The organism is Fructilactobacillus sp. X2R5C3, from assembly GCF_059901325.1.
The window spans coordinates 173,014-288,356 of sequence record NZ_JBWXUY010000001.1 but is presented as its reverse complement, the minus strand read 5'-3'; the positions used below and the strand labels follow the sequence as shown (position 1 = coordinate 288,356).

Below are 115,343 nucleotides of genomic sequence, written 5' to 3'. Positions count from 1 at the left end.
ACCTAATGATTGGTAACTTAAACGATACCTTAGCTCAAAAAGACATGGAACTTTACGTAACTCCAGATGCTAAGAAATGGTTGATGGACCAAGGTTACGATGAAGCCATGGGTGCTCGTCCATTACGTCGAGTAATCGAACAACAATTAAGAGATAAGATTGCGATGTACTACTTGGATCACCAAGATGTTAAACATCTTAAGGCTGATCTCAGAAAAGACACCATCGAAATCACTAAGAATACTGACAAGACTAAACTTGCTAGTGGTGACTAATTAAGTTAATTATATTTTTAAAAACATCTACCAATTATGGTAGATGTTTTTTTGTGCCCAAAATCTTTTTCTTAAGATTTGCTGAAACCCGTATACAGTGCGGTCTTTGCGTGCTAGACTTGCTGTTATACAAACTAATAATTAGGGATCCAATAATATGAATAATAAAACTACAAAACGTCGGTTTATTACCGGCTTCACCGGCTTACGGGCACTTGCCGTTATCTGTGTCATCTTATATCACCTGTCACCTAGCGTATTTAGTGGAGGATACCTAGGGGTTCCGGTGTTTTTGACGTTGTCAGGATATTTGGTTACCGATCATCTGATTACCGAATATCATGAAACGAACCATTTCCGCTACGGCTACTTTTGGTCAAAACGATTAAAGCGGCTGTATCCCACCCTCATTACGATGTTATTTGCGACCGCTGCATACATAACATTGTTTCAACGTAATCTACTAGCGAATCTATGGCAGAGCGTCGTATCTAACTTAGCTTACGTATATAACTGGTGGGAAATTATGAATGGTCAATCGTACTTCCAGAACTTTGCTGGAAGTGCTTCTCCATTTACTCATCTTTGGACCCTCGCAATTGAAGGACAATTCTACCTAATTTGGCCACTAATTGCCTACTTCTTACTTAAAAAATTCCACGGAAACAAACACCCAATTTTTTACACTGCCATTTTATTATCAGTTCTTTCAGTCCTTTTAATGGCCGTTCTGTATCATCCCGGTAGTGATCCTAGTCGAGTTTACTACGGGACTGACACCCGAATGTTCTCAATTCTTTTTGGCGCCGCCCTGGCCGTTTTCTGGCCGAGTACCCAGAAACGCGATCATGACAACCAAAAGTCATTTCTACTGGACGTCTTTGGTCTAATCGGAATGGTAGGAATGGGCTGGATCATCGTTACCACTGGTTCACAGTCACCATTTTTGTATCGTGGTGGCATGGCACTGTTCTCGATCTTTACCATAATGGCCATGATGGCGGTTGTTCATCCTAATAGTCACTGGAACCGCATCCTAACCAATAAGTTATTTGACTGGATTGGTTCTAGAAGTTATGAAATCTATGTTTACCAGTTCCCTGTTTTTGTCTTCTTTGCCGACAAATTTAAAGATGTAGCTGATCATCAATGGTTATACGCTCTTATCGAAATTGCGATTATCATTGTTATCTCAGAATTATCGTACCGCTTCATTGAGGTTCCGCTCGCTAAATACGATTACCATCGGGTCCCTGAGTTTTTCAAGACTCTCCTCAACGTTTACAAGATGAGTCTTGACCAGATTAAAGATTGGCTGACATCGTGCTTTAAACATCACATGGTCCTAAAGATCCTAGCAATTATTGTATTAACCATTGGCACGGTTGGTATCTTCCAATCAACCACGGTTAATCCGAAGGCCGCCAATCACACGCAACTGGCCAACCGAATTCAAAAAAACTCTAAGGCACAAGATAAGCACAACGAAAAACTAGCCAAAGAAATCAAATCCGGTAAAAAATCAAAGAACACGAAAGTCAATAAGAAGCTGGAAAAAGACGGACTAACCAAGCAACAACTCCAAGAAGCTCAGAACCTTTCCGGAAGTGCAATTGGTGATTCAGTCATGCTGTCTGGACGCGATAATCTGCAAAAGATCTTTCCAAAACTATACATTGACGCTGCTACCTCGCGTCACCCTCAAGATGGCGTTGCCATCATGAAGAGTATGCAACAACAAGGTTTGTTGGGTAAAAACGTCATTATCGGCCTTGGAACTAACGGTGCCATTAGTGATGAGACAATGAAACAGTATATGGAAATTGCGGGAAAGAACCGGCACGTCTTCTGGATTAACACCTACGTTCCGACCCAGCCATGGCAGAACCAGGTTAATTCGTTTCTAAAGAAGGCTCAAAAGAAGTATAAGAACCTGTATGTGATCGACTGGTATGATTATGCTAAGTCACATCCACAGTACCTCTATCAAGACCAGACGCACCCTAACGTGCAAGGAACGCCAAAGTATGCTTCCTTCATCGCTCAAAACGTTTTGAAGCACGCCGAAAAATAATTAATAAGCCAACCCCTAAACGGTTGGCTTATTTTTTTCGAAAGAATAGACGTGGCTAAGATTTTCTTATAAGATATAGCTATAACATTTGGAGGAGTCTTTTATCATCGTAGAATTCATTAAAGAACATCGCATGGACATTTTAAAATACCTTGGCATTGTCATCGCCGTTCTCTTCTTTTACATCCTATTCATGGATTATTGGCCAGAGATTAAAATGATGTTCAATCCAGCTACCCGCGGCACGGCGATTCAAGAAATCCGTGACCACGGTCTAATTGATGCTGTCTTATTGATTTTCTTGTTGTACATCTTGACCATGATTCCAGGGGCACCAGTCGCAGTTGTCGGTGTCATCACCGGGATTTGTTTTGGGAAATGGCTTGGCATTATCATCAACGTGATTGGACTTTCAGCCGGGAACTTTGGGACGACTAAAATTGTTTCATCATTTAAAGGGATTGCTAGAAAATACGAGAACAATAAGTACGCCAAACACTTTAAACACTTAAAGCATCCCCTCCTCGGTCTGATTATCGGATATTCGATCCCCTTTATCCCAACGTTTCTAGTCAGTTTTCAGGCCAATCAGGATAAGAAACGGTTTCCAGACAAGAAAGTGAAGATTGCGACGATTCTAGGAAGCATTCCCATCTCAATCATCTATTCGCTTGGTGGTGACACGATTTTGCAGGGGAGTTTCAAGAAACTGATGGTGTTAATCGGTATCATCGTCGTTTTTGCCCTCATTGTGTTCTTTTTAATTAAACGACTGGTAACCGATAAACTCTAATCGAGGTACCCGTTTCCAATTGTTTTTAAAAATGGTAATATAGTAGAGTATAGTAACAATTTATTAATGGAGGTTTTACCATGGCTAAGCATGACAAAAAAGATCAAATTAAAAACTTGCTTGACTTGGAATCCGATAACGGTCCAGTTTTAACAATCACTGTACCCTTGGATCCTAAGGAAGACAATACTCGTAGAGACAACACCCAAATCAACAGTTTGGTTGACACTGCTAAAAAAGCATTTCAAAAGCAATATAAACCAGAACTTTGGAACGCCTATGATTTTCAAATTAAGAACTACTTAAAGACTTTACAACCTAAGGCAACCATTGCTAAGGGGATCATCATGTACGTAACTAACGATTCCATCGAAGTTGCTCAATTGAACTACGCTCCACAAACAGCATTCTCATTCTCAGACAGACTCCAAATCTTACCAATCGTAAGACAATACCAATTTGTTCCTGACTTTGACATGTTGTTCTTACAACGTGACGACTTCAAAGTATTCCACGTTAACGACTTGAGCGTTGTTGATGACGATACCGATACTCCAGATCCATTTGACTCAGACAAGACTGAGACTGAGACCCAAGATGATCCTAGAAAGAACGGAGCTAAGTGGGACACTCACGAATACTACGAATTGGTTGACAAATATGTTCAAAAACATGTTTCAAACAAGGACCACAATCCATTAGTAGTTGTTGCAAACGCTGAAGACGAAGGCCGTTTCAACCGTGCTACTCACAACCCATACGTGGTTGAAGACAAACACGTTGAAATGGATGCCGCCGTTAAAAACGCTGGCGAAAACGTTCAAGAAGTTGCTCAAACCATCCATGATAACTTCGTTTCAGATGGTGAGAAATCAATGAAAGACGTCTATGACAAAGCCGACGGTGCTAAGAAGACCACTGATGACTACGATGAAATCTTGAAGGCTGCCATTGACGACCGAATTGCTAACCTAATCATCCAACAGGATGCTTACGTTCAAAGCAAGGATAACGGTGAGGACGTTGAAGTTAACGCCGAAGGTTCACGTCCATCTAATGAATTAAACTCATTAGCATTGACAGTTCTTGGCCTTGATGGTGATGTTACTGTATTGCCTGCTGACGATATGCCAACTGACAAGAAAGTTGCAGCTATTTTAAGATGGTAATTTTAAAAAAGAGCTTGGTAACCAAGCTCTTTTTTTATGCGCAAATTTAATATATTTTTAGCGTATGTATATTAAGGGAATTTAAATATGTCAATAGATAAACAGCTAAATAGGGAATTACCTCAAGCCTTAATAATCACAAACTATCAAAACAGTAAAACAGAACAGATTAATGAGTATAAAAAATTACTCAAAAAACACTTAATATAAAAGAAATAACAAAAATTAATCTCCATTTTTACAAATCAATAACCAATGAAAAAAACGCGCTTAAATTATCAGTTTTTAACGTCCATAATCATTTAACTGACAGATTAGTCTTAACTTTGCCACAATTTAATTTATGTGTACCTGAAATGAAAAATATCAATAAACAAGCCGAAATCCTAATTAAAGAAAAAACTATCTACGGTTTAAAGGATCAGGCAGGTTTAGAACGAATTTTGGGCCAAATTAACCAATATTTATTTAACAAAGACCTTCATCCTACCATTATTGATAAGGCAACTTATATTTGGTATTCCATAGCAAGCTACCAATTCTTTACGAATGGTAACAAAAGAACAGCCATGTTAGCTGCTCTCACCTTTCTTAGTAATAATTATTATACATTTGATATATATGATGACATGGCTCTCTATACGATTTCCGTTGCAATTGCTCAAAAAAGCATGTCACAAGCTGAATTAAAAGAGTATGTTACCTTTCATTGTTATTTAGACTTAGATTTAATGCAATCTACACTTGGCGTTTGACAAAACTAAATTTATAAAATAGCATGTATTGAAAGCATAGCTAGTGGTTTAAGAAAGGAGAAATTAACATGAATATAACCGATAAAGAGCTGAACCAATTATTCAATAAATTAATGGATCCCAAAAACCGTAAAAGAATTAATGAAGAAGCTAATAAGAAAGTAACAGATAACCCTAAGGTAATAAAAGCACTCAAGATGCTTTCTAAGATATAAAATTGTAATAGTTTTTAATAATAAAAAGAAGTCTCGAAAGAGGCTTCTTTTTTATGCTATCATTTTTAACTTACAAATTTAATTTACACTAATCCCATGAATTGCCAAACTGGAACACAAGCAAGCATTCCAATAATATTAATAACCATGTATCCAATTGAAGATTTGGCTAAAGAAGATCGAGATGCCATTCCATCTTGAACAGCAGCCGAACCAGTCAAAAATGGCGCATTCATATAACTAAGTAACCATACATTGACACTTGTTGTAACAATAATAACAATCAGAGCTGGGCTAAAACCCATCTGTGTAACAAATGGAAGCAATGCCAACGTAACAAGGGTCCCTGTTGAAATTAGAGAAACAACTATAAACTTGATCAGGTAAATCACGATTGGCAAAATAATGACAGCAATCCAAATATTACCAATGATCGGCCCAATAACTGGCTTTAAAATGTATCTTAACCAAGTAGTCAGTCCAACAGTTTGCATAACATTTCCTAAAGCCATAACTGTACCAATAAAAATAATAGTAGACCAGTCTAATCTTGTCTTAAAATCTTTGGGGGTTAATACTCCCATAGCAACTAATAAACTGACCCAGATTATAGCAGTAACCGCAGATGGAATACCTATAACTGGCTCAAAGATCCACATGATGATGGCAAGTAAGATAGAAATTGCAGTAATTTTTTCTGCTTTCGACATTGGTCCTAATTTTGTTAATCGAGAATTAATGAATTCTTTGGATATTGGAGTATCATTTTTTGGTTTAAATAGAAATGTCAATAAAAAATAACCTACTACCAATATAATAATGGTCCAAGGAATCATCATAACAAACCAATTTCCCCATGAAAGAACAGATTGATATTTTGTTGGCAAAAGCCCCTTAAAAGCATAATTTTGGGCAGTTGCGCTTAAAAAACTACCTTCAGTTACGAAAAATCCCCACATTGCTGCCAAAAAAAGACCAGAACTTGCAGCACTTTTAGGTTTATATCCTAAAGCATCACTAATCCCCTTAGCAATTGGCGTACTCATTGCTGCCTTTGGATGAGCACTCGGAATCATTGGAGCAACAATTGTCCCCGAAAGAAACAACGCCACCGTTTGACCCCTAAAGTTCGCTGGGAAATAAGACATAATCTTATAAGCGATTCGTGTTATTAAACCTGTCTTAGTTGCTGCGGCTCCTAATGCAAGTCCACCAATAATGATCCACATTGTGGTCGATGAGAATATAGCAAACGAGGTTTCAAACGGCACCGCTTTAAAAACTACCCAAGCAGATAACATTAGTAACCCAGTAGCAAAACTAGGAATAACATTAAAAATCCAAAAAATATTAGCCGTTACAAGAGTGGCCAAAACAACCATTGCAGCATGGGTTAATCCGTGTGGCACCGGAATAAAGAATGCAATAATAATTCCTAATACTAAACCGATAATACCTGCAACTAACTTTCCATATTTCATCACTCAACACCTCCCCTAATTAACTTTTAAAAACTTCTGGATTTACAGTAAACTCAGGCATTTTTCCATTTGCAAAATCAATAATTGCTTGTGCTGCCCCTTTCCCAAGTGCACGGTTAGCTTCTACTGTTGTCCCCGCCATATGAGAAGTCATGAATACATTCTTTGCATTATATAAAGGGTTATCAGGCTTTGGAGGCTCTGGCAAAAACGAATCCAAGGCTGCCCCAGCAATTTCTCCATTGTTTAACGCTCGGGCCAAATCCACTTCATTAATAATTCCACCTCGAGCTGAATTAATGATAAACGCTGATTTTTTCATTATTTTTAATTGTTTATACCCAATAGTATTGGCAGTTTCTTTAGTGTATGGCATATGAATAGAAACAAAATCAGCTTTTGGTAAAACATCTTCCAAACTTTTGTACATCGTTATTGGATCATCTTTAATGTGTGGATCATATCCAATAATATTCATTTCAAATGCTTCTGTGAATTTGGCTAACTGACGTCCAATTCTTCCAACACCAAGAATCGCCAATGTCTTTCCACGTAATTCGTTTCCATTAAGTCCCATTTCATTAGAAAAATTAGGCATGGATCCGTATCTACTTAATTTATCCTTATTATCGCGAACCGCTTTATCATCAGCTACTATCCTCCGAGTTAACATCAACATTGTTGCAATAGCGTACTCAGCAACCGCGAAAGCATTAGCACCATTTACTTTTGCCACCAAAACACCGTGTTTGGTAGCACTTGCCACGTCCACGTTATTAATTCCAGTTCCATTTCTTGAAATGATTTTTAATTTTTTGCCCGCTGCGATCATTTCACCTGACAAACGTGATGAACGCATTATAACAGCATAAGCATCTTTAATTTCTTCTTTCATCGTATCTAAATCAGTATCTGGTGAAATTACCACTCGAAAGCCATTGTCTCTAAGTAATTTGATACCCGCATCATCAATTTTTTCACTTATGAGTACTTTCTTCATAAAAGTAACCTCCTAATAAATAATCAGTTTAAAATAACAATTTGTTACTTTAAACTGATTATAAGTGACATAATTCACTATTATAAAGGTACCAACACGTCTCCAGGCGAACTAATAGTAGCTGTAGTAATAATTAGACCAAATTAAAATAGCAAAAAATATCACAACCAATTACGCTGAATCTTTTTTGCTGATTGATTTCAAATGTATGTATTCTGATTTTTTACAAAATTCTTTCATAATAAACATGAATCATAAGTAAGTGATTGGAACCAAAAGTATCTGTTAGCCAAATAAAAATATAACTATTATCAGCATAGGAATTATATTTTTAAGGAGGTTAATTATGAAAATCACTAGTATTGATATTATGCAAATCCCTAGTAAAGACCCAAGTTTTAGTGGAAATGGATCTGGTAGTCAAGAGGCTTGGAGTCCCTTGGTAATTCGCATCAACACCGATAAAGGCATTTCGGGATTTGGTGAAGCTGGGCTAGCATACGGAAAAGGATATCGTGGTGGATTTGGAATGCTACAAGACTTTAGTCACGTTATTCTTGGAGAAAATCCTCTAAACATTGAAAAGATTTGGAATAAACTCCTAACAACCACCTATTGGGGGATTGCTGGAGGAGTTATTGTTGATGCCGCAATTAGTGCTATTGATATTGCTCTGTGGGATATCAAAGGCAAATATTATCACACTCCTGTTTATCAATTGTTGGGTGGCAAAACGAATGATCACTTACGTTCTTATGCTAGCCAATTACAATACAACTGGGGTGAAAATATCAAAAAACTAAAACTTTATACTCCAGATGAATATGCTGAGGTTACAAAACGAGTTATGGCAGAAGGTTACGATGCCATGAAATTCGATCCAATTCTACTTAGTAATGATCCTAGTGGACGTGAAGATTTTAATACTCGCGGGACCATTTCTAGGCATGTATTGAATGTTGCTTATAACCGGGTTAAAGCAGTAAGAAAAGCTGGTGGAAATAATTTGGGCATAATAATTGATATGCATGCTAATTCTGATACCACCTCAGCAATAAAAATCGGTCAAGCCATCGAAGACCTAGATATCTTATATTATGAAGAGCCCGTTCAAACATTAAATCCTGACAACACAAAGGAAGTCTCAGAAAAAGTTAATATTCCAATTGCAACTGGAGAACGACTCTTTACTCGATTTGGATTTAAACCATTCTTTGAAAATCGGTCAATCAAAATTGCTCAGCCTGACATATGCCTTTGTGGTGGTATCACTGAAGCTAAAAAAATTTGTGATATGGCTTATACGTACGATGTTAATGCCCAAGTACACGTTTGTGGAAGTCCAATTGCAGTTGCGGCTGCCCTTCAAGTTGAGGCAGTTATTCCTAACTTTTTAATTCACGAAGTTTATCAACGCGCTAGAAACATTAAAGACCGTTCAACCTGTAAGTACGACGACTTTCAAGCAGTCGATGGTCGCATAAACATCCCCAATCGTCCAGGAATTGGTCAAGAATTAACTGATGAAACAATTGCTTCAAGCAAAATGATAACCGTTAAATAACGAGGAGGGTGAACCAACATGATCGATAAATTTATTTTAGGTGGATACACAAGTGATAATTACACTAAGAACAACCAGTCAAAGGGACTTTACGTAGCAACTTTGGATACTGATAAAGAAAAAATAACTGACATTTCACTACTTGCTAAAGTTGAAAATCCAGCCTTTTTTAACTTTTCCAACAAAGATCAAAAAATCGCTACCGTTTTAACAAAAAACGAAAATGAAGGTGGGGTCGCCATTATTGATGCTTTAACAGGTCAAATCACTTCTGAGAACTATTTACCAAAACAACATGGATCTTATGAAGCGTATGATGCTACAAAAAACTTATACTTTTGGAATGAACTGACATATACCGTTCCATCCTATATTTCAATTGATACTAATCACAAGATCTTATTTGCAGCAAACTACAATACCAATGCTATTCACACTTATAAAATGGATAATAATTATCAAATCCTATCTCGTAATACCTATCCAATCAAGGGAAACGGGCCCAAAGTCGAACAGGATCACGCCCATATTCACTATGCTCGACTACTACCAGACGGTCGATTAATCGTTTGTGGTTTGGGATGTGACAAGCTGTTCGTTTTTGACGTTGATACTAGAAACGCCAAGCTTAAACTAGTTTACGAATTGAAAATGCAACCAGGATTTGGTCCTAGACAAATCGCTATGTCTAGCAAAACCAACTATATTTATGTATTAGGAGAATTAGCTAGTAAAGTTGCTGTCGTCGAATACGATACCAAAACTGGTAAACTAGCTTTTATCGAAGACTATTCCAATATTCCAGAAGGGTACGCCGGCCATAATGGATCTGCTGCAATTCGCCTCTCTTCTGATGAAAATCATTTGTATATTTCCAACAGAGGCCACAATTCTTTGACAATGTATCGCGTTCTAGATAGCGGAAGACGTCTAGAAAAAAACCAACAAATTAAAACTGAGGGTGTTTTTCCACGAGATTTCGGAATAAGCAAAGATGGCAATTTTATTCTTTGTGCAAACCAAAATACTAATGATTTAATTTTATTTAAACGTGATATAGAAAGTGGATTTCTACACGTAGTTCAACACCATATTAAACATGATGCTTGTGTTCGAGTGGTAGAGGCCACGGATTTCCTAGCTTAAAAATCAAAACGTGAAGCTTTAAAAAGCTTCACGTTTTTTTATTTAATATATTTTAAAAAATCACGAACTACAGGATTTTCTTCTTTTTTGTTATAAAGTAGTACAGAAGCATAATAAGAGCTTTCCTTAGCACTTATTTTTAAGAAATTAATCATTGGATTTCGTACATTTTCAACTGATATCAATGGTTCTGGATAAAACCCAATTCCTTTATTAGTAGCGACCATCATATCACGTTGCTCAATTGAAGACACTCGTATAATATTGCCCCTGGGAAAAATCTTATTATATTTTGAGAAGAAAATATCTCTCAAATACGTTGATTGAACATTACTATAATAAAATACATATCTATTACTTAGATTACTCAAATCAATTGTTGCCTGGTTAGACAATGGATCCAATCGACTAATTCCAACAACCATATTGCCAACTATAAGTCGTTTTACCCCAATATTGTCTCCATAAGTCAAATTCGGATAATATTCAGGAGTGACAGCTAGGTGAATTTGACCGTCTTTAACCAGACTAAGCAACTGTTGCCCACTTTCTTCTCGAAGTTCGAGTTGGATATCATCTTTTTTCGCCAAAACATTAGAAAATTTTCTTTGCATAATAGTAGCTTGATTAGGTGACGAAAATCCCACAATGACTTTGCGATCATCATGCGTATTTTCTAACTGAATTTTATTATATGCATCCATGTAACTATTAAAAATATCAGTCGCTGTGACAATAAATTCACGCCCGATTGTCGTTAAACTAGTGTTATTCTTCTGTCGGGTAAAAAGTTTAACCTTCAACTCATTTTCAATTTGATCCATTTGTTTAGATACTGCACGTGGTGACAAGTAAAGTTTCTCAGCTGCCGCTCTAAAACTCCCGTACTTAGCAATCGTCAAAAAAGTATGCAATTTATTAATATCCATTAGCTAAACCTCCACTTTATCATTGTAGCTCATGTGACATTATTAACTAATATAATACATATGTACTTTTGGTTCCCATACTGACATTTTTGTGACTGTTTCATCATTATTATGACTATTACAATACAATTATGTGAATGATAAATAAATAACAAAGGAAGCATATTTAAAATGAAAACACCAATAATTGTAAAAATGGAGGTATATCCAGTAGCAGGTTATGACAGCATGCTATTGAATTTAAGCGGCGCTCATGGTCCTTACTTTACTCGTAACTTAGTTATTTTAACAACTAATAATGGACTTACTGGTGTAAGCGAAGTGCCAGGAGGTCATTCAATTACCAACACTTTAAATGACACAAAAGATATTGTTTTAGGTAGTTCTATTGGAAACTATAAACATGTGCTTCAAGAAATACAAAAAAAGTATGGTTACCGCGATGCAAGTGGTCGTGGAACACAAACTTTTGATTTACGCACGACGATTCATGTTATTACTGCTGTAGAAACTGCCTTTTTAGACATAATGGGTAAATACCTTCACGTTCCCGTTGCTGCATTATTAGGTGACGGCCAACAACGTGAAAATGTTGGTATTTTAGGTTATTTATTTTTTATTGGTGATTCTTCAAAGACAGATTTACCCTATATTAAAGACGATGATAATTCTGATGAATGGGGTAAATTACGTCGTAAACCTGCTATGGATGCTAAATCAATAGTTAAATTAGCAAGAGCTGCAAAGGATCGCTATGGTTTTAAAACCTTTAAATTAAAGGGTGGAGTTATGGACGGTGAAAAAGAAGTTGAAGTAATGAAGGCTCTCCATAAAGCATTCCCCACTGCAAAACTCGATCTAGATCCAAATGGCAGCTGGTCATTGAAAGAAGCTTTAAAGTATGCTGGTGAACTTAAAGGTGTTCTGCATTATATTGAAGATCCTTGTGGTGCTGAAGATGGATTTTCTGGACGTGAAATTCTTTCAGAATTCTTGAAAAAAACTCATATGCCAACCGCAACTAATATGGTGGATACGGACTGGCGTCAAATGTCTCATGCCATTGCATTAAACGCAGTTTCAATCCCACTAGCCGATCCTCATTTCTGGACAATGGAAGGTGCTGTTCGAGTTGCACAATTATGTGAAGCATTCGATTTAAATTGGGGCATTCATTCCAACAATCATTTCGATATCTCGTTAGCAATGGCCGTTAATACTGCAGCAGCTGCACCGGGAAATGTCTACGATATCGATACTCATTGGATTTGGCAAGATGGTCAAAACTTAACTAAGAATCCATATAAAATTGAAAATGGGAAAATCACTGTGCCACACACAAACGAAGGCCTTGGAATAGAACTTGATATGGATGCTGTTAAAGCCGCAAATAAACTTTACATTGACAAAGGACTTGGTGCACGTGACGATGCAAAGGCAATGCAATATCTGATCCCAGGTTGGAAGTTTGATCCAAAACGACCTGCCTTAGTTCGTTAATATAAACAATTCACGCAAAGCAACAAATTACTGTATTCAACAATTGTAGATATATTAAAATGCTTTCTAAAATATAACTAACCACACAAAAAGGGCCTTGAACTCCACAGTTCAAGGCCTTTATTTTTACTACTTTTCAAAGAAATCTTTTGCAATATCCTGATAAGCATTAATCGTATCAAGATAACTCGATAGTGTCGTATACTCGTTAATCTGGTGTGACGTGTTGTTCTTGTCAGGTCCTAGCAAGATGACTGCCATCTTCTCGTTTTCCTGAACGTAAACACTCGCATCAGTTGCACCGTTATTGACAATCAACTCGGGCTTGCGATTCTGATAATCCTTTTTGGTAACCTCATAAGCATCTTGGACGAACTGATTGTCCTTATCGGTTTCAATTGGATAAAAGTTGTGAACCAACTTAAATTCGAGGTGATATGGCGTCTCGTCGTTCACTTTATCAACGACTGTTTGAATCAATTCAATCACGTTGTCGTTATTAAATGCAGGGGTCGGACGGACGTTTCCAAGCAAACTAGCCGAACCAGGAATGATGTTAACCTGTTCCCCACCGTTAATGACGGTGATACTGTGCTGGACTTTGCCAAGCACTGGATCAACTGGTAAATCGTTGAAGAAATCCGGCTCATCCTGAATGTATTTAACCAAACCAGTAATGGCGTTCAATCCCAAGTCAGGAGTCGAACTGTGAGCTGGTTTTCCGGTACTCGTGATCTGATAGTTCAAACTTCCAGAGTGGGCATAGGTGACATCCCCATCGGAGGGTTCACCGACAATCATAGCGTCCACATCGTCAATATACTTTGGTTCAATCTTATAAGCACCAGGAGCACCGAATTCTTCTCCTGAAGTCGCAATCAAACGAATCTTCCCATCAGGAACTTCGCCCTTATCAGCTAACTCACAGAGCGCAATCACCTCGGCCGCTAGCCCACTCTTCATGTCAGCGGCACCACGACCGTAGATCTTGTCACCCACGATTTCACCATTAAACGGATCGTGTTTCCAATTTTCCGGATGAGCAACCGCCACCGTGTCTTGGTGTCCCTCTAAAGCCAGCACCTTGCCGGATTCACCAGTTCCAAGTTCAGCAATCAGGTTGGCACGACCGTCGCCAAACGGAAAAATCTTACTGTCAATACCGTGCTTTTTCAGCAGCTTCGACAAGTACTCTGAGATCTCAATTTCATTACCGTTCACGGACTTAATCTGAATTAAATCCTGTAGAATTTTGATTTTCTCTGCTTTTTCCATTCTTAAACACCCTTCTTTAAATTCTTATTTATTAACCTTGATCAGCGTGGTTAGCGAACTTGGCCCAGACATCACCAACAACTTGAATAATCAGAACCATGATGACAACTAGGATCGTTGCGACCAAGGTTGTGTCGTTTGCGAAACGGTTGTACCCGTATGAGATGGCCATGTTACCAAGACCACCAGCACCAATGGCACCAGCCATTGCGGTTAAACCAACTAAACTAATCAAAGTTACGGTTGATACTCGAATCAACTCTGAACGCGCTTCACTGAGGTACACGCCGAAAATTAAGTCCCAGTTCGTGGCCCCTAGTGATTCCGCTGATTCGATGATGCCATGATCGACACTCTCAAGGGCGACTTGGACCTGCCGCGCATAAAACGGAAAGACCCCAACTGATAGAGGTACTAAAGCGGCCGTCGTTCCGATTTGGGTTCCAACAATCTTTTGCGTCACTGGGGCAATGAAGGCCAGCAAGATGATAAATGGAACGGCCCGGAACAGTGAAACAACTTTGTCGATAATCCAGAACAGTGGATGACATGGCATAATCCCGTTATCCGCAAAAATCACTAAACAAACTCCAAAGATGATTCCTGCAATCCCACCAAAGATTGCGGACCAAAACGTCATGTAAATCGTCTGATTAACGGCTGTAATCCAGCCTTCTTCACCATTTAATCCCTGTGAAACCACGTTGGGAAAATGAGTTGCAAACCAAGCTCCCATTATTCTGCCTCCTTCAATTCAGTGACCTTGATGTCTTGACCATTAAGGTATTTAACCGCTGCCTCTTGGTCCTCTTGACTTCCAAGCAGGTCAACAATCAACGTTCCAACGACCTGCTCACCCAATTTTTCAATATTACTGTAGATGATACTTGCCGAAATATGGAACTTCTCGTACAGGCTAACGATGATTGGATCGCTAATGTCATCTGATAGATACGTCAACTGAACTAGATTTCGCTTGTTAACGTCAATGTTCATCGACTTCAAGATTTCAAGTGCGTTGAAACTGTTTCCAACAATCTTTCTGGTAGTTGGATTCTTCGAATCAACGAAGATATCAAGTAGATTACCAACATCAACCACTTTTCCTTGACTCATGATGGCAACTTCCTGACAAATGCGTTTGATGGCTTCCATTTCATGAGTGATCAGAATAATCGTTAAGCCATATTTCTCGTTCAATTCTTTCAGTAAATCCAAGATTTGATCGGTATTTTTAGGGTCAAGTGCGGAAGTAGCTTCGTCAGAGATCAAAATCTTGGGATCATTAGCAAGCGCTCTAGCAATCGCTACTCGTTGCTGTTGACCACCAGAGAGTTGGGATGGATAGGCTTTTAGGTAATCACCCAAACCAACAATGTCGAGCATCTTCTTGGCTTTGGCCTCACGTTCTTTTTCCTTTAAACCACTGTGTTTTAATCCGAACTCAACGTTGCGTTGGACATTTTGTTCTTCTAGCAGGTTAAAATGTTGAAAAATCATCCCAATTTGGCGCCGTTCGTCACGCAACTCTTTCGTATTAATTGAAGAAACTTGGTCGCCTTCTTTTTTATAGAAGGTTTTCCCAAACACATCGACTTCCCCGTCGGTTGGTTTTTGTAGCAGGTTGATGGTTCGAACTAACGTCGATTTACCGGCACCGGAGTAGCCAGCAATTCCGAAGATTTCACCTTTGGGAATTTTCAACGATACGTCTGAAACGGCGTGAATCACATTCTTTTTTTGTTTGAACGTAACTGAGACGTCCTTGAATTGCACAATATTATTACTCATTAGTTCCTCCTAAAATTTACGATTCCAAGCAGGAATTTCGGTGTTTCCATAATACTTTTTGACCAGTTGCTCGGTCTTCTTGGTCTGGAATGATTTTACAACGTCTTTGTAGTTCTTGTTGTTCTTTTGGTCCTTGTTAGCGGCAATCAAATTAATCCACTGTTTCGAATCATTGTTGAGCGGTTCGGTAAAGATCGTTTCCTTATCACCTAAGTGAGCGGGAACAGCGTAGGTGTTATTAATAACAGCACCGTCCACACTGTTTAGTACTCGTGGGGTTTGTGATGCGTCCACTTCTTTGAAATTCAAGTGCTTCGGATTACTCTGAATGGCATTCAATCCTAAAAAGCCCTTCTGGTTTTTCAAAGTGATAAGTCCCGCGTTCTTAAGGAGGTAAAGCGAACGACTCTCATTAGAAGTATCGTTTGGAACGGCAATCGTCCCACCATCCGGAATGTCCTTAACGTTCTTGTACTTCTTTGAATAAAGTCTGATAGGAGCGATGTAGGTGTTACCAACGGAAACAATGTCAGAATGATTTTGTTTATTCCAGTTATCTAAGAAGGCATAATGTTGAAATGAGTTCAAATCAATCTCGTGTTGAGTCAAAGCCTTGTTGGGCTGCGTGTAATCAGTGAAGTGGGTGAACTTAATGTTAACCCCATACTTCTTCTTGGCAGTCTCAGCGACTGACTTCCAAATCTCATCGTCTGATTTAGAGCCGCTCATTAGACCGACGTTAACGGTCTTTTTACTCTCAGCCGAGTGTCTGGCAAAACTAAACCAACCTAACCCAACGATCACAACCACAATGATAATTCCAATAATCCACTTAGTACTTCTCCTCATGATGTCCACTTCCTAATTTTTATTTGATTGCTTAATTCATTAAATTAAATAAAAAAAGCATCCGCCCTTTAATTAAAAAGGACGAATGCTTTCGTGTTACCACCTTAGTTTACAGTTACCCTTTCAAGTAACTGCCTCAAAGACTACTCTAGTCGACGTCTTAACTAGAAGAGCCTTGCGATGATATCGGTAGCAACCCCGTCGCTGGTTTGAAAATCTCGCCAACAAATGATTAAAAGTCCATATTCCCCGAATTCATCTCATCCCTTCACACCGACCAGAGACTCTCTTAGAAAATTCAACGGGTACTCAGCTTTTCCATCTCGTTTATTTAATTTGTTGTAAGTATACTAATCCGTCGACCAATATCTGTCAACAAAAATTTTAATTATTTTTTAAAACTAGCTAGTGAACCCATTGGGTCCCAAGGTTCTAGCATCTTAGGAGCTTGCTTTTGTTCCTCAAGTTGCTTGTCTGACATGTACTTCTTGTTGATAACGGTTTGGTAAACAAATTCGTTGAACCAGTCGTCACTCATGACAAAGTAACCTTTTTCACCGACTTTTTCACCCCAGCTGTTTTCAACCTTCCACTTGGTTGGTTGATCGTCAACGAGGTCAACGCCAGTAATCACCATGGCGTGCGTCATCATGCTTTCCTTGTAGTCAAGTCTTGCACCCTTACTCATCTTTAGGTCAGTGCTAAAAAGGGCGTCCTTATGGTACAAGTGCGTATCCATAATTCCCTTTTTTCTATCAGAGTCTTGGACAACGTCACAACCGAACCAAACGGCTTCACCGTTCTTTAGCTGTTTTATGGCTAAGTCTTTCAATTCATCGATTTTCAGGTTTAAATGCTTAACCTGTCTGCCACCAACGACGTTGCCTAACATTTCAATCGTGTAGGTCTGATCAAAGGGCTTGTCACCAGTTGGCGAGTTAATCAATGAAACGTAGTCTTCCAGGTTGATGTTGACGTATTTATCAAAGAACTCTTTCGGGGTCAGATCCTTGTCAATGTGGTACTTGTTGTCAGTATCACGGTATTCAAAATCAAAGCGCTTCGTTGGGCGACCCAGAGAATATGCCAAGATGCGGTAAACATCGTTTAGCATCTCACTCTTAGTTGATTCAAGCTTTTCTTCGGTCGCACCGTCCTTCACCATTTGACGCAAAACTTCGGCATCACGTCTTAGTTTCAGGTTTAAAGTCTGATTCAATTCGTCAGAACGATTACTATTGTAAGTTTCAACCATGGTTGAACTTGGAACAACTCCGTACTTTTCAATGATGGCGCACAACATGTCCCACTGGCCCCCATCTTGTTGTGGGGTTTCCATTAAGAAGTCGATCTTGCGTGAACCTAATGGTTGATCAGCGGTTTTAATCACGTTTTCTAAGAAATAGTTTGATTTTTCAAACTTATCCCAGAAGTTAACGTAGTTTTGTGATAATTCAAATTTTGGTGAAACCTTGTAGTTTTCGGCAATCTTAAAACGCATGGTGTTAAGTGCTGAAAACATCCAGCACCTTCCACTTTGCTTCTGATCAGCAACGTGTTGTTCGGGAACTTCGACTGAGAAAACTCGTTTCATTTTTTCATCAGCCTTGTAATCAGCAGCACTGTTGTTAATCCCATTATGAGAAACGGCCCGTTCTAAGACCAGACTGTCGTCTTTGTCTTCATAACTTTTTTCATACCATTCCAGGTCTTGCGGATTAATTGCTTTCTTATCCAAAATGATCACTCCTTAATATTTTTCTTGTCAGTATTGTATCACTTGTCCTCTCGTTTGAGATACTTTTAACTTGACCAATCCTAATCAAATCTCAATTTCAATCGTTAATCAAAAACTTGCATAACTAAACCCCATCACAAAGGGATTCTCATCCGCTAAAAGTTACATAATCAAAGATGTGTATCATTTTCATTATTTAGCTCCCATTACCCATGTCACAAGTTTTGTAACGTCAAGTAAAAACGTTGATATAACGTCACTTGCTTTAAAAATTTATTAAGATTCTTAAGAAAAATATAAAAAACGTATTTACTTTTGTGAAACACGCGCGTATATTCGACAAAAAGCAAAACAGCAAACATGGAGGTGTTTCATTTGAACCATAAGAAGATATTTTCAGTAGCATTCATTGGTGCCGCTTTAGCACTTATGCTTACTGGTTGTTCTTCTGGAAGTAGTAAATCGGGGAGTAAGGACATGGCAGTCAACTCCAGCGATATTATTTCTACGATGGACTCAAGTATGGTAACGGATAGTATTGGAGCGCAAAACCTAAACAACACGATGGAAGGTCTTTATCGCTACAATAACCGCAAGATTGAACCTGGCATTGCGACCAAAGTCGTTACCCCAACCAAGGGTGGAACTCAGTATAATTTCGATCTGAGAAACGCCAAATGGTCAAATGGAGACCCCGTGACCGCGTATGACTTTGTCTACGCATGGAGAAGAATCGTTGATCCAAAGACGGCTTCTCAATACTCCTACATTTTCGAAGGAGTTAAAAACGCTGACAAAATTACCAACGGGAAGGCTTCACCAACGACCTTAGGAGTTAAGGCCATTGGTCCCCATAAGTTACAAGTTAACCTATCGCAACCAATTCCCTACTTCAATTCTCTCTTAACTGGTGCGTCATACTTGCCACTTAATCAGAAGGTCGTTGAAAAAGCGGGAAGTCAGTATGGATTAAACAGTAAGGACATGGTATTCGATGGACCATTCAAGTTAGATAAATGGCAGGTTGGAAACACCGCCTGGACCGAGAGTAAGAACCACTCGTACTGGAACCAAAAGAACATTAGATTGAACGCCGTTAAATACTACGTTGTTAAAGATCCCAATACCGGACTTAACTTGTACTCTAGTCACGTAATTGACCAGTACAACGGCCTAACCGGCGATTCAGCTAACCAACTGAAAAACGAAAAAGACTTCTCAACGAAACCAACTTCAAGTACTTTCTACATTGAGATGAACGAGAAGAAGGATCCGTTCTTCAAGAACACCAAGATTAGACAGGCCATTGGGCATTCAATCAATCGGCAACTCCTCTCTAACCAAGTGTTAGGTAAGACTGCTACACCGGATTCAAGTGTCGTTCCAGCTAAGATGAGTTGGAACAAACAAACGGGAGTCGACTTTAAAGACGAAAGTCAAAGTAAACAGGATGCAAATTATAACGACTACAATCCTAAGTTAGCTAAAAAGCTTTGGACTGAGGGTCTAAAGGAGACCGGAAAGAAAAATCTCAACTTAACCTTATTAGGTGACGATACCGATTCTTCCTTAAAACAATCCGAATTCTTGCAGGCTGAACTCCAGAAATTGCCTGGACTAAAAGTGACCCTTTCAAACGTGCCATTTAAGAACCGACTTCAACGTTCTTCTAGTGGGGACTTCGACATGGTTGTCTCAGCTTGGAACGCCGACTTCCCAGATCCAGTGACCTTCTTGAACCTCTTCGAAACCGGTGGCGCTATGAACGATGGTCACTGGTCCAATAAAGAGTTTGACCAACAAATCAAACAAGCATCTGATAAAAACGCCGGCAACTATCAAGCCCGCTGGCAGAACCTCCTGAACGCTCAGACCATCTTGACTAAGCAAGAAGGAGTCGTTCCACTTTACCAGCAAAACACCGCTGCTCTTACCAGAAGCGACGTTCACAATTACAACCTGTCACCAAACGGGAATTTCAATCTCGCGGCTACCTACAAGAAATAAAGAGAGGTAAATTAAAATGACTAAATACATCATCCGTCGAATTTTCTACCTAGTCCTCACTTTATTCATTGTTGCTTCGGTTACCTTCTTCCTGATGAAATTTTTACCCGGTACGCCTTACTCAAACCAGGCAAAACTCCAGCCAAGTCAAATCGCAATAATGAACCAAAAGTACGGATTAAACAAATCACTTTGGGATCAGTACTTAATCTACATGGGAAATTTACTCCACGGAAATCTAGGTACTTCATTTCAATTTAACAACCAACCAGTTACTCAATTGATCGCCCATGACATTGGTCCTTCAATGCAGATTGGTACCCAAGCCATGGTCGTTGGTTCTGTTCTTGGCATCATCCTTGGTGCCGTTGCCGCCATCAAGAAAAATACCTGGGTTGATTCAAGTGCCACCTTCATCTCAATCCTTGGAATCTCAATCCCAAGTTTCGTTTTAGCCGTTCTGCTTCAGTACTACTTTGGCTACAAACTACAATGGTTCCCAGTTGCCCTCTGGCAGAACTTCAGTTCTAGTATCCTACCGACGTTAGCACTTGCGGCCTTTCCACTTGCAAACGTCGCCCGGTTCATGAGAACTGAAATGGTTGATGTCTTAGATAGTGACTACATTGAACTGGCTAAAGCCAAGGGTGATTCGGAAAGAAAGACGATTACGCATCATGCGCTTAGAAACTCACTGATTCCCGTTATCACCATCGTTGGTCCCATGGCCGTTTCAATCATGACCGGTTCACTGGTGGTTGAAAACATCTTCTCAATTCCTGGAATTGGTAATCAATTCGTTCAGTCCATTCTGACGAACGATTACCCTACCATCATGGGACTCACAATTTTCTACTCATTCTTATTAGTTGTCATTATCTTAGTTGTCGATATTCTCTATGGAATCATCGATCCACGAATCAGACTAGGAAACGGAGGTAAAGAATAATGGCCGAAAACTTACCACCACTTGAAGATCAGTTCCAGTTCGCAAGTGACGATCTTTCAAACTTGGACACTGAATCGGAATCAATTAACACCCCATCTTTAACGTACTTTCAAGACGTTAAACGAAGACTAGTTCGAAATAAAGTTGCCATGACTTCTTTGATTCTCTTAGTCATTATCGCCCTAGTCGCAATCTTCGCCCCGATTCTTTCACCACACGATCCAAACGCTCAAAACGTCCTGTACGCGAACTTACCACCAAAGTGGGGTTCACTTAACATCCCCGGTCTAAATGGGATTCACGAAGCCGGTGGCCACATGGTTAACGCATATCAAGCAGAACACGTTCCAAAGGGAACTTACTACATCATGGGGACCGACTACCTTGGTCGTGACCTCTTCTCAAGAATTCTGTACGGGACCCGGTTATCACTGTTTATCGCGGTTGTTGCGACAGCCGTTGACCTTCTTGTTGGTGTTCCATACGGTTTAATCTCCGGTTGGGTCGGCGGTGCCGTTGACACCTTCATGCAGAGAATCGTTGAAATCCTCTCATCAATTCCTAACCTAATCGTCGTTGTTTTATTACTACTAATCCTAAAACCCGGAATCACTTCAATCATCATCGCCATCGCCTTTACCGGATGGATCACCATGTCACGTTTAGTTCGTGCTCAGACCTTTAAATTAAAGGAATCAGAATACGTCCTAGCCGCCAGAACTCTTGGTGAATCACCATTCAAGATTGCGATGAAACACCTGATTCCAAACCTCAGTTCCACTATCATTATTCAAACCATGTTTACCATTCCATCGGCCATCTTCTTTGAAGCCTTCCTAAGTTTCATTGGAATCGGGATCCCAGCACCAAACGCATCCCTTGGTACACTTCTAAACGATGGTCAGAAGGCCTTTCATTTCTTGCCATATCAAATGTGGGTTCCAGCAATCGTACTGTCTGTCATTATGATTACGACCAACCTGCTTGGAGATGGATTAAGAGATGCGTTCGATCCAAAATCTAAGTAAAGGAGACAGATAAGATGGCTCAAAAAGTTTTAGACGTTAAAAACCTGTCAATTGATTTTGCTACCCTAAACGGAACCGTGAAGGCCATTCGTGACGTTAGCTTCCACCTTGACAAAGGAGAAACGCTCGCCCTTGTTGGTGAATCTGGTTCAGGGAAATCAATCACCGTGAGAACGATCATGCGTCTTCTAGCTGATAACGAAACCATCACCAACGGTACAATTGATTTTGAAGGCAAAGATATTTTAAAAGAATCCAAAAAACAAATGGACAAGATTCGTGGTGGCAAGATTGCCATGATTTCTCAGGATCCCATGACCTCACTGGACCCCACCATGAACATCGGTAATCAAGTGGCTGAACCACTACGAGTTCACGAGGGAATGTCCAAAGGAAAAGCCTTAAAGCGGGCGGCTGAGGTACTAGAAGAAGTCGGCATTCCCAACGCGAGAGAACGGATGCGCGACTATCCCCACCAATTTTCTGGTGGTCAAAGACAAAGAATCGTGATTGCGATGGCTATTATTGACCATCCTGATGTTCTAATCGCCGACGAACCGACTACCGCATTGGACGTTACGGTTCAAGCTCAAATCATTAAGCTACTAAGAGAGTTAAAGGACAGAATTGGAACGTCGATTATCTTTATCACTCATGACTTAGGGGTGGTTGCCAACATCGCCGATCGAGTAGCAGTCATGTACGCCGGTAAGATTGTCGAGTATGGAACCGTTGACGACATTTTCTACAATCCACAACATCCCTACACGTGGGGACTCCTTGATTCCATGCCGACCCTCTCAATGAAGAGTGACCGCTTAAACACGATTCCAGGGACCCCGCCAAACTTGATTAACCCACCAAAGGGTGACGCTTTCTATGCCCGTAACAAGTACGCTTTAAAGATCGACCATGAACAACAACCACCCTTCTTCAAGGTCAGTGACAGCCACTACGCCGCCACCTGGTTGTTAGATAAGCGAGCTCCAAAGGTTACCCCACCGGAATCAATTCAAAAGCGCCAGGCTGAATTTAAGAAACGAGGTGAAAACGACCATGACTAAAAAAGATCCCATTGTTTCAGTTAAACATTTAAAACAATACTTTAACGTCGGAAAGCCCGATGAAGTTAAGGCCGTTGACGACATCTCATTCAACATTTATCCTGGTGAAACGCTGGGACTGGTTGGTGAATCTGGTTCTGGTAAAAGTACGACCGGAAGAGACATCATTCGTTTATACGACCCAACTGATGGTGAAATTGACTTTGAGGGGCAAAACATCTCGAAGCTAAAACGAAAACAGATGAAAAACCTGCGTAGTCAGATGCAGATGATCTTTCAGGATCCGTATGCCTCACTGAACCCCCGAATGAAAGTGGAGGACATCATCGCCGAAGGCCTTGATATCAATCACCTGGTTAAAGATTCTGATGAACGAGATAACCGAGTTCGAGAGCTCCTTCACCTCGTTAACCTAAACGAAGAACATGCCAGTCGTTACCCCTACGAGTTCTCTGGTGGTCAACGACAACGAATTGGAATCGCTAGAGCCCTAGCAGTTAAACCGAAGTTCATCATCGCTGATGAACCAATTTCCGCCCTTGACGTTTCCGTTCAGGCTCAGGTCGTAAACCTAATGCAGGACATTCAAGAAAAAGAGGGTCTAACGTACCTATTCATCGCTCATGACCTTTCAATGGTGAAGTACATTAGTGACCGAATCGCCGTCATGTACGCTGGTAAAATTGTGGAAATGGCTGATACCGATGAGTTATACAACCATCCACTTCACAAGTACACCCAAAGCTTGTTGTCAGCGGTGCCAGTTCCTGACCCACACTCAGAGAAACAGCACAAGATTATCAAGTTCGACCATAGTCAACCATTTAAAGAAGACCAATACCTTCAGGAAGTCCGTCCTGGTCACTGGCTCTACTGTAGTGATGAGGAAGCCCAACAATACAAATAGCCGTTTCAAAAACGTTCGATTGAAAATAAATTCAGTCGAACGTTTTTTATTTCTCTCAATTCAGCCTTCAATTGCGGGAGTAACAAGGGAATGGTATTATTAATGTGAATAATGAATTCAATCACAAGATGGAGGCTTATTTCAATGAATAACACTAACGAAAAATTCTGCGTTAAATGCGGCAAGAAGATTCCCAAAGAAACGAAGTTTTGTCAATATTGTGGTGCCAAACAGCCAGAAATCAGTTCGACCCCGCATAATGAGTCACAACCAAGTCCAGCAAGTATGCAACCCCAGACTACTAGCAATCAGGGCAATCCCAAAACTATCAGTACCCTTCTACTAGTGTTCGGTTGGATTTCCGCCGTTTTGTCGACCCTCTTTGTCCCCATCGTGTTTGGAATTATTGGAATTGTGCTTGGAGCAATCGAACTCAAATACCACCAAAATGCTGGAATTATTTTGATAATTGCGTCAGTCGTTTTGATGATCATTGGAATTATTTTCGGGATGGTCATGGGTTCACAAGTATTTTGAAAGTAGGATGAAATCTAATGAATAATACAAAGTTTTGTGTCAACTGTGGTAAAAAGATCAAAAAAGACGCGAGCTTTTGTCCGTATTGTGGAGTTGAGCAGCCCAAGACTACCCAGCAACAAACCAAAACCGCTCCGACTGAGAATCATCCCCAAAACAATAAAAGTAACTTGAAGAAACTGCTAGGTGGGATTGGGACGATCGTGATCGCCGTTATTTTCGGTTTGAACTTCTACTTTAGGGCGCGCCATGTTTTCCCTAATCAGGATACGAATGCTAGTAGCGTGATTAAGTCGATTAATCATACAGCACGTCCTGATAATGATGCACCTAATGGAGCTTCATTAAGTGATGAGCTTAGTGAAGCACATGCCACGTTAATGTACAATACGAAAGACAAATCATATAAATTTTACATAAAGCATCCAAACGATAAAAAGAATGCAAATTATGGTAGCTTCTACTTGATCAAGGCCAAATTACCACACCAAAATCAGTCATTTTACATGTATAAAGTTCTAAACAATGACGATTCTAACGAAGATCCTAAAAAACTCCCCTTACAATTAGCTAGTAGTCTCACTGATACTTTCCACCTAACTAAAACCGCTATTAATATAAATTGGGGAGATAATATGAAATCGGGAAAACAGTTTGTTATGGGTCCACAACAATAATAGTTAGTAAAAAAACACTGCCCATTAAGCAGTGTTTTTTACTAACTATTTTAATTTCTTCAAGTAGCTAACATCTGGTCCGCCAAAGCGATTGCCCTCGTCCACAGAGCTAAACAGCATGAAAATGAAAACGATGATACTTCCAACAAATGGAATCAGTTGTAACCACCAGAAACCAGCTGAATAATTGATGTCATGAAATCTACGACACATGGAAGTGATGTTACCGATGTATAAAAAGATATATAAGATGATAAATACTATGGTAAATAATCCTGCAATCATATTCCCAGCGGAAGTATTTGTAGAACTAAAAATTGCAATAAGTCCCCAAGTAACAAAGACAATTAAAGCAACATCCAAGCTTGACCACCAATATGATGCCCTGCTCATTCTTCCAGAAATATGAAACATGTTCCCAAAGTAATCTTTAAACGATGTAATCATGTTAGGTGATGAATATTCAGATCGAATATTCGCTCCATTATCAGATTCTGGCCGATAAGTCTGCTGCTCATTATTAGTTTCTTGATAACCATAATTAGCCTGTTGATTATCAGTGCTTTGACTACTTTGGGCATCAGCCATTTCGGGTTGAGCTTGACCACAATAAGGACAGAATTTCACATCCGCCTTTAACAATTTACCACAATTGGGACAGTGCTTGGTGTCATCCATCATAAAACCTCCATATTATGTATTTAAATCGATGTTAATGTAACATCTACTTTTATTTTACACTATTTGCCATATCAAAATAGGCGAAAATGAACATTTTTGAACTATCTCCGTCAATTTGAGTCTGAATTGCCAGATTAAAGGCACCATCACAATTATTTTCTTTCACAATATCTCTAATTTTATTAAAAGCTTCCTGTTGAAAATCCCGCAAAATCTGGTCGTCATCTGGAATATAGTGGTCACTTAACGCCACTGACCCGTTTTGATTGAATTCATATCCATCAGGAATTGCACCAGCTGAAACAGGAATCACAATTTTAAGTTGACCATCGTCTTGTTTTTCATTTGAGCCAACTTCAACCGTAGTTGTCTCCTCTTCCTGATTCATTTCTTCCAACTCATCAATAGTAGGTTGTTTGTACCCACATTTCGTACAGGACTTCACGTCAACTGGAATTTCAGCTCCACAGTTAGGACAAAACCTTGTTTTTAATACCATTTTTCTTTCACCTTTTCGTATGTATTAAAAGAACTCCAGCTAAAGCTAGAGTTCCGATCTATTTAGTTAAATACCATTCCACCATCAATTAACAATGACTGACCAGTCATGTAGTTAGAGTCAGGACCAGCTAAGAATGAAACACAGCCAGCCACGTCTTCAGGTTTTGAAAGTCGTTTCAAGGCAATGTTCTTTGCAAACTGTTCCATTCCCCATTCAAATGGTTTCCCGGCTTCATCAGCCACATTTTGGGCAATGTCATTCATCATGGGAGTGACCACGATTCCAGGGCAATATGCATTAACGGTAATCCCGTCATCGGCAAGTTCCTTGGCGGTTGTTTCGGTAATTCCTCTGATAGCGAACTTAGTTGAACCATAAACGGTCAAGTTCTCATTACCGGTCATCCCCGCTTGAGATGAAGCATTAATGATCTTACCGCCATGACCAAGTTCTTTGAACTTCTTAGCGGCAGCCTGAATTCCCCAAATAGTACCACCCACGTTAATTTTTTCGGCTTGTTCCAAGACCTCTGGAGTAACGGCCTGAATTGGTGTGGTTGGCGCGATTCCAGCGTTGTTCACAATCACGTTGAAGTCACCAAAATGTTTAGCGGCCTTTTCAACGGCTGCAAAAACTTCGTCACGATTGGCAACGTCAGTTTTAATGGCAATGGCGTCCCCATTGTCACTTTGAATCCCCTTAGCAACCTCTTCCACCTTATCCAAATGACGACCAACCAGTGCCACGGAAAATCCATCTTTACTCAATCGTTTGGCAATGGCCTCTCCGATTCCTTGACCGGCTCCTGTAACTAGAGCTACTTTTTTATTCATAGTTCAATTTCCTCACTTATTCTTAATAATATAAATTCATTTTATCACAGCTAAATATCACATGACGACCAAAAATGAGAAGCCATCTCACGGCTTCCCATTTATCAATTATTCTTCATTTTGCAGTCTAGAATGATGAATCCCGTAGACAAAGTAGATCACAATTCCCAGTGCTAACCAACCAATTACCGCAATCTTGGTCACGTTCGGTAACATGATGATGAAGTAGATACTCATCAGTCCGGCTAGGATTGGCAAGTACGGGTAAAGAGGCATCTTGTAACCAGTATTTTTGATGTCCTTTCTTCGTCTCAATGGAATAATTCCAAATGAGATAAAGGCAAATGCAACCAAAGTTCCAGCGTTAATCAATGAAACTAGTTGAGTCAAAGGAACGACCCCGGCAAAGATGGCCTGAATGATGACAGCTAACCAAACCGCGTAGGTCGGAATCCCGGTCTTGTGATTAATCTTTCCCATTTTCTTAGAAATTAGTCCGTCACGTCCAAGTGAGTAAACCAGTCGGGAACTCCCGATGACCATGGTGACCATGGCGGTGAAAATCCCAAACAGTGCTCCAATCGTGATGGCCTTGTTCATGAAGTTCAGGTGCACCATGGAGAATGCCAAAGCGGCTGGATCGTCAACGTTTAGTAGTGAGTAGTGAACCATTCCGGTCAGAACCAAGGAGAACCCGACGTATAGGACGGCCGCAATCAGAACGGTTCCAAGGATTCCCTTGGCCATATTCTTATTAGGATTAATGGTTTCAGCCGAATTTGATGCCAACGCGTCAAAGCCCATGAAAGCAAAAAAGACGGTGGCAGCGGCGGTTGAGATTCCCCCTAAACCAAACGGTGGAGTGTGAAATTGTTTCGGGTAAAACGGAACGTAGTTGCTTGACTTGATGTAAAAAACACCCACAACGATAAACAAAACAATGATGCCAATCTTGACCAGCACGGCAACGTTCTCAATCTTCTTGGAAAAATTAGTTCCCATTAAAGCGAGTAATCCAACTAACAGGGTAATGACAACGGCACTGATGTTGACGATACCACCCTCCATTGGCCCACTTTGAAGAAACTTCGGAATGTTAATCCCAATGGCGGCTAAAATATTGTTATTAAAGTACGAAGCAAATCCAGTGGCCTCAGCGGAGACTGCCAAGAAGTACTCCAGGATTAGTCCCCAACCAAGAATCCACCCGATAATCTCGCCGTAAACGACGCTTCCAAAGGAGTATGCTGAACCAGCAACGGGCATCGCCGACGAAAACTCGGCATACGCCATACCCACGACCCCAGCTAAGATGGCAGCAAGCAAGAATGCCAGTGCAACCGCTGGTCCTGCATGTAAAGCCGCTTCGTGTCCTGGAAGAATAAAGATCCCAGTTCCGACAACGGCTCCGACGCCAAGACCGATTAGATCTTTAGCGGTCAGCGTTCGCTTTAAGCCAGCATCGGCTTTGACAAAACTAGCAACCGATTCTTTCTTGAACATATTATGCATATGCATCACTCCTTTTCATTTGTATTGCATTGAATTGTACCGTGAAAAAAAGATGATGACAATTACTTTTTAAAGATTTTCTTAAATAAAAAAGAACTGAGACCATTGCATCCCAGTTCTTAATTAATTCTTTTACTTTTTAACTGCCCACTGTGGTTGTTCACCATTTAGGACTTTTACAATTTCACTGGCAGCGTCATGCGCCATCCGGTTCATGCATTCCACCGTGTTAGAGGCAATGTGCGGCGTCAACAAGACGTTATCCAGCTTGTAGAGTGGACTGTCCATTGGTAGTGGTTCAGAATCAAACACATCCAGGGCAGCGGCCTTAATTTCGTGACTCTTTAAAGCGTCGATTAGATCATTCGTATTAATGAGTGCTCCACGAGCCAAATTAATGAGAACCGCCGAGTTGTCCATCATCTCAAATTCACGTTTACCAACGCTTTGTTTAGTAGAGGGTAGCACTGGCATGTGTAAAGTGACGATATCTGAATCAGTAAAGATGGCATCACGATTAACCGCCTTACCGTATTCAGAGTCTTCAGCATGGGGTGAATTGTAGATGACATTCATCCCCAGTCCACTCACCTTCTTAGCGACCATCTTGCCGATTCGGCCATAACCGAGAATTCCGAGGACCTTGCCTTCTAAATCAAAACCCATATGATCTTTCTTGTAGTTCCAGTTCCCCTTACGCATCTCGTGCGAATCATTGGTAACGTTCTTTGATACGTCAAAGATTTCGGCTAACGTCGTCTCCGCAACCGTTGAGGCATTGGCGAGCGGCGTAATTGTTACATATATGCCATGTTGTAACATAAAGGGAACATCGATGTTGTCATAACCCACACCGTTTCTAGCAATGATTTTTAAGTTCGGCATCTTTTCAATGGTGTCATTTGGAAACGGGGTCGTGCCAATCAGGATGCCATAAGCATCGGCGGCCATATCAAGCAACGTTGAAATCTTTTTGTCCGGTAATTCCACGACATCAAAGCCACTGTCTTTCAGTAACTGTTTTCCATCTGGAGCTAAACTTGCTTGTACTGCAACTTTTTTAGCCATCATAATCTCTCCCATCTACTTACGATTCACTAACGTGTTCTTTTTTATAAAAATCTTTTAACTCGCTTGGGGTGGGATAACCGTCGTTATCACCGGGCGTCTGAACCTGAAGCGCCCCAACGGCATTTCCTCGCATGACCGCACTCTTTAGATTTTTGCCCTCTAATAGTGCAGTAATTACCCCGAGCGCAAACCCATCACCGGCACCAACCGTGTCGACGACGTGATCGACCTTAAAACCGGAGACCGTGTACGAATCTCCATCTTTGGTCTTCACATACGCACCATCCGAGCCCAACTTAATGAGCACCGCGTTCGTGCGTTCACCATTTTGGAGGTAAAAGTCAGCGATTTTTTCTGGGTCATCACTTCCCATGAGGACCTTGCCTTCGTTTACACCTGGCATCACAATGTCAGCGTTTTTAGCCAATTCGTTAATCGTTTTAATCATTCGATCATGATCACCCCACAGTCCGGGACGCAGGTTTGGATCAAACGTTATCTTGATTTCATTATTAATCAATCGGTCCATTAATGCACGATATGAGCCTTCCGCTTCAGCTGACAAAGCCGGGAAGATCCCCGTTAGATGAGCCATTTTGACGTCGTCAAGATTAATCTCGTCAATGACTCCCCGTTTTAAATGCGAAGCAGCCGATCCCGTGCGATAGTTGAACGTCTGGGGATCACCATGCGTTACCATCTGTTTTAATTGATGACCCGTCCAATGATCGGGATCGTCTTTAACATAGTCAATGCCAACGCCGTGGTCGATAATCACGTCTTTGGCGTATTTACCCAGCGGATCGGTTCCTACTTGAGACACATACTCAGCGGAATGTCCCAGTCGTTTAGCACCAATGGCCACGTTTAGTTCTGCCCCTCCGAGGATTTTTAGATAGTGGGTTGAATCAGCTAAAGTAGCGTCAGGATCGGTTGAGGCGAACGTCACCACTGGTTCACCAATTGTCAGAAATTCACTCATAATTTTCACCTTTCTTTAATCATCTATCCGAAGAATAAGTACACTAATATTTCGTTTAAAATGGAGACAATCCACATGATCGGAACTCCCAGTTTCAACAGTTGCTGGGGACGAACCTTCATGTAGTCAAGACCCCAGACGTTCCATGACTGAGTGATGTCAGTTGAAACCGCCATCAGAGTTGGGACGTACATTAACGGTAACAAGAACATGTCGTTAAACATTCCGGTGGCGGAAAGTACGGCGGCCGTCGCAGCTCCCGCACCCCAGACTTGAAGTGGTCCTCTAAACAATGCTAAGGGAGCAAGAACCCCGATTCCAAGTGCTAGCAGTAAGTGACTATTTGGCAGGATGGCGCTGAAGATTCCCTTGAAACGACCAGCGTTTAACTGAGCCGCCCCGGCAAACATAACCAGTGCCATCAAGAACATAATTAAGCCCGAAATATCATTAATGGACTGTTTAATCGTGACATTAAGAAACGTTTTGAATTTTTTATAACCATTCATCTTACCAGTTACAAGCATGGCCAAGATACTAGAAAGGATCAAGGCCGGAATGGCATCCCAGCCGAGCGCCATGTTCAAAATAACGGGAACAACTGGGATAGCGTACGCAATGTACGGAATCTTGTCGACGTCTCCCGGGTCAGTTGCCCCGATTTTCTTCAGGTTGGCCTCGGCATTCTTTGGATTGAACGTGTGACGTTTCATCACTAGAAACAAGATGACTGCGATTAGTTGCACCGCCATGGCCGCCCACCCAAATTCAAGGTAATGCAGATTGTATTGAGCCTTGGGGAAGAACGCCTTAATCTGATTAAAGAGCACGACGTTGACGTACATGGCCGAACCAATCGACAAGGCAAACGTCGTTAGGGCCACGTCTCGTGGAATCCCCAATGACAAGAGGATTGGTAACAAAATGACACCGATGGCAATGACCGAACCCACTCCGTAGGAACTGACAAACAGCAGCTCCGTAACTAAGACAATCAGGATGGCTGCCAGTAAGGGATGCGATTTTCCAACCTTATTCGTTTTCTGCGAAATCGATGGCGCAATGCCACTGTCAACCAGCACTCGTCCGAACCATGAACCAAAGACGATGTAGATAATCGTCGAACCGTACTTCAAAGCGGGCGTTGAGAAGACCGCCGTCAAAGCGGTGTGATATGGGATCAGACCGATGACGGTCCAAAGAATTGCCATGACGAAGAACCCAATGGTTAGGTCCCCACCTTTAACAATGTAAAAGATAAAGCCAGCAAAGGTAATCAGTAACAGAATTGCAATAACGGTATTCATCAGCTACATCACCTCATCTCTCAGCAACTTGACCTGACGTTCAACGTGTTCGTCGTCTTCCATCGGGAATTCAAGCGCCAAATCCGCCGTTTTCGGTAACTCGTTCAGGATGTTTTTCCAATCAAACATGCCGTCGTTTAGATCGTCCGCGGTCTGTAAGTCATCTTCGTCAAACTGGTTGACGTTCTTTAGATGAATGTAATCGGTATACTGGTACAAAGAATCAGCCGCATAGTCCGCACTTTGATGGGTAAACGCCCAGTTTCCAAGGTCATACACGTACTTAATGGGCAGCCCATTCTTTTTCGCTTGGTTTAAAAAGTGTTTAACATTAGCCATTTTGCCACTCAATTTGGTTTGATCGTTTTCCACGTTCATTTGAATCTGATCGAGTGGTAGCCCGTCAAAGGCATGGGACAAATCACCGTCAAACGCCCGAAAGTTTCCCACGTTAAACTTGATTTTGGTAATTCCCATTCGTTGCCCCTCGTTGAAGTATTGCTTCAATTTTGGATTAACCGAACCATCCTTTAAAAACAGTTCGTCTGGAACACTGTAATTAACAAGGAGTCCCGTTCTCAATCTGGCATTATCAATCTCATCCAGTTCCGTTGAAAAATCCTTGATGTATTCTCGTCGAACCTCAATCCCGTCAACGTTCATTTGCTTCACGCGTGGAAATAACGCTGCCTGACTCGTACCGGCTTCGATGTCATTTACAAAGATCCATGTATTTAAAAACAATCGCATCAGTATTCACTCCTTTTTTAATTTGATACCGCTTTCATATTGATACTTATGGTAAACGTTTACATAAAAGTAGTCAATACTGTTTGGCAATCTTTTTTCTAAAAATATGTAATCGTTTTCCATGACGCCATAAAAAAAGACCAGCCGCACTGGCTAGTCTTATTCTTTTAAAATTGGGCTGGAATCTCAATTTTTTTCGCAATCGGTTGAGAATCACTCTCAATCCCCTCAATCAGGATCTGAGCTGCACTAACCCCAATCTGAAACGGATCCTGATTAATAACCTTGATTCCCGGATCAATATTATCTACCAGTGATGTGTCGGAAAATCCCGTCATGTGCACCCCATCGGACTTCCGGATGACTCCATCCCGAATCAACTTGGGCAAAAACTTCAAGAGCCACCGTTCCTTTAAAGCAAAAATCAGACCCCCATTTGTTTCTTTGATGTCATTTTTCAGTTTGGAGTATGCCTGACGAAATGAAGCCTCATCGTTTCCCGGTTGAATGATCGTGACGTGGTTCCCATAGACTGCTTTAATCCCGTTCAGTCGTTGTTCTCGGGTGGAAACGTTTTTTACATTATTTGTAATCACAAAGACGTGGCTTAATCCCTGGTCTTTAAAGTATCGCGCCGCTTTCTTACTGACCTCATAGTTATTTGTAACCACACTCGGCCACGGACTGCCCTTAATCTGCCGATCTAACATGACCACCGGTACATTTGTGGGAATTGAGCTTTGAAAGGCGTCCAGGTCGTTACTTAACGGCTGAATCAAGACGCCACCAAACATTTGTTGGTTAAGTGACGATAACGTGGCAAGTTCCCGCCGTTCATCACTATCGGAGTCCATTAAGACCGCGATGAAGTTGTTCTTTTTTAAAACCGAATTAACACCCTTAAAAATCTCCGTGGAAAAGTAATCATCAACATCCGCCGCAATGACCGCCACCAATCGACTTTGCTTGGTAATGAGCTGTCTGGCGGATTCGTTTGGCACGTAGTTCAACTTCTTGATCGCTTCGGTAACCCGCTTCGCAGTAGCATCGGACATGTGGTTGGTCTTTCCGTTTAAGTAGCGTGAGATGGTGGCAGTTGACACTCCTGCTTCTGACGCAACGTCTCTAATCGTAGCTACTGAACCCATTTGGACCCCTCCCATCGTTTTTTTCATTCTACCATTTATTAAACCATTGTTTCAGACCAATAAAAGAATTCATCAATTAATTGATGAATTCTTATTGAGTTACTTAAATTTAAGGTTCCAAGCCGCTTGTTGATTAATCCCGGACTCTTTCTTAATTAATTTAGCGGTCTTTTCGGTCTGATAGGCTTTCACTAATTCCTTGATTTTCTTGCTATGTTCGTCGCGCTTCTTTGCGGCAATGAAGTTGACCCACTTATGCGAATCCTTGGTAAATGGTGCCGTATAAATGGCCTTCTTCGGACTCAGGTTCGAACTTTCAGCGAAGTTCCCGTTCACAACGGAAGCTCCCGCTGAATTCAGTAATCGTGGCGTTTGCGAGGCGTCAACTTCCTTAATCTTCAGGTTCTTCGGATTACTAGTAATGTCCTTGACGGTGGTGAACGCCTTTTTCGGATTTAACTTAATCAACCCCGCACTCTGAAGGACGTGTAAAGCCCGGGACTCGTTGTTAGTGTCGTTTGGCACCGCAATGGAAGTTCCACTGGAAATTTCATTAACCGACTTAAACTGATTAGAGTAAATCCTCATCGGTTCAATCACGGTATCTCCAACCGGCACGATGTCCGTGTGGTGGACGTCATTCCAATTGTCCAAAAATGGGTAGTTTTGGTAGGCATTCACGTCGATGTCTCCGTTAGTCAGAGCGTTGTTAGGCTGTGAATAATCGGTAAACGTCTGAAACTGAACGTTTAGGCCGTACTTATCCTTGGCGTCTTTAGCCACTTCGTTCCAGATGGCCTGTTCCTGTTTGGATCCGGCCATGATGCCAACGGTAATGGTGTTCGCTTCAGCTTCTGATTGGTGGAAAAAGCTGAAGTATCCGGCGATTCCAATAAACAATATAATTCCAATCCAAATTAAGTATTTAACCCATCTTCTCATCTGCGTTCCTCCCATTTATTAACCAAACAAAAAAGCATCCATCCTGTAAAAAGGACGAATGCTTCCGCGGTACCACCTTAGTTCATAGCCGTCTCACAACGGACTACCTCAACGGTTACTTGTAAAAATAACCGGGCCATGATATCGGCGGCATCCCGTCACCAGCTCACGATTTACTGATGAAAACTCCAAGTCCATCTTCAACAGCGCTAACTCATCTCATCGCACCAACCTGAGACTCTCTTTGAGTTTCTTCTGTCTACTCAACTTTTCCGTTTAGTTAATTTATTGTTTTTAATGGTCGTTACTTTACATGCTTTAAAACTCAATGTCAATCATTTTTGAGAAAAAATAGAATAACTTTTAAAGTTATTCTATAATAATGATATTAACTCACAAGGGGGAATTACCATTTCAAAGTTCTTACATAAGCATTTTACGCTATTTTCAATGATTTTATTTTTAATTCTAAGTGTGGCAATCGTTAGTCCCTATTTCTTTGGCAATCCAGTCCTACCACGCGAGGACATGCGTTTTCACCTTGCCCGGGCGTACGAGAGTTACATCCAGGTTCAACACGGTGGCTTCTTACATATGATTCCAGGGATGATGACGAAAACTTTTGTCAAGGTTGGCTATCCACTAAACGGGTTCTATCCGATCTTTGCCGTCTTACCCGAGGCCGTGATTCATCTGGTCATTAAGAATCCGTACACATCCTACTTACTTTACCTAATCCTAATCCACTTTCTGGTATTTATCTCCATGTATCTAGCAACCTGGAAAATTACCAATCGGAAACTGACTGGGCTCGCATCCGCCATCATCTACGGTTTATCGACGTATCTAACGTTCGACCTCTTTGTTCGCTTTGATGTGGCTGAAGGAATGGCGTTTGTCTTTCTGCCAGTTGTTCTCTACGGAATTTATCAAGTATGTATCAAAAACTATCGTCAGTGGTGGGTCTTAAGTGTTGGATTAACATTTTTAGTCTTAACCCACCTCTTGTCGTTTTTAATTGCTGGTACCTTTGCCGCCATGACGATCATTATTATCATGTTAAACCATGATTCATTGAAACTTAAGGTGAAGCGGGTCATAGCGCTAATCGCCGCTGCCGTCGGAACCTTTTTTCTGTCAGCTTTCTTTTTACTGCCATTAATTCAGAATTACCACTACGACCAAGAAATTTCCATCATGAAGTGTCGCCTCCAAGACATGAGCATCCCGGTCACCAATCTGTTTTTTGGTCCCACTCCGAACGGACCGTGGCAGTATGGCGCTGGCATTGGCATTGTCGGACTAATGATCATCATTTTGCTGTTCGTCTTCTGGCATCGAATCGACTTGTTCTCTAGATCAATGACGGTCCTCTCACTGCTCTTTCTGCTTTTTAGTTCCAATCTCTTTCCGTGGGACCTTTTGCAAAAGTGGGTGGGAATGATCCAATTCCCATTCCGTTTTCTGATCATCACCACCGTTCTATTAGCGTTTTTAGGCGGAGAAATTATCACCAAGATTTTTGCCAAAAACAATTCTACGGGAGCTCTCCTGATTTTAGGCGTTTTAGGACTTAGTCTCTGTTCGTCACTTGCCACCAATTTGCAGCTCAAATCGTGGGAACCTCAGGCTTCTTCACCACAGGAATTTGAAAAGGTGGGAAAATCGGCTGTTTATTGGGACTACCTCCCTCATGCTTCCGATTCACTAGAACCGCTACTCAAAGAACACTCTATTTTAAAAATGAATCCAAATCAGAAGGGCTTAAAACAAAAGAAACGGACTACCTCGTACAATCAAATTGAGTACCAGTTAGACGCTGAAAGTGCCACCAGGGTTCGTTTGCCAAATGTTTACTTCCCTGGCTACGTAGTGACCGTTAACAATCAGGCCGTTCCAATTAAAGTAGACCAAAAGCGTGCCATCCACATTCCCGTCAAAAAGGGAGCAAACACCATCAAATTGACGTATCACCGCACCCGCGTTCACATCATTGGGATTTGGATCAGCGTTATTTCTTGGTTACTTTTACTGGGATACCTTGGGCTGGCATTTTACAAAAAACATTTTAAATAAACGAAAATGGGACTCACGTGACGTGAATCCCATTTTTTAATAAAAAAGAACCGAAGCAATTACTCCGGTTCTTCCCTGGCTTATTAATCTCTTATTCTATTTTTCAACCTGATTGTTGGTCGTAACTTGACCATCAATCATTTCACCGTCATCTTTTAACTGTAAGAAGTTATTCTTGAAATCAAGTTTTAGACCTGGTCCGAAGAAAGTCATATCATTCTTGCTGGTTAAAACGTCAGCACCTTGATTGTTTTCAAGTTTAACATCATAGTCTGATGGTGCTTTTGAAACACCAACAACTTGAAAGGCATCTCCAACGGTGCAAGCACCGCCGGCACCTTCAGAGAAGTTATTTGATCCGTCATTTGCGGCCAACAGGTATGCGTTAGCACCTGCTAATCTTTTCTTCATGTAGGCCATTGCGTCATCAGTAATTGTTAGTTTCATATTTATAACCTCCTATAAGTGATTCAGAAATGAACCTCTTCAAATCTTCACTATTTATGATAGCAGGAATTCACCATAACGCAAGTAAAATGTACACAACTTAATTTTAAAGGGTCAATCAGTTCTTTCCCCTTTATATTAGTCTCTTAATGGGTTATTATAGTGTCAGAAACAAGTCCAATCCGCTTAACAGGATTAGAAATGTAGAGGTGTATATTATATGGTTATGTATAAAGATCTTGAAGGCAAGACGGCCGTAATCACTGGAGGAGACTCAGGGATTGGTGCTGCCATTGCTGAACGTTTGGGTCAAGAACACATGAACGTGGTTATTAACTACCACAAAAACGAAGATGCAGCTAACCAAGTTGTTGAAATCGTTGAAAAAAACGGTGGCCACGCCGTTACTAAGCAAGGCGACATTGGCGATGATGCTGGTGCTGAATCATTAGTACAAGCCGCCGTTGATTCCTTTGGTGATTTGGACGTTTGGTTCAACAACGCTGGGATGGAAAAGAAGACCCCTACAAACGAAGTTACCCTTGAAGAATGGGAAGCAGTCGTTAACGTTGATTTGACTGGTACTTTCTTGGGTACTAAAGCTGCTTTAAACTACTTCTTAAAGCACAACAAGAAGGGTAGTATCGTTCAAACTTCATCAGTTCACCAACAAATTCCATGGCCGACATTTGCAAGTTACGCTGCAAGTAAGGGTGGCGTTAAATTATTCACCGAAACTGCCGCAATGGAATTTGCTCAACAAAACATTCGAATTAACTCGATTTGTCCTGGTGCCATTAACACCCCAATCAACGCCAAGAAGTTCGCTAATCCAAAGACTTACGAATCAACTGTTAACATGGTTCCAATGCACCGGATTGGTAAACCTTCCGAAGTTGCAGCTGCTGCCGTTTGGTTAGCTTCTGACCAAGCTAGCTACGTTACTGGAATCTCACTTTACGTTGATGGTGGAATGACCTTATACCCATCATTTCAAAATGGTAACGGTTAAAATTACCAACCAAAAAGACTACGAATTCAAATTCGTAGTCTTTTTTTGGTCTAAAATACCTTTAAAATTCTTTTGATTAACTCATTAATTCCGTGCCATCCAAACAGGACGCATGCAGCAACTAATCCAACTCCTTCAAAAAAGAGGACCAACCGTTCTCTTTGATCCAGGATAAAATATGCAGCAATCACCCCGATTACAAGTAAACACGCAACTGTTAGTCTAATTTTGGCTTTGATTGGTCCTCATCTCCTCAGCATTTCTGTCTCAATTCTACCAATCATTTCACTAAATTCAACTACTTAAAATACTGCTGAGAAAAGTTGACGACTTTTTGCGTATACGTATCTGGATCCTGACTCCGACCTTCAATATGGCCAGCACCCTTAATGATCCAGATTTGTTTTGGACCAGCATCGTTCTTGTAGTTCTCATAGGCATTTTTAACGGGGACAAACTTGTCAACGTCACCGTGAATGATAAACAACGGAATCTGGTTGTGCTTCAGGGTCTTCTTTGTATTCCCATCGTTCATGTTATACTTCGCAAACATTCTTACATAGAGATTAACCGTCGGAACCAGTGGGAAACTCGGAATGTTAAATAGCCGCTTCAATTGGCCACCCAACTCACCTTCCACACTGGCATAACCACTGTCTTCAATCGCAAACTTCACGTTACTTGGCATTTTTGGTAAAGAGTACATGACGGCCGACGCCCCCATGCTTGTCCCAAACAGACCTAATTCACCGTCGGGGTGGTTATAATTGAGCACTCGAGCCCACTTTTCTAGGTTAGTAGCGTCTTTGACACCGTAACCAATGTACTTACCCCCACTTCCACCAAATGACTGGTTATCGGGTGCAAGAACGTTATAACCGCCATCATGAAAGATTTTTATAAAGGATTCCATCTCTTCACTATTACTACCGTAACCGTGAACAACAATCATCGTTTTGTCGGTTGGTTTTTCCGATGGGACGTATCTAGCAACTAGATTGGTCCCATCACTCGCCTTTTCGTGTAGCACCTGTGCGTGATTATCACTAAACCACTCGGTATCGGGCGTCCCAGCATTTTCGTTGTACAAGCTGGCTAGTCCCGTCTTCCCAAAGGCAAAGTTAAACAGGAGATAGCCAACCGCCAAATCAAGGATGATTGCGAAAATGACAAAGAAGAAAGCCGTCACTCCAGTCCATTTCAGTATTCTTTTCATTGGCCTTGCTCCTTTCTAATTGACTTTCACTTTTAAAAATGATTTTAATAAGTCTATGTACTATCTTAGTGGAGGTCAGACACAATGACACAAAAAAGGTTTAGTTTAGTGAAAAATTAATGAAAATAAAATACACCTATGAAAACCATAGGTGTATTTGTGCTTGTATAAGGATAAAATTACTAATTATATAATATGTTTATTTATTAGAATTGTTATCTGAATCTTGCTGGTTTGAATTCTGCTTCTCAGAATCTGGGGTAACGTCCTTCCAATCACCCTTAGCTCCATCATCGTTAATCAAGTTCGTCTTAAGCGTACTAATGTTAGTAAATACCTGCCACATGATAATGGCCATTACAATGTGTGAAATCCATCCCACAATTGGAATGACTGCGATTATTGACAAGACAATCCCAACGATAAATCTTGGTTTGATGTTATTCATCTCAGCCTTAACTTTACCATCACTTAAAGAACTCACCATCTGCGAACTGATGATGAAACAAGTAATGTAGAGACCTAATAGCACCAGTAGTGGAACCCACAACATGCTAACAATGATGATCCCACCAAGAATTGGAAACAACAAAACCGTTTCAATAATTGAAATTACTAGGGTTAGAACATACAAGAAGTCTAACTTTTGAACAATATCTGATTTCTTCATAAATTCCTCCAATTAAATCTTTTCTATATTATTATTTTACCCTAAAATCGAATTCATTTGGGGAAATTAATCGTGATACAATTGGTGTAATTGCTTAATGGAGATGAACAACTTGCCGAAACGCACACACCACATTGATTTTTCAGACATTCGATACGTTCTCTTTGCGACCATTATTGGAACGCTGACGGGTGCCGTAATTGCGTCTTTTCGTTACCTAATCCAGGTCGCTTTAAAATGGTCGCTTACAATTTATCATGGACTTGACCACAATCTCAATCTTCTGTGGTTGGTAATTCCCACTTTCTTACTCATCTCAATCGTGACCGGTCTTATCATGAAGGGCGATCCTGACGTTAAAGGCTCCGGGATTCCACAGGTTGAAGCTCAACTTGCGGGCAACATTGAAACTAATTGGGTCTCTGTCTTATGGCGGAAATTTGTCACTGGTGTCCTAACCGTTGGAACCGGAATTTTCGTTGGACGAGAAGGACCCTCTGTTCAGTTAGGTGGTGCCATTGGTCAAGGAATTGCCCAGGGCTTTAAAGAAGGCGGTTCTGAGCGGCGATTGATGATTGCTACCGGAGCAGCCTCTGGACTGTCGGCCACTTTTAGTGCACCACTAGCGGGGACGTTCTTCGTCATGGAGGGTGTTTATCGCAATTTCTCCCCCGCCGTCTGGCTTTCGTCACTCACGGGGTCAATCTGTGCAAACTTTGTTTCATTAAAAGTTTTCGGCTTAAAACCAATTTTACCCATTTTTTACAGCCACATTTTTCAACTCCAGAACTACTGGCAGCTCATCATCTTGGGCATTATTCTAGGTGTTCTAGGCTACGTCTATAATTTAGGTCTACTGGACCTGCCAAAGTGGTTCGCTAAGATTAAAATTATTCCATGGTACTTCATGTGTGCGATTCCGATTTTACTGGTTATTCCCGTTGGAATGTTCTTTCCGACTACCATCGGAAGTGGTAGTCGGGTCATTATGACCGTTGCTACCCACAATGTGCCCTTAACCGCCATCTTTGTTTTCTTAATCGTCCGGTTTGTCTTCGGATTAATTACGTATGGTGCCGGAATTCCTGGTGGCTTCTTCATGCCAGTCTTAGCCGTTGGATCACTGATTGGTGCCGCTTACGGTGGCTTTATGTCACAGACTGGACTGCTTGGTGCCGGATACGTTAATAACTTGCTGATTTTCGGGATGGCCGGCTACTTTGCGGCTGTCAGTAAGGCGCCTTTTACCTCGATTATGCTAATAACCGAACTGGTCGGTAACACCAAGAACTTCATGGCGTTAGCGCTCGTGGTCCTCATTTCGTACGTCGTGGTCGACATGCTGGGTGGTCAACCAATCTATCAAGCCTTAGCGGAACGATTGACAGCCATTAAGACGTATTTCAACGCTGACAGCAAGACGGACAAGATTCAGGTCCCGGTCTACGAATTCAGTTCAATTGAAAACAAATTAGTCAAAAACATCCACTGGCCGAACCACTCCATTCTAATCACAATTAGTCGGGGTAATCTCCACATCATCCCTAATGGAAACACTAAGATTAAAGCCGGTGACACGCTGATCGTCCTCGCCCATCGTGATAACATCGGACCAGTTAAGAAGCAGCTGGTGAAAATGGCAATGGAGATTGATGAATAAAAAGACACGCATTACATATTTATTTATGTAATGCGTGTCTTTTATTACTTAGTTTTAACTTCTTCAGGTTCAATAGCTTTTAAATCAGTTGTATCAATTTCTTTTAACACAAGACGTCCCTCAAGAATCATTTTATGAAGTATATTCCGTCCCTTTTGAGTTCCTGTTGATTCACCATAAGTGTTTATAAGTTTATATACTTCTTCAAAATAATTAGATTTAATTTCATCTTCTTTACGTTCATCATAAATTGAATAACAAAATACTAATTTAATTGAACTATTATAAATATCATAATGATCAAAAATTGTTTGAAAATATGAATAATCAGCAGGAGATAATGAATGCCCATAAAAATAAATATTTTCAGGATCATCTGGCAAAATCGGTTCTTTATTATTCGTAGATCTAGTCATGATCCGATATGTTTTACTGAATTTATAAAAATCGTCGTCATTTCTTATTAAGTTAGCATCAATTCCAATAATCGGTTGTGATGTATTTCCATGAATATTATTCACCGCCAAATTCCTAGAAAATGGATTCGTATAATTAAAATCTAAAATATTAAATTTTCTATTATCATCATTTAATTCAAAATCATTCAATAATTTCTGTGCGGAATTTTTATATGAATTATTTCCTTCATCTTCTTCTTGAATATATTTACCTAAATTATTTTCAAATTTTTTTAATTGGTCGAAAATAAAATCAATAAATTTTTCATGAGTATGTTCTTTAATAGAATAACTAAACAAACTTACTATAATAAATAATAAGTTTAAGGAATTATCTTCATAACTTTCTCTAAGTATTTCATTAATCTCGGTATCCTTGTTATCCCATTCTTCTTTTTTAGTATTACCAATAGAATAGCTACTTTGTTTCAATTTGTCTAAATGTTTCATTGACAATGTAACGAAATTGCCTACTTTTTTACCATCAATTGACCTTCCTGCAATTAATTCAAATAGATTTGTTTCGACATCTGCCCAATTATCCTTTAGGTCCTCATTAATTAAAAAATAAACATCAAAAAGTGAAGAACTACTATTCTTAGATATTTTCTTTCCAAGAGCCTTATAACTACCATCTTGACGTTGTCCCTTTCTATTTGAAGCCAAGTCACGAATAATTTCTATAAGTAAAATTTGATCATAATTATCATTATTGTACTGCTTAAATGCATCTGATTCCGCACTTTTTAACTCTTCAACATACTCCTTATTAGAATAATTAATATTTTTATTACCAGAGTCATTTGTCTCAATTAAATTATAATTTTTTGATTTATCAAAGTAATCACCAAAGCTAGTATTCAATCCACAAGCTAAATCAAAACCATTTCCAATTACTAATAAATCTTTTGAACCATTCTTTAAACTACTTTGAACTGTCATATTAAGCTCCTCCACTTATTAATGTGAATAGTTTAACTTTACTACGCTAAAATGTCTAGACAAATATCAAACACAAACTAATACATTGGCATTGAAAACGATTACATAACCTGCTAGTCTTAAATTAAGAGTTGTAACTACAAGGAACATTTATGAAAGTTGGTACACACATGGAAAAGAACGTTTTAGGAATCGACCTCGGCACGGGTTCGGTTAAGGTCACGGCTGTCAATAAGCTGGGTGACATTGTGGGACAAGAATCAACGGAGTATCCGAATCCGCATCCCAAACCAGGTTGGAGTGAACAAAATCCCAATGACTGGGTGAATGGTACGATTGCGGCCATCAGAAAACTAGTCAATGATGATAATGTTGATCCAGAGTCCATTAGTGGAGCTAGTTTCTCGGGCCAAATGCATGGACTAGTCTTGTTGGACAAAGATAATCAGGTCATCAGACCAGCCATCTTGTGGAACGACACCAGAACCACAAAACAACGCAAAGAGATTGAGGATAAACTAGGGAAGCGATTCGTTGAAATCACCGGTAATCAACCACTGGAGGGCTTTACCATCACCAAGCTCCTCTGGGTCAAAGAAAACGAACCGGAGAACTGGGCGAAAGTAAAAACCTTCCTATTACCAAAGGACTACCTGCGCTTTAAGATGACCGGTAACATTGCGATCGACTTCTCTGACGCCACCGGAACTACCCTCTTAGACATTCACGATAACAAGTGGAGCCTCGAAATCTGTAAGGCCTTGGGAATTCCCGAGAAAATCCTGCCGCCACTAATTCAGTCCATTGACTACGCGGGAAACGTCATCCACGACTTCGCCGATCAAGCCAACATGTCAACCATTACCAAGGTCTACGGTGGAGCCGCCGACAACTCAGCGGGAGCAGTTGGTGCAAGCATCATGTCGCCCAATAATGCGCTAGTCAGCGTCGGAACCTCTGGCGTGGTCTTACATCATGAAGTGGACCTCTCAACCGACTATGGTGGTCGTCTGCAAATGGAAGACCATTCCATTCCTGATACCTACTATTCAATGGGTGTCACGCTGGCTGCCGGTGATTCATTAACATGGTACAAGAACACTTTCGTCAAGGACGAAGACTTTACCGAGATGACTAATGAAGCCGGTAAATCTCCGATTGGAGCCAACGGTCTCTTATTCACTCCGTACATTGCTGGGGAACGAATGCCCCACGCTGATTCGCAAATTCGCGGGAGTTTCACTGGAATTGACCGCACCCAGGTCCGACGCGACTTCACTAGAGCCGTGATGGAAGGGATCACCTTCAGTCTCCAAGATATCCTTACCATTTACGCCGAAACGGGTGCGACCATTGATCACGTTACTTCCATTGGTGGCGGCGCTAAAAGTTCCGTCTGGACCCAAATGCAGGCGGACATCTTCGACAAACCCGTCATCACCCTCGCAAACGAACAGGGACCTGGCATTGGAGCAGCCATGATTGCGGCTGTCGGACTTGGTTGGTTCACCGGCTTTCCCGCCTGTGCCGATCAGTTCATCAAATTCGGTAAGACTTACGAACCAATTGCCGCTAACGCTGATAAATACGCTAAGATTTTTAAAATCTATCAACAAATTTATCCCCAAACGAAAAAAATTAGTCATGAATTACAGGATTTACGTTAATTCAAACCCAAAAATAAAAGGACGCAGCCTAGGCTGCGTCCTTTTTACTAGTGAAACGGGTTTTAATTAATCCGATCAGAACCGGAAGTAACGTAATCAAGATAATTGATAAAATCACGGCCGAAAAGTGTTCCTTAACGAACGGAATGTTGCCAAAGAAGTATCCGCCACCACAACATAGTGCGACCCATGCCACACATGCGGTAATGTCATACTTCACGAACTTTTGGTAACTGTAGTCACTGCTGGCAGCGACGAACGGAACAAACGTCCGCACAATCGGCATGAAACGACCAAACAGAATGGCCCATGAGCCATACTTATCAAAGAACTGATGGGCTTTCTCAAAATCCTTGGGCTTAATTAACCGACTCAAATACTTATTGTCAGTAATGGCTAGGCCAACTTTTCTTCCCAAGAAGAAATCTAGTGAGTCCCCCAAGGCGGACGCCAGAAAGAACAAAATCACAAAAATCCAAACGTTTAAATCATTGGTACTCGCTGCGGCCAAGGCAGCGGCCGCAAACAACAGTGAATCACCCGGCAGAAATGGCATGATCACGGCGCCGGTTTCGATGAAGATAACCGCAAACAGGATCAGATAGGTCCAATTGCCAAACATGTTGACGAGTGTGACTAGGTGGTGGTCAATGTGAAGCACAAAATCGACTAAAAAACTCATATAATTAATCCCCACTTAAATTTATTTATTTTCTAATTTTACCAAAATGCCGCTAGCAAGAATAGCCACGGAGCACCTATCGGCTTCTATTTAAACTAAAATTAATGAATATCAAAAAGACGACTGAACTATCTGAAAGTTCAATCGTCTTTTAATTTTTCCAAATTTAATTACAATTTCGGTTGAATCAGTAAGATGACCCCGATGACCGCTACTACCAAGATGGCAATCGCAAAGTAGCGTTCGTACTTACCAAAGATTGGTTGACCCGGTGCGTACTGTTTTCGAGCGTACATAAACAGTGGAATCCCTAAGGCATAAATCACGAAAGCAATCGTCAGGTACTCCAGTCCAGCTGCGTATCCCATGAAGATGGTTCCTAAAATTGCGAGCGCTGAAACCAAATAGGCACTCTTTCTAGAAACGGATAGCTTGTGCCCTTCAGGATTGAACGTTTTCTCATTGCGACTAATCTTGAACAGGTACATCATCGAAATCAGGTACGGTGGCACCGTCATCGTTCCCACGATCGTCAGCGTGAAATTAAAGGCCCGCCCCGCAAAATGGGTAAAGATAATGATTAATTGAATGACGATAACCGTCATGAACAGCGAGTGAATCGGAACGTTGTTCTTGCCCATCTTTCTAAAGAACTTCGGGAAGGTCCCGTCCATGGAGGCAGCTCGTGGCATCTCAGACAGAACTAAGACCCACGTCAACCAACTGGATAAGACGGCAACAATGACGCCAAAGGTAATGATTAATCGTCCCAGTGGTCCCAAAACAATCTGCATCAAGGCCCCAGTTGACGGACTTTGTAAGTTGGCCAATTGACCGTAACTGCGTAAGCCTAGTGGCAAAATCGAAACCAAGGCGTACAGTACCAAACAAATCAAGAAACCGTATTTAGTGGCCTGCCGCACGTCCTTTTGACTCTTAGCGTTACTTGACAGAACCACGGCTCCTTCAACCCCAGAAAAGACCCACATTGTGGTCATCATGGCATTTCGGACTTGGGAAAACAAACTCCCCATGGCCTTGTCATTAACCTTTGGTAACGTCTGAGACGCAAACATGTTAGTGGAAAAAGCGTGCCAGTTGAAGACCACAATCATCGTAATAATGAAGATGACCACAATCGTCAGCATGCAGATCGTCCCAAAGATATCGACGTGGCTGGTAACCCGGATTCCCTTTAAAATTAGGTAGGTCATCAGCCATAACACGATAGTGCCACCAATAATTGAGATCCAGTTATTGCCACCGGTAAACGTTCCAGGCCAGAAGGCATTTAACGTCGACATCAAGAGGACCGAATATGCGGCAACGGCGAACGACTGACAAATCCAGTACCCCCAACTTACAAAGAAAGCGGTAAAGTTGCCAAAGCCAGCGTGCGCATAGTGATACAACCCGGTGGTGTACTGCGGTCGAACCTCTGACAGGGTCATAAACGAACGCACAATAAACCAGATAATTAATCCCGATAGCACCCAAGCGATGATTTGGGCAATTGCTCCGGCATGGAGCGCCATGTTTTGCGGTAAATCATAGATTCCACCACCAACCATCGCTGATAGTACAAACGCGGTCAGACCAATAGTTCCGACCTTTTCTTTTTTACTACTCAAATCCTCACTTCTTTCATCTTAAATTAAAAGAAAAAGGCGATTTCATTCGCCCCATCTTCATAATTAATCCATTCTCATAATGTTTTTACTGTTTAATTTCTTGGCTTCTTTAATCTGACTCTTCATGCTTCGACTCTGAAAGTTGACTTCAACGGAATTCCCGTCGTTACGCAAGTCTTCAGCGGTTTTTAGGGCCTTATCAAGAATCTGATTCTTAACGTCAGCTTCCTTATCTTTCACGTCGGTCGCAATGAAGTAGTCAATCGAATCACTGTCATCGTTAGAGTTCACGATGGTTGCCAACCGTTCCTCACCAAAGGCAAAGCCAACGCCTCCGGTATTTTCAGGTCCCCCGAACTCTTCCACCATGTGATTGTATCGGCCACCGGCACAGATCGTGGTGTAATCGTCTCCGAAGCTCGGATCCTTGGCCATGATTTCAAACACCGTATCAGTGTAGTAATCAAGTCCGCGAACCAGCCGATCATCAACGGTGTATGGAATGTCTAAAGCATCAAGGGCCGACAAGACATCATTAAAGTACTGTTTCGATTCATCAGTCAGACTGTCTTCTAACTTCGGAGCGTCAGCAACTAATTGTTGATCCCCCTTGTCCTTACTGTCCAAAATCCGGAGCGGATTCTGTTTTAAGCGCCGTTTGGAGTCTTCACTTAATTGGTCCTCATACTTTGAGAAGTAGGCTACTAGGACGTCATGGTAACGTTTCCGGCTCTCTTCATCACCTAACGTGTTAATTTCAACCTTTAAATCGTTGATGTCGACGCCCTTGAAGATGTCTAGGGCTAACGCAATCGTTTCAGCGTCAATCTGGGGACTGGTAGCTCCGATTGATTCACACCCAATCTGATGGAACTCCCGATTATGAGTCGCACCAGGACGTTCGTATCTAAACATGGCCCCCATGTAGAAAACCTTAACGGGCTTGGGATGTTCTGGTCCAAACAGCTTGTTTTCAACGAAGGAACGGACTACTCCAGCGGTTCCCTCTGGTCGTAGTGAGATGTCTCGTCCACTTTTATCCTGGAAACTGTACATCTGCTTGGTGACGATATCCGAACTATCACCAGAAGTTCTGGTAAAGACGGGGGTTTTCTCAACTAGCGGAGTGCGCATCTCATGAAAGTCGTATCGAGCGAAAACGTCCCGCGCCGTATCTTCGATTCGTTGCCAAACACTGGTCTCATCAGGCAAAATGTCTGACATCCCTCGCACTTTCTTAAATTTGTCATCCATAATATTCCCATCTTTCTATTAATTGTTTAATTAAAATTCTGTCAAATAGATATACGTAGATTTTACCATTATTGAATTCGCCTGTCTTGTCCGTCTTTATAAATCAGTCAAGCGCCAACTACATATGATTAAAGTTAACCAAAGAAAAATTGTTCGAGTTGTCATTGATGTCGCAACGTTTTTTATGGTATTCTATTAACAATTTATATAAAACTGAACAATAGGAGGAGTACGATGAAGGATTGGAATTATAAATTCGGGAAACAAGGATTAACATTTGACGATGTTCTCTTAATTCCTGCAGCAAGTGACGTGTTACCAAACCAAGTTGACTTAAGAACAACCTTAGGTAAGAACTTAAAGTTAAACTTACCCGTTCTAAGCGCAAGTATGGACACTGTCACAGAGGCACCTTTAGCGATTGCGATGGCTCAAAACGGTGGACTCGGCGTAGTTCACAAAAACATGAGCGCTAAAAAGCAAGCAGCTGAAGTTAAAACGGTTAAAAATGCTGAAGTTACTGGTGCCAATGCTGCGGTTGATGACAATGGTCATCTATTAGTAGCGGGGGCCGTTGGGGTAACTAACGATACCTTCGATCGAACTCAATTATTATTTGATGCCGGGGCAGACGCCGTCATCATCGATACCGCCCACGGTCATTCCAAGGGTGTGTTAGAAAAAATCGCTGAAATCAGAAACAAGTTCCCAGACAAAACTTTGATCGCCGGAAACATTGCGACTGGTGCTGGTGCCAAAGCCCTCTTTGACGCTGGTGTTGACATTGCCAAAGTCGGAATTGGTCCCGGTTCCATCTGTACCACCCGGATCGTGGCCGGTGTGGGAGTTCCCCAAATCACCGCTGCCTTTGACGCCGCCCAAGTTGCCGCCGATTACGGCAAGCAAATCATCGTTGACGGTGGGATGCAGTACACCGGAGACATCGTTAAGGCGCTCGCAGCGGGCGGCAGTGCCGTCATGCTAGGAAGTATGCTGGCAGGTACAACGGAAGCTCCTGGAGACGTTTATACGGGTGCTGATGGCAAGAAGTACAAGGCTTACCGTGGCATGGGCTCACTGGCAGCCATGGAAAATGGCTCTTCTGACCGATACTTTCAAGGCAAGGTCAAAGAAGAAAAGAAACTCGTCCCAGAAGGAATTGAGGGTCAAACCCCATACAAGGGTGACGTCTCAACCGTTCTCTTTCAGATTGCGGGTGGCCTTCGTTCTGGAATGGGATACACCGGCTCTCACACCATTTCCGACTTAATTAATAACGCTCAATTTGTTAGAATTACTAATGCAGGACTACGCGAATCACATCCCCACGATGTGCAAATCACCAAATCCGCACCAAACTACTCAATCGATAAATAGGAGGAATTTGATGGCAACTGGTACAAAAAAACGTGATTATGATGAGATTTTAGTTCTCGACTTTGGGAGTCAATACAACCAACTAATCACCCGTCGCATTCGTGACATGGGCGTTTATTCAGAACTAAAACCACACACCATCACTGCCAAAGAAGTAAGAGAAATCGCACCAAAGGGCATCATTTTTTCTGGTGGCCCCAACAGTGTCAACGGCAAAGACGCCCTCAACGTCGACCCTGAGATTTTAAACATGGGCATTCCGATTTTAGGAATCTGTTACGGCATGCAACTATTGGCCCACGACCTAAAGGGTGGTCAGACCACCACCGCTGACGACAGTCAGTACGGTCCTGCCGAAATCAAGGTCACTAGTAATGATTCTGGTACTTTTAAGGGACTGGATACCGATCAAACCGTTTTAATGAGTCACGGGGACTTTGTGACCAAAGTGCCAGACGGTTTCAAAGTAACCGCCACTAGCGAACAGTGTGCCATTTCTGCCATGGAAGATCCTGATAAAGACATCTATGCCGTCCAATTCCATCCCGAAGTTAACCTCACCAAACAGGGGAACCAAATGCTGCACAACTTCGTCTTTGACATTGCCCACGCTAGGGACAACTGGTCAATGGACGACTTCATTGAAGATGCCATTACAAACATTAAGGAAGAAGTTGGCGACAAACGCGTCTTACTGGGTCTCTCTGGTGGAGTAGATTCCAGTGTGGTCGCCGTTCTCTTACATCGGGCAATTGGGGACCAACTCATCTCAGTCTTCGTTGACCACGGTCTGTTACGCAAGAATGAAGCCCAACAGGTCCTACACACTTTAGGCGATGAGTTTGGCTTAAACATTGACTTTGTAGATGCCAGTGATGAATTCTTATCCAAACTAAAGGGCGTAACTGACCCCGAAAAGAAACGTAAAATCATCGGCAAAGAGTTTGTCGACACCTTTTCAAAGGAAGCCCGGAAGTTCAAGGACGTTGATTTCTTGGCACAGGGTACTTTATACACTGATGTGATTGAATCCGGAACGGATACCGCCCAAACGATTAAGTCTCACCATAACGTTGGTGGACTACCTAAAGACCTCAAGTTCAAGTTAATTGAACCTTTAAACAAACTCTTCAAGGATGAGGTCAGAGAAATCGGTGAAAAACTGGGAATGCCAGACGAGATGGTTTGGCGGCAACCCTTCCCCGGTCCCGGTCTTGCCATTCGCATTATCGGTGACGTGACTCCCGAACGATTAAAGAAGGTTAGAGATTCTGACGCCATTCTGCGTGACGAGTTCAAAAAGGCAGGTCTGGACAAGAAGGTTTGGCAGTATTTCACTGCCCTGCCTGGCATTCGGACCGTTGGTGTCATGGGTGACGAACGAACCTACGATGAAGCCATCAACATCCGAGCCGTCAATTCGGTTGATGGGATGACCGCTGAATTTGCGGAAATTCCATGGGACGTCTTGAGTAAGGTCTCATCACGAATCGTCGACGAAGTGCCCGGGATTAACCGCGTACTCTACGATATTACCGGGAAGCCACCGGCAACCATTGAGTATCAATAAACATAAGTTTTGAAATAAAATGCTCTATAACCACTAGATTTTATCTACCAGTTATAGAGCATTTTTTATGTTTGCCATTTAAAACAATTAAAAGCTTTAAAATTAGTCTCATTGCAGGGATAATAAAGGTGCAAGCAAATACATGTGGCATTTGGAGGTTTGATAATGAAAGATTCGGCGAATAAAACAACTGGCAATAATTTTTTAGATACACCTGCGGCACAAAATGCGAAAAAAGATGCTGAGACTCATAACGTAACCACAATTGGATCGTTAAGTGATTTTGATGCTTGGATAGATAAATTGAACGAAAACTAAAGTACCATAATTAACGAATACATAACTACTATTAGGAGGATGGATATCATCGATAATTTAAGTGAATACCAGCAATTATTAAAAATATCCTATAACGATGCAGTTAAAAAACTGTCGGACAAGTATGGACAAGTAAAGGGTAATTATTTTGGGAAAATTTCATATAATAACTTTTTACATGATAAGGGTACCAGGAAAAGAATTAATAAAGGACACTACAAAAACACGGAAAAACCTGGATTATATTGTCATCATATTGACGAAGATAAATATAATAATTTATCTAAACCAGGATCAATCAAAACTCAATGTCCCCCTTTTTCTACCCAAACTCCAGGTAGACTTGTTTATTGTAATTTAATTGAACATACCATACTTCACACTTTAATATATATCGAAAACAATAATTACATTTATCCTGGCACTCATTACACTAATCCGGCGTTAACAAATATTTGTAAGGGTTTCCCTGATGCAACGCTAGGAAATGTATGTAAATGTTATCCAGATGCAATAAATAGTAAGTATAACCCTAGTGCAATGTTAAAAAACATAGATGTGTGGTACGTCCAGGAAAACCTAAAAGACGAGAATTTAAGAGATTTTTCTGATGAAGCATATTTGGATAAAGAAAATGCAAAGCAATTAATAAAAGACATTCAAAGAAGTGCTCTAAGAAACGACGTATCAATCACAATTAAATGAATTTCAAAAAATAATTTTTCCATATTTAATTGGAAATAGTTCTTTTAATAACTGTACTAGTTACCCCCCCCTATTTTGATGTATACTTATCCTTGGATTTTATATCAAAATACATAACAAGGATGGTTATTATGAATATCAAGAAAATCGTTCTTTCACTTCTAGTCGGTACTACCATGTTTGCCGGTGGACTGTTTGTAACCCATCCAAACGTGGTCCACGCTAACTCAAATGTAGCGGCAGGTACTGCGCAAGGTCAAGTTGTCGTCCAGTACGTCAATGCTTTAACTGGTCAACCAATTCGTGCCAGTAAAGTTATCTATGGTGCGCCTAACAGCATACTTGACCTATCAAACGACGTTCCCAACATTCCTGGCTACGTTGCTGGAAGTAACCGAGCTGATAACGGTGGTAACACCTATCCAGCTGCTGGTCAGTCAATGACGGTCACCATTGCTTACCAACCACTCAATAAGCCACAACAGAGTGGAAATTATCAGGGCGGAAACGCAACGTCTCCTTCAAATGGCACAACCACAAACGGACAGAATAACGGTTCAAGTGGCGGAAACGCAGCGATAAATAAAAACGGTAATTCTCAAGCAAATAATAACCAAGGACAAACCGCTAACGATAACAAACCCAATCAAGAAAATAAAACCAAGCAACAAAATAAAGAACAAACGACTAAAAATCGTAATAATCAAAATAAAACCAAAAAAGACCAACAAAAGCAGAAGAACAAGCATCATAATAACAAGAACCAAAAGGCTAAAAAGGACAAGCGGAACCAGCAATCCACCAAGAAAGATCACACCGGATGGATGATCGGTGGCATCATTGTTATCCTAGTTGTTGGAATTGGAGCTTTTGTCTGGTATCGCGTAAGAAAAGCACATCATTTTAGACACTAACAATTAAAAATTAAGATAACTAAAAAAGGAACCCCCAAATCTTTTGACTTGGGAGTCCCTTTTTGGATACCTAACGTTAGAGTGTCTTACATATAATGTGACTTATTAGTTTTCGACTTATTTCGTTAGATACCACTATTCAGTAGAACTACGTAATCGTGACTTAATTTGCTTCTGACTACCTTCGTTTCTTCTTTTGCATACCAGCACCATTGACTAACCCGTCAATTCGCTCAGTTTCTCGCAGATCCCACTTGTTACTGGGAGTGTTATTGGCCGTGAGACCTGCTTTAAAAAAATACATCCCACCACCCCGCGCAAAACGAAAAAACTCCAATAATCGCTAACAAACTAATCAGTGACAGCAATCATACTATTAAAACAATCAGGCCATAAATGCCCAATTGTCGGTGATTGATACACATCTTCCACAAGTATTAATTCCGAAATGGCCCACCCGAAAATTAACTCATTTGATATTAAAGAAACCGCCAGGATCTTTTTATCATTATGTGTTTAGTATTTATTTATGTTTATATCCCTCAATACTTGTGGCCTGACATGTATACATACGACAATCTAAGTTGTTGTTATTAGTTATTTTTGATTAATATGAAATACTTTTCTCACATTCAAAACTCCCGCAAACGAAACTTGATTTATCTTTAATTATAGAGATGAAACCACCTTCTCAATCTTTAATTCCACAAGTTATTTCATAAATAACGGCCTTTTATGACGTAAAAATCTGATTGACTAAGTGGTTAAGCGTTTGCGCAAATTGTTTAAATTAAGTTGGTCAATTACAGCTAAAGTCACTCAAACTCCTTGACCCCTTCTACAAGCGATACACGTTATTCAAACTGTAAACAATCCCACTAATCTTTAAGAATGGTCAAAAATAATGGTCGCGTTGCCCGTCATACCAACACTTCAATTGATTTCATGTTTATTTTTTAAAATAAACATGTTTCTCATTAATCCTCATACAGGCATGCCCGGTTAACCGTTTTCTCAATTTTATAACAACAATAACCTTAATTTCAATCTTAATTGAGATCGTTTTGCTTTTTATAATTTTATTAGATATGATAATTCCATGCAGTTAGCAGTTATGAAATAAAATTTGAGGAAATGAGAAATGAACAAAAAACGAGTCACCATTAGAGAAGTTGCCAAACACGCCAAAGTTTCAACGGCCACCGTGTCACGGTTCTTAAACAACCATCTTAACTCGATGTCCAAGAACACGGCGAATCGCATTAAACGATCAATAAAACACCTCGGGTACGTTCCTAACTCAATGGCACGTGGCTTAAGCCGCCAAAATGACAGTGGGAGCATCATTGCTGTAGGAGTGTCAGACATCGAGGATCCCTTTTCAATCAGGATGTTTGAAGGAATCCAGGACCAACTGTCCATTTACAAGTACATCCCCTTGCTGATTAATTCCGCCAGTAAGTACAAAAACGAACGCGACCTCTTTCTAGCCTTAGATACTAGCCTCATCAGGGGCGCCATCATTCATCCGGTCAACAGTCACATCAAGGACATTGCCGAACTTTTAAAACCGCGTTTCCCCGTTATTTTGACCGATAAATCCATTAACGATGGCTTTTTTTATAATATCGTCATCAACAACTTTGCGATTTCTCAGAAAGCCGCCGCCTACTTTAAAAATAACCTGGGGCTTTCCAAGTTAATCTTGGTTACTAACGCTGAGAGCGAGATGAAGGTCGTCAGAGAGCGCGTTGCCGGGATTAAATACGTCTACCCCGAACCTGATATTACAATTGTCAAGCCCGGTTATTCCAAAACGTCACTTCATCGTGCCTATCATGAAATCGTTCGCCAATTAAAAAAGCAACCCAACAGTTTGATTTTCTGCCTAACGGAAAAGTGGTTGTTAAGCTTTTTGCCCCGGTTGTTGCGTAACAACATTATTGACCGCGACAAGATTCCAAACATCACTGGATTTGTGAGTTCCAACATCGTCAACCTAATCCAGCCAAAAACGAAGTGTATCAGGACAGACGCGTACACCATGGGAAAATACGCCGCGCAACTCATGTACGACATCTTAAACAAAAAAGTGGACCCAAGTAAAAAACGCTACATGGTCCACGCCAAATTTGAATAATATCTGTAACCGACTAAGTCCATGCTTAGCCGGTTTTTGTCTAATAAATAAAAAGTGCCACTTCTGAGAAGCAGCATTTTTTGGAGTTTGAAGCTATGTGTGCTCCAGAAGTAGGAAGCATTGTGAAAGTATCTTTTTTGGAGCGACTAAAGAATAACATGGCAAAATGCCTTACCAAATGTTGTTTAAACCCCACTCAAAGTAATAATGAAAGATTTACTGCCAAAACGCCACCTATCACGTTTAGTTAATCGTTTACGAAACTTATCTTAGACCTAATTTGAGTTCAAAAAAACTTTAGGCCATCGTCAAACTCATCCGCGCCAACCACTTCGGCTATCCTAACTCTTGTTTAATGATTATTTCAAAATCATAATTAGTCTCTTTTTATTATTTTGGTGATATACTCCTCTCATCGACTAGTTAAGAAACATTTTTATCGGACTCCCTAACTAATATAGATACTTTTTAAACCTCGATAACTCACAAGCGTCAGGCATCCACAAACTACTATACTGTCAACTTGACTAGTCGAATCTTCCTAATTGCTCTGACTTTTTCAGCGAAGCCAGGGTTTTTCTTTTGGCAATCAATATTAATTATCTTTACACTTCTTATTTTGGAAGTTATCTAAATTATCTGCAGCAATTTCATATAATTTATGAGTAGTTAATAATTGTCGATCGCCAACGATATAAAACTCTTTTTTAGCCCTTGTAACTGCAACATTCAATATATTAGGTTTTGACACTGACCAATGTGCAGCTCCCTTAGAATTTTCATCAGTACCAACTACAAAGTATACAATTGGTGCCTCTTTTCCTTGAAATGTATGAACAGTACCAATCGAACTATTTATCCATTTACCTAAGCCTTTTGATTGGTCAGAAGATAATTTGTCCTTAAGTAATTTACGTAAATCATGTTTTAATCCATTTTTTACCGCTAAAAACGGCGTAATTACATAAATATCACTTAAACTTGCTCCATCTGATATTCTATTAATTATCTTATCTGCCAAGACCTTCCCTTGATGTGGAACATACTGATCATGAGAGGTTGTCCCTTTAACATCTATCCATTTACTAATTTCAGGTGTATTTTTAGGACACGGAGTTGCTTGAATCATTCCACATTCATAAGAAATCTGATTGGAAATATTAAACATTGGCGAAAGACATCTTCGATGGACCCAGAGGGGAATACCAATCCAACTTTTATCCTCCTTTGTGTGACCATAAGGATTAGCATTATCAGCCAAGACTTGGACTGACATTGTACTATTTAGATACTTTCTATCAATTTTATATAAATCACTAATCATATCCAAAAAGATGTCATCAGTTGTTACTACTGGCTCAATTTGAGCTGGATCTCCAATCGCAACAAACTTTTTAGCTCTCCAAATTGCCCCTGCAGCAGATAATGGAGTGGCTTGCCCAGATTCATCCATAAAAACATGGTCCAAAGAATTTTCTGGAAAATATTTAAACATACTTTTAAAACTTGCAAGAGTAGTACTCATCACGGGAAAAACTAATTGGCAAATATAAAAAGCATTACATAAAATTTCTTTACCATTAGCTTTATCTGAGTAAGTAACTTTATTTCTATTTTTAAAAATAAGCCATGAATTGCGAATTTGTCTTTTAGCTCCTAATATAAACGCTTTACGAACTCTCATCGCAGCAATAAAGCATTCTGATCTTTTATCTTGCAGTGTGTTAGTAACATTAGGCAATTGTTTCTGTAAAATTTTATTATCTAGTAATTTCCAATAATCATCATTAGGAATATAAAAGTCATTATCATTGAAGTTTTTTTGTTCTTTTTTATTATTTTCAATGATCTTATTATTGTATTGGTCTCCATTTTGTGATGCTTCTTTTAGCTCAGATAACTGTTCCTTTTGGTCATCGACTAAATGTTTAATGTGGTTGTACTTTTTCTGTATAATACGCTGTTTTTCTCTAGCGGCCTTACCTTCTTCACTTTCCCATTTAAATATCCCCAAAAAAGATTTTAACGGATAAGTATCAGCTAATGATTTTTGATCATCAAGTTTGCTCTTTAATTGCTTCTCTTTTTTTATATTATTATTTAACTCCGTATCTAATTCACTAACTTGTTCTTTTTTCTTTGAAATTGCCTTGGTTGAATAACTTTGAGCCGCATCAACAATTTTTCTAATTCGATCTTTTTCTTTTTTAACTTCTAACAAAGACTTATTAAATTCTAAAACAGCTTTTCCCCATTCAAGATTTGAACCATCACCATCATTTTTAAAAAATTCAGAATCTAAAACAGTTTCAATTGCTTTATTTAAATTCTCACTTTTACCCATTGGAACAGCAAAACTACCCCAAGTTGGACTCTTGCCGTCATTATTTAAAATACTATCTGAAATACTTGAAAAGTAATCAATATTTTCTAATTGTTTTAAATACTTATTTTTTTCGTTTTTATCAGTAGAAGTTCTAATTTCACTTTTATTTGGAAAGTCTTTAGAAATATTAGCCACTGCAGAATTATTATTACTAGTAACAATAATTCCATATCCTTTTAGTCTCGAATTCAACTGGAATGCATCAACTTCTTTACCATCAAATGTAAAGGAATTTTTGTTAGAATCATCCCGATTAACCTGGCTAAATGCCTGATATGGATGTACAAAAGAAGTCATCGCCTTAGCTTGTTTAACCACAATATCTGCAAAAACATCTTTAAGCAATGTCGTTTTGCCAGTACCGGGCGGTCCATTAATTGTAAGAAGATCATTTTTTTCATTTTCAATCAAATTTATTCCAACTTGTTGCATCAATGATTGCCAATACTCAACTTCACTAGGCCAGCGCCCATCAGGAATATTTCCTGGGCTAATAACTTCTTGAATATAATTCCATTGCTTATTAATTTCTTTTTTATTGTTAATACCATAAATAAATTTATGAAACATCGAATCATCAATAGGAGAATCCAAAATCATTTTTAAATCATCTAAGTAAAAACTATTGAGATCGGTTGGTTCTTCTTTGTAATTAATGATACCGTAAAATCTCTCATTGCCATGAAATGGCAATTTAAACTTTCTTCTCATTTCAATGTCAAGATATTGAAAAAAAGCTAATAAATCGGTATTAGAATCTTTATTTTTAAAATCGTCTTCAATAATCTTAGTAATTCCTTCTTTTATTTTAGAATAATTTTCCTCTACTGTTTTGATTTTATATTTATTTCCATGACTTAGTAATCCCGCATACAATAAAGCTGAATGAGGAATAAACACCTTCTGAAAATTAAAATCTTTATCTACATAAATAGCAACTGAAAACATTTCTCCAGTATCTTTATTAGGAATTTTATCTTCCGAGTCAAATTTCTTATGTACTAAATCTCTTAAATCCTGGCTTTTATAAATTCCTAGATATATTACTGAGCCTTTTACTTTTCGATCTTTGGACTTCACTAATTGGGACGATAAATGTAGCCAATTATTCTTAGCTTCCTTAGAAAGTCCCCCACTTTCAATCAATTGGCTTAATCTCCAAGCTCTTATTATTTTATTTTCATTCAGATCCGTAGTCATATTTGTTCAACTCCTATTAACTCAGCATTTTTGTTATCACGAGTATATACGATAAGATACAATAATGCCAAAATCTCAAATAAAAATATACAATTTTATTTACTATTTTTTCTCATGTGAAGAATATATTCTAATTGGAATAATTTGATAGATAAACTTAGGTTATTCTATTTAAGGGAGGGAAATAGATGATAAATTGGTTTGATTTATTCTTTATGATTGGTACTTTGTTGTTAACAGTACTTCTAATTTTACTAGTTATCTTAGTACTATACTTGTGTATCCGCCTAGGAATAAAACTAAATAGGTTCTTAAAAAGAGAAAAAGATAACCATGAAAAAAGGCATTAAATTATTAGTCATTAGTGTTATGCCATTAGCTTCTGAATCAAAACTAGCAAATTATTTATAAATATAATTTGCTAGTTTTTTTGTTTATTTAAAATACTCTTCAGCGAACGCCCTGGTCTTATTAACGTAAACCTGTCCCTCTTTGTTCAAAGAATCGGCGTGTGTCGCGTGGTTCACGATCCACAATTTCTTAGGACCGTGGTCGTTTTTATAATTGATATAGGCGTCTTTAACGGGGACAAACTTATCGGCATTGCCATGAATGATAAATAGCGGAATTTGATTGTGGGCTAACGTCTGCTTCGTGTCGGCATCGTAGAAGTCGTACTTAGCAAAAATATCACCGTAGATGCGGGCAATGGGTAAGATTGGGAAGGTCGGCAAATGAAACAACGTTCCCAGTTCATATTTCAACTCATCATAGATACTGTTATAACCACAGTCGGTAATCGCAAAGTCAACGTTGTGCGGGACCTTTGGCAAGGTAAAGAGAACGGCAGCCGCTCCCATACTGATCCCAAACATGCCAAGTCGTCCATTCGGTATTTTCTGGTTAATCATGTTCATCCAGGTCACAATGTCAGACCGATCTTTCCACCCATAACCAGCGTACTCACCCTGACTGTGCCCAAATGATTCGTCATCGGGTGCGAGAACATTATAACCATCATCATGAAACATTCTAATGTAGTTATTCATCTTGTGCCCAGTACTTCCGTAACCGTGGATTACGATCACGGTCTTATTCGTCGCTTGCTTAGCTGGTAAGTAGTAGGCCGTGAGTTTTAGGCCACCCTTGTTCGTTTGGTGCCAAATCTGGGGCTTTTGTTCTTTAATCCAAGTGGTGTTAACCTTTTCGCCGACCTGCGTGCTGTATCCACCCCGCTTAAACGCGAAGTTAAACAGGAAGTAGGTTCCCACAAAGATTAAAATAATCACGGTAATTACGATGACAATTGTAACTTTGTGCCAGCGCTTCAGCTTTCTTTTTTTCATAATTTCGCTCCTTTTTGCAACACTTGCCATTATACGGGTAGAGCGATTCAAATCATGATTAATTTTTAAGCGTTGCGTGGTACCGGTAACTAGCCAGCTTCAGCCGAGTTACAGATTAATTTGAATGTCATTATATTAATCACAAATCGTTTTAGTTTGCTTCAAGCTAACTTTCAACTAGAATGTAAGATATAACTAACTAATAATAAGTAGGGAGTAATTAAATTGAAAACAAGTCCAATAACTAAAATGCTTGGAATTAAGTATCCAATCATTCAGGCGTCACTCAACTGGCTAACTGACGCTAAGTTTGTCGCCGCGGTCTCAAATGCTGGTGGTCTGGGAACGTTCGGACCCAATGCCGGTAAGACCAGTCCCGATCAGGATGCCACGGAAACGCTGAAAAAACAGATTAAAGAAGCCAAACAGCTCACCGACAAACCCTTTGCTGTCAACATGATTGTCGGAAGTGAAGATGAGTTTGATTACCCAGATAAGACCTTTAGAGCTGCTTTTGACGCTGGGGTTAACATCTTCATCATTTCTGGTGTCATCAATCCAAAACTTTTTAAAGAAATCAAGGAATCCGGTAGTACCCTAATCTTTCGCGAACTCAATCCGTCCGTTAAGGGCGCTCAAAGAGCTGAAGAATTAGGCGTCGACATCCTGATTGCCACTGGTTACGATGAAGGTGGCATCATTCCAACGACCGGCCTTGGGACGTTTACCACCATTCCACGCATTGTGGATGCCGTCTCCATTCCAGTCGTTGGCGCTGGTGGTATCACGGACGTTCGTGGTGTGCGCGCTGCCTTTGCACTGGGTGCTCAGGGAGTCTACGTAGGAACCCGGTTCATTGTGACTGACGAAAACCGGACTTCAGACGCTGCCAAACAAAAAATCATCGACTCGACGGTTGATGACGTAGTACTAGTCTCTTCTAACCAACGTTCAATCAAGAATCCACTAGCTGATAAGTGGGCCAAGGAGTTTCAAAATGGCGTCAAAGACACCTACGAACAAACCCGCAAGGCCGGTGGCGTTCGTCCTGCCATGCTTGACGGCAAACTTGATGACGGTGTCATTTCAATTGACGTTGGTATCAACAACATTCACGACGTCAAGAGTGTTCAAGCAGTAGTGGATGAAATGATGCAGGATTTTCAAAAATAAATCTTAATAAAAAGCTTCAAGTGGCGTGTCTATCAGCCATTTGAAGCTTTTTTATTCTGCTTTGCTAATTCTTAATGTGATAAGATGTTTCCTATGTGATAAATTACATAAATTCTTACAAAGGAACGTTCAATTTGAAAATCATTAAGAAAATTCTCAACATCTTTAATACCCGCATCGGGTTCTTCTTGTTACTAGTGGCTCTGTTCTGGTTCAAGACCGTCTACGCTTACTACCACGTCTTTTACCTCATCCCAGCGAGTCGCATGCAGCACATCATTTTACTAATCAATCCGCTGGCCGCAACCATCATTACGCTGAGTCTGGCACTGTATTTAAAGCCCGCCAAGCTCTTTTATCCCTTTATCATCTTCATTGACTTCTTAAACACCGTCTTATTGTACATAAACATCGTCTACTTCCGGGGATTTCTGGGCTTTATGACTGCGGACACGATGACGACCGGTCATTCAAATTTAAATGGTGGTTTAATTACCAGTGCGACCGCCCTTATCAACAAATGGGACGCTCTCTACTGGCTTGATTTAATCGTGATTATCCTGTTACTAGCATTTCGCGTTATTAAAATCGACAAAAAGCCTTTGAAGCTTAAGTTTAGCTTACTAACCACCCTGGTTGGCGTTCTCTTTTTGTTTCTCAACCTTTTTCTTACTCACGTCGACAATCCCAACCTGTTCGCTCAGTCAAGTACGCAAAGCAAGCAGAATGACATCGTGAAATACATCGGAATTGACAACTACACCGTCTACGACTGGACCAAGTCCATTCAGACCAACATTGCGCGCTCAACCGCCAAGAAGTCCGATTTAAATGACATTTTAGGCTTTACGAGAAAACACTACGCTGCCCCTAATCCAGAAATGTACGGGAAAGCGCGCGGAAAAAACGTGATCGTCATTCACCTAGAAAGTTTTCAACAGTTCTTGATCGACAAAAAGGTTAACGGCAAGGAGGTAACGCCTTTTCTGAATAAAATTTACCATAGTCAGTCGACCAACTCGTTTGACAACTTCTATCACCAAGTGGGACAGGGACGAACGGCCGATGCCGAAAACATGCTTGAAACCAGCACGTACGGACTTCCCGAAGGCTCCTTGTTCTCTCAGTACGGAAACGACAATACCTTTCAGGCAGCTCCCGCTATTTTGAAACAGCAGCGAAACTACACGTCCGCCGTTTTCCACGGTAACGACGCCAATTTCTACAACCGTAACAACACCTACAAACGGCTTGGTTTTCAATATTTCTTTAGTTCCAAAGATTACAACATGAAGGGCGATCGGACCGAAGGCATGGGCTTAAAGGACAAGTATCTGTTTCAAGATTCCAACAAGTACTTAGAGAACCTTCAACAGCCCTTTTACGTCAAGTACTTGACGGTCACTAATCATTTGCCATACGTTCTGGACCAAAAAGACCAGAGGCAGATGCACTTTAAGACCGCCAACACTGACAACCCTGAGGTCAATAACTACTTTGTTACCGCCCACTACCTCGACCAGTCCGTCAAAGAATTTTACGACTACCTGCATCAGACGGGACTTGACAAGAACTCAATGATTATCATCTACGGTGACCACTATGGTTTGATGGACCAGGATGAACGCAGTCTGGCACCGCTTTTAGGCGTCAAACCAAACGATTGGAACGCTTTTGACCACAGCCAAATCCAAAAAGTTCCGTTTATGATTAACATGCCCGGAACCACTGGTGGTAAAATCCACCACACGTACGGCGGTGAGATCGACGTGTTACCAACGGTTCTCCATCTTCTCGGAATTAATTCCAAACCATACGTTCAGTTTGGAACCGACCTCTTCTCCAAGCAACACGACCAGGTGGTTGCCTTTAGAAACCGTGACTGGGTCTCACCACAGTTCACCTCCACGAACGGCACGGTTTATGATAATCAGACCAAACGTCAGCTTCATCCAAGTCAGAAGCAGCAAAACCAAATCAATCAGAACCAGCACCAGGTCAACCACGAACTGGAACTGTCGGATAAGCTGAATAAAGAAAATCTTCTTCGTTTCTATCATCTCAAGGGCTTTAAGCCGGTTAATCCAAAAGATTACCACTACAACCATGAATTGAACCGGGAAAAACAACTTGAGAAACAGTTGGGCCAAAAGTCAACGAGTTTAGCTTCCCTGGACAAATAAAAATAGCACTTAACTCACATGAGTTAGGTGCTATTTTAGTCTTTTATTTATTTAATACCTGTGAAATGGCCGTTGCCATCCGTTTAATTCCTTCATCGATCTCATCGTCATTCATGTTGGAAAAGTTTAAGCGGAAGGTCCCTGGTTTTACCTTACCCGCGTAAAAGGAGGACCCAGGAACAAACACCACGTTGTTTTTTAAACAAGTCTGATACAGTTCCTCCGTGTTCACTCCGGGAACTTCAACCCAGATGAACATCCCACCTTCAGGATGACTGTGGCGCACGTTCTTTGGGAAGTACTTATCAATGCGGTCCATCATCAGATTAGCCCGATGCTCGTAGGTATCGGTAATCTTCTTGATGTGGTCGTTAATATCCACGTCATCTAAGTACTGGGAAACGATGTACTGGGTTAAGTTATCCGTATGTAAATCGGCATTTTGTTTAAACAAGATGAACTTGTCCATAAAGTTTAATGGTGCATCGATCCACCCCAACCGGAGTCCTGGTGCTAAAATCTTGGAAAAAGAGCTCAGATAGATTACCCCACCGTCATGGTCAAAGTGCTTGAGTGGCGGTAAGTATTTGCCAGCGTAACGAATGGCACCGTATGGGTCGTCTTCCAGAATTGGAATCCCAGCCTCTTTACCAATCTGAACTAACTTCTTCCGCCGCTCTTCCGTCATGGTCCGTCCGGTTGGATTCTGAAAGTTAGGAATCGTGTAGATAAATTTGGCCTGCGGATACTTTTTGATTAACTGTTCTAAGGCATCTGTCTCCATCCCGTCCTCGTCCATGGGAATGCCAACGATTCTGGCACCATAGGACTTAAAAACGTCGATGGCTGAGAGGTAGGTTGGATCCTCGGTCAAAACCACGTCACCAGGATTAATCAACATCCTGGAAACAATGTCAATGGCCTGTTCCGACCCCGTCACGATGCCAACGTTAGCAACCGTCGTATTAACGTGGCGTTCTTTCATAATGGCCACAATCTGCTGTCTTAGTTTTTCGTAACCAAGCGACTGCGAGTACTGCAGAACCGTTTGCCCATACTGTTCAAAAACCTGGTTTGCGGCCTTTTGGATCTCTGAAACCGGAAACAACTCGGGAGCTGGCATTCCACCACCTAATGAAATCACCTTGGGATCAGAAGCCGCTTTAAAAAGATCTGAAGTTACCGTACTAACATGAGCTGGCACGCCGCTTGCGTATCTAAATTCCATTTTAATCGCCTCACCGTACTAAACATTTGGTAGTTATTATTTAAAAGTTCACTGTAATTAAAGCATTACACTATTAGTATAGTACATTCAGCTTAAATGCGTCGCTATCACGTATCTAAATGACCTAATGCGTGCGGTGTCTCAAACCTTAGATTCGTTGGGATTTTTCACCCAATCATTTTCGTCATGGCCTACGCCGTTAATGACAATTCCATTGGTAATGACCCGTTCCAGCCGAAATCCAGCACGTTCAGTAACGTGATTACTCCGCTTATTATCAACGGCTACTTTAATGTGGATCTGAGTCAACTGATAATCACGAAAACCTAAGCCAATCATGAAGTTAAGCGCCCGGTAAACGATTCCCTTCTCGGTAAATTGGTTACCCAGCCAATAGCCAATCTCCGTGCTTTTTTGGTCATGATCAAACGAATTAAAACTGATCATCCCGGCAATTTGATCCTGATAAATAATTAATAAGTTAACTGACTTTCCTACCCGATAATGGGTTAGAGTTTGGTGTAAAAATTGCTGCTCCTGGGCAACTGATTGCATTGCATCCGCCCATGGCAACCACTTTGAAAGGATTGCGCGTGACCCCTTTACTAACTGATAGACCAATTTTGCGTCTTCTGGCTGGTCAGGAAGGCGTAACTCAATCTCACTGTCAACACGTTCCGTCCTCATTTCATCACTTCCCTACTTTCCGGCTTTTGAAATTGAGCCGTTTAAATCGTCGTATTCATTCTGACTCAGTTGGCCGATCTGCATGGCAACTCGCAAGCGGTCCACTTCTTTTCCGTGGTCAACGTTTGTGAGGTAATTACTTTCACCACGAATCGTATGGTCGTATTTGGCAGCTGTCAGCTTTCGTTTTAAAATGGACTGCGTAAAATCGTAGACACGACCATATCTGATGTGATGATAATCAAATTGGCACTGATTAATCTGAAACTTCAAGGCACCATCTGGAACGCCGCTTACAAACGTCATCTTTTCAATCATGGCTTGAGAATAGTGGCTGTCTGAGAAAGTACCAGCCACGTTTCTAAAAATCATCAATTCGTTCCCGGTGGTGACCAGGACGGTCGTCTCGGAATCTTCCTGATTAACCAGTAAGCCTCTGACCCGTTTTCTTGCCAAATGGTCCGTTAAATATTGGTCAAACTCTGAGCCAATCACCGCTTTTAATCCATGAAACTGATTTAAACCAATCCGCATTTGCGTATCCTTTCTATCCATACTTTTCTGTCACGACTTTTCTGTCACGCCTTTAACCATAAGGAGATCGTCATGAAAATCGAAGAACAACTCTTTACTAATCTAAAACCCGACGTTTCTAAACTGATTCGTTTTGGCTTTAGGAAACAAAACAACGTCCTAACGTACACCACTCATCTCCCACAAATCAACTTTTCGGTCACCATTACCGTTAAGCAAAATGGCGAGGTCAGTGGCAAAGTAATCGACGATGATTATCGCGCCGAATACACTAACTTCCGGGTTGATAACCCAGAGGGCGGCTTCGCCAGCACCATCAGGCAAAAATACACTGCCATCTTAAAAAACATTGCGCAGCAATGTTTCGACTACGCCCCAGTTAAAACGGGAACGAAGTGGCTCATCCCCGCCAATCCGAAATACTTTGACTTAGAAAAAGACTTCGCCAAAAACGGCACCATCATGTGGAAACAAACCACTCACATTCACATCGGCGATTTAGTTTACATCTACGTGACGGCACCAGTTTCCGCCATCACGTATAAGTGCATGGCCATCGAGGTGAATCAGCCGCACTACTACCACGATAAAAACATCATCATGCACTACGTTATGTTACTTCATTTGCTTACCAGATTTAATCCCAATGAATTTAACGCGGCCGTCCTAAAGAAGCATGGGGTTAAAGCCGTCAGAGGCCCACGTCACGTTCCTCAATCTTTAAGTCGGATTCTCAAATAATTATCACATTAATACTGAATATTTTGGTCTGCGACAATTGACTGGTAATTCATCTTTTCAAGCCATTTTGGTAAACTCAGGTTCTCCATGATGTTCATGTCAACGTCTGGAGTCAAAATCGAACCGCCAGGAACCGCATCAACTGGAATCGAAAAGTAGGGTCCAACGGTAATCGCGTTGCCAATCTCACCCGGTTTCATCATGACGTGGGCAAAGCCAATCCACGAACTGGCAAACGAAGTGCCCGCATCTTGACCACACTGGGCAATCGAGCGCGCGATGGCCTCTCTTCTTCTGGCCAAGAATTCGCCGAGGTCGTCCTCGTTGGGCGTGTTCCAGGTTCCAGCATCCTCAATGAACATGGAGGAATTATGAACGGGATCCTTCGCAATTGAAATGGCAATGGCGGACCAAACGCCGTAACTTTCACCCGGTTTTAGCGGGCGGTCTTCGATTGGTCGTTCGGCAGTCACGCCCTTGTTAGCACAAATAATGAAACTCCCCGGAGCTGGATAGTGCCGACGATTGTCAGCCGTTCCAAAGAATTCTACCAGCGAATCCTGCAGTGGTTTCCCATCGTAAATTGGTAGTTTCGAACCATCCCACTGGGTCACCTTAAACAACGGTTGTGCCCGATCGACTTCTGGATTTCTCAGGAGATCATATCCCAGAATGTGACCCTGAACGCCCGTGAAGCTGGAGGCCGTCATCATGTTAATCTGGCCAATGTAGGCGTTCTTACACTCGGCTCGGTCGTAAGATACGATTCCATCCAAGACGCCATCGTCCGTCTTTTCGCGGGTCCCGGCGTCAACTTTTAGGCCAGTAACATAGCCAGTCCCGAGATTTCCTGGCTCCATGTAACCCCGTGAATATTTTTGATAAGGACTAATCGCAATGCGGTCAATCCCCTCTTGATTTAAAATTTTGTCAATTTTAGCCATTTTTTGCCTCCTATAAGCGGAAAATTTATTTTGCTTTTGAGACTACGTTCATAATCGCCTAACTCAAAATCACTTGCAAGGAACATCACTTATTAATGCCCAAATGACGGTACTAAAACGATTTTATCTCCCTTTCTTATCAATCAATAAATATTTTATTAAAATTTCCTCATAAAAAGAGTGACACAATGTCAGCATTAGCGTTAAAATAATGTTAAGATTTACACAATAATAGGTGTGTATTGAAAGGAGATCCTAATAATGAAAAAAGTCTTAATACTAGGCGGTGGATTCGCTGGATTAAGGGCTTGCAAGCTTTTAGCTAAGAGTAAGGCCAATCTAGACATTACCTTGGTTAATAAAAATGCTTATCATTATGACTCGACCGGCCTCTACAAGGTCGCATCAGGAGATGAAGCACCAGAACGACTCATGTTTAGAATTACCGACATGATCAATCCTAAGATTCATTTCATAGAGGATGAAGTTATTAAAGTAAATGGTAAAGATAACACGGTCCAAACGAAAAACAACGGTGATTTAAGTTACGACTACCTGTTCAATGCGCTTGGATTTGAACCCGAAACGTTTGGCACCCCGGGTGCAGACGAGTTTGGTCTTCAGATCAGTGACATTGATAACTCAGTCGCTGACTACAAGAAGATTCAAACCACCCTGGATGCCTACGATGAGTTTAAGGATGCTAAGCTCTTGAACATCGTGGTGGTCGGCGGTGGTTTTACTGGCATCGAACTTTTAGGGGATCTCGTGCACATGGTGCCAAAATGGGCCAAAAAGTATGGTTTCAAAAAAGAAGAGTTCAAAATTACCTGTATCGCTCCGGGCTTTTTGCCAATGTTTAACAAAAAACTCGGTGACTACGCGCAACACTTCCTTGAAAAGAAGGGCGTTAAGTTCATCATGGGTGACACGGTGTCAAAGATTACGGCTGATGGTGCTTACTATGGTAAAGATGATAAATTCATCCCATCTCACTTAGTCTTCTGGACCGCTGGAGTAAAGGGATCTGACGTTATTCCCGATTCACAGTATCCAAACGAGAAACGAAACCGGGTCGCCGTTAACACGAACATGAGCTTAGACGACTTTCCTAACCAGTACATCATTGGTGACGTCTCAGCTGTTAAAGATGACAAGTCCGGTCGGATGTTTCCAACGACTGGTCAAATTTCCATCTACGAAGCGGACGTTGCCGTCAATGATTTCTTAAACAAACTAAATGGTAAACCCGCCATTAAGTTCGACTACAAATCAATGGGAACCGTTTGTTCACTTGGCCCATACAGTGGAATTGCCGAAATTTACATGTTCGGCATGACCTTTAAGTTAAAGGGATGGATTGTCCCAATCTTTAAGAACATGATCTTCAAGAAGAACGGACTTGAACTCGGAAACATTCGGACCATGTTAGAAAGTTAAATTGATTTAAGGAGGAACTATTCACAATGCTTAATTTAGGTTTAAGTGTTTTGCCGCTAGCGCGGATTCAGTTCGCTGAAACCACGATTTTCCATTTCTTCTTCGTCCCAATGTCAATTGGATTGGCATTGATCGTTGCAATCATGGAAACCTTCTATGCGGTGACCAAAAAACCAGTCTATAAGACGATGACGAGATTTTGGAGTAAGATTTTCTTACTTAGTTTCGCGGTCGGAGTTGTAACTGGTTTGATTCAAGAATTCCAGTTCGGGATGAACTGGTCTGATTACTCAAGATTTATGGGTGACATCTTCGGAGCGCCGTTAGCCATCGAAGCTCTGTTAGCCTTCTTCTTGGAATCAACGTTTATCGGAGTTTGGATGTTCACCTGGGACAAATTAAAACCCGCTTGGCACGCCCTGATGATTTGGTTGGTCTTCTTTGGTTCAGCCATTTCAGCACTTTGGATTCTATCAGCCAACAGTTTCATGCAACATCCAGTTGGTTACCGGATTGACCCTAAGACCGGACACGCTTTAATGACTAGTTTTAGCGCCATCCTGACCAACCAACAACTCTGGTACGAATTTCCCCACGTTATCTTCGGAGCCTGTGTTACCGGTGGTTTCATCGTTGCTGGTGCATCGGCTTGGATGATCTTTAGAAAAAAGTGGCCCGACTTCTTCAGAAAATCAATGCGAATTGGTTTAGTCGTTGGTTTGATTGCTGTCTGCGGTAGCTTCCTTAGTGGAGACCAACAGATGCTTTACTTAAGCCATCAACAACCAATGAAATTCGCCGCTGCTGAAGGTGAATTTGAAAACGTTAAAAGTCCAGCTGCTTGGACGGCCGTTGAATTCGCTCATACTAACGAACACCGTGCTAGTTTCAAGATTGAGATTCCATACATGATGGACATCTTGACCTACCACAAGCTAAGTGGATCGGTTACTGGTATGAATGAAACTAATGCAAAATTACACAAGAAGTGGAATAGTCAGTTTGGCAAAGATATGAACTACTACCCACCAGTAAACACTTTGTTCTACTCATTTAGAATCATGGTATTTGGTGCAATGACACTAGCTTTCTTAGCCATTTGTGGTCTTTGGTTCTCAAGGAAAAAGAAGAATACGATTGGGAAGCAGTGGTGGTTGACGCTACTGCTGACGGTTGGAACATTTGGACCGTTCATTATTAACACCTGTGGTTGGCTGGTTACTGAAAGAGGTCGTGACCCATGGGTTGTCTACGGATTACTGCCAATTGCCAAGGCGGTTTCGCCAAGTACGACGGCGGCTTCCGTGCTCTTTACCATTATTATTTACTTCTTCTTATTTGCCACTTTGGGTGTCTTCATGTTTATTTACGCACGAAAATCACTTTACAAGGGGCCTGAAGGTGTCGGCGATCACGAGAGCTACGATACCGAAGATCCATTTTCAAAGGAGGCTTTTGAGAAATGAGTTTATTACAACTTTTATGGTATTTCTTAATCGGATTACTGTTTGCACTGTTCTTAATTCTCGATGGAGCTGATTTTGGGGCCGGAATGTCAACAAGACTGCTGGCTAGTAATTACGACGAAGCAGCTTTGGTACTTCGAACGATTGGACCCCACTGGAGTGGAAACGAAGTCTTCTTGGTTGCCGCTGGTGGTTCAATGTTTGCGGCGATGCCAATGTGGTACGCCTCGTTGTTCTCCGGATTCTATCTCCTGCTGTTCTTTATCCTGGTGGCTCTAATTTTTCGGGGAGTCTCGTTTGAATTCTCCGAAAACGCAGAGACCAAAAAGGGCCGAAACCGATGGATGTGGGCCAACTTCTTCGGAAGTGTCTTCATCCCCTTCCTGTTCGGAATGCTTTTTACCGACATGATTCAAAGTTTGCCAATGGATGGTCAGGGTAACATCTACGTCACCTTCTTCGACGTTGTTAACCCACTTTCAATCCTTGGTGGAATCACGGTAACTGCCTTATGTCTCTACCAAGGCCTTCACTACATTTCCTTGCACACGGCGGGCTTAATTCGATACCACGCCTCAGCAATGGCATCCAACCTGTACTGGTTGGCATACCCAGTGGAAATTCTAGTTGTGATTGCTTTATATTTCCAAACCAACTTTTTCGAGACACATTTGGTCTCAACTGTAGTAGTATTAGCATTAATCGTTGCTACAACTATTTGGGGTCAAATTGCTAGTGGCTCTGGTCATGAAGTACAAGCTTATCTTGCAAGTACCAGTACCCTCGCCTTACTAGTAATCCTGATCTTTATTGGTTTATTCCCTAATGTATTGGGTGCCAATGATCCAGTTCACACGATTTCAATCGCAAATGCTTCTTCATCACCATATACGTTAGTTGTAATGACCATCGTGGCATGTATCCTCCTACCGCTCATCGCGATCTACTTTACCTGGAGTTACGTCTCACAATGGCATCGCATTTCGCTTAAAGATATGGAAGATGCCAATTCTGGATATTAAAAATTAAGGATTGATAAAACATGTTTGATAAACAACTTCTATCAATTCCTGGGGTCAAAAAATTAATTGCCAAGCTAAGTATTCTAGCAGTCGTTCAATCGGTCGCTATCATTCTAGAAGCCCTTTTTCTCTCACAGGCAATGGTGCTTACTTGGGAACAAAAAAAGATAGCAGCGTTAACCATACCTGTGCTATCTTTTTTTGTTGCTTTCGCATTAAGATACCTGATCACAAGAATTGAAAATCAAATTACCGATAAATTTGCCAGTCAGGCTAGTAGTCAGTTAAAAGAACAACTCCTACAAAAAGAATTCGAACTAGGACCCGCCATGGTCTCAAACATCGGATCAGGTCACATGGTAACCCTAGCACTTGAAGGGATTGATAAGGTCGAAAACTACCTTAACCTCATCTTGCAGAAGACCATTAACCTGGCGGTCATTCCATGGATCATCCTTTTGTACTGTTTCTTCGTTAACTGGCTCTCAGCGGTCGTGATGCTACTGGTCTTTCCGGTAATCATCTTGTTCATGATTATTCTAGGACTCGCCGCTCAGGCTAAATCTGACCGACAGTATTCCGGCTTTAAAGAGATGTCCAATAACTTCATCGACAGCATGCGGGGACTTAAGACCCTCAAACTCTTTGGCCTCAGTAAATCTTACGGGGACAACATCTATCGGGTTAGTGAAAATTACCGAAAGAGCACGATGAGCGTGTTAAGAGTCGCCTTACTATCGACGTTTGCCCTCGACTTCTTTACGACCATGTCAATTGCCATCGTGGCCGTTTTATTAGGTGTGAAATTAATTAATGGAACGGTGACCTTGCTTCCAGCCCTAATCATCCTAATTCTCTGCCCGGACTACTTTTTACCGGTCAGAGATTACGGAAATGACTACCATGCCACTTTGGACGGCAAAAATGCCCTGATTGACATTAACAAGATTCTGGATTTACCAAGTCCAACCAGCAAAATTAAACTAACAAACTTTCACAACTGGACTAAGGACAGTACCTTAAAGGTCAGTGACTTAAACTTCAGTTACGACCAAAAGGAGGACAATATCGCTGATGCCAATTTCAATCTGAACGGATTCATTAACATCGGAATCGTGGGTCGGTCTGGTTCAGGGAAGTCCACGCTTTTAAACCTCCTTGGAGGCTGGCTGTCTCCAACCAACGAAAACGGTCATCTCCCATTCAACGTTGACGGTCAAGCAATTGACAGTCTCGCTCAATCGGAATGGCAGAAGCACATCAGTTACATCCCCCAGGATCCATACATCTTTGCCGGAAGCATTGCCCAAAACGTCGCCTTTTATAAACCCGATGCTAAGGCTTACGCCATTAACTCGGCCATCGAAAAAGCGGGACTATCCAAGTTTGTTGCCAGTCTCCCAGATAAGGCGAACACCAAGATTGGTGAAGGTGGGAGAGGCATTAGTGGTGGTCAGGCCCAACGGATTGCCCTGGCCCGAACCTTGCTTGATACCGATCGAACCATTCTCCTGTTAGATGAACCAACCGCCCATTTGGACATTGAAACCGAATATCAACTAAAACAAACCATGGTTCCGATCTTCAAAAACCACCTCGTCATCTTTGCGACCCACAGACTTCATTGGATGAACGAAATGGACTACATTCTAGTCATGGAAGACGGCAAAATCGTTGAACAAGGAACTCAAACTGAATTATCCAACCAAAACGGAGCCTACAAGCAATTGATTAGTGAGATTCGAGGTGGAAACAATGCGTAAACTACTTAAAAACGATACGTGGATTAAACCATACCTGACCAAGTACAAGGTCCTGTTATTCTGGGTCTTCTTTCTCGGCGTCTTGACCTTTGGGTGTGGGATTGGATTGATGTTCGTTGCCGGCTACTTAATTAGTCGTTCGGCCACTCATCCCTACAACATCCTGATCGTTTACGTCCCGGTCATCTTAACGCGGGCCTTCGGAATTGGCCGACCGGTCTTTAAGTACTTAGAGCGACTAAACAGTCATAACTGGGTCTTAAAGGTAACGTCTGCCCTTCGAAAACGGCTCTACACTACCCTGGAATCATCCGCCCTTTTTTTGAGTGAGAAATTTCAGACCGGTGATTTACTGGGTGTCCTAGCCGACGACATTGACCACCTTGAAAACCTGTACCTAAGAACCATATTTCCAACCCTTGTGGCCTACATCACGGGTATCATCATCATTGTGGCCTTAGGCATCATTAGTTGGCCCTACGCCATCTTCATGTTCGTTGCGTTTACCATCATCTTGTTCTTTGTTCCACTTGCCTCTGAGGCCATGCGGGGGGCTTCTAAGGAATACCAGAAGTCGCTTCTCCACCAGTCTTATGAAAATCTGACGGATTCAACCCTTGGAATCGCGGACTGGATGATTTCCGGTCGAGAAAAGGGCTTTCTTAATCATGTCAGAAAAAACGACCCGAAGATTGCCAAGTCTAACGATCAGACCCACTTATTTGAGTGGAATCGTGAATTTCTCATTAAAGTGGTCTTCGCAATCGTCATCATCGGGACCCTGCTTTGGTCTAACCTGTACTTCAAGGGGTCACAGGAACTCGTTAACTACGCGGCCGCCTTCGTCATGGGAATCTTCCCGCTGATGGATACCTTCGTACCGGTCTCTCAAGCCTTAGAAGAGTGGCCAATGTACAGTGATTCGGTGGTCCACTTGAATCAACTTTCAGACGAAGAGAGGAAACCGTACGTCTCAGACGAAAAGCTGCCCGCCCCAGCTGACTTTAACTCCATTAAACTCGATCACGTGACTTTTCACTACCAGGACGACGCAAATGACATCATCAAAGACGTCTCGTTTAAGATTGATAAACACCACAAGTTAGCAATCATCGGCCCCAGTGGGGTTGGAAAGACGACCCTATTGCAGCTTTTAACCGGAGCACTTACGCCAACGACTGGACACGTCTTAATCAACAACATCGATGCCTACAAGTTTGAATCTGACAGTTACAAGTGGTTCAGTGTGCTGGATCAGAGTCCGTTTCTATTTGACACGTCGGTCTTAAACAACGTCCGAATCGGAAACGAAACCGCTACTGACGAAGACGTCAAAAGGGCCATCAAGGCCGTAGGATTGTCTGATTACATTGAATCACTACCAGACGGCTATGAAACGAACGTCAAGGAAAACGGAATCAGATTCTCTGGCGGGCAACGGCAACGAATTGCGCTCGCCCGCATCCTCTTGCAGGACAATCCAATTGTCCTACTCGATGAACCCACGGTGGGACTGGACCCGATTACCGAAAATAACCTGATTAACACCATTAGTCGAGTTTTAAAAGACAAAACCATGATTTGGGTTACCCATCACCTTCAGGGCTTAGACGAAATGAATGAGGTCATCTTCCTTGAAAACGGCGTCATCAAGATGGAAGGAAACCCGCAAGCATTGTATAAAAATAACGCCCGTTATCGTAAACTGTACGCAATGGACGTTGGGAAATAATTATTCGGTTATTTAGAATACTGAAACAATTCCGAAATGATGGTTTTAAGGACGGCGGTACTCTCAGATTGTGGTAACTGCGCAATTAGGTCAAAAGCGTCGTCTAAGTACTGCGTATAAATCTGACGCGCCGCCTTCATTCCGCCACTGTCACTCACAATTTTAGCAATTTCTTTTAGATCAGCTTTTTTAAGCTGGTCTTTTTTTAAGATTTTTTTTAACTTTGGACCGTCAGCGGTCTTGAAAGTTTCAATGACGGGCAAGGTATACACGCCCTCACTGGCATCGTGCAGGGTGGGCTTTTCGGTTTCAACGTCTGGCTCAAAGTCTAGGAGGTCGTCTCGAATCTGAAACGCCATCCCAAAGTTCAAACCAATCTGCTCAGCAATCTGGACGGTGTTATTGTCAGCCATTGAAAGGATGGCACCCTCCCCCATTGCCACTTTGAAGAGTTCCGCCGTCTTTCCCTGAATTGAATCAAAGTAGTCCTGTTCACTTCGGTCTAAATCATACTTACTTTCGTCTTGGGCCAACTCGCCAAACAAGACGTCCTTCATGCTTTCAACGTTGTAACGCAAATTATCAAAACTCGGAGCGTAGTCCAAAAGCATTTCAAAGTATTTCGTGAACAGGTAATCACCCAAGTAGATCGCTTCGCGCTGGCCAAATTGAGCGTTTAACGTATCTTCCCCCCGTCTTAGGTCCGATTGGTCAATGACGTCATCGTGAACCAAAGAAGCCAAATGAATGACCTCAATTGAAGCGGCGGCCTGGAGGAGTTTCTCTCGCTCAACTGCTTCCGTGCCAAAGTTACCCGCGATTAACAGGAGCGCCGCCCTTAACATCTTGCCGTTTCCATTAATTAGTTCTTCGATTCCCCGTTTAAACTCGGCCTCAGGAACCTGAATCTCTTTACTTATGAGTGATTGAACTTGAACCAGTTCAGATTCAATTTCAGGAAATTTATTCCAAATGGTTGTTTTCATGTCTTTTCCTTTTTTATGGTAACCTTACGATATTTTCATGGTACTATAATAACAGCATTATCCTTAATAATAATAACATTAACAATGACTTTCGGAGGCAAAACAATGAAGTGGAAATACTTTTATCAACTAACCGAGATGTACACCACGCCAGTCGACGTCTTAATCCTACTGTTCTGTGCCAGCTTTTCGTACTACTTTTACGGTTCTTTTAACTGGTTGTATGCCATCTGGGCCTTCTTCATCGTGTTCTTGATGCACCTGTTTTTAAACCTACATAACAACCTGGAAGACTACGAACACGCAACCGACGTGACCGACTACAAGCACGCTACCAGTATCATTGGTAAGTACCACCTAAGTACCCGGATGATCTGGAAATGGGTCGTAATAATGGGGATAATTGTCGCCGTCCTTGGACTCACGCTCGCATACCTCACTGGTTGGCCGACGCTAATCATCGGCATCATCGGCTTTGGCCTCGGATTAGCCTACTCGGCGGGTCCGAGACCAGTGGACTCCACCCCATTTTGTGAACTTGCGACCGGCATGCTCATCATGTTTTTTGACCCGCTGGTTTACGTCTATCTAGGAAGCATTCATCGCTTTCACTTTTCCTGGGATAGTATCGTCGACGTCTTCTTGGTCACCATGTTCCTGTTTGTGCTTGCCTACATCACCCAACTCGCCAACAACACCTGTGACCTAAGAGAAGACATCGGAAATCACCGTTACACCCTGGTGTATTACATCGGACCATCAGACGCAATTAAATTATTTACAATTGTTTTCTGGTTGACAATCTTAATCATACCAATTTTATCCTTCTTTGGATACGTCCCAATCATTTCAAATTTAATTATTTTGACTTATCCGCTGGCCTGGAAGAAAGTTAAAGTTTTTCAAACCAACCAGAACAAGCAAGAAGTCTATCATCAAATCGTTGGTGGGGTGACAATGTTAATGGGGTTGTATATCATTACTTACATGATCGGAACCATCATCAAAATCTTTCTTTAATTCATTTACACTGGAGGTAAATCATGACCTGGAAGTATTTTTATCAACTAACTGAGATTTACACAACACCGCTGGACGTGACCTGGCTCATACTTGCGGCTAGTTTTTCTTATTATTACTATGGCTCGTTTAACTGGCTGTATGCCATCTGTGCCTTCGTGATTGTCATCGCCCTGCACCTCTTTTTAAACATGCAGAATAACCTCGAAGACTACGAACACGCCACCGACAAGACGGACTACAAGCACAGTACGAGCACCATTGGTAGTAATCATCTGAGTCTCACGATGATTCGGCACTGGTTGTACGGTTTTGCCGCTTTCATTATCATCGCCGGTTTGATCCTCAGTTACTTTACTGGCTGGCCCACGCTGGTAATTGGTGTGATTGGTTTTCTATTGGGATTGGCGTACTCGGCAGGACCAAAGCCTTTAGACGCCACCCCATTCTGTGAGTTAGCGGTCGCCACGTTAATTCCGTTCTTTGTCCCACTCATTTACATGTACATGGGAAGCATCCACCGATGGAACTTCACCCTTATGAGTGTGCTGGACGCCTTTTTGGTGACGCTATTACCGTTTATCCTCTTCTTCATCATTCAACTCGCAAACGACACGTGTGACCTCGAACAAGACATTGGTAATAACCGTCATACACTAGTCGACTACATCGGGAAAAAGAACGCCATTAGGGTGTTTGACTGGGTCTACTGGCTCTCAATCATCGTCATTCCAATTCTTTCTTTGGCAGTCGGCATTGTTCCCTACTTTGCCCTACTGACCATTCTAATTTATCCTTACGTTTGGACCAAAGTCAAAGTGTTTAACTTCAATCAAAACAAGGGAGAAATTTATAACGTCATCGTTAAAAACGTTTCACTGATCGTTATGTTATACATTTTGACGTACATGATTGGCACCATCATCATCTACCTATTTAAATAAACCAAAAGCACTTCTTTAAATAAACTAAAAGCACTTCAGAATTTTCTGAAGTGCTTTTTTAGGTTTAAAACTAGTGATGATTACTAACGTACCACGCTAGTTGATTCAGTAATTTATTTTGGTACTCATCATACAGACTTCTCAAGGGATGCAGATGATCCACCTTGACAATCCACGGCTTATCGAAGTTTGTGTAGTGCACAATGACGGGATGATCCAACGCCTCTACTTGAGAACGTTGCCCGTCCGTCGTCTCACTTTTGCGGTACTTGCCTTTAATAAGGTTACTTTGCACGTTGTACTTGGAGGGTAATGCCTGCCAATCACCGTTAAAAATGGCATTTAAGGCGTCCTGATCCTGAAACCGCAACATTTCCGGATGGTCATTTGAAAGGCTACGAGCTTTTTGAGAAATACCGTTTTTCCGCCACTTCTCGGTATCAATTAGTAACAAGCCGGCGTTAAAGTAGTGGCCAGCTTTCTCACTGACTCCCATCTCACGCAGGCGGTCCAAATAACCAGCATTTTCAACGGCGCCAATTACTTTCCCATTTAAATCAGCGTGATAAAGTTCATCAATGTTTCCCACACAAATCATATCAGCGTCAAGATAGAGAATCCTGGGACGGTCAATTTCTTCTGGAATATCAATGCGGTAGTAAGTATTGCGTTTGATGATGCTGTTCGGAGCATCCGTGTTGGCCTTCTGGTAACGGTCCTCGTGGGGTTTTAAAAATTTCACCGTTAGACAGTTTTGAAAAAGCTTCGGAAGCGTGGCAATTAAGTTCTGATTTTTGGGATTTAGATAATCGTTGACGACAAAAAACTCAAAGTCTGCATCGGGATTGTTTAAAAGGATGGAAGTGTAATTAATTGCCAGCGGCAGTGCCATGTTGTTGTCAGTGGTGGACGCAATCGTGAGCGGATGAGCCACTTCAGTTGGTTTTTCCACTAGGCCCAGTCTCCGTTACGAAAGACGGGAACGACCGTCCCATCAGCTTTAACACCGTCGATGTTCATGTCGTCAGAACCCATCATGAAATCAACGTGTTCTTGACTGCTATTTAAGCCAGCCTGGTCTTGTTCTTCCGGACTCATCTCGGTCCCACCAACAACGCTGAATGGATAAGCAGCGCCCAGGGCCATGTGATCACTGGCATTTTCGTCGTACAGGGTGTTATAAAAAATGATCCCCGATTGTGAAATTGGACTAGGATCCGGCACCAGTGAAACTTCGCCGAGCGAACGAACTCCCGGATCGGTGGCAAGGAGGTGGTCAAGTGTCTTTTGCCCTTTCTTGGCAGTAGCCTTTACGACCTGTCCGTCCTTAAAAGTGAACTCCATGTCTTCAATCAAAGTGCCAGAATAGCTTAACGGTTTCGTTGAAGTGACGTGACCGTTAATCCGGCGTTTGTCAGGAGCCGTGAAGACCTCTTCGGTTGGCATGTTGGGCATGAACTTAATGCCATCAACACTGGTACTGCCAGCCCCGACCCAGACGTGGTGCTTGGGCAATCCGACCTCCATGTCAGTTCGTGGGGAATGGTACTGCAACGTGTCAAACTGTTCCTCATTTAACCAAGCTGCCTTTTCTTGGAGTTGGTCCTTGTGGTCCTTCCAAGCCTGAATGGGGTCGTCGTTATCAACTCGAGCGGTTTTGAAAATCTCGCGCCACAACTTATCAACGGCTTCGTCATCCGGTAAGTCAGGAAAAACCTGTTTTGCCCAGGCTGTGTCAGCGGCACCCACGACCGTCCAGGTTAAGTCGTTATTCTGCGTAGCAACCCGGACCGCGTTCGTGGCCTTCCCCATGGCAGCCGTGTTCTTGGCCACTCGTTTGGGATCAATTTGGGCAAAAGCAGCCGGGTCCTCAGACAAAACTGAGATTCGAGCGGCATGCTTATCAACGATGTAGTTGGCCTCATCAATCATGTACTGGGGAATGTTTTCCAACCGTTCGTCACTAGCGTGTTCTAAGAACTGCTTAGAAACAAAGGTATCGTCCCACTTCACCATCACATCGGCGGCCCCAGCTTTATAGGCTTCTTTCACAATCATGTGGGCCAAGTCCTGGTGATGATCAGAGATATACAGAACGACCGTCTGGCCCGGTTGGACGTTTACTCCGACCTTGACAATCAGTTCCGCATACTTTTTTAAATTACGATCTAATTCTTCCTTCTTCATGTAACCATCCCTTCTTCTCTCGTTGCATCCATTCTATTGATTTTTATTTTCAATTACAATTAATAAGTGTAACGCCTTGCAATCAAAATTTAACTTACGGAATGTAAGTCCGAAGCCACGGCTTTTCAACTTATCTGACTTCACAATTTCTCAGAAAGGGACTGGAGCAAGCGCGTGATACCGTGCTAAAATGGATGATATTACTTAACGAAATGGGAGGGAACGACGTGTCAAAAGCTGCCAAACGAGCAATTTTCATCCTGATTATTGCGAACTTTATCATTTGTTTAGGGATGAGTCTGGTAATTCCAGTCGAACCTTTCATTAAAAACGAATATCATTTAACCACCGCTCAGATGGGAACCATGACTTCCCTGTACGCCCTAACTCAGTTCATCGGATCGCCGTTTGTCGGTCGAATCTCTGACAAGATTGGTCGGGCACCGATTCTGGCTGGAGGACTCGTTCTTTATTCCGTCTCGGAAATGATGTTTGCGGCCTCTAACACACTGCTGTTATTCGATATTTCCCGACTAATTGGTGGAATTTCGGCCGCCATGGTGGTGCCAACGTCCATGGCAATGGCCGCTGACCTGTCGTCTTCAGAACAACGGGCCAAGGTCATTGGCCTGCTATCGGCTGCCTTTAGTGGTGGTTTAATCATCGGTCCCGGGATTGGTGGTGCACTTGCCAAGTTTGGGTACAAGACGCCGTTCTGGTTTGCGGGCGTCCTTGGCATCATCGCCGTCATCTTCTTTGTCATAGGACTTCCCAAGCACATCAAACAGACCAATCAAAAAAATCCCGTCATGGAGGAAGTCCACATCACCGAAAAGGGCCTGAAGTCCATCTTAAACGGGACCATGATTGCCCTTTTTGCCATGATTTTAATCTCATCATTTGGCCTGCAGGGCTTTGAAAGTATCTACACGATCTACGTGAACCAGGTCTTTCACTTTACCCTTGATAACATTGCTGTCGTCCTAATCATCAACGGGATGATTTCCCTGGTCCTTCAGGTCGTCTTCTTCGACCGCTTGGTCCGAATGCGCGGTGAACTGGGTCTCATCCGTGACTGTTTCATCCTCAGTTCCATCTGTATCGTCTGGATTCTGTTTGCTCACAGCAAAATCGAAGTCATCATTGCCACCCTAGTCGTCTTCTGTGCCTTTGACGTGTTAAGGCCCGCCATCACAACACTGCTGACTCGTTTTGGCAAAAATAACCAGGGATTAATCAACGGCTTAAATATGTCACTAACCAGCGTTGGTAACATCATTGGACCCATTTTTTCTGGAGTCCTAATGGACATTAACCCTCACTACCCCTACACGATTGTCGCCATTATTTTACTGTTTTCGGCGTTCATAACATTTGTAGTTCGTTACGAAATGCGTCACACTAAGGGCGTCAAAAGTGATGAATAGAAACGGAGGAATTGCATATGGCAAAAAAAGTACTAATCTTAGGTGCCGCGGGACAAATTCCTAGCATCGTAATTCAAAAATTACTAAAGGACACCGACGTTGACATGACCCTACTAGCTCGTAACGCTAAAAGTCGCTTAACTGTCAGTGACCCCAAACGAGAAACCGTCGTTGACGGTGACATCAATGATGATGAAACCTTGACAAGCGTTATGAAAGGTCAAGACATCGTCTTTTCGGATGTCCCTCACGCTAAGGCAATGAGTTCCGTTATCAAGGCCATGGACCAAGCAGACGTTAAACGTTTAATCGTCGCTGGTCTCCTAGACGTTGACGATACGGTCGTTGGACCATTTAAGAAGTGGAACAACGAGATGATTGGCAGTACCTACGCTGATCCCAAGAAAGCCTATAAGGAACTGCTTGATTCCGACATTGACTACACTTACTTGAAGATGACCTGGCTTTATAACGACAAGAACAACGAAAAATACGAAGTTATCCCCGCTGGTAAACCGTTTAAGGGTGCGCAAGTCACCCGGGAAGCCATTGCCAAGTTAATTGTCAGCATCATTGAAGACCCAAGTAAATACCAACGTGAAGACATTGGCGTGGTTGAACCAGGTACTGAGAATCTTTCCAAACCTTCATTTTATTAAAAGTTAAACAATATAAATACCTTTAGATGGATTTTATCAATCCAATCTAAAGGTATTTTTCGTTATTTATAAAAAATATTAATCAAAAACTTTTTCTCTGAAAAATTATGTACCCTAACACTAAAAATGTGAGTGACCATCCCAATGTTCCAATCATTAATTGACCATTGCTCAAAAGAGTTGTTAAATGATAAGTTCCGTAGTTATAGTATTGATTAGTCAAGTTCAGCATATTAAAGGGATTCCATTTTAATATATTAGAAAATGAATTACTTTTATCTACTAAATTGCCTGAGACGAATTGACCAATCAAAACGATGAGAATATTAGTTGTAATAACTACCGCATTTGAATTAATAATGCATGATGCAATAAATACCAAACTAATTATCAATAAAGATGCAACCAAATCCACTAAATTAAAAATAATCATATTTATAATTAACGGACTGTGATATTGATATAAATCTAACCAATTTATTGACAAAGAAGTAAACGGAACTAACTGGAAAATAAAAAAGTAAATTATTGAAAATAAATGTAATATTATCGCATAACTACATGCAATCAGTACTTTAGCAAAATAAACGTCAGCTTTTTGCGGAGCTTTATAAAGGATCGTTAAAATCGCATTATTCTGATATTCCATCGTAAAAAGTGTCGAACAAACTATGATTAACACTAAGGGAATAATCTGATTAGAATCGTCATTTGTCATAGCTAACAAATTATTTTGTTGATTACCAGAAGCCATCTTAACAATGAGCATATAAACGGGAATTAAAAATGGTGTAATATAAACAATTTTTCGATGAATACTTTTATAAAGTTCCTGATGTAAACAACGTAGCATAACTAGATCCCCTCCATTTTAAATCCGTTGATGCTTAAAAATAAAATACCCAACAACAAAAAACCCTAGTCCATAAATAAGCGTTCCTATTATTAACTGAACATTACTTAAATTTGAAAATAGAAAGTACTTTTTATTAGATAATTGATTAATTACATAAATCATATTCAACGGATTCCATTTTATAAAATTGACTGAAGTCGGGATGCTTTTCATGATGGCGGTTGAGATATTCGATCCTAAAAACACGATTAATAGTCCCATCGCAATTACAAACGATTCATTTTGAGTTAAAACAATAAGAAGAAAAGCAAGTACAATCACAAAAATCATATACAATAGATAACCAACGACATTCAATAAGAGGGAAATTAAAACAGTATGTTGATCATTAACAAGCGAAAACCAGGAAAATTCTTGATTAGCTAAAAAGAACGTAAATATCAAAGTTAACAAGGAACCAAGTCCTAATAAAGTTATTCCATAAAACATCACAATCATAAACTTAGATAAATAAATCTTTAATTTATTAGATGTTTTATAAAACAGAGTACTAATAGTATGATTACGGTATTCAATGGCAATAAAATCAGATGCAACCGCAATTAAAATCACGATGGACCATTGGCCCATACCGAAGCCTTGTGTAACCACTAAATTGTTATTATTTCCAGTTAAGGCACTGTAAAGCATTAAAACAAACAAAACCGCAATTCCATATAAGGGTAATCTTTGGTGAACAAATTTATAAAATTCATGTCGTAAACTGGCAATCATTCTATTGAACCCCCTCTTTCTCCAGAATTTGGACTACAATCTTTTCCAAATTACCATTATCAGGAGTCAACTCTTCAAGATAAATACTATTATCAGCCAGAATTTCTTGAATTTTATCCAAATTGCTTCGATTAATTACATAAAAATCACTTTCATCAATAAAATCAACTTTGAATTTCTTTAAGATATCTTTTGTCTTATTCATATTTCGTGTAATTAATCGGTATTTTTGATCATTAGTTTCAAAAATTTCTTGTAATGACTTACTTAAAATTATTTTGCCATTTTTTAAAATTAAAATATCCGTCATGACTTTCTGTAATTCTGATAATATATGACTAGAAATTAAAAAGGCAGTCCCATTTTGGGCATATTCCCTAATGATCTTTCTAACACTAATGGTAGCTTCAATATCTAAACCGTTCATTGGCTCATCCAAAATAACTAAATCAGGCTTATTTAATAAAGCAATTGCAATCCCCAATTTTTGTTTCATTCCAATAGAATAATTTTTAGATTTTTGGTCAATGTATGAATTCATCTGTAATAACGAAACAATATGATGCATATCTGTTGAATCTTTACTATATAGTTTAAGGTTCTCCATCCCTGTTAAAAATGGATAAATAGCTGGATTTTCAACCAACGCTCCCACTTTTTTCAGTGCAATATGGTTAGTAGTGGTGACACTTTGACCATTTAAGGAAACTGACCCCTTAAACTTTAGAAGACCTAAAATTGTTTTCATAATCGTACTTTTACCGGCTCCATTAGGACCGATTAAACCTACAATTTCACCAGATTTAACTTCAAATGAAACATTTTTCAAGACATGATTTTTCCCAAAAGAAACACTAATATCTTTTACTGAAAGCATACCAATTCCTCTCTATAAACTTAACTATGGAACATTTCTGCTACGGTAAACACAAATCCAGATACTAAAATCAAAATTAAAACAATCCACCAATATCTAGCTAAGAATTCCCACACATTATTAATCGGATGATATCTTTCGTTAACGTTTTGAGGAGAATTGTATCCATTTTGATTAGATGAATTTTTATCTGGTTTATTACCAAATAACAACACCTCTACTGGAATTTGAAAAATTTTGGCAATTTTCTCAATTGTATTTAAATTTGGAGTAGTTTCACCAAGTTCCCATTTCGAAACTGTTTGACGGGTCACATATAAATCATTTGCCAACTCTTCTTGAGAAACTCTCTTTTCTTTTCGTAATTTTTGTAATTGCTGAGCAAAAATAATTTTCATTTATGTACTCCTTTAAGTTTTATTAATTTCAATATACCGTAAGCAGAAGAATAATAAAGCACTCGTTTAAAAAGAAGAGCACTTACAAGGTGGAAACATGTTAATTAATGTTTACATAATTGAGTGCGTTCACAAAAAAAGATCCAACATTATAAATTAATGTTAGATCTTTAATCATGCTATTTCATTACACAAAATGTACCTATCCCAATAGAAGCAATGGCAGATAGTATTAAACAAATTGTTATTCCCATACTAAAAGAATATTTTTGAGGAAGATGAGTTATTTTTGAAATTCCAGTAAATAAAACAATGACAACTCCATAAATTAAAAGAAATGATATTCCAGCAGATATTAATGCACCACCAATAGAAGAAACATTTTGGATTTTCTCAAAAGCATGAGAAACACTAGTAATTCCACCAAATATAGCAAATGTAATGGCAGTGAAAATTCCTAAAATAGTTATAAAATCAGTATAAATATTCTCTTTCATCTTACTAATTTTATCAGATTGTTCTTTAATACTAGCCAATTCTTTATTAGCATCATTTGTTTTATTATCAATAAACTCATCTTGTACTTTAGTTAATTCCATATTACGGATAGTAGAATCAATTATTTCTGACCTTTTAGGATTGCCTGTAGAACTAACTGTATTGAGAATTTCTTCAGCCTGATCTACGAGCCCTTTAACCTTACTTTCTTCGCAATTAAAAATTTTTTCCGCAATTATTTCATAAGGAACATGGATATTATATTTTTCCATATCAGATAGAGTTTGTTTCAGAGAATTTGTATTTACCTCGTTCAAAGATTTTGAGGAAAATATAAGTTTACAATATTTTTTTGATACTTCTGCACATATTTCTTTTTGATTATTTTTTTCCTGAGTTTCCATATTTATTATTTTCCCAAAATCTATTATTTTTATTTGAATAATAGTTAATTGTCTCCTTATCATCATACTGAATATGATTTTTATTATTCCATTGTGGTTCTTTATGTGAGTAATCAACTAGTTCAAATGGATTAAACCTCAATAAATCATTTAAATGATTTTTAATAAAATTCCTAGTATCTGCCGATAATTCTAAATCTTCAGGAGAATAGGGCGTTTCATTTACTTTTCCTTCGTCGTTTAAACTATAACTTTTAACATACTGTTTTGGAATCTTAATATTATCAGCTCCATTAGAGGAGTACTCCCTGTAAATATTATGAATTACGGGACCATATAACCATTTCTCAAATTTATAATCAGTAATTAAGGGTTTGTCACATTCAATTAAATGGATAACGTTTAAAAAATATAATACTTTCTGTAATTTTAAATTAGTAATTGGCTCGTTTTCTTTTTGTGTTTGTTTAATTACATAGTCAGCTACACTTAATGCTTTCGCCATATTAATTCCCCCTTACATATTTAAGTAATTCTTCCATAATTATCATATTAATAATACCCAATTGTCAATTATGAGTTATTTAAAAACATAATTTCGCCTCTTTTCTATCCGCCCAAGTTTAATATACGCAACAAACGCCAGGTATGTTTTTTATTACACAATTCCTTACAAACTACGTTATAATTGACCACGTAATAGCTTTAAATAAAGGGAGCGTTTTATATGTTTAATGAAAAAGAAAAAGGTTTTGATGGATGGGCCTTAATTGCGGGAATTATCTTTGTTGCCGCTGGACTCTTTGTCTTCATCAAGCCATTTGCCACACTGCAGGCACTAGCCGTTATTTTAGGAATCGTGGCACTCTGCATTGGCCTGTATCACTTGGTGCTTCATCATCAACTGCAAAAGAACTTTGATGTTTCGGGATATTTGATTATCATTAATGGAATTATCGATATCATCATTGGTCTGATCCTGTTATTCAGCCGCTCATTTGGCTTCTACCTCATCGCCATTGCCTTTGCGATCTGGTTCATCGTTGACTCTGGTCTAAGCATCTACTCGGCAACCAAAGCACAACAGAAATCAGCCAAACGTTACTACTGGTTAATCGTAACGGCCGGTATTATCGGAATCATCATTGGAATTATCCTATTGTTTACCCCATACCTTTCAAACGCCGTTGTTATTATCTTCATCGGGATCTACTTCATCGTTGAAGGAATTAAGTTATTGGTAATGGCGTTTTAACTAAGCAAACCAAAAATGGCCTCACGTACTTAAATACGTGAAGCCATTTTATTTCGTCAATTTTATTTAAACTAATGAATTTCCCAAAAGCAGCATGATAAACACAAGCACTTATTTTAAACAAACTTACTTGTATTATCTAACTAATAAAGATACAATTAATGTAGTTAAATGGTAAAGTGATTTAAGTAAAGAGAGGTATATAATGACACCAGTTGTAAATACTAAAATATCTAAACAAGGTCAAGTTACTATTCCTGCTAGCGTACGAAAAGAATTAGATATAACGGACAGTACAAATATTTGTCTTACAGTTAAAGGTAACTCAATCGTAATTACCAAAAGAGATAATAAATCTGTTTGGAATAACATATTAAATCAAGTCCCCGCCAAAAAAACTAAAACCAATGCTAAAGGCGAGATTGTTATTAATGATAATACTGATGATCAAGCATTAGTCGACTGGGGTCTCAATGGTTGATCAATTTGAAATTTATATTGCACGAGTAACTTTCATTACCCAAAATGGATTTAAAGATAGACCACTTCTAGTGTTGGGAACATTAGACAAAAACAAAATTGGATACTTTCCAATAACTTCTAGATATAAAACAAAGTCAGCTACTATAAAAAAGTCTTATTATCCTATTGTCGAATGGAAAATTGCAGGATTAAAAAAGCAATCATATGTTGATTGTGGAGTTTTAAGATCAATTGATAAAAAAGCAATCATAAATAAATCACCCATAGGAAAACTAACTGCTATAGATGCTAATGGAATAACGGACTTTGTACAAAAATTAAAGAACTTACATTAAACCCAAAAATGGCCTCACGTACTCAAATACGTGAAGCCATTTTCTCTTGTCAATTTTATTTAAATTAATGAGTTTCCCAAAAGCAGCATGATAAACACGAGCACTAGGTCCAAGTAAACAAAGCTACTTACGACCTGCCACTTTCCCATTGTATAACTGGACCAAATTGAATTAATGATAATAAACACCAGTTCAATGTAAATCAAGAGGGCAATCAAACTGCCACCCACCATCGTAAAACCACCGATGATGGAATGCGGGCCAAGGTGAAGGTGAAACGGTCCAAATTTCAGCCAGAAAACCACGACCGCCGACTGAATGACCAACAGGACGCTCAACACCACGTTAATCCAGAACATGATGCTGTTTTTAATGAGCAAAGGTTCTAACTGCCCACGAATCAAGAAGTAGCCGATTGCCGTCAAAATCACCATCACTAACAGGGTAATTCCAATAATTTCAAGATTAGCGCTCAAAAGTTGCTTATGACTCTCGGTCACAATGTTAATCTTGCGTCCCGTCCACGTGATGATGTCGCATCCCAAGATGAACACCATCCAGTAGATCAACATCATCCAAAACTTAGGATACAGACTAATCGGGTGATAAATCATGAAGGCATAAACGGCGGTAAAGAACAGCACAGCCAACACAAAGTACGGTCGATTCATTACGGAAGCGGCTGCTCCACAAATCAAGGTCGAAGCCGCGAGCCACGACCACTGATAACCCTTCCCCTTTGACTCAAAGAAAGCCATTGGAACCGCCATAAAAATGAAGATTAGACCAATCTCAGCCGACAGGTGAAAAGCTTCATAATAAAGTAAGTCTAAAATGACGAAAGCATACGCCACGAATTCCAGCGATAACGTTTTGAATTGACGCGTCTTGACAAGTTTTTTTAACATGAAATTCCCCTTTATTAGTTCTTCTGGTATCTATTTTACACCCAATTAAACTCAATTTTCTAAATGTTTGTACTATCGTGAGCGTTTGGGTATGATGAAATTGAGCCCAGGAGGTGAATAAAATGGAAGACATTGATATTGATGAACTCAATCCCACCACGATGGTGGAATACTTTGAAAATGAACGGAAAAACAAATTCGACGTTGGTTACATTTTAAAACATAACGACAAGTATGCGCTGATGAGGACCATTGACCTTGAAGGTCGTCTTGATAACTACGAATTAATCGATCTGACAAAAGAAGTTCCAGTTTTTAACACGGGAACTCCGTACTTAAAACAGATGATCGAGTATCGGACCCTTGCGACTGAATATGGGCTTAAGGATACACCACAAATTAAAACAATTGAAGACCTTCCTTTTAAGAATCCACTTCAGGAGGTCCTTGATTATCTGTCACGGAGTGAAGTGAATTTTGAAGTCGTCACAATTAACAAGAAGAACCAGAAAAAAGACCGCATCGGCTACATGAAAAATCGAGAACCGTCCAATTTCTCACTGATTTCACGAGCCGTTGACGATCCGTTTGACCCCATTTTAAATGAGGAACACAAGATCAAACTCAAAAAGATCGAGATTGTGTGTTTCAATTCATGGGAGCTCATCTTTTTGACTGATCTAATCAAAAATGATTAGGAGGAGATTTATGTCCAAGTCAACTAAGATTATTATTGCCATCGCTGTTGTACTTGTAATCGTACTACTCGTCTGCATGGCGTTAGTACTGTTAATTCCCGGTCCAATTGGTGAAATTTCAAACGCAGTTTAAGGTTCAAACTAAAAAGGTGATCACGCGATTTGATCGTGTGGTCACCTTTTCGTTAATAGCAGTATTTAAAATCATTCTAGGACCAAATTAATCCTGCTGCTCCTTGAGTTTTCCCCGAAAATCAGACAACTGATGGTAGCCCTTGTGAAGCATAATATCTGTCAGTTCAGAATCCAAACGTGAAAAGATTTCAGGGCCATCCTTTAAAAGAGCGGTTCCGACCTCAACGATATCAGCACCACACAGGATTAACTCAAAGGCATCTTTCCCGGTGCGAACGCCACCAGTTCCGATAATCTTGATTTCTGGCTTCAAACGCTTTCTGAAGGCTCGTACGTTTGCCAGTGCCACGGGCTTGATGTATGAACCACCGATGCCGCCAAAACCACCATTGGGGGAAATGACTGCTGATTCGGTGTCAGCGTCCACAATTAAGCCGTTACCAACACTGTTAATGGTGTTGATGTAGGTCAAGGGATACTGGTTCAAAATCTTACTTATGGCGTCGTATTGTTGTAGGTCAAAATATGGTGGTAACTTGAGGCCCAGTGGCTTGGTGTAAAAACTAAAAATGGCTTCCATGGCCGCATGAACGGCCGCAAAATCATAACCAATCTGGGGCTTTCCAATCACATTCGGACACGACAAGTTGAGTTCACATAGACCGGTAAAGCTACTGTCTTGAATTTTTCTTAGAGCCGTGATGTTGTCACCAAGGGAGGTTCCCGAGATTGATAAATCAATTGGTTTGTTAATCTGATTTTGTTCAATGTAATCAAGATAGTATGCCAGTCCCTTGTTTGGTAATCCCATGGAATTGATACTGCCAAACTCTGTTTCAGCATAGCGCGGCTTGGGGTTCCCCTCACGTGGCTCTAACGTGGCACTCTTGGTCGTCACGCCACCAGCTTCGGATTTCAGGATTTGATTCATCTCTTCAGCGGTTTCGTCAAAGACTCCAGCGGCATTTAAAAAGGGATGGGCAAACATCTCGTTACCGATCTGTGCTGCAATTGAAATGTGATCCATTGTAAATAACTCCTTTGGTATATAAAAAGTCACAACTATTAGTGGGCATTCAGAGAAGTTCCCATTTGTCATAGTTGCGACCGCGATTAGTTTAATTAGGATGAATAATCTTTTGGATTCTCTGAACCAATTAAAGATTGATTGTCATTATCATAATGGCAACGAGTCGCACTTGTCAACTGAGAAAACTTGCCTAAAAAATAATTGACTTTCTACGTCAATTTAGTTAGAGTATTTATCAAATAAATCGAGACTACTTTAATTCAATCCAGAGAGATTGAAAAGTTAACTGGTCATGTCAAAAAGTGGGCGTACTACGTTAATTTGTAGTAGGCCCTTTATTTACGCAATTCAACCAAGTGAAAATCTAGGAGGATCAAATGGCATATTCATACAAGCATGACTTAGTGACGGTCTCTGACATGGACGAGAAACAGGTTTTACATAAGATTAAACTGGCGCAACTCTTTAAAGAAGACAAATCGGTGCACCTAAACCGCCCCACCTACGCAATGAACCTCTTCTTTGAAAACAGTACCAGAACGCACACCAGCTTTGAGATGGCAGAACGCAGACTTGGCATTCAGGTTCTCCAGTTTAACGCTGATACCAGTTCGGTAACCAAGGGTGAGACCCTCTCCGACACCATCAAAACGCTTCAGGCGATTGGCGTTGACATCGCAGTCATTCGGCATCCCGAAAACGAGTACTACCGACAACTACTGAACGACAACCTGAAAATTAGTGTGGTCAACGGTGGTGACGGAAGTGGCCAGCACCCATCCCAATCACTTCTTGACATGATGACCATCTACCAGGAATTTGGCACCTTCAAGGATTTAAACGTCGGGATCATTGGCGACTTAAACCACTCCCGAGTGGCCCGTTCCAACATGGAACTTTTAACTAAACTCGGAGCGTACGTGTCGTTTGCGGGTCCCGACCAGTGGTACGACCCGAAATTTGAGGAGTACGGTAAACATTTAACCGTTGACGAACTGGCCCACAATTCCGACATTGTGATGTTACTCAGGGTGCAAAAGGAACGCCTCGGAAAAGAACTGGCGGACTTTGACGCCACCAGTTACCACGAACAATTTGGCTTAACTAAGGAGCGCTACCAAACGATGAGGGATAACGCCATCATCATGCACCCCGCTCCCGTCAACCGGGGAATTGAGATTGATTCCGACCTCGTTGAAGCTGACAAGTCGCGAATCTTTAAACAGATGACGAACGGGATGTACATGCGCATGGCCATTTTGACCGACGTCCTCGTTAATAAGGGCATTGTGAATAAAGCAGATATTGAGGGAATTGACGAACGATGAAAATTTTAATTCAAAACGGGCAAGTATTTCAAAATCAAGCTCTCAAACAGTGTGATTTACTGTTAGATGATGGTGTTATTAAACAAATTAAACCTCAAATTGAGCCAACGCAAACCAACAGGGTCATTGACGCCATGAATAAGGTGGTACTGCCCGGTTTGGTGGACGTGCACGTTCACTTCAGAGACCCCGGTCAAACGGAAAAGGAAACCGTCCAAACCGGTAGTGAAGCGTCCGCTCAAGGTGGTTACACGACCGTCTGTGCCATGCCAAACGTCACGCCCGTCCCCAACACTCCGGATAAACTAAAGACGATGATTGAACATAACCTACAACAGGGCGTTGTCAACGTGAAACAGTTCGCCCCCGTGACCTATAACGAACGTGGTGACCAACTCGTAAACTTTGCCGCAATGAAACAGGCTGGAGCCGTAGCCTTCAGTAACGATGGGATTGGGATTCAGAGCGCCCATACCATGTACAAGGCCATGAAAAAAATCGCTCAAACTGGATTGCCTCTGGCTGCCCACGTCGAAGACCGCTCGTTAATGAACGGCGGCGTCATTAATGAAGGATTAGCAGCAAAAAAACTAGGCCTAACGAGTATTCCTGAAGTGACGGAAACCAGCCAACTAGCTCGCGACCTTGAACTCGCACGTGTGAGTGGCGTCCACTACCACGTCTGTCACGTCTCAACGGCGCGCAGCGTGGAACTGATTCGACGGGCTAAAACGGATGGCGTGCATGTCACCGCTGAGGTTTCCCCGCATCACCTGTTGCTAGACGATTCCATGATTACCAGTGACGACCCCATGTACAAGATGAATCCACCACTGAGAACCAAAAAAGACCGGCAAGCGTTACTAGATGGATTATTGGACGGCACCATCGACATGATTGCGACCGACCACGCTCCCCACACCGTCTCTGACAAGGGGAATTCTTTTAACGATGCGGCTTTCGGGATCACCGGCATCGAAACAGCTTTCCAACTGTTGTACACCAGGCTGGTTGAAACCGGTCAGGTGACTTTAAGTCAACTACTAGAATGGATGAGTAGTAAGCCAACTGCCGCCTTCAAGCTCTCAAAAGAAAACCAAATCAAGGTTGGTAATCACGCCAATTTCTCAGTCTGGAATCTCAATGCGCCGCATCAAATTACAACCAAAAACATGAAATCAAAGGGAATTGATTCGCCGTTTATTGGCAAGCAAGTCGATGCGCAGAACCTCATGACCTTTGTTAACGGCCAAATCGTTTACCACCCATAATTAAAAAAATGCTTTACGTAATTAAATACGTAAAGCATTTTTACTATTGCGAGCTCAAATTAAGTCTTCGACAATGGCAGCGTTGAACTGATCCAAATCATCCGGTGTTCGACTCGTAATTAAGTGATGATCCTTTACCACTGGCTCATCTTTCACAATGGCACCAGCGTAGTAAATGTCGGTCTGAACGGTCTTATAAGCGGTCATCGTGCGACCTTTAACCAGTCCCGTCTGCATGAACAATTGGGGACCATGACAAATCGCAAACGTTGGCTTGTCAGCTAACAAGAAACTTCTCGCAAATTTAACAAACCGTGGGTCACCCCGCAGTTGATCTGGTGAAAAGCCACCGGGAACTAGCAAAGCATCAAAGCTTTCCGGCATAACATCGGCAATTCCAGCGTCAACCTTGGTCTTGTGTCCGTGTTTACCAGTGATTTCTTCGCCAGCCTTCTTATCGATGATCGTAATATCGTGACCAGCTTTTTTCAATGCTTCGACTGGTGAAGTCAATTCAACATCTTCAACGTCATTAGTTACAAGTACAGCTACTTTAGCCATTTCTTATCACTTCCTTATCTGTAATTTTACATGGAATGAAATTTCAGGGAAAATATTTTGCTTAAAAATTTATCACAACTTTAGAACCAATGAAACTTAACGGAAATTTGATTTACACTTCTCACTTAAAGCCGCTATAATTAACGTAACTACATTTTCCAGAATTCGAGGGTATTTTATGAACAAGTCCAAACATGACGTCAACCTAGTTTGCGTGACGGTCGCATCCTGCATCATCTTCGTCTTAGTGATCCTGATAGGATGTCTGTTAGTCTCAACTCATCACGCCAAGGCTAAAAACCAACAACTTATGACTAAGATTAGGACAACCCGGCAGGAAACCAATACGTTAAACGCCAAAAAGACCACGCAAAAAGTTCAAAAGCAGCACCAGACCGGAGTCGACATCACATCCATTCAGAAAAATAACGACCAGGTCTACCAAAAGGCCATGAAGATGGCATACATGGCCAAATCAAGCAAACAGCGTCAAGCCGTTAGTAAGCAGTTTAAAAAGGATCGTTTCGATCCAGCCTTTACTAAAACGGTTCTAAGTACCAAGGGACACAATAAAAAATACCTAAACCAAAAGATTGAGGACGTCTCCGTCAACAACGCTCGTTACGACAGCCAGTCTCAATCCTACAACTCGATGATCACCATTACCTTTGCCTCAAGGAAGAATAAGAAGCCAAACGTCTTGAATTACGTCGTTAACTACAACGTTAAGAAACGAAAGACGACCCTCGTTGGGACTTCATGGACCAGCACGTTCGTGGCGTTAGGAGGTCAAGAAATCAATGGCTAAAAACAACAAATTTCACCTCAATAAAAACGTCAGTGTTCTAGCAATCATGTTCGTAATCATTGTCGTCTTGCTCCTCGCTATCTTCACCCTGATGATTCATAATGACACCATTAACACCCAGGTTAAAACCAATCGAGCCACCCTTTCTGCTGAGCAGAAAACGTACAACCAACGGTTTAACTCCCTAAACAAGCGTTATAAGAATCGCCTTTTAAACACCGATAATCAAAAGGTCGGCAGTATTCTGCAAAACCAACACATGGCCGACACGACCTACAAGAACCTAAACGAATTCTTCCAGATTTTCTACACCTACGATAATGACGACCAATTCCTAGCACGTCCTCAAGTCCTAAAAGACGCTGGACTCATCGGACCAAACTACGCTAGCAACCAAAAGGTCTTTGGCAAACAAGGAAACAAGCAGACCAAGGATAAGGTCAAAAGCATGGGCGTCAAGAGTAAAATGGTTGGACTACAGATGTACGACAATCCGAACAGTCCCGAAACGATTAAGAAGATTCGCGTCATCGTCACGTACGCAACCAAGTACAACCAAAACGGCGGTGATAACGTCGACAAGCTGGGTGACGTGCTGTACAACACCAAGACCAATCAAGTGCTGAGCTATCAACCAATCGTGACCGTGGGCCACTCGTTAGTAACAAAGTGGGACCAATGAAAATAGCCTTCAGGAAATTCCTGAAGGCTATTTTTTTGAACTAATTTAACTTAATATTTTAATTTTATTTTTTCCTCAATACTAATGGTATTAATATAAAAAATGGAATTAAATACATACTACTTAAGAAAAAAATATTATTAATGGGCAACTTTAGAAATGGGCTAATAAAGATTTGTGAAATTCCTACCCCAATATAAGACATCAAACCCACTATTCCATATCCATTATTTCTTGACGTAGGATTCTTTATTTTTGCCATTAGTGAATAATATATTCTAAATATCGACCCATATAAATATCCAAACAAAATGCCGCTAAGATACGACAATATACTTAGATTACTGTAGGAAATAATTGCCATACTAATAATCATCCCTAAAGCAATAATAGTTAACGATTCCCAACTCGAATTAAAAAAGTGTGACCCTTGAGCGATGGAATAAAAAAGCCAAAACAGGAAATAGTAAATACCAACGGATAAATGAAGATGGCTAAAATAAATCGGAAGATAACTTATTATGGTCCCATAAGAGATAGCAATGGCAGTTAGAAACAAAAGTAGAACGGATAACTTTAAAGACATAAATTTAAATGGGACATTATTTGTATGAGTATTATCAATGATAGTTGCTTGCTTATTGGATATCACCTTTATAACAAGTATTAATAAAAGGATTGCCAAAGCAAGCCAACTAAAAAGTAAAAGTTTAACAGACGACTTATATAATAATTCTGCAATCATTGGGCCAGTTGCTGATGATACAGCAGTAGTTATATTATATAAACCGATATTTTTCCCATTTGTTTTCACATTTTGCGTTTTTGTCAAAAGATTTAATAATATTGGAGGAATTAAGCCAATTCCTACTCTTAATAATATAGACCCAACATAGTAGAATAGGAAGTTTTTAAAGAAAAGTGAGAAAATAACATACGTTGCACAAAATGATATGGTCCCAAATAAAAGTCTTAACTTTATTTTCCCCACCGAATGCCATACAGAAAGTCTTACAATGAAGACACTTATTGTAAAAACGAGCAGTATTTTACCAACATCTGAATAAGATCTTGTTAACGAAAAAACAAATATGGGTAATAAAGTGGTCAACATCATAAAAAGTAAATCAACTAAAAAATTGGACCACAATAGGATTTTATTCATGTGAATTCTCCATTAGTTAAACTTAATACGTTTTCATTAATAGACTCATAATATAAATTGAAATAAGTATACCGCATTGTTTAAAAGTGTAAGCAACCTAAGTCCACATAATTTAATTTCAACATAATAAAGCCCCACAAGTTGGACGATAAATTCAACTTGTGGGGCTTTATATCAACAGGAAAGTTCCTGAAGGCTGTTTTTTTTGAACTAATTTACTTCAATTAAACAAATCTTTCAAACTTCTCGTATTTAACCATGATACCGAGTTATTTGACCCGATGTTTTAAATCGTGAAGTGCCAAAGCCATTGCTGAAGCAATAAAACCAAGACCGATTAACTCGAGGATTAACGAATCGTTCTCACCAGTTTGTGGCAAGTTCTTGGAATTCTGCTTAGCGTTCTTTTCTGAAGAATTGAAAGCCTGGTGAATGGCTTGCGTACTTTGCGGTTCGACTACTTGGCTACCGTTCTGCTTAGTTGAAGCTTCTGGTGTGCCAGTTTGACTGCCATTATTTGGAACCACGGCAGACCCACCATTGTTAGTTGGTTGACCTGGCATGACAGAATTGCCACTTGGTTGGTTTGGAGTTACCGAACTGCCACCATTACCGTTTCCACCGTTATGACTTGGTGTAATCGGGTTAGTGCCGTTACCACCATTGTTGCTTGGGTGGTTCGGGGTTGGTGCATTCTTAGCCAAAACCGTGACAGTAATAACCAATGTGTCCCCGTTTGAGGCGGTAATGATAACTTTGTATTGACCAGGAACTTGGTTATTAACTTTCGAGGTGTCAATGCTTGTGATCGTTGCTTCCGTACCATCAGCGTTAGTTGCTCTAGCACCGTAGGCAGCGGCATTGGTAGGAACTAGATCACCAACGTGAATGGTAATTCCGTGACCTTCAAGACTCGTCTTATCCGCTAAGACGGTCACCGTTACTACTAGTTTCTTGCCATTTGATGAAGTAATGACAACAGGATATTGACCAGGAACCTTATTATTAACCTTGGAAGTGTCGACGCTAGTGATACTTGCTTCTGTACCGTCCGTGTTAGTGGAACTGGCACCATATGCTTGCGGGTCAGTTGGGACCTGATCACCAACGTAAATAGTTAATCCGTGTCCCACTAACGTTGCTTCGTCAGGGAGTACTGTAACCGTGACACCCAGTTTTTCACCATTGTTGGCGGTAATCGTTACCGGATAAACGCCAGGAACCTCATTGTTTACTTTGGATACGTCAATGTTTGTGATCTGGGCTGGATTGCCGTCGTAATCAGTTGCTTGAGCATCGTAAGCTGCTGGGTCGGTTGGAACTTTTTGACCAACGTAAATCTTGATGTTGTTAGCACTTAAGCGTGTGTGATTCTTCAAGACAGTAACGGTCACGGTGATACTTTCACCGTTATCTGAAGTAATGGTGACTGGATAATCACCAGGGATTTGGTTATTAACCTTTGAAACGTCAATCTTGGTAATCTTAGCGGGCTTCCCGTTTTTGTAGGTTGCTTTAGCACCATATGCACTTGGCCACGTTGGAACCTGTCTGCCAATTCTGATGCTGGTTCCGTGAGCGGCAATGCTAATCCGACTCTTAACGACCGTGACGGTGACACCTAGTGTCTCACCATTGTCAGCGTGAATCCAAACTGGATATACTCCAGGGACCTGATTATTTACCTTCGACACATCAATCTTAGTGATTTTAGCCGGATTACCATCATAATCGGTTGCCTTAGCGTCATACGCAGCTGGGTCAGTTGGAACCTGGTCGCCAGTGTAGATGGTCAGGTTATGCGCACTTAAACTAGTATGGTTAAAGAGCACGTGAACGTAGACCGTCTTGGTTAACCCATTTGAAGCACTGATGACAACCGGATAATCCCCCGCCTTAGTGTTATTGACTTTGGAAGTGTCAATCCCAGTAATTGTTGCCGGACTTCCATCTGGATTAAGAGCGGTTGCACCATATGATTTAGCGTCGTCTGGAACGGCTTGCCCAATTCGAATGCTGATATCGTGACCGGTAACCGCATCAGCGGGAATGGGAACAACGGTGACGGTTCTATTGAGTTGCGGACCATTAGGATCACTAGTACCCATTATTATGACGTGATAAGTCCCTGGCTTGTTGGCATCTACACCACCATAGACACCCCAAATGGCCATGCTAGGCCATGTTGGGTTTCCCATAATTGCGTCATAACTATCTGGATCGGAAAAATCAATATTAGTTGGATTTCCTTGATAGACGACAAGATTATTAGCGGTAAAATTAACCACTTGGACAATTCCAGTGGTCCAAACACTTCCATCAGAAAGGGTAAAACCATACTTGTATGTTCCAGGAACCTCATTATTAACATCTGAAACATCGATGGAAGTAACCGTTAATGGAGTGCCATTTACACTAGCAGTAATACTGTAGTCAGCGGTATCAGTCGGAACTGGCTGACCTTTCATAACATCAATGGCACCCGCAGTAATGTTATAAACCTTGTCACTTAACTGAACGTTTTTAGTCGTTTGTTTTGCTTGTTGATTAATTACCGCTGGTTGGTTAGTCTGAGCATTATTGGTGGTTTTCGGTGCTTGCTTTTCTGGAGCAACTACTTGTTTATTAAAATTGGCACCTTGATTATCAGTTTTTTGACTAGCTTGATTAGCGGGTGCTGGGGCAGTCTTTTGGTCAGTTGCGTTTTGTTGGCCGTTATTTGGCTCTGGTTGAGTCGATTGATTTTTGCTTTGCGCATCGTTCTGACTAGCAGTGGCTTGGTTGTTAGTCGGTTGTGAATTTGTTTGAGCTGCTCTTTCGGTTTGACCGTTACCATTCTTCGATGACGATTGGTCCACCTGCGCAGTGTTAGTCGTCGGTTTAGATGAATCAGTTTGTCCTGGTTGAGCACTGGCCATTGGAGCTGTCCCAGTGGTCTGACTGGTATTAGCTTGTGCTACATTATCTTGCGTTTGGGTCACAGCTGGATTCGACTTACTTTGATTTTCTGGTTGCGATTGAGCAGACGTCGTGACTAGGTCACCCTTTACTGGTTGACTGGACGCTGTCTTTTGAATAATTTGTATATTATGATTATTATTATTAGATTGACCGTTAGTATCAGCGCTTGCGCCAACCGTCAATCCTCCGACGGTAGCGACGGTCACAATGGCTGCGACCATCCACCGCTTTCCGGCTTTATACATCTTGTAATGTTTCTTGGTATTGTTCTGCATAAGGTTTCCCCTCTCGTTCTAAAATACATCTTGTGAATTATCAGAATATATAGTAAAACTGCTGTTTATATATTCACAATTGACATTGTAAACACGATGATGTCAGCAATCAACCTTTTAATATGCTTCACAATGTTTGTAAAACGTACTAGCAGAGAGGGGTTATAAAATAATAATTACTACGTAAAAATAGCGTACGAAATCTAGCAACCCGTAATTTTTATCGAATTTCCGATATTTAAATTTCCTCTTACGAATGATTAGTCAATTTATCATTGATTTGCCAGTAATTATAGCTAATCTTGCCAAAAAACGTTTCTTATTTCATTAATTGATTAAAATAACACGAGTCTTATCCAATCGTTCACAATTTATCTACTGTCAATTCTTTTTTTGACCGATTTTGTGGGAGTAAAATTCACAAAAATATTTGCAAAAATTTTTTTATTCCCGCACCAAATTAATTTTAAAAGTTTTATTAAACCCGGCTTTTGTTAAATAGCTTTCCATAAATTAGCCACAAAAAAATGGTCAACATCCATTTCATAGATGTCGACCATTCAATTTAAAGCTTATTTGGTTTCTTTTTTATCTTTAAACCATTTCCCTAATCCAAAGATACCAAGAATTGAAAGTAACATAATTCCAATGACACTTAGGAAACTGTTATCTTCTTGACCAGTTTGTGGCAACTCACCCTTCTTATTAGTGTTGGTTGCATTTTCCTTAGCTTCATTAGTCTCATGTTTTTGTGACTTAACATGGGTATTATTTTCTGAAGTAGAGGATTCTGGGGCGGTTGTTTTTGAAGAATTCGAGTTGTTCTTATTTGAACTTCCATTACTTTCAGGAACCGCATTGCCATTGTGATCATTTGGTGTCATTGTACCATTTCCACCATTGTTGTTTGGTGTGTTTGGTTCAACGTTGTTCCCACTTTCACCATTGTTTCCATTAGTTGGATTCTCTGGTTCCGTTGGGTTTCCACCATTGTGGTCCTCTGGATGATTTGGTGTTGGGTTAATTTCACCGGTTTGTTCTTGCGAATAGATAACTTCTCTTGAAGTATCATCACCAGCAGCAATGGTCCCACTAACTGAACTTTGAGCAGGCGTCATGTTAGCAACACTTGGTGACTTAACACTATAAGTATTGTCATCACTCGTCCAATCGTTCCATGTGACTTCACCCGTTGCCAAATCTTTGGTTCCAGTTCGAGTGAAGTGAGCCGTAATCGTCTTTGATGGTGCTACTTGATTACCATCCTTATCAACATAGTGAATGGTAACCTGACCAGTTGTCTGATCTGATACTGCTTCAGTGTTATGCGTGTAAGTAACCTTCACTGAATCATACTCATTTGGAGTAATAGTTCCGCTAACTGAGTCCTTATCAGGAGTCATGTTAGCAATTTCTGGTGAGGCAACGTTGTAAGTATCACTGCCATCGCTCATCCATGGTCCCCAGGTAAGTTCACCCGTTGCAAAGTCCTTCGTTCCATTTCGAGTGAAGTTAACGGAAATGGTTTTTGATGGAGCAACTTGGTTACCATTTTGATCAACATAGTGAATGGTTCTTTGACCAGTAGCAGTACCAATTACTGAAGCCGTGTCATGTGTGTAGTAAACATTAATTGTATTATTTTCTCCACGAACAACGTTTCCAATAACTTGATATTTATCAGGGGTCATGTTGTAAACCTTAGGTGAATCAACGTTGTAATGAGCATCATCACTTGTCCAGTCATTCCAAGTAACATCATTCGTTACTAAATTCTTAGTCCCAGTTCGGGTGAAATGACCAGTAATAACCTTTGATGGTGCCACTTGATTACCACCAGTTTTGTCAATGTAATTGATGGTTGTTTGACCAGTAGCTTGCTCACTTACTTCCGTAGTGTCGTCAGCATAAGTAATATTTATTTCACTGTTATCATTTGGGTTAATCGTTCCGATAACTGATTTCTGACTAGGAGTTCTGTTAGGAACATTTGGCGATGTCACGTCGTAAGTGTTGTCAGTACTTATCCAATCGTTCCAAGTAACTTTACCAGTTACCAAATCCTTAGTTCCAGTCCGAGTAAAGTGGGCAACAACTGTCTTCGATGGGGCAACCTGATTGCCATTTTGATCAACATAGTTAATGGTTACTTGCCCATTTGCTTCATCCTTTAAATCTTCAGTATTATCAGTGTAAATCACTTTTGTTGAACCATTTTCGTCAGGATTGATGGTTCCACTGACTGAATCCTGACTAGGAGTTCTGTTAGGAACACTTGGTGATAGAATGTCATAAGTGTTATCGGTACTTGTCCACTTATCCCAGCTAATAACCTTATTTGTCAATGGATCTCTTTGACCAGTCCGGGTGAAGTGCGCGGTAATGACCTTATCTGGTTGGAGGGTATTACCATTTTGATCAACGTAATGAATGGTAAATGTTCCAGTGGTTGAGTCTGTAACTTCTTGACTAAGAACGACTGTGACACTCACCGTCTTATAACTCGTCAATCCTTTCGAATTGGTTGTCTTATAGGTCACGTTATAGACACCAGCTTGCTTGTTAGCAATGGCTTCTCTTAAAGCGGCATCATCAGAAATTTCAACTTTATCGCTGGTTCCGTCTTGAACATCATTTGAACTTACGCCATCTAACAGGTAACTGTCTAAATCACCAATGTTGAAGGTGTCCGCATTTAATGACTTATCACTAGCCGTAATGGATGGGAAGAATCCTTGTTGATCGTTGTTTTGGTAAGTAAAATACTTGGTAATACTCTTATTTATTGGATTACCTTGCGGATCTAATGAAGTTCCCTGATCGTCATAATATCCAAAATTAACTGCATATTTTCCACCAAGATCAGGAGCAATAACATTACCCGTAAATTGTAAGTATTGAATGGTTACTCCATCTGGGAAAGTAATGTACAACTTAGCGTCATTCGCATTGATCTGGTCCATCCGAACTTGTACACCTGGCAAAACCTGTCTTAACTGGTCTAATGTAATCCACTGACCAGCATATTGACCAGCCCACTTAGGTGTATATGGAGTTCCAGCTTCAGGAATTCCAAAACGCAGTCCACTCATATCAAATGAAGCACCATTTCCTTGAATCTCAACGGTCCAGGTTCTACCAGTTAAATTATTTAAGGCCTGGTCTGGATTAGCATTAGGATAAAGCACATTAGCGAAACTAGGTTTGTCACCCTTGGCTGGATCATATACAGAATCCCAATAAGTACCTGAGATTGGGTTGTTGGCGTTTGGTCCCTCATAATTTGGCCCAACACCTGCGTAACCATCTCCTCCCAATCCAGATCCTAAGTTAGGAGCTTGAACTCGGTCGGGTGATGGTTGGTTGCTATCAGGTGTGTACCCATAATAAAAAGTATTTAATAGATAAGTTGAATTACCATGTTGAAACTCTGAAGTGAAATAAACTCCAGCTAGACTAACTTTTGTGCTTGCTTGAAACGGAATGTTCAAAGTAAATGAGAATGAACCGGTTGTGAATTCAATGGTCTTATCAAAGATATAGTAAGCTCGACCATTTGCGGCATCAATTTCTAAGTGGCCATATTCTGAACCACCGGTCATTGAAATATTATTCCAATTGATAACCTGCTTCATTAATCCATCACTACCTGGATCAGTACTATTGGCGATGTTAAAGACAATTCTGTCACCAGCATTGATCGTAGCATCCGCGTCAGTCACCGAAACGTCATTTCTCACTGACATGGTTCCAAATTGATTAAAGTTAGTGTTAGCAGGAACTGGATTACTGGTAATATCGATACCCTTTGGTAACGTACTACTGTCACTAGTGGTATCAGCATTCATTTGTTGATTACTTCTGGCAATGTCTGGATTAGGCTGATTAGCCCTTTTGGCGTCATCGTTTTTAGCCTGATTAGTATCATCCGATTTGGTTTGGGTATCAATTCCCTGATTCTTCTGGTCATCAGTTTTTGTCTGATTAATTTGTGAATCAGATTTAGCTGTTGCATCATTTTTACTTGATGAATCCTGGGTCTGATTTTGATTATCAGAAGTAGCACTTGGCTGATTGTCAGTCTGCTTCTTTACATCACTTGACTGGTCAGTCTTTGATTGATCAGTTTTACTATCTTGTGATGATTGCTCAGTTTTTTGGTCCTGAGTCGCTTGATTAGAATCATTCGTGGATGATTGTGATTCTTGTTTGCTATCATCCTGTTTCGACTGATCATTTTGAGCCTGAGTTTGTGAATCAGTCGCTGGTTGTGTTGGTTGATCCGCCTGCTTTTGCGAATCAGCTGTTTGATTCTGGTCGTCCTTTGTCTGACCATCTGTTGTATTAGTTGCTTGGTCTGAACTACTTGGGTTTGCATCATTTTGATTAGATGATGTCGTTTCTGGTTGAGTCGACGTACTCGTTTGGTCTGCTTTTTGTTCAGACGGAACGGCTGCTCCTGCATTGGCCTGCGTTACAGTGGTGTCAGCGCTTGCCCCAAGTGTCATTCCACCGATTGTGAAAGTGGTGACAAGGGCGGCAACCATCCACCGTTTCCCAGACTTATACATCTTAAAATGTTTCTTTGAATCCCTAAACATAAATAAACACTCCTTAGTACCCTGGCGGTTACAAAATAATAAATCACAAACTACACTTATTATTCATTATTACGGAGACTTATTATACATAAAAAATACGATAACTCAATCATTCTGTTTATCAAACTCGTCAATTAATTAGGTAATTCAGGTTGTGAATTTTCAAATCTAAATCACCTTATGCTAGTACCAACACGTTTTCAGCAATTTATTTATTTCTTAATAAATTGCTGAATTTTTTAATTATTAAAAATATATAAAAAAGGCTAACACCCAAAATGGATGTTAGCCTTTAAACTTATTAATCTCGCTTAATCTTTAAATCACAAACTGACTTACTTGGTTTCTTTTCGGTCTTTAAACCATTTCCCTAAGCCAAAGAAGCTGAGAAGTGACAGAAGCATGGTTCCGATGATACTCAAGAAGCTATCAGAACTTTGACCAGTTTGTGGTAACGTCGTCTTCTTTTCAGACTTTTTAGCTGGTTTGGCTGCTGGAGCTTGCTTTGCTTGTGGTTTAGCAGGTTGAGCCGGTGCTTTAGCAGGAGTTTGTGGGGCCTGCTTAGCCTTCGGAGCTTCCGGTTGTGCGGCCGGAACTTCCTTTGGTGCACTTGGCTTAGTTGGTTCTGGTTGTGCTGAAGGTTTCTCTGGTTTATTTGGAGCTACCGGAGTTTCTGGTTCAGCATTCTTCACATAATGAATTGGGGTATCTTTTCCTAAATCATTGTGATCAATCGGATATGGTGTGCCAGGGACCAACTTGTTCCCGTTCTTATCAACTGGAGTGTATCCAGGAATGTCAGGGATAAGTGGGTTACCAGCATCACTTGGGTTGTTTGGATCCATTGATTGATCTGGAGTTCCAGGATTATCCGGCGTAACCGTCTTGGTCTTATGTTTCAAGACAACGGTGAAAGTTGGGTTGTCAGTATTGAAGGTGTAACCGTCGCCTAGGAATCCATCGGATACTAATTTGTATCCTTGGACTTCTAAGTTATCAATTTCATTCTTCGTAGTGTAACCAGACTTACTACTAAATTTACCAGTTAAAGCATCGCTATGAATAAGTTTATTACCTTCATCTTGGTCGACGTAGTCAACTTGTGCTTTTTCTTCGTTAGCGTTGTAAGTAACTGTATCAGTCGAGTACGTTAAGCAAGTATAACATTAATACTATATATTTAAAATAGCAACCAATGTAACCAAGGACTTAATCGCAAACGAATTTCTAATTCAAGCTAGTCACAAAAGCATCTTTGATATCAACGTGAAATCACTAACAGACTCGGCTGGCGTATCAAGAAAGTCCTTTTATAATAATTTCGAAAGCATTGATGATTTAATCACTTACATTCAAACCACATTATGCAATCAAATTGACGAAGAATTTAATAAGGAAAGTGATCCAGACGACACCTACGTCAATAATTTGATTAATTGCCTACCGGAGCTTGTGTATAAGTATCGCGATCAGATTCGTGTCCTACTCAAACCAAGCCTCAAGGGGATTTTCATGGCTTTTTTACTGAAAAAGCATAAAAGTAACATTATGAACAACTCACCCAACTTTCACGTTAAACAAAAGATTCCCAAGAATATGATTATGAATCTGCAGGCTCAGGCCTTTTTCTTTATTTTGGAGATGTGGATTACCAGTCCAGTCCCAGAGGCACCCCAATCTTTTGAAAAGAAACTTCGCGAATACTTTCAAGACAATTGATATTATCAACTCACGACACAAAAATACCGTGTCGTTATTAGATTAATAACGACACGGTATTTTATTTTGAACTATTTAATTAATTTACCGGACACAATCAACCGTTTGGTTTCACCCGGATTCCCAGAAGCACACGTGACTAGCGTGATTTCTTTTTGGTTGCCATTATCATTAATCACCGAGATGTCATCTTCAGAGACAATCTTCTTGCTGGTAATCTTGTAGGTATACTTCTTACTAGGATTGGAAAGGTATATTTTCTGTCCGACCTTTGCTTTTGATAGCGGTGAAAACAACACGTTTGGGTCCTTCATGTGATGACCCGCCAGGACGTAGTTTTTCTCCCCCATCTTTTCGTCCATCTTCATCGTTCCGGCTCCAATCGTTAGATCATCGTCGTTTAGCCCCTTAAAGATGGGTAAATCAATGTTTAAGTCTGGAATCTTGATGCGGCCAATTGCGGGCGACTGTTTGGCCTTTTGACTCTTCATAATGGCGTTCTCGTCGACCGCCTTCACGTTACTAAAATCATAATCGCCCTTACGTTGATTTCCGCGCTTAGCCTCCTGCTTGGTGATACTGTTAGCCTTCTGTCCGCCTTGGTATCCAACCCACCATGAAGTAATCTGAGAATTAAAGACCAGACCAAGCCCGACAACGACCAGGACCACAATTAGAAGGTTCCAAAAAAATTTTTTCATTTTCCTACCGCCATTTCGTAAACGTACTCCACTACTACATACGCTTATTCTACCTTATTTCTATTTAAAATCTAAAGTTTCGAACTGGCTTTGATAATTCTTATAATATTCTCGGTGGTACGTTCGATGTTTTCGGGTCCCCTTTTAAGGGCTTCCTCCATTGACGTCACTCCGCCTAAGATGTCAATCACCGACGACACTCCAGCATCGTACAGGTCACTAATTCCTTCACCGATGTGACCCGTCTCAACGAAGACCGGTTTATGGTATTTCTTGGCTAACTTGGCGACTCCAAAGGGTACCTTACCGAACTTGGTCTGGGAGTCAATACTGCCCTCGCCAGTGAAAACGCAGTCGGCGTACTTAATCTTTTCTTCTAGTCCGACCGTCTGTTCCACAATCTCAATGCCGGGACGCAACTTGGCCTTTAAAAAGACCATCAGTCCGGCACCAACACCACCAGCGGCACCGCTGCCAGGAACGCTTGTAACGTCCATCCCTAATTTATCGTTAATCACGTGCGCATAACTTCTTAAATTATTGTCCAGTTGCACGACCTGACTGGAATTGGCACCTTTTTGGGGACCGAACACCGGCGCCGCACCGTTCTTTCCAACCAGTGGATTAGTCACGTCCGAAGCAACCACAAACTCGGTCTCGGCGATCCGATGATCGAGTCCCGCCACCGAAATGTCGGAGATGCGACCGATTGAGGCTCCGTTTGGAATAATGACCTTTCCATTTTCGTCCATGAACTTGACCCCAAGGGCCGTTGCCATCCCGGCTCCACCATCAACAGTCGCACTGCCACCGATTCCGATGATGATTTTTTGGACGCCAAAATCCAAGGCAGCTCTAATCAACTCACCAGTCCCAAGCGTGGTTGTGACCATCGGATTACGACGGTTTTCGGGAATTAACTCCAGTCCACTGGCCTTCGCCATCTCGATGACTGCGGTCTTGCCGTCACCGAGCATTCCAAAGAATGAATCCACCTTCTGACCGGGAATCGGACCATCAACCGTGACGTCAATCTTCCTTCCGTGAGTGGCGTCAACCAGCGTGTCAACGGTCCCTTCGCCACCATCAGCCATCGGAACTTTATCAATGTGGACCGACGGATCAACATTGATAATGCCCGCCGCCATTGCGCCTGCCACTTGTTTGGCTGACATACTGTCCTTAAATGAATCTGGCGCTAAAACAAACCGTAAACTCATGCTCTTCCTCCTTTCGAACTTGTTCGTCCATTAAACCGATTATAACGCACAAAAAAAGCACTTCATATATAATGAAGCGCTTTTCTAAGCTCATAATTTACTTGGTAGCTGGGACTACCGGTGCCTGATAGATCGGATATTTCTTAATTTCCACGTAACGAGCACAAACCGGTGTGTTGTACAAGTTCACGCCGTCCTTTTGAAACATCTCGAGTTTAGCAATCCGGTCCATGGCATTCTTGACCACTTCTTCACCTAGAGTACTTGAAGCGTAACTCAACTTAATGGTCTTGACCTTGTTTTGATCTGATTTAAAAACTAATTCTAAGTTTCTCATGTTCATCCTCCTAATTATTCAGCATCCAAAGTATCAGTGGAACTCAACGTTGCCTTTTTAAATGAGTCACCGGATAATTCCGCTAAAATCACACCGAACTGCTTGATCTGGTCCTCTGAAACGTTTTGCACCAGGTTGTTAAAGGTGTGTTTGGCGTCAGCGTGACCCTCTCCTGCAAGTGTGTATGTTGCGCTAGTCTTCATCCAATTTCTTTTCATTTCTTTCATCCTCTTCAGTTTATTTTGTTAAGGCAGTTGGCCAACCTCTTACACCTACTAGAAACGAATCAATTGGTAAATGTGTTACCCCAATTGACCTTTTTGATAATGTGTTTGCGCCACTGATACAAAGTTTTTCTGGATACATGAAGTTCTTTCGCAATCATCGTTATCGACTGGCCACGATACAACCGTACCACCAGCTGGCGTTCCCTTTCGTTTAATCGACTCAGGACTTCTTCAAACATGATTTGCGTTTCGACATCTTCACCGCCATCGGAAATGACATCCAGGTCGGTACTATTTTCAACGTCAATTCTGGAGCTCTGCCTAGTTTCCTTCTTTAATAGATCCAAAAGGTGCCAGTAAACTCCCTGATAAATGAAATTTAATCGACTCTTATCATCGGTTGGATCACCCGGATAGCGTTGATACGCACTCACAAATGCCAGGCGTCCCTCTGATACCAGGTCCTGATATTGGTCGTAAAATGGTCTGATTCCTAAACGTTTCAGTACGCCAAAAATCACAACCTCGTGGTCATCTGCCACTAAGAAACGAAACGCTGCTTGCTTGTTATTCATAAAATTGAATCTCCCTATAGTAGTTTGATCCAAAGGCCTTTGTATCAAGAACTAGCATAAGGTGGGATGAGAATCAGCGCCATCCCGGCAAATGGCGGAATTTTGCCGTCAAAAAAGATGCTAGCGAGGCTAACGCCAAGACATCAAATTTAAAGATGGAATCCATTTTCCAACTCATAGAGATTAATTTAAAAAAGCACCATTAATAACTGGCAGAACGCTGCCAAAATCAGCGCTAGTAAAATCGCAAAACTACTCTTGACGGAAAGAATGAACGTCCGTTTTTTGTCCTGAACATGGATAAATTTACGCACATGCTGATAAATTACTGGAATCGTGAACAACACGAGTAACGTACTAACCGGAAGTAGCCGCAACCAGACGGTTACAATTACCATGATGTAAGTCACAACATAATTGCCAGTAAAAACCACTAACGACCACTTTTTTCCGATGAAAGACGCTAAGGTATGACGGTTTAACTGGATGTCTTCCTTTACGTCACAAAGGTTATTGGCAAGCATGATACTAGCAAGCGGAAACAGAGCGAGTGTGGACACCAAAAGGCCATTTAAAAACAGTTGCCAATTAATTTGTATTACTGGCACGTTTACCATGATAACAGTGTAAGTAATTCCCACTCCCATCGTCAGCGAACATGCCATTTCACCAAAGGGCGTGTGAGAGATTGGCAGTGGTCCGCTAGAATACAAATAACTAATAATAAAGCCAATTACACCAATCACTAGTAACCACATCGTAGTCGCAATGAGCAAATAAATGCCCAAGATGGCAGTTAGAAACGCAAAGATCATGGTCGTAATCACTGCTGCCTTAAATGAAATCTTGTTGACCCCCTAGTGAATTAGTCTGCTCCCGAAACTTCTTGGCTGCTTTTTTCGAAGTCTTAAAGGCGGAGTGATAATCAGCCAGATTATCCAACGAGTTGGCCATCAACTGGATTAAAAGACACGCTAGTAACAAAATAATAGAATTAAAGACGTCGACTTTCCCGTAATCATAACTGACAAACATTAATCCCAGTAAAAAGGGAATCACGGTTGACACGAGCGAACTCGGTTCCGTTAGGGCAATTAATTTATGAATATTCATTTTAACCTCCGGCTGGATTCGTTAAAGAATCCCGCAAAAATTAATTGGTTGAGAAAAGATGTAATATAGTGAATTTAGTAACAAATGCTAACTATTTAATAAAAATAGCTTTTGTTTTGTTAAATCATCTTTTCTAATAAATACTATTATAATAGCACTTTGTAACCATATTTACATAAAACATTTCAGCTCAACTTCATGTTAATTTATAAACAATATGTTAGACTTTCACGCTCTAATCCTGCTATATTGAGTGGCACAGAAAGGAGGAATACCATGAAACTAAACGAACTTCGAGACGCCCAGTACGTGATCGATCTCGTCCTGATGTATCAAGATGCCTATATCAAGAAGCAACAAAAAGAAAGCCTGTACTCATCGCTTCCAGTATGCGAACTTAACGATCATGAAATCATCCGCTTAAATCCATACAACGTCACCCCAAACTTTAAAGACAAACGCTCAATTTGGGACTTTGTGCCAAATCACAGTCAACTAAACAAAACTGATGATAACTTCCAAGTCCAAACCGACCAAGTCAAAGACCGTGATGAGGCCAACCGACTAGGATTTATCCGCAACCAATTCTTCAAACAGAAGTGTTACAACGGGGTCAACACCATCGGTGACGAATTCTCAGGAAACATTACCACTGTCTCAGACGACGAGAGCCAGTTCCACGACCTAATCGACAACCCAATCATGTTAGTAGAGTATGCGCTCAGTTTTATCTCCGCGCTTAATCTTTCCAAACTTGAAAACGCCATTAACGACAACGTCGCCTATCACGTCGGACACTACGATTTAGGTCAGGTCTTTAACTTTGAGATTTTTGCCGATGACGACGATTTTAAAATCATCAGTTTTCAATAATTTAATTTTGTAATCACAATTTAATTTCCAGAGACTAGCGCCTACAGACGGGCACTAGTCTTTTTCTTACGGTTCATAGTACCTCATTATGAACTAAAAGTACGTTTAATTTTCTTTTAAAATAATGTATTATTTTTACATATGATCTCAATTAATAATTGGTTCCTGTTAGTATCTTAGATGAATAAATTATTGCGGAGTCTGGTAACTTTTAACAACGGGAGTTCGATTCTTCCCTCTGCACTTAACTACTTATTATGTTTAAATTTTAAAAGTTTAATTACGATCTTTAATATATATGATTTGTACATTCCTCTGGCGGGGCTTTTATAAATAGAAATCATACATAGGTAGTTAATTCCAAAGAGAACTAATCGGAAAGGGACCTTTGATTAATACTTACTTATTAATCAAACCAATTTTCTTATTTTTTCTCTTACCTTAGTCATGGTAGGTCAGCGATGGCTTCGATAATCTGGGTTCGATTCCCAGACTGACCATATTTAACAAAACAATTATCTTAAAAGGAGTATACTTAGAATGTTCTAAAAATTTAGGAGTAGGACCTTGCGCGTTAAGTGTCGGCGGAACGGAATGTGAACGCTGAACGAAAAACTAACAGTTTGCGGTGCTTGGTCCGCATTCGCCACTTTAATTTATGCCAATTTTGGTGGCAGCTCCACTAAGGAGATGTCAGTATGAAGAAAGAATTAGAACATTGGGGGATGCTCCCCCTAAGCACCAAGGGATTAACCTATCTAGCGGTTTTGATGGCCATCAAGATTGTTTTAGGTAAGATTCAGTTTCAGACTAGTTATCTGGAGATTGGATTTGGCTTTATTGCCGCTGTATTTATCGCATGGTGGTTTGGTCCATTCTGGGCCTCCATCTCGGCAGTGATCTTAGATATTCTTCAATCCTTTATTAATGGGTACGGCTTTTTCATTGGTTACACTTTTACCGCCGTGTTAGCCGCCCTGATATATAGTTTTGCTTTTTATCACCACCAAAAAATTGGTTGGGTGCGCTTGACGATCACGATGGTAATTGTCACGTTAGTGATTAACGTCTTTTTCAACACCCTCTGGATCTCAATCATGTCCAACACGTCGTTTTTCTATTACCTGCCAATCCGGATTGTCAAAAACATCATCGCAACTCCGATTCAAATCGTAATCCTGTACGTGTTAATGAATAATAGAGTTATTCAACATATGAAACCAAACGTTTTCAAAAGTAAATAATTAATTGGTTAATAAGGACCCTCAAAGTTAAAAATTTTGGGAGTCCTTTTTAGATTCTAAAAAAGCCACTATCAAATGATAGTGGCTTAAAATTTATCTATTTTTATTTAACGCGGTGTTTTAAATCACGAAGAGCCAAAGCTAAAGCAGAACCAATGAAGCCTAGTCCAATGAGTTCTAAGAAAGTAGCAGTCTTTTGCCCAGTTTGTGGTAAAACGTGCTTGTTTTTCTTAACGCTCTTTTGGTTGGATTGATTAGTTGCCTGAGAAGCTTGCTCACCTTGGGGCTTCATGGTCATTTGATGACCAGCATTAGTGTTTAAAGGTTGATTTTGATTATTTAGTGAAGTAGAAGTGGTTGTTTGCTTACCTCCATTGGCGATCTCACTAGTCTGATTTGTTGACTGATTAGCAGCAGTTGAACTCTGACCTTCGTTACCAGGAACTGATGGAATTTGATCAGAAGGCTTTGAAACGTGGTCACCATGATTGTCTGGAGTTACCGACGATCCAGCGTTATTTGTTGGTTGATTGGGAGCAACTTGACTACCACCGTTTCCATTTCCACCTTGGTTATTTGGCGTACTTGGGTTTTCACCATTTCCACTGTTGTTTCCACCATTATTATCAGGATTTTCTGGATTAGATGGTTGGTTACCACTACCGTTGTTTCCAGGTTGGTCAGGGTTGGTAGCGTTCTTAGACAAAACTGTTACTGGTACATAGAAGGTCTTTCCGTTTGAGGCCGAAATGGCAACCTGGTACTGACCCGGTACCTGATTGTTAACCTTGGAAGTATCCACTTTAGTAATTGTTGCGGGTGTGCCGTCTTCGTTTGTGGCAGTAGCTCCATACGCTGCGGCGTCAGTAGGAACGTTGTCACCAGTATAGATGGTAATTCCATGAGCGGTAATGTTGGTTTGGTTAGCTAAAACTGTTACTGGAACAAAGAAGGTTTTGCCATTAGAAGCACTAATAGCAACTTGATACTGTCCAGGTACTTGGTTATTAACTTTGGAAGTATCAATTTTAGTAATCGTGGCTTTAGTGCCGTCTTCATTAGTAGCGCTTGCACCGTAGGCAGCAGCGTTAGTTGGAACATCGTCGCCAGCGTAAATGGAAATACCATGAGCGGTAATGTTAGCCTGATTTGCTAAGACAGTGACCGGAACAAAGAAGGTCTTACCATTTGAAGCACTAATGGCAACTTGATACTGTCCGGGTACCTGATTGTTAACTTTTGATGTATCAATTTTGGTAATCGTGGCTTTAGTGCCGTCTTCGTTAGTCGCACTGGCACCGTAAGCTGCTGCATCGGTTGGGACGTTATCGCCAGCATAGATGGAAATACCATGGGCAGTGATGTTAGCTTGATTTGCTAGAACCGTTACTGGGACATAGAAGGTCTTGCCATTTGATGCGGTAATGGCAACTTGATATTGTCCGGGTACCTGGTTGTTAACTTTCGAAGTATCAATCTTGGTAATCGTTGCTTTGGTACCATCTTCGTTAGTTGCACTGGCACCGTAAGCTGCGGCATTGGTTGGTACATCGTCGCCGGCATAGATTGAAATGCCATGAGCGGTAATGTTAGCTTGATTAACCAAAACCGTTACCGGAACAAAGAAGGTTTTACCGTTGGAAGCAGAAATCGCAACTTGGTATTGTCCGGGCACTTGGTTATTAACTTTCGAAGTATCAATCTTGGTAATCTTTGCGGGAGTTCCATCTTCATTAGTTGCAGTGGCACCGTAAGCTGCGGCATCAGTTGGAA

At 40.9% G+C, this 115,343-nt stretch carries 107 protein-coding genes, 1 pseudogene, 1 riboswitch and 2 other annotated features (2 of these 111 only partly in view); of the genes and pseudogenes, 50 read left to right on the top strand and 58 right to left on the bottom strand.

The features are described 5' to 3' along the window. The 6 genes from AC6UDE_RS01350 to AC6UDE_RS01325 form a co-directional block, all read left to right on the top strand. Nucleotides 1–275, top strand: partial view of an ATP-dependent Clp protease ATP-binding subunit gene (locus AC6UDE_RS01350; protein WP_500693328.1) — the 3' end only. 1,867 nt of this gene lie to the left of the window's left edge; the window shows 275 of its 2,142 coding nt (coding positions 1,868–2,142); its start codon lies off the left edge, out of view; it ends in the stop codon at nucleotides 273–275. Nucleotides 276–432: 157 nt separating this feature from the next. Beyond that, nucleotides 433–2,349, top strand: coding sequence for an acyltransferase family protein (locus AC6UDE_RS01345; protein WP_500696384.1), 1,917 nt, complete (start codon nucleotides 433–435; stop codon nucleotides 2,347–2,349). Nucleotides 2,350–2,482: 133 nt separating this feature from the next. Further along, the gene (locus AC6UDE_RS01340; protein WP_500696383.1) at nucleotides 2,483–3,142 is read left to right on the top strand and encodes a TVP38/TMEM64 family protein; all 660 of its coding nucleotides are present in this window, start codon (nucleotides 2,483–2,485) and stop codon (nucleotides 3,140–3,142) included. An 80-nt stretch (nucleotides 3,143–3,222) separates the two neighbouring features. Next, nucleotides 3,223–4,311 (top strand): baeRF3 domain-containing protein, encoded by a 1,089-nt coding sequence (locus tag AC6UDE_RS01335; RefSeq protein ID WP_500695419.1) that lies wholly within the window; start codon nucleotides 3,223–3,225, stop codon nucleotides 4,309–4,311. Nucleotides 4,312–4,667: 356 nt separating this feature from the next. Beyond that, on the top strand, nucleotides 4,668–5,066 hold the full coding sequence (locus AC6UDE_RS01330; RefSeq protein WP_500696382.1) for a type II toxin-antitoxin system death-on-curing family toxin: 399 nt from the start codon (nucleotides 4,668–4,670) through the stop codon (nucleotides 5,064–5,066). 68 nt (nucleotides 5,067–5,134) lie between these two features. Further along, nucleotides 5,135–5,281: a hypothetical protein gene (locus tag AC6UDE_RS01325; RefSeq protein ID WP_500696381.1), complete on the top strand. Its 147-nt coding sequence runs from the start codon at nucleotides 5,135–5,137 to the stop codon at nucleotides 5,279–5,281. A gap of 83 nt (nucleotides 5,282–5,364) precedes the next feature. On the opposite strand, the gene AC6UDE_RS01320 is transcribed toward AC6UDE_RS01325, so the two are convergent. Both AC6UDE_RS01320 and AC6UDE_RS01315 read right to left on the bottom strand, forming a co-directional pair. Beyond that, nucleotides 5,365–6,762, bottom strand: coding sequence for an SLC13 family permease (locus AC6UDE_RS01320; protein ID WP_500696380.1), 1,398 nt, complete (start codon nucleotides 6,760–6,762; stop codon nucleotides 5,365–5,367). 19 nt (nucleotides 6,763–6,781) lie between these two features. Further along, the gene (locus tag AC6UDE_RS01315) at nucleotides 6,782–7,762 is read right to left on the bottom strand and encodes a hydroxyacid dehydrogenase (protein ID WP_500696379.1); all 981 of its coding nucleotides are present in this window, start codon (nucleotides 7,760–7,762) and stop codon (nucleotides 6,782–6,784) included. A gap of 346 nt (nucleotides 7,763–8,108) precedes the next feature. On the opposite strand from AC6UDE_RS01315, the gene AC6UDE_RS01310 reads away from it, so the two are divergent. Both AC6UDE_RS01310 and AC6UDE_RS01305 read left to right on the top strand, forming a co-directional pair. Then, a complete protein-coding gene (locus AC6UDE_RS01310; RefSeq protein WP_500695424.1) occupies nucleotides 8,109–9,326 on the top strand; it encodes a mandelate racemase/muconate lactonizing enzyme family protein in 1,218 nt (405 codons plus the stop codon). 18 nt (nucleotides 9,327–9,344) lie between these two features. Next, the gene (locus AC6UDE_RS01305) at nucleotides 9,345–10,472 is read left to right on the top strand and encodes a lactonase family protein (RefSeq protein ID WP_500696378.1); all 1,128 of its coding nucleotides are present in this window, start codon (nucleotides 9,345–9,347) and stop codon (nucleotides 10,470–10,472) included. A 38-nt stretch (nucleotides 10,473–10,510) separates the two neighbouring features. Here the strand turns inward: AC6UDE_RS01305 and AC6UDE_RS01300 are convergent, their stop codons facing one another. Then, complete coding sequence (locus AC6UDE_RS01300; protein WP_500695426.1) at nucleotides 10,511–11,401, bottom strand: LysR family transcriptional regulator; 891 nt, start codon at nucleotides 11,399–11,401, stop codon at nucleotides 10,511–10,513. A gap of 171 nt (nucleotides 11,402–11,572) precedes the next feature. On the opposite strand from AC6UDE_RS01300, the gene AC6UDE_RS01295 reads away from it, so the two are divergent. Beyond that, the gene (locus tag AC6UDE_RS01295; RefSeq protein ID WP_500696377.1) at nucleotides 11,573–12,901 is read left to right on the top strand and encodes an enolase C-terminal domain-like protein; all 1,329 of its coding nucleotides are present in this window, start codon (nucleotides 11,573–11,575) and stop codon (nucleotides 12,899–12,901) included. Nucleotides 12,902–13,030: 129 nt separating this feature from the next. Here the strand turns inward: AC6UDE_RS01295 and AC6UDE_RS01290 are convergent, their stop codons facing one another. The 5 genes from AC6UDE_RS01290 to AC6UDE_RS01270 form a co-directional block, all read right to left on the bottom strand. Beyond that, nucleotides 13,031–14,176, bottom strand: coding sequence for an ArgE/DapE family deacylase (locus tag AC6UDE_RS01290; protein ID WP_500696376.1), 1,146 nt, complete (start codon nucleotides 14,174–14,176; stop codon nucleotides 13,031–13,033). Between the two features lie 31 nt (nucleotides 14,177–14,207). Next, entirely contained in the window at nucleotides 14,208–14,912 is a 705-nt protein-coding gene (locus AC6UDE_RS01285; RefSeq protein WP_010022396.1) for a methionine ABC transporter permease, read from the bottom strand. Then, the gene (locus AC6UDE_RS01280) at nucleotides 14,912–15,967 is read right to left on the bottom strand and encodes a methionine ABC transporter ATP-binding protein (RefSeq protein ID WP_500695430.1); all 1,056 of its coding nucleotides are present in this window, start codon (nucleotides 15,965–15,967) and stop codon (nucleotides 14,912–14,914) included. The genes AC6UDE_RS01285 and AC6UDE_RS01280 overlap by 1 nt, the downstream gene beginning before the upstream one ends. Before the next feature lie 9 nt (nucleotides 15,968–15,976). Then, nucleotides 15,977–16,816 (bottom strand): MetQ/NlpA family ABC transporter substrate-binding protein, encoded by an 840-nt coding sequence (locus AC6UDE_RS01275; RefSeq protein WP_500696375.1) that lies wholly within the window; start codon nucleotides 16,814–16,816, stop codon nucleotides 15,977–15,979. Between the two features lie 74 nt (nucleotides 16,817–16,890). Continuing rightward, nucleotides 16,891–17,147 (bottom strand) — a binding site (T-box leader). A gap of 57 nt (nucleotides 17,148–17,204) precedes the next feature. After that, on the bottom strand, nucleotides 17,205–18,554 hold the full coding sequence (locus AC6UDE_RS01270; RefSeq protein WP_500696374.1) for a C1 family peptidase: 1,350 nt from the start codon (nucleotides 18,552–18,554) through the stop codon (nucleotides 17,205–17,207). A 366-nt stretch (nucleotides 18,555–18,920) separates the two neighbouring features. Here AC6UDE_RS01270 and AC6UDE_RS01265 point away from each other — a divergent pair, with 366 nt between their 5' ends. The 7 genes from AC6UDE_RS01265 to AC6UDE_RS01235 all read left to right on the top strand — a co-directional run bounded on the left by AC6UDE_RS01265 (nucleotide 18,921) and on the right by AC6UDE_RS01235 (nucleotide 25,723). Next, the gene (locus tag AC6UDE_RS01265) at nucleotides 18,921–20,561 is read left to right on the top strand and encodes a peptide ABC transporter substrate-binding protein (RefSeq protein ID WP_500695512.1); all 1,641 of its coding nucleotides are present in this window, start codon (nucleotides 18,921–18,923) and stop codon (nucleotides 20,559–20,561) included. A 16-nt stretch (nucleotides 20,562–20,577) separates the two neighbouring features. Beyond that, nucleotides 20,578–21,510, top strand: a complete 933-nt coding sequence (gene opp3b, locus AC6UDE_RS01260; protein WP_500693318.1) for an oligopeptide ABC transporter permease — start codon at nucleotides 20,578–20,580, stop codon at nucleotides 21,508–21,510. Then, entirely contained in the window at nucleotides 21,510–22,538 is a 1,029-nt protein-coding gene (locus tag AC6UDE_RS01255) for an ABC transporter permease (RefSeq protein ID WP_500693317.1), read from the top strand. The genes opp3b and AC6UDE_RS01255 overlap by 1 nt, the downstream gene beginning before the upstream one ends. A gap of 14 nt (nucleotides 22,539–22,552) precedes the next feature. Continuing rightward, complete coding sequence (locus AC6UDE_RS01250) at nucleotides 22,553–23,602, top strand: ABC transporter ATP-binding protein (RefSeq protein WP_500695433.1); 1,050 nt, start codon at nucleotides 22,553–22,555, stop codon at nucleotides 23,600–23,602. After that, nucleotides 23,595–24,509: an ABC transporter ATP-binding protein gene (locus AC6UDE_RS01245; RefSeq protein WP_500696373.1), complete on the top strand. Its 915-nt coding sequence runs from the start codon at nucleotides 23,595–23,597 to the stop codon at nucleotides 24,507–24,509. The genes AC6UDE_RS01250 and AC6UDE_RS01245 overlap by 8 nt, the downstream gene beginning before the upstream one ends. A gap of 144 nt (nucleotides 24,510–24,653) precedes the next feature. Next, complete coding sequence (locus AC6UDE_RS01240) at nucleotides 24,654–25,046, top strand: zinc-ribbon domain-containing protein (RefSeq protein WP_500696372.1); 393 nt, start codon at nucleotides 24,654–24,656, stop codon at nucleotides 25,044–25,046. A 17-nt stretch (nucleotides 25,047–25,063) separates the two neighbouring features. Continuing rightward, nucleotides 25,064–25,723, top strand: a complete 660-nt coding sequence (locus AC6UDE_RS01235) for a zinc ribbon domain-containing protein (RefSeq protein WP_500696371.1) — start codon at nucleotides 25,064–25,066, stop codon at nucleotides 25,721–25,723. Between the two features lie 45 nt (nucleotides 25,724–25,768). Here AC6UDE_RS01235 and AC6UDE_RS01230 read toward each other — a convergent pair whose 3' ends face one another. The 10 genes from AC6UDE_RS01230 to AC6UDE_RS01185 all read right to left on the bottom strand — a co-directional run bounded on the left by AC6UDE_RS01230 (nucleotide 25,769) and on the right by AC6UDE_RS01185 (nucleotide 35,451). Continuing rightward, a complete protein-coding gene (locus tag AC6UDE_RS01230) occupies nucleotides 25,769–26,401 on the bottom strand; it encodes a DUF805 domain-containing protein (RefSeq protein ID WP_500696370.1) in 633 nt (210 codons plus the stop codon). Nucleotides 26,402–26,453: 52 nt separating this feature from the next. Then, complete coding sequence (locus AC6UDE_RS01225) at nucleotides 26,454–26,903, bottom strand: zinc-ribbon domain-containing protein (protein WP_500696369.1); 450 nt, start codon at nucleotides 26,901–26,903, stop codon at nucleotides 26,454–26,456. Nucleotides 26,904–26,965: 62 nt separating this feature from the next. Beyond that, on the bottom strand, nucleotides 26,966–27,739 hold the full coding sequence (locus AC6UDE_RS01220; RefSeq protein ID WP_500696368.1) for a (S)-acetoin forming diacetyl reductase: 774 nt from the start codon (nucleotides 27,737–27,739) through the stop codon (nucleotides 26,966–26,968). A 108-nt stretch (nucleotides 27,740–27,847) separates the two neighbouring features. After that, nucleotides 27,848–29,251: an APC family permease gene (locus AC6UDE_RS01215; protein ID WP_500693307.1), complete on the bottom strand. Its 1,404-nt coding sequence runs from the start codon at nucleotides 29,249–29,251 to the stop codon at nucleotides 27,848–27,850. Between the two features lie 132 nt (nucleotides 29,252–29,383). Then, complete coding sequence (locus AC6UDE_RS01210; protein ID WP_500696367.1) at nucleotides 29,384–30,319, bottom strand: phosphoglycerate dehydrogenase; 936 nt, start codon at nucleotides 30,317–30,319, stop codon at nucleotides 29,384–29,386. A gap of 19 nt (nucleotides 30,320–30,338) precedes the next feature. Continuing rightward, nucleotides 30,339–31,304, bottom strand: a complete 966-nt coding sequence (locus AC6UDE_RS01205) for a sugar kinase (protein ID WP_500696366.1) — start codon at nucleotides 31,302–31,304, stop codon at nucleotides 30,339–30,341. Nucleotides 31,305–31,327: 23 nt separating this feature from the next. Continuing rightward, a complete protein-coding gene (locus tag AC6UDE_RS01200; protein WP_500696569.1) occupies nucleotides 31,328–32,614 on the bottom strand; it encodes a Na+/H+ antiporter NhaC family protein in 1,287 nt (428 codons plus the stop codon). Continuing rightward, nucleotides 32,615–33,361: a sugar phosphate isomerase/epimerase family protein gene (locus AC6UDE_RS01195; RefSeq protein WP_500696365.1), complete on the bottom strand. Its 747-nt coding sequence runs from the start codon at nucleotides 33,359–33,361 to the stop codon at nucleotides 32,615–32,617. A 167-nt stretch (nucleotides 33,362–33,528) separates the two neighbouring features. After that, entirely contained in the window at nucleotides 33,529–34,509 is a 981-nt protein-coding gene (locus AC6UDE_RS01190; protein WP_500696364.1) for a LacI family DNA-binding transcriptional regulator, read from the bottom strand. A 99-nt stretch (nucleotides 34,510–34,608) separates the two neighbouring features. After that, a complete protein-coding gene (locus AC6UDE_RS01185) occupies nucleotides 34,609–35,451 on the bottom strand; it encodes a MetQ/NlpA family ABC transporter substrate-binding protein (protein ID WP_500693301.1) in 843 nt (280 codons plus the stop codon). A 47-nt stretch (nucleotides 35,452–35,498) separates the two neighbouring features. Next, nucleotides 35,499–35,733: a binding site (T-box leader), on the bottom strand. A 168-nt stretch (nucleotides 35,734–35,901) separates the two neighbouring features. Between AC6UDE_RS01185 and AC6UDE_RS01180 the strand changes: the two genes are divergently transcribed. Then, on the top strand, nucleotides 35,902–37,527 hold the full coding sequence (locus AC6UDE_RS01180; protein ID WP_500693300.1) for a YfhO family protein: 1,626 nt from the start codon (nucleotides 35,902–35,904) through the stop codon (nucleotides 37,525–37,527). Between the two features lie 96 nt (nucleotides 37,528–37,623). On the opposite strand, the gene AC6UDE_RS01175 is transcribed toward AC6UDE_RS01180, so the two are convergent. Continuing rightward, complete coding sequence (locus AC6UDE_RS01175; protein WP_500693299.1) at nucleotides 37,624–37,974, bottom strand: iron-sulfur cluster biosynthesis family protein; 351 nt, start codon at nucleotides 37,972–37,974, stop codon at nucleotides 37,624–37,626. A 226-nt stretch (nucleotides 37,975–38,200) separates the two neighbouring features. Here AC6UDE_RS01175 and AC6UDE_RS01170 point away from each other — a divergent pair, with 226 nt between their 5' ends. Then, nucleotides 38,201–38,986, top strand: a complete 786-nt coding sequence (locus AC6UDE_RS01170) for a glucose 1-dehydrogenase (RefSeq protein ID WP_500693605.1) — start codon at nucleotides 38,201–38,203, stop codon at nucleotides 38,984–38,986. Between the two features lie 50 nt (nucleotides 38,987–39,036). On the opposite strand, the gene AC6UDE_RS01165 is transcribed toward AC6UDE_RS01170, so the two are convergent. From AC6UDE_RS01165 to AC6UDE_RS01155, 3 genes are all read right to left on the bottom strand, one after another. Beyond that, on the bottom strand, nucleotides 39,037–39,177 hold the full coding sequence (locus tag AC6UDE_RS01165) for a hypothetical protein (RefSeq protein ID WP_500696363.1): 141 nt from the start codon (nucleotides 39,175–39,177) through the stop codon (nucleotides 39,037–39,039). Nucleotides 39,178–39,284: 107 nt separating this feature from the next. Continuing rightward, on the bottom strand, nucleotides 39,285–40,202 hold the full coding sequence (locus AC6UDE_RS01160; protein ID WP_500696362.1) for an alpha/beta hydrolase: 918 nt from the start codon (nucleotides 40,200–40,202) through the stop codon (nucleotides 39,285–39,287). A gap of 199 nt (nucleotides 40,203–40,401) precedes the next feature. Further along, nucleotides 40,402–40,872, bottom strand: coding sequence for a hypothetical protein (locus AC6UDE_RS01155; RefSeq protein WP_500696361.1), 471 nt, complete (start codon nucleotides 40,870–40,872; stop codon nucleotides 40,402–40,404). Between the two features lie 112 nt (nucleotides 40,873–40,984). On the opposite strand from AC6UDE_RS01155, the gene AC6UDE_RS01150 reads away from it, so the two are divergent. Next, nucleotides 40,985–42,532: a ClC family H(+)/Cl(-) exchange transporter gene (locus AC6UDE_RS01150; RefSeq protein WP_500696360.1), complete on the top strand. Its 1,548-nt coding sequence runs from the start codon at nucleotides 40,985–40,987 to the stop codon at nucleotides 42,530–42,532. Nucleotides 42,533–42,576: 44 nt separating this feature from the next. On the opposite strand, the gene AC6UDE_RS01145 is transcribed toward AC6UDE_RS01150, so the two are convergent. After that, nucleotides 42,577–43,932 (bottom strand): AbiH family protein, encoded by a 1,356-nt coding sequence (locus tag AC6UDE_RS01145; protein ID WP_500696359.1) that lies wholly within the window; start codon nucleotides 43,930–43,932, stop codon nucleotides 42,577–42,579. Between the two features lie 170 nt (nucleotides 43,933–44,102). Here AC6UDE_RS01145 and xylB point away from each other — a divergent pair, with 170 nt between their 5' ends. Continuing rightward, nucleotides 44,103–45,599, top strand: coding sequence for a xylulokinase (gene xylB, locus AC6UDE_RS01140; RefSeq protein WP_500696568.1), 1,497 nt, complete (start codon nucleotides 44,103–44,105; stop codon nucleotides 45,597–45,599). 28 nt (nucleotides 45,600–45,627) lie between these two features. Here the strand turns inward: xylB and AC6UDE_RS01135 are convergent, their stop codons facing one another. The 3 genes from AC6UDE_RS01135 to hisS all read right to left on the bottom strand — a co-directional run bounded on the left by AC6UDE_RS01135 (nucleotide 45,628) and on the right by hisS (nucleotide 49,166). Next, nucleotides 45,628–46,281 (bottom strand): VTT domain-containing protein, encoded by a 654-nt coding sequence (locus AC6UDE_RS01135; RefSeq protein ID WP_500696358.1) that lies wholly within the window; start codon nucleotides 46,279–46,281, stop codon nucleotides 45,628–45,630. Nucleotides 46,282–46,451: 170 nt separating this feature from the next. After that, nucleotides 46,452–47,912 carry an amino acid permease gene (locus tag AC6UDE_RS01130; protein ID WP_500696357.1) on the bottom strand — a complete coding sequence of 487 codons (1,461 nt, stop codon included), beginning with the start codon at nucleotides 47,910–47,912 and terminating at the stop codon, nucleotides 46,452–46,454. A 63-nt stretch (nucleotides 47,913–47,975) separates the two neighbouring features. Next, nucleotides 47,976–49,166, bottom strand: coding sequence for a histidine--tRNA ligase (hisS, locus tag AC6UDE_RS01125; RefSeq protein ID WP_500696356.1), 1,191 nt, complete (start codon nucleotides 49,164–49,166; stop codon nucleotides 47,976–47,978). Nucleotides 49,167–49,400: 234 nt separating this feature from the next. Here hisS and guaB point away from each other — a divergent pair, with 234 nt between their 5' ends. The 5 genes from guaB (at nucleotide 49,401) to AC6UDE_RS01100 (ending at nucleotide 54,050) form a co-directional block, all read left to right on the top strand. Beyond that, nucleotides 49,401–50,543, top strand: coding sequence for an IMP dehydrogenase (gene guaB, locus AC6UDE_RS01120; RefSeq protein ID WP_500693290.1), 1,143 nt, complete (start codon nucleotides 49,401–49,403; stop codon nucleotides 50,541–50,543). A 10-nt stretch (nucleotides 50,544–50,553) separates the two neighbouring features. Next, on the top strand, nucleotides 50,554–52,113 hold the full coding sequence (guaA, locus tag AC6UDE_RS01115; protein ID WP_500696355.1) for a glutamine-hydrolyzing GMP synthase: 1,560 nt from the start codon (nucleotides 50,554–50,556) through the stop codon (nucleotides 52,111–52,113). Nucleotides 52,114–52,278: 165 nt separating this feature from the next. Beyond that, nucleotides 52,279–52,431, top strand: a complete 153-nt coding sequence (locus AC6UDE_RS01110) for a hypothetical protein (protein WP_500696354.1) — start codon at nucleotides 52,279–52,281, stop codon at nucleotides 52,429–52,431. 39 nt (nucleotides 52,432–52,470) lie between these two features. Beyond that, a complete protein-coding gene (locus AC6UDE_RS01105; RefSeq protein WP_500696353.1) occupies nucleotides 52,471–53,136 on the top strand; it encodes an SAV1803-related protein in 666 nt (221 codons plus the stop codon). 131 nt (nucleotides 53,137–53,267) lie between these two features. Further along, complete coding sequence (locus AC6UDE_RS01100) at nucleotides 53,268–54,050, top strand: hypothetical protein (RefSeq protein WP_500696352.1); 783 nt, start codon at nucleotides 53,268–53,270, stop codon at nucleotides 54,048–54,050. Nucleotides 54,051–54,228: 178 nt separating this feature from the next. Here AC6UDE_RS01100 and AC6UDE_RS01095 read toward each other — a convergent pair whose 3' ends face one another. Next, nucleotides 54,229–54,354, bottom strand: coding sequence for a hypothetical protein (locus tag AC6UDE_RS01095; protein WP_500696351.1), 126 nt, complete (start codon nucleotides 54,352–54,354; stop codon nucleotides 54,229–54,231). Between the two features lie 837 nt (nucleotides 54,355–55,191). Here AC6UDE_RS01095 and AC6UDE_RS01090 point away from each other — a divergent pair. Then, on the top strand, nucleotides 55,192–56,190 hold the full coding sequence (locus AC6UDE_RS01090) for a LacI family DNA-binding transcriptional regulator (RefSeq protein ID WP_500693285.1): 999 nt from the start codon (nucleotides 55,192–55,194) through the stop codon (nucleotides 56,188–56,190). 595 nt (nucleotides 56,191–56,785) lie between these two features. Here the strand turns inward: AC6UDE_RS01090 and AC6UDE_RS01085 are convergent. Together AC6UDE_RS01085 and AC6UDE_RS01080 are read right to left on the bottom strand one after the other, a co-directional pair. Next, complete coding sequence (locus tag AC6UDE_RS01085) at nucleotides 56,786–59,776, bottom strand: AAA domain-containing protein (protein ID WP_500696350.1); 2,991 nt, start codon at nucleotides 59,774–59,776, stop codon at nucleotides 56,786–56,788. Nucleotides 59,777–60,210: 434 nt separating this feature from the next. After that, nucleotides 60,211–61,122, bottom strand: coding sequence for an alpha/beta hydrolase (locus AC6UDE_RS01080; RefSeq protein WP_500696349.1), 912 nt, complete (start codon nucleotides 61,120–61,122; stop codon nucleotides 60,211–60,213). A gap of 225 nt (nucleotides 61,123–61,347) precedes the next feature. On the opposite strand from AC6UDE_RS01080, the gene AC6UDE_RS01075 reads away from it, so the two are divergent. Beyond that, on the top strand, nucleotides 61,348–62,295 hold the full coding sequence (locus AC6UDE_RS01075; protein ID WP_500696348.1) for an NAD(P)H-dependent flavin oxidoreductase: 948 nt from the start codon (nucleotides 61,348–61,350) through the stop codon (nucleotides 62,293–62,295). Nucleotides 62,296–62,429: 134 nt separating this feature from the next. Next, complete coding sequence (locus AC6UDE_RS01070) at nucleotides 62,430–64,478, top strand: LTA synthase family protein (protein ID WP_500696347.1); 2,049 nt, start codon at nucleotides 62,430–62,432, stop codon at nucleotides 64,476–64,478. Between the two features lie 43 nt (nucleotides 64,479–64,521). Here AC6UDE_RS01070 and AC6UDE_RS01065 read toward each other — a convergent pair whose 3' ends face one another. The 3 genes from AC6UDE_RS01065 to hdcB all read right to left on the bottom strand — a co-directional run bounded on the left by AC6UDE_RS01065 (nucleotide 64,522) and on the right by hdcB (nucleotide 66,948). Beyond that, nucleotides 64,522–65,706, bottom strand: coding sequence for an aminotransferase-like domain-containing protein (locus tag AC6UDE_RS01065; protein ID WP_500696346.1), 1,185 nt, complete (start codon nucleotides 65,704–65,706; stop codon nucleotides 64,522–64,524). Nucleotides 65,707–65,847: 141 nt separating this feature from the next. After that, on the bottom strand, nucleotides 65,848–66,393 hold the full coding sequence (locus AC6UDE_RS01060; protein WP_500696345.1) for a GNAT family N-acetyltransferase: 546 nt from the start codon (nucleotides 66,391–66,393) through the stop codon (nucleotides 65,848–65,850). Between the two features lie 12 nt (nucleotides 66,394–66,405). Next, entirely contained in the window at nucleotides 66,406–66,948 is a 543-nt protein-coding gene (gene hdcB, locus AC6UDE_RS01055) for a histidine decarboxylase maturation protein HdcB (RefSeq protein ID WP_500696344.1), read from the bottom strand. A gap of 51 nt (nucleotides 66,949–66,999) precedes the next feature. Here hdcB and AC6UDE_RS01050 point away from each other — a divergent pair, with 51 nt between their 5' ends. Continuing rightward, nucleotides 67,000–67,668: an MmcQ protein gene (locus AC6UDE_RS01050; RefSeq protein WP_500696343.1), complete on the top strand. Its 669-nt coding sequence runs from the start codon at nucleotides 67,000–67,002 to the stop codon at nucleotides 67,666–67,668. A gap of 8 nt (nucleotides 67,669–67,676) precedes the next feature. On the opposite strand, the gene hdcA is transcribed toward AC6UDE_RS01050, so the two are convergent. After that, nucleotides 67,677–68,612: a histidine decarboxylase, pyruvoyl type gene (gene hdcA / locus AC6UDE_RS01045; protein ID WP_500693277.1), complete on the bottom strand. Its 936-nt coding sequence runs from the start codon at nucleotides 68,610–68,612 to the stop codon at nucleotides 67,677–67,679. 261 nt (nucleotides 68,613–68,873) lie between these two features. Here hdcA and AC6UDE_RS01040 point away from each other — a divergent pair, with 261 nt between their 5' ends. Genes AC6UDE_RS01040 through cydC form a run of 5 tightly spaced genes read left to right on the top strand, consistent with a single transcriptional unit; the run spans nucleotide 68,874 to nucleotide 76,035 of the window. Next, on the top strand, nucleotides 68,874–70,052 hold the full coding sequence (locus tag AC6UDE_RS01040) for an NAD(P)/FAD-dependent oxidoreductase (protein ID WP_500696342.1): 1,179 nt from the start codon (nucleotides 68,874–68,876) through the stop codon (nucleotides 70,050–70,052). Nucleotides 70,053–70,078: 26 nt separating this feature from the next. Next, entirely contained in the window at nucleotides 70,079–71,518 is a 1,440-nt protein-coding gene (locus AC6UDE_RS01035) for a cytochrome ubiquinol oxidase subunit I (protein ID WP_500693275.1), read from the top strand. Then, a complete protein-coding gene (cydB, locus tag AC6UDE_RS01030) occupies nucleotides 71,515–72,540 on the top strand; it encodes a cytochrome d ubiquinol oxidase subunit II (protein ID WP_500693274.1) in 1,026 nt (341 codons plus the stop codon). The genes AC6UDE_RS01035 and cydB overlap by 4 nt, the downstream gene beginning before the upstream one ends. A gap of 20 nt (nucleotides 72,541–72,560) precedes the next feature. Next, nucleotides 72,561–74,303, top strand: coding sequence for a thiol reductant ABC exporter subunit CydD (cydD, locus tag AC6UDE_RS01025; protein ID WP_500696341.1), 1,743 nt, complete (start codon nucleotides 72,561–72,563; stop codon nucleotides 74,301–74,303). Further along, on the top strand, nucleotides 74,296–76,035 hold the full coding sequence (gene cydC / locus AC6UDE_RS01020; RefSeq protein ID WP_500696340.1) for a thiol reductant ABC exporter subunit CydC: 1,740 nt from the start codon (nucleotides 74,296–74,298) through the stop codon (nucleotides 76,033–76,035). The genes cydD and cydC overlap by 8 nt, the downstream gene beginning before the upstream one ends. A gap of 8 nt (nucleotides 76,036–76,043) precedes the next feature. Here the strand turns inward: cydC and AC6UDE_RS01015 are convergent, their stop codons facing one another. Then, on the bottom strand, nucleotides 76,044–77,021 hold the full coding sequence (locus AC6UDE_RS01015) for a polyprenyl synthetase family protein (protein ID WP_500696339.1): 978 nt from the start codon (nucleotides 77,019–77,021) through the stop codon (nucleotides 76,044–76,046). Nucleotides 77,022–77,126: 105 nt separating this feature from the next. Here AC6UDE_RS01015 and AC6UDE_RS01010 point away from each other — a divergent pair, with 105 nt between their 5' ends. Next, entirely contained in the window at nucleotides 77,127–78,041 is a 915-nt protein-coding gene (locus AC6UDE_RS01010) for a prenyltransferase (RefSeq protein ID WP_500696338.1), read from the top strand. A gap of 23 nt (nucleotides 78,042–78,064) precedes the next feature. Continuing rightward, the gene (locus AC6UDE_RS01005; protein ID WP_500696337.1) at nucleotides 78,065–78,985 is read left to right on the top strand and encodes a prenyltransferase; all 921 of its coding nucleotides are present in this window, start codon (nucleotides 78,065–78,067) and stop codon (nucleotides 78,983–78,985) included. 70 nt (nucleotides 78,986–79,055) lie between these two features. On the opposite strand, the gene AC6UDE_RS01000 is transcribed toward AC6UDE_RS01005, so the two are convergent. Together AC6UDE_RS01000 and AC6UDE_RS00995 are read right to left on the bottom strand one after the other, a co-directional pair. Next, on the bottom strand, nucleotides 79,056–79,937 hold the full coding sequence (locus AC6UDE_RS01000) for a glycosyltransferase family 8 protein (protein ID WP_500696336.1): 882 nt from the start codon (nucleotides 79,935–79,937) through the stop codon (nucleotides 79,056–79,058). Continuing rightward, nucleotides 79,937–81,172, bottom strand: coding sequence for an aminopeptidase (locus AC6UDE_RS00995; protein ID WP_500696335.1), 1,236 nt, complete (start codon nucleotides 81,170–81,172; stop codon nucleotides 79,937–79,939). Before AC6UDE_RS00995 ends, AC6UDE_RS01000 begins: the two co-directional genes overlap by 1 nt. 227 nt (nucleotides 81,173–81,399) lie before the next feature. Between AC6UDE_RS00995 and AC6UDE_RS00990 the strand changes: the two genes are divergently transcribed. Beyond that, nucleotides 81,400–82,599 carry an MFS transporter gene (locus tag AC6UDE_RS00990; protein WP_500696334.1) on the top strand — a complete coding sequence of 400 codons (1,200 nt, stop codon included), beginning with the start codon at nucleotides 81,400–81,402 and terminating at the stop codon, nucleotides 82,597–82,599. A gap of 17 nt (nucleotides 82,600–82,616) precedes the next feature. Next, the gene (locus AC6UDE_RS00985; protein WP_500696333.1) at nucleotides 82,617–83,258 is read left to right on the top strand and encodes an NAD(P)H-binding protein; all 642 of its coding nucleotides are present in this window, start codon (nucleotides 82,617–82,619) and stop codon (nucleotides 83,256–83,258) included. 82 nt (nucleotides 83,259–83,340) lie between these two features. On the opposite strand, the gene AC6UDE_RS00980 is transcribed toward AC6UDE_RS00985, so the two are convergent. The 6 genes from AC6UDE_RS00980 to AC6UDE_RS00955 form a co-directional block, all read right to left on the bottom strand. Next, nucleotides 83,341–84,111: an ABC transporter permease gene (locus tag AC6UDE_RS00980; RefSeq protein WP_500696332.1), complete on the bottom strand. Its 771-nt coding sequence runs from the start codon at nucleotides 84,109–84,111 to the stop codon at nucleotides 83,341–83,343. A gap of 18 nt (nucleotides 84,112–84,129) precedes the next feature. After that, the gene (locus AC6UDE_RS00975) at nucleotides 84,130–84,888 is read right to left on the bottom strand and encodes an ABC transporter permease (RefSeq protein WP_500696331.1); all 759 of its coding nucleotides are present in this window, start codon (nucleotides 84,886–84,888) and stop codon (nucleotides 84,130–84,132) included. 1 nt (nucleotide 84,889) lies between these two features. Next, nucleotides 84,890–85,765 carry an ABC transporter ATP-binding protein gene (locus tag AC6UDE_RS00970; protein ID WP_500696330.1) on the bottom strand — a complete coding sequence of 292 codons (876 nt, stop codon included), beginning with the start codon at nucleotides 85,763–85,765 and terminating at the stop codon, nucleotides 84,890–84,892. Nucleotides 85,766–85,785: 20 nt separating this feature from the next. Then, a complete protein-coding gene (locus tag AC6UDE_RS00965; protein WP_500696329.1) occupies nucleotides 85,786–86,163 on the bottom strand; it encodes a helix-turn-helix transcriptional regulator in 378 nt (125 codons plus the stop codon). Nucleotides 86,164–86,342: 179 nt separating this feature from the next. Continuing rightward, complete coding sequence (locus tag AC6UDE_RS00960; RefSeq protein ID WP_500696328.1) at nucleotides 86,343–87,065, bottom strand: hypothetical protein; 723 nt, start codon at nucleotides 87,063–87,065, stop codon at nucleotides 86,343–86,345. Next, a complete protein-coding gene (locus AC6UDE_RS00955) occupies nucleotides 87,043–87,570 on the bottom strand; it encodes a Panacea domain-containing protein (protein ID WP_500696327.1) in 528 nt (175 codons plus the stop codon). The genes AC6UDE_RS00960 and AC6UDE_RS00955 overlap by 23 nt, the downstream gene beginning before the upstream one ends. A 222-nt stretch (nucleotides 87,571–87,792) precedes the next feature. On the opposite strand from AC6UDE_RS00955, the gene AC6UDE_RS00950 reads away from it, so the two are divergent. From AC6UDE_RS00950 to AC6UDE_RS00940, 3 genes are all read left to right on the top strand, one after another. Then, nucleotides 87,793–88,320, top strand: a complete 528-nt coding sequence (locus tag AC6UDE_RS00950; protein WP_500695492.1) for a DUF308 domain-containing protein — start codon at nucleotides 87,793–87,795, stop codon at nucleotides 88,318–88,320. A gap of 205 nt (nucleotides 88,321–88,525) precedes the next feature. Then, complete coding sequence (locus AC6UDE_RS00945) at nucleotides 88,526–88,801, top strand: AbrB/MazE/SpoVT family DNA-binding domain-containing protein (protein ID WP_500696326.1); 276 nt, start codon at nucleotides 88,526–88,528, stop codon at nucleotides 88,799–88,801. Next, nucleotides 88,794–89,138 carry a hypothetical protein gene (locus AC6UDE_RS00940; protein WP_500696325.1) on the top strand — a complete coding sequence of 115 codons (345 nt, stop codon included), beginning with the start codon at nucleotides 88,794–88,796 and terminating at the stop codon, nucleotides 89,136–89,138. Before AC6UDE_RS00945 ends, AC6UDE_RS00940 begins: the two co-directional genes overlap by 8 nt. 59 nt (nucleotides 89,139–89,197) lie before the next feature. On the opposite strand, the gene AC6UDE_RS00935 is transcribed toward AC6UDE_RS00940, so the two are convergent. Continuing rightward, nucleotides 89,198–90,046 (bottom strand): hypothetical protein, encoded by an 849-nt coding sequence (locus AC6UDE_RS00935; RefSeq protein WP_500695495.1) that lies wholly within the window; start codon nucleotides 90,044–90,046, stop codon nucleotides 89,198–89,200. 122 nt (nucleotides 90,047–90,168) lie between these two features. Here AC6UDE_RS00935 and AC6UDE_RS00930 point away from each other — a divergent pair, with 122 nt between their 5' ends. Further along, a complete protein-coding gene (locus AC6UDE_RS00930; protein ID WP_500693257.1) occupies nucleotides 90,169–90,744 on the top strand; it encodes a hypothetical protein in 576 nt (191 codons plus the stop codon). Between the two features lie 10 nt (nucleotides 90,745–90,754). Next, on the top strand, nucleotides 90,755–90,877 hold the full coding sequence (locus tag AC6UDE_RS00925) for a hypothetical protein (RefSeq protein ID WP_500693256.1): 123 nt from the start codon (nucleotides 90,755–90,757) through the stop codon (nucleotides 90,875–90,877). 87 nt (nucleotides 90,878–90,964) lie between these two features. Here the strand turns inward: AC6UDE_RS00925 and AC6UDE_RS00920 are convergent, their stop codons facing one another. Then, nucleotides 90,965–91,906: a dihydroorotate oxidase gene (locus AC6UDE_RS00920; RefSeq protein WP_500696324.1), complete on the bottom strand. Its 942-nt coding sequence runs from the start codon at nucleotides 91,904–91,906 to the stop codon at nucleotides 90,965–90,967. Between the two features lie 380 nt (nucleotides 91,907–92,286). On the opposite strand from AC6UDE_RS00920, the gene AC6UDE_RS00915 reads away from it, so the two are divergent. Together AC6UDE_RS00915 and pyrC are read left to right on the top strand one after the other, a co-directional pair. After that, nucleotides 92,287–93,237, top strand: coding sequence for an aspartate carbamoyltransferase catalytic subunit (locus AC6UDE_RS00915; protein ID WP_500696323.1), 951 nt, complete (start codon nucleotides 92,287–92,289; stop codon nucleotides 93,235–93,237). After that, entirely contained in the window at nucleotides 93,234–94,508 is a 1,275-nt protein-coding gene (gene pyrC / locus AC6UDE_RS00910; protein ID WP_500696322.1) for a dihydroorotase, read from the top strand. The genes AC6UDE_RS00915 and pyrC overlap by 4 nt, the downstream gene beginning before the upstream one ends. Before the next feature lie 54 nt (nucleotides 94,509–94,562). On the opposite strand, the gene AC6UDE_RS00905 is transcribed toward pyrC, so the two are convergent. Continuing rightward, on the bottom strand, nucleotides 94,563–95,069 hold the full coding sequence (locus tag AC6UDE_RS00905) for a type 1 glutamine amidotransferase domain-containing protein (protein WP_500695500.1): 507 nt from the start codon (nucleotides 95,067–95,069) through the stop codon (nucleotides 94,563–94,565). A 178-nt stretch (nucleotides 95,070–95,247) separates the two neighbouring features. On the opposite strand from AC6UDE_RS00905, the gene AC6UDE_RS00900 reads away from it, so the two are divergent. Continuing rightward, the gene (locus AC6UDE_RS00900; RefSeq protein ID WP_500696321.1) at nucleotides 95,248–95,877 is read left to right on the top strand and encodes a hypothetical protein; all 630 of its coding nucleotides are present in this window, start codon (nucleotides 95,248–95,250) and stop codon (nucleotides 95,875–95,877) included. Continuing rightward, nucleotides 95,870–96,559 carry a hypothetical protein gene (locus AC6UDE_RS00895; protein ID WP_500696320.1) on the top strand — a complete coding sequence of 230 codons (690 nt, stop codon included), beginning with the start codon at nucleotides 95,870–95,872 and terminating at the stop codon, nucleotides 96,557–96,559. Before AC6UDE_RS00900 ends, AC6UDE_RS00895 begins: the two co-directional genes overlap by 8 nt. 64 nt (nucleotides 96,560–96,623) lie before the next feature. Here the strand turns inward: AC6UDE_RS00895 and AC6UDE_RS00890 are convergent, their stop codons facing one another. The 5 genes and pseudogenes from AC6UDE_RS00890 to AC6UDE_RS00870 all read right to left on the bottom strand — a co-directional run. Continuing rightward, nucleotides 96,624–97,724 (bottom strand): MFS transporter, encoded by a 1,101-nt coding sequence (locus AC6UDE_RS00890; protein WP_500696319.1) that lies wholly within the window; start codon nucleotides 97,722–97,724, stop codon nucleotides 96,624–96,626. 269 nt (nucleotides 97,725–97,993) lie between these two features. Further along, nucleotides 97,994–100,960, bottom strand: coding sequence for a KxYKxGKxW signal peptide domain-containing protein (locus tag AC6UDE_RS00885; protein WP_500696318.1), 2,967 nt, complete (start codon nucleotides 100,958–100,960; stop codon nucleotides 97,994–97,996). Between the two features lie 572 nt (nucleotides 100,961–101,532). Continuing rightward, a complete protein-coding gene (locus tag AC6UDE_RS00880) occupies nucleotides 101,533–105,561 on the bottom strand; it encodes a mucin-binding protein (protein ID WP_500696317.1) in 4,029 nt (1,342 codons plus the stop codon). 335 nt (nucleotides 105,562–105,896) lie between these two features. Continuing rightward, nucleotides 105,897–106,463: an LPXTG cell wall anchor domain-containing protein gene (locus AC6UDE_RS00875; RefSeq protein ID WP_500696316.1), complete on the bottom strand. Its 567-nt coding sequence runs from the start codon at nucleotides 106,461–106,463 to the stop codon at nucleotides 105,897–105,899. A gap of 3 nt (nucleotides 106,464–106,466) precedes the next feature. Beyond that, nucleotides 106,467–106,658 (bottom strand): annotated as a pseudogene (locus AC6UDE_RS00870) (mucin-binding protein); the annotation flags it as partial. Nucleotides 106,659–106,827: 169 nt separating this feature from the next. Between AC6UDE_RS00870 and AC6UDE_RS00865 the strand changes: the two are divergent. Further along, complete coding sequence (locus AC6UDE_RS00865; RefSeq protein WP_500696315.1) at nucleotides 106,828–107,280, top strand: hypothetical protein; 453 nt, start codon at nucleotides 106,828–106,830, stop codon at nucleotides 107,278–107,280. 71 nt (nucleotides 107,281–107,351) lie between these two features. Here AC6UDE_RS00865 and AC6UDE_RS00860 read toward each other — a convergent pair whose 3' ends face one another. From AC6UDE_RS00860 to AC6UDE_RS00830, 7 genes are all read right to left on the bottom strand, one after another. Then, the gene (locus tag AC6UDE_RS00860; RefSeq protein ID WP_500696313.1) at nucleotides 107,352–107,981 is read right to left on the bottom strand and encodes a class A sortase; all 630 of its coding nucleotides are present in this window, start codon (nucleotides 107,979–107,981) and stop codon (nucleotides 107,352–107,354) included. A 71-nt stretch (nucleotides 107,982–108,052) separates the two neighbouring features. Then, nucleotides 108,053–109,201 (bottom strand): glycerate kinase, encoded by a 1,149-nt coding sequence (locus tag AC6UDE_RS00855; RefSeq protein ID WP_500696312.1) that lies wholly within the window; start codon nucleotides 109,199–109,201, stop codon nucleotides 108,053–108,055. Nucleotides 109,202–109,298: 97 nt separating this feature from the next. Then, a complete protein-coding gene (locus tag AC6UDE_RS00850; protein ID WP_500696311.1) occupies nucleotides 109,299–109,538 on the bottom strand; it encodes a DUF2922 domain-containing protein in 240 nt (79 codons plus the stop codon). Between the two features lie 14 nt (nucleotides 109,539–109,552). Continuing rightward, complete coding sequence (locus AC6UDE_RS00845; RefSeq protein WP_500694590.1) at nucleotides 109,553–109,756, bottom strand: DUF1659 domain-containing protein; 204 nt, start codon at nucleotides 109,754–109,756, stop codon at nucleotides 109,553–109,555. A 68-nt stretch (nucleotides 109,757–109,824) separates the two neighbouring features. Next, on the bottom strand, nucleotides 109,825–110,340 hold the full coding sequence (locus tag AC6UDE_RS00840; protein WP_500696310.1) for a sigma-70 family RNA polymerase sigma factor: 516 nt from the start codon (nucleotides 110,338–110,340) through the stop codon (nucleotides 109,825–109,827). Nucleotides 110,341–110,528: 188 nt separating this feature from the next. Continuing rightward, on the bottom strand, nucleotides 110,529–111,167 hold the full coding sequence (locus AC6UDE_RS00835) for a UbiA family prenyltransferase (protein ID WP_500696309.1): 639 nt from the start codon (nucleotides 111,165–111,167) through the stop codon (nucleotides 110,529–110,531). Nucleotides 111,168–111,174: 7 nt separating this feature from the next. Next, on the bottom strand, nucleotides 111,175–111,453 hold the full coding sequence (locus tag AC6UDE_RS00830) for a hypothetical protein (RefSeq protein ID WP_500696308.1): 279 nt from the start codon (nucleotides 111,451–111,453) through the stop codon (nucleotides 111,175–111,177). Between the two features lie 276 nt (nucleotides 111,454–111,729). On the opposite strand from AC6UDE_RS00830, the gene AC6UDE_RS00825 reads away from it, so the two are divergent. Next, entirely contained in the window at nucleotides 111,730–112,326 is a 597-nt protein-coding gene (locus tag AC6UDE_RS00825) for a hypothetical protein (RefSeq protein ID WP_500696307.1), read from the top strand. Nucleotides 112,327–112,879: 553 nt separating this feature from the next. Next, nucleotides 112,880–112,977: riboswitch (THF riboswitch) on the top strand. A gap of 47 nt (nucleotides 112,978–113,024) precedes the next feature. Next, on the top strand, nucleotides 113,025–113,570 hold the full coding sequence (locus AC6UDE_RS00820; protein WP_500696001.1) for a folate family ECF transporter S component: 546 nt from the start codon (nucleotides 113,025–113,027) through the stop codon (nucleotides 113,568–113,570). A gap of 103 nt (nucleotides 113,571–113,673) precedes the next feature. On the opposite strand, the gene AC6UDE_RS00815 is transcribed toward AC6UDE_RS00820, so the two are convergent. Further along, a protein-coding gene (locus AC6UDE_RS00815; RefSeq protein WP_500696306.1) for a BspA family leucine-rich repeat surface protein crosses the window boundary here: on the bottom strand, nucleotides 113,674–115,343 show its final stretch. The gene runs 2,194 nt beyond the window's last position; the window shows 1,670 of its 3,864 coding nt (coding positions 2,195–3,864); the start codon falls outside the window, past its right edge — the gene reads right to left on this strand; the stop codon is at nucleotides 113,674–113,676.

What these genes read in the sequence shown, in the direction of transcription:
- AC6UDE_RS01345 (WP_500696384.1), top strand. Translation starts at nt 433, where the DNA reads ATGAATAATAAAACTACAAAACGTCGGTTTATTACCGGCTTCACCGGC.
- AC6UDE_RS01340 (WP_500696383.1), top strand. Translation starts at nt 2,483, where the DNA reads ATGGACATTTTAAAATACCTTGGCATTGTCATCGCCGTTCTCTTCTTT.
- AC6UDE_RS01335 (WP_500695419.1), top strand. Translation starts at nt 3,223, where the DNA reads ATGGCTAAGCATGACAAAAAAGATCAAATTAAAAACTTGCTTGACTTG.
- AC6UDE_RS01330 (WP_500696382.1), top strand. Translation starts at nt 4,668, where the DNA reads ATGAAAAATATCAATAAACAAGCCGAAATCCTAATTAAAGAAAAAACT.
- AC6UDE_RS01325 (WP_500696381.1), top strand. Translation starts at nt 5,135, where the DNA reads ATGAATATAACCGATAAAGAGCTGAACCAATTATTCAATAAATTAATG.
- AC6UDE_RS01320 (WP_500696380.1), bottom strand. Translation starts at nt 6,762, where the DNA reads ATGAAATATGGAAAGTTAGTTGCAGGTATTATCGGTTTAGTATTAGGA.
- AC6UDE_RS01315 (WP_500696379.1), bottom strand. Translation starts at nt 7,762, where the DNA reads ATGAAGAAAGTACTCATAAGTGAAAAAATTGATGATGCGGGTATCAAA.
- AC6UDE_RS01310 (WP_500695424.1), top strand. Translation starts at nt 8,109, where the DNA reads ATGAAAATCACTAGTATTGATATTATGCAAATCCCTAGTAAAGACCCA.
- AC6UDE_RS01305 (WP_500696378.1), top strand. Translation starts at nt 9,345, where the DNA reads ATGATCGATAAATTTATTTTAGGTGGATACACAAGTGATAATTACACT.
- AC6UDE_RS01300 (WP_500695426.1), bottom strand. Translation starts at nt 11,401, where the DNA reads ATGGATATTAATAAATTGCATACTTTTTTGACGATTGCTAAGTACGGG.
- AC6UDE_RS01295 (WP_500696377.1), top strand. Translation starts at nt 11,573, where the DNA reads ATGAAAACACCAATAATTGTAAAAATGGAGGTATATCCAGTAGCAGGT.
- AC6UDE_RS01290 (WP_500696376.1), bottom strand. Translation starts at nt 14,176, where the DNA reads ATGGAAAAAGCAGAGAAAATCAAAATTCTACAGGATTTAATTCAGATT.
- AC6UDE_RS01285 (WP_010022396.1), bottom strand. Translation starts at nt 14,912, where the DNA reads ATGGGAGCTTGGTTTGCAACTCATTTTCCCAACGTGGTTTCACAGGGA.
- AC6UDE_RS01280 (WP_500695430.1), bottom strand. Translation starts at nt 15,967, where the DNA reads ATGAGTAATAATATTGTGCAATTCAAGGACGTCTCAGTTACGTTCAAA.
- AC6UDE_RS01275 (WP_500696375.1), bottom strand. Translation starts at nt 16,816, where the DNA reads ATGAGGAGAAGTACTAAGTGGATTATTGGAATTATCATTGTGGTTGTG.
- opp3b (WP_500693318.1), top strand. Translation starts at nt 20,578, where the DNA reads ATGACTAAATACATCATCCGTCGAATTTTCTACCTAGTCCTCACTTTA.
- AC6UDE_RS01255 (WP_500693317.1), top strand. Translation starts at nt 21,510, where the DNA reads ATGGCCGAAAACTTACCACCACTTGAAGATCAGTTCCAGTTCGCAAGT.
- AC6UDE_RS01250 (WP_500695433.1), top strand. Translation starts at nt 22,553, where the DNA reads ATGGCTCAAAAAGTTTTAGACGTTAAAAACCTGTCAATTGATTTTGCT.
- AC6UDE_RS01245 (WP_500696373.1), top strand. Translation starts at nt 23,595, where the DNA reads ATGACTAAAAAAGATCCCATTGTTTCAGTTAAACATTTAAAACAATAC.
- AC6UDE_RS01240 (WP_500696372.1), top strand. Translation starts at nt 24,654, where the DNA reads ATGAATAACACTAACGAAAAATTCTGCGTTAAATGCGGCAAGAAGATT.
- AC6UDE_RS01235 (WP_500696371.1), top strand. Translation starts at nt 25,064, where the DNA reads ATGAATAATACAAAGTTTTGTGTCAACTGTGGTAAAAAGATCAAAAAA.
- AC6UDE_RS01230 (WP_500696370.1), bottom strand. Translation starts at nt 26,401, where the DNA reads ATGGATGACACCAAGCACTGTCCCAATTGTGGTAAATTGTTAAAGGCG.
- AC6UDE_RS01225 (WP_500696369.1), bottom strand. Translation starts at nt 26,903, where the DNA reads ATGGTATTAAAAACAAGGTTTTGTCCTAACTGTGGAGCTGAAATTCCA.
- AC6UDE_RS01220 (WP_500696368.1), bottom strand. Translation starts at nt 27,739, where the DNA reads ATGAATAAAAAAGTAGCTCTAGTTACAGGAGCCGGTCAAGGAATCGGA.
- AC6UDE_RS01215 (WP_500693307.1), bottom strand. Translation starts at nt 29,251, where the DNA reads ATGCATAATATGTTCAAGAAAGAATCGGTTGCTAGTTTTGTCAAAGCC.
- AC6UDE_RS01210 (WP_500696367.1), bottom strand. Translation starts at nt 30,319, where the DNA reads ATGGCTAAAAAAGTTGCAGTACAAGCAAGTTTAGCTCCAGATGGAAAA.
- AC6UDE_RS01205 (WP_500696366.1), bottom strand. Translation starts at nt 31,304, where the DNA reads ATGAGTGAATTTCTGACAATTGGTGAACCAGTGGTGACGTTCGCCTCA.
- AC6UDE_RS01195 (WP_500696365.1), bottom strand. Translation starts at nt 33,361, where the DNA reads ATGCGATTGTTTTTAAATACATGGATCTTTGTAAATGACATCGAAGCC.
- AC6UDE_RS01190 (WP_500696364.1), bottom strand. Translation starts at nt 34,509, where the DNA reads ATGGGTTCAGTAGCTACGATTAGAGACGTTGCGTCAGAAGCAGGAGTG.
- AC6UDE_RS01185 (WP_500693301.1), bottom strand. Translation starts at nt 35,451, where the DNA reads ATGAGAAGATGGGTTAAATACTTAATTTGGATTGGAATTATATTGTTT.
- AC6UDE_RS01180 (WP_500693300.1), top strand. Translation starts at nt 35,902, where the DNA reads ATGATTTTATTTTTAATTCTAAGTGTGGCAATCGTTAGTCCCTATTTC.
- AC6UDE_RS01175 (WP_500693299.1), bottom strand. Translation starts at nt 37,974, where the DNA reads ATGAAACTAACAATTACTGATGACGCAATGGCCTACATGAAGAAAAGA.
- AC6UDE_RS01170 (WP_500693605.1), top strand. Translation starts at nt 38,201, where the DNA reads ATGTATAAAGATCTTGAAGGCAAGACGGCCGTAATCACTGGAGGAGAC.
- AC6UDE_RS01160 (WP_500696362.1), bottom strand. Translation starts at nt 40,202, where the DNA reads ATGAAAAGAATACTGAAATGGACTGGAGTGACGGCTTTCTTCTTTGTC.
- AC6UDE_RS01155 (WP_500696361.1), bottom strand. Translation starts at nt 40,872, where the DNA reads ATGAAGAAATCAGATATTGTTCAAAAGTTAGACTTCTTGTATGTTCTA.
- AC6UDE_RS01145 (WP_500696359.1), bottom strand. Translation starts at nt 43,932, where the DNA reads ATGACAGTTCAAAGTAGTTTAAAGAATGGTTCAAAAGATTTATTAGTA.
- xylB (WP_500696568.1), top strand. Translation starts at nt 44,103, where the DNA reads ATGGAAAAGAACGTTTTAGGAATCGACCTCGGCACGGGTTCGGTTAAG.
- AC6UDE_RS01135 (WP_500696358.1), bottom strand. Translation starts at nt 46,281, where the DNA reads ATGAGTTTTTTAGTCGATTTTGTGCTTCACATTGACCACCACCTAGTC.
- hisS (WP_500696356.1), bottom strand. Translation starts at nt 49,166, where the DNA reads ATGGATGACAAATTTAAGAAAGTGCGAGGGATGTCAGACATTTTGCCT.
- guaB (WP_500693290.1), top strand. Translation starts at nt 49,401, where the DNA reads ATGAAGGATTGGAATTATAAATTCGGGAAACAAGGATTAACATTTGAC.
- guaA (WP_500696355.1), top strand. Translation starts at nt 50,554, where the DNA reads ATGGCAACTGGTACAAAAAAACGTGATTATGATGAGATTTTAGTTCTC.
- AC6UDE_RS01110 (WP_500696354.1), top strand. Translation starts at nt 52,279, where the DNA reads ATGAAAGATTCGGCGAATAAAACAACTGGCAATAATTTTTTAGATACA.
- AC6UDE_RS01105 (WP_500696353.1), top strand. Translation starts at nt 52,471, where the DNA reads ATGGATATCATCGATAATTTAAGTGAATACCAGCAATTATTAAAAATA.
- AC6UDE_RS01100 (WP_500696352.1), top strand. Translation starts at nt 53,268, where the DNA reads ATGAATATCAAGAAAATCGTTCTTTCACTTCTAGTCGGTACTACCATG.
- AC6UDE_RS01095 (WP_500696351.1), bottom strand. Translation starts at nt 54,354, where the DNA reads ATGTATTTTTTTAAAGCAGGTCTCACGGCCAATAACACTCCCAGTAAC.
- AC6UDE_RS01090 (WP_500693285.1), top strand. Translation starts at nt 55,192, where the DNA reads ATGAACAAAAAACGAGTCACCATTAGAGAAGTTGCCAAACACGCCAAA.
- AC6UDE_RS01085 (WP_500696350.1), bottom strand. Translation starts at nt 59,776, where the DNA reads ATGACTACGGATCTGAATGAAAATAAAATAATAAGAGCTTGGAGATTA.
- AC6UDE_RS01080 (WP_500696349.1), bottom strand. Translation starts at nt 61,122, where the DNA reads ATGAAAAAAAGAAAGCTGAAGCGCTGGCACAAAGTTACAATTGTCATC.
- AC6UDE_RS01065 (WP_500696346.1), bottom strand. Translation starts at nt 65,706, where the DNA reads ATGGAATTTAGATACGCAAGCGGCGTGCCAGCTCATGTTAGTACGGTA.
- AC6UDE_RS01060 (WP_500696345.1), bottom strand. Translation starts at nt 66,393, where the DNA reads ATGAGGACGGAACGTGTTGACAGTGAGATTGAGTTACGCCTTCCTGAC.
- hdcB (WP_500696344.1), bottom strand. Translation starts at nt 66,948, where the DNA reads ATGGATAGAAAGGATACGCAAATGCGGATTGGTTTAAATCAGTTTCAT.
- AC6UDE_RS01050 (WP_500696343.1), top strand. Translation starts at nt 67,000, where the DNA reads ATGAAAATCGAAGAACAACTCTTTACTAATCTAAAACCCGACGTTTCT.
- hdcA (WP_500693277.1), bottom strand. Translation starts at nt 68,612, where the DNA reads ATGGCTAAAATTGACAAAATTTTAAATCAAGAGGGGATTGACCGCATT.
- AC6UDE_RS01040 (WP_500696342.1), top strand. Translation starts at nt 68,874, where the DNA reads ATGAAAAAAGTCTTAATACTAGGCGGTGGATTCGCTGGATTAAGGGCT.
- AC6UDE_RS01035 (WP_500693275.1), top strand. Translation starts at nt 70,079, where the DNA reads ATGCTTAATTTAGGTTTAAGTGTTTTGCCGCTAGCGCGGATTCAGTTC.
- cydB (WP_500693274.1), top strand. Translation starts at nt 71,515, where the DNA reads ATGAGTTTATTACAACTTTTATGGTATTTCTTAATCGGATTACTGTTT.
- cydD (WP_500696341.1), top strand. Translation starts at nt 72,561, where the DNA reads ATGTTTGATAAACAACTTCTATCAATTCCTGGGGTCAAAAAATTAATT.
- cydC (WP_500696340.1), top strand. Translation starts at nt 74,296, where the DNA reads ATGCGTAAACTACTTAAAAACGATACGTGGATTAAACCATACCTGACC.
- AC6UDE_RS01015 (WP_500696339.1), bottom strand. Translation starts at nt 77,021, where the DNA reads ATGAAAACAACCATTTGGAATAAATTTCCTGAAATTGAATCTGAACTG.
- AC6UDE_RS01010 (WP_500696338.1), top strand. Translation starts at nt 77,127, where the DNA reads ATGAAGTGGAAATACTTTTATCAACTAACCGAGATGTACACCACGCCA.
- AC6UDE_RS01005 (WP_500696337.1), top strand. Translation starts at nt 78,065, where the DNA reads ATGACCTGGAAGTATTTTTATCAACTAACTGAGATTTACACAACACCG.
- AC6UDE_RS00995 (WP_500696335.1), bottom strand. Translation starts at nt 81,172, where the DNA reads ATGAAGAAGGAAGAATTAGATCGTAATTTAAAAAAGTATGCGGAACTG.
- AC6UDE_RS00985 (WP_500696333.1), top strand. Translation starts at nt 82,617, where the DNA reads ATGGCAAAAAAAGTACTAATCTTAGGTGCCGCGGGACAAATTCCTAGC.
- AC6UDE_RS00980 (WP_500696332.1), bottom strand. Translation starts at nt 84,111, where the DNA reads ATGCTACGTTGTTTACATCAGGAACTTTATAAAAGTATTCATCGAAAA.
- AC6UDE_RS00975 (WP_500696331.1), bottom strand. Translation starts at nt 84,888, where the DNA reads ATGATTGCCAGTTTACGACATGAATTTTATAAATTTGTTCACCAAAGA.
- AC6UDE_RS00970 (WP_500696330.1), bottom strand. Translation starts at nt 85,765, where the DNA reads ATGCTTTCAGTAAAAGATATTAGTGTTTCTTTTGGGAAAAATCATGTC.
- AC6UDE_RS00965 (WP_500696329.1), bottom strand. Translation starts at nt 86,163, where the DNA reads ATGAAAATTATTTTTGCTCAGCAATTACAAAAATTACGAAAAGAAAAG.
- AC6UDE_RS00960 (WP_500696328.1), bottom strand. Translation starts at nt 87,065, where the DNA reads ATGGAAACTCAGGAAAAAAATAATCAAAAAGAAATATGTGCAGAAGTA.
- AC6UDE_RS00955 (WP_500696327.1), bottom strand. Translation starts at nt 87,570, where the DNA reads ATGGCGAAAGCATTAAGTGTAGCTGACTATGTAATTAAACAAACACAA.
- AC6UDE_RS00950 (WP_500695492.1), top strand. Translation starts at nt 87,793, where the DNA reads ATGTTTAATGAAAAAGAAAAAGGTTTTGATGGATGGGCCTTAATTGCG.
- AC6UDE_RS00945 (WP_500696326.1), top strand. Translation starts at nt 88,526, where the DNA reads ATGACACCAGTTGTAAATACTAAAATATCTAAACAAGGTCAAGTTACT.
- AC6UDE_RS00940 (WP_500696325.1), top strand. Translation starts at nt 88,794, where the DNA reads ATGGTTGATCAATTTGAAATTTATATTGCACGAGTAACTTTCATTACC.
- AC6UDE_RS00935 (WP_500695495.1), bottom strand. Translation starts at nt 90,046, where the DNA reads ATGTTAAAAAAACTTGTCAAGACGCGTCAATTCAAAACGTTATCGCTG.
- AC6UDE_RS00930 (WP_500693257.1), top strand. Translation starts at nt 90,169, where the DNA reads ATGGAAGACATTGATATTGATGAACTCAATCCCACCACGATGGTGGAA.
- AC6UDE_RS00925 (WP_500693256.1), top strand. Translation starts at nt 90,755, where the DNA reads ATGTCCAAGTCAACTAAGATTATTATTGCCATCGCTGTTGTACTTGTA.
- AC6UDE_RS00920 (WP_500696324.1), bottom strand. Translation starts at nt 91,906, where the DNA reads ATGGATCACATTTCAATTGCAGCACAGATCGGTAACGAGATGTTTGCC.
- AC6UDE_RS00915 (WP_500696323.1), top strand. Translation starts at nt 92,287, where the DNA reads ATGGCATATTCATACAAGCATGACTTAGTGACGGTCTCTGACATGGAC.
- pyrC (WP_500696322.1), top strand. Translation starts at nt 93,234, where the DNA reads ATGAAAATTTTAATTCAAAACGGGCAAGTATTTCAAAATCAAGCTCTC.
- AC6UDE_RS00905 (WP_500695500.1), bottom strand. Translation starts at nt 95,069, where the DNA reads ATGGCTAAAGTAGCTGTACTTGTAACTAATGACGTTGAAGATGTTGAA.
- AC6UDE_RS00900 (WP_500696321.1), top strand. Translation starts at nt 95,248, where the DNA reads ATGAACAAGTCCAAACATGACGTCAACCTAGTTTGCGTGACGGTCGCA.
- AC6UDE_RS00895 (WP_500696320.1), top strand. Translation starts at nt 95,870, where the DNA reads ATGGCTAAAAACAACAAATTTCACCTCAATAAAAACGTCAGTGTTCTA.
- AC6UDE_RS00890 (WP_500696319.1), bottom strand. Translation starts at nt 97,724, where the DNA reads ATGAATAAAATCCTATTGTGGTCCAATTTTTTAGTTGATTTACTTTTT.
- AC6UDE_RS00885 (WP_500696318.1), bottom strand. Translation starts at nt 100,960, where the DNA reads ATGCAGAACAATACCAAGAAACATTACAAGATGTATAAAGCCGGAAAG.
- AC6UDE_RS00880 (WP_500696317.1), bottom strand. Translation starts at nt 105,561, where the DNA reads ATGTTTAGGGATTCAAAGAAACATTTTAAGATGTATAAGTCTGGGAAA.
- AC6UDE_RS00860 (WP_500696313.1), bottom strand. Translation starts at nt 107,981, where the DNA reads ATGAAAAAATTTTTTTGGAACCTTCTAATTGTGGTCCTGGTCGTTGTC.
- AC6UDE_RS00855 (WP_500696312.1), bottom strand. Translation starts at nt 109,201, where the DNA reads ATGAGTTTACGGTTTGTTTTAGCGCCAGATTCATTTAAGGACAGTATG.
- AC6UDE_RS00850 (WP_500696311.1), bottom strand. Translation starts at nt 109,538, where the DNA reads ATGAGAAACTTAGAATTAGTTTTTAAATCAGATCAAAACAAGGTCAAG.
- AC6UDE_RS00845 (WP_500694590.1), bottom strand. Translation starts at nt 109,756, where the DNA reads ATGAAAAGAAATTGGATGAAGACTAGCGCAACATACACACTTGCAGGA.
- AC6UDE_RS00840 (WP_500696310.1), bottom strand. Translation starts at nt 110,340, where the DNA reads ATGAATAACAAGCAAGCAGCGTTTCGTTTCTTAGTGGCAGATGACCAC.
- AC6UDE_RS00830 (WP_500696308.1), bottom strand. Translation starts at nt 111,453, where the DNA reads ATGAATATTCATAAATTAATTGCCCTAACGGAACCGAGTTCGCTCGTG.
- AC6UDE_RS00825 (WP_500696307.1), top strand. Translation starts at nt 111,730, where the DNA reads ATGAAACTAAACGAACTTCGAGACGCCCAGTACGTGATCGATCTCGTC.
- AC6UDE_RS00820 (WP_500696001.1), top strand. Translation starts at nt 113,025, where the DNA reads ATGAAGAAAGAATTAGAACATTGGGGGATGCTCCCCCTAAGCACCAAG.